We start from the raw sequence: 115,343 nt of genomic DNA, 5'->3' as shown, positions 1-115,343 counted from the left end.
ATCTTTGACGGTGGCCACGAAGGCCTCCCCTCCCCCGCCCTCCACTGGCTGGCCGAGCAGAGGAAGAAATAACGTGAGACAGCCCTCCGCAATGTGCTGCTGGCATCCTGCCAGCAGTTCGAACGCACACGCACCCACCCGTGCTCTCAAAGAAAACCGGCGCTATCTTGCCGCCCTCCTTGTTCGCGTAGCGAACCAAATGAGGCCAACGAAAACAATTCCCCACCATCATCCATCCACTTCCCTATCTGCGCTTATCTGCGCCCATCTGCGGTTACCCCTCTCCCCATCTGTGTTAATCTGTGTCCATCTGTGGTTACGCTTTCTTGACGCCGCCCAATAAACCACAATCATCCCGGCCATGCAGAATAACGGTCTCCCGCTCATCGCTCCGGCCATCACACCGGTGCTCGACCCGCAATTTCGTCCCGCTGTATTGGCCAATCGCGCCTACCGCTCTGCCGTCACCGCCTCCGGCAACGCGCAAAAGATCGTCATCGCGCTCGAACAGACCGACGGCTCCATCTTCCATTTCAACACTGAGATTTTTCCCAAGAACCATCCGCAAGCTGTCGGTAATTTCGTTTACGTCGAACGCCTCGTGAAGTTCATGCTCTGGGCCTGGGGCGGCTGGCGCGTGCATCTCGCCGGACCGGCCAAGCTCGCGGAACAACTCCAAGCACACTTCACGAACACTGCGACGGGCCGCTTCGATTCCGATCTCATCGGGGAACGTGTTTACGATCACCCGCTCACCGTCGTCGCCACGACACTCGATAAAATCCCGCCGCAAAACGCCAAGACGCAACCGCTTGGTCGTCATCTCGATGGCTGCCGCATCGGCTTCGACCTCGGCGGCAGTGATCGCAAAGTCGCCGCCGTCATCGATGGCAAAGTCGTCTTCAGTGAAGAGATCGTCTGGGACCCGTATCACCAACCCGATCCGCAATATCACCTCGATGGCATCCAAGACACGCTCAAGAAAGCCGCCGCGCACCTGCCTCGCGTCGATGCCATCGGCGGCAGTTCCGCCGGTGTGTATGTGAACAATCGCGTGAAAGTCGCCTCCCTCTTCCGCGGTGTTTCGTCCGAGCAATTCAACACGCGCGTGAAAGACCTCTTCCTCGATCTGCAAAAGGAATGGAAGATCCCCTTCGATGTCGTGAACGACGGCGAAGTGACCGCGCTCGCTGGCTCCATGTCGTTGAACAAGAATGCCGTCCTCGGCATCGCGCTCGGCACCAGCCAAGCCGTCGGCTATGTGACGCCGGAGGGCAACATCACCACCTGGCTCAGCGAACTCGCTTTCGCCCCTGTGGATTACAATCCCGCCGCCGCCTGCGATGAATGGTCGGGCGATTACGGTGTGGGCGCGCAATACTTCTCCCAACAAGCCGTGGGTCGCCTCATCCCCGCTTCCGGCTTGGAAGTCGATGCCAAACTTGGCTTGCCTGAAAAACTGAAAGTCGTGCAGAAGTTCATGGAAGCCGGTGACGAACGCGCTGCGAAGATCTACCAGACCATCGGCACCTATCTCGGCTACGCGCTCGCACATTACACGGATTTCTACGTGTTCGAGAACGTCCTCATCCTCGGCCGTGTGACCAGCGGCAAAGGCGGCGACCTCATCTTGAATGGCGCGAAGGAAGTCTTGCAGAAGGAATTCCCAGAACTCGCCCCACGCATCGCCTTTCACATCCCGAACGAAAAAGACAAACGCCACGGACAAGCTGTTGCCGCCGCCAGCCTACCTCGGCTAAAGTAAACCTATGCCCAAGCTACGTCACCTGCTCTGCCTCCTGTTGCTCGCTTTCGCTGGCAACGTCCACAGCGCCGACCCGCTCCTACGCGAAGAACTCGATGTGAAATACGGTGAGAACGGTGGCAAGCCACTGCTCATTGACGTCTTCCGTCCGGCAGATCAGAAAGGTAAGCTGCCCGTGGTCGTCTATGTCCACGGCGGTGGCTGGACTGGTGGTAACAAAAAAGATTTCCATAGCGGTGCACGTGGCTTGGCGAAGGCCGGCTATGTGACCTTTAGCGTCGGTTACACTCTCGTGCGCACGAACGACGTGAACAACAGCACACGCTGGCCCGCCCAGATCGATGACGTGCAACGCGCCATCCGCTGGATCCGCTCCAAGGCCGACGAGTATCAGCTCGATACGAACAAGATCGGTGCCGTCGGCGGCTCAGCAGGCGGTCACCTGGTGAACCTGCTCGGCACCATCGAGACTCGCGATAATTCCGACAAAGCCCTCGCCAAACATTCCAGCAAGGTCCAGTGCGTCATCAACATCTTCGGCCCAACTGATCTAACACTCGATTTCACCAAGCTCGTTCCCGCTGGCCCCATGGTGCAAGGCCTCGTGGATAATCTCATCGCCAAGCCCAAGAGCACGCATATGGCTACCTACAAGGAAGCCTCCCCGCTATTTCAAGTGACGTCCAACGCCGCACCGTTCCTGCACTTCCATGGCACCGTCGATCCGCTCGTGCCGCTGGATCAATCGCAACGCTTCCATGATGCGCTGAAGAAAGCGGGTGTGGAATCCACCCTCGTCATCTTTGAAGGCGAAGGCCACGGCTTTCAGAAACCCGAAAACGTACAGAAGTTCATCACCGATTCTGTGAACTTCCTGAACAAACACCTGAAGGGCACGAAGTAACTTGTGGAGCGCAACTCTCTGAGTCGCAGCAACGCTCAAACTTTCCGTCAGCTACCGAACATTTCACGCCACCTTTAAATCGAACATTGCTGCGGGTCGGAGACCCGCGCTCCATTGACGCATGAATCCTTATCACCAGTTCGTTGAGACGTATGCGCGGTTCGCGCGTGAAGGCAAATCCTGGCCGCTCGGTGGCTTTCCCGATTGCCCCAAGCCGGAGATCGCGAAGGATGCCCCCGTCGCCCTGATCTTCGCCCCGCATCCGGATGATGAAGTCATCATCGGCGGGCTGGCCCTGCGCCTGATGCGGCAGGCCGGCTGGCGGATCGTCAACATAGCGGTGACACAAGGGAGCAACAAGCAACGGCAGGCCGAGCGCTGGCGCGAGCTGAAGGCGTGCTGCGATTGTATCGGCTTTGAACTCGAAGCCACCGGGCCTTGCGGCCTTGAACGCGTGACGCTCAAGAGCCGCCAGACGGACCAGCCCTACTGGACCAGCATGGTGCATGTGATCGTGGGTCTCTTGAAGAAACACCAGCCCAAGGCCATCTTCTTCCCGCATGAACTGGACTGGAACAGCGCGCACATCGGCACGCATTTTCTGGTACTCGACGCGTTGAAGCACATGCCCGCCGACTTCACCTGTCATTCGGTAGAAACCGAGTTCTGGGGGCAGATGCCCACGCCAAATCTGACGGTGGAACTAGGACCCGTGGAATTGGGTGATCTCATCACCGCCCTCACCTTCCACGTCGGCGAAGTAAAACGGAATCCGTATCACCTCAGCCTGCCTGCGTGGATGATGGATAACGTGCGTCGCGGCGGCGAAGTAGTCGGCGGCCAAGGCGGTGCCGCTCCAGACTTCGTCTTCGCCACACTCTATCGCCTGCGCAAATGGAAAGATGGCGCGCTGCATCACGTCTACGAAGGCGGTCGCAGCTTGGGGATGACGGAAGATCCGACGAAGTTGTTTGTGTGAGTTGGCAATTCAGAAACCCAACTTCTGAACTGATTCCCATCACGCACGGCTTTGCCTCAAGCTGGTCATCATGCTTTTCAGACTTACTTTCGGACATCCTTCAGTAGAAGCAGCGAGCTTTGCAAAGAAAGACGTCAATCTATTCTGAGAATACTCTTTAGGACATCTCTTGGCATGTTTCCTTGTACTTCTCGGCATAACCAATCGATACGGTTACTCTTTATTTTTCGCAAGACACAAACACGAACGGCGCATCCGTTAAAGATGCGCCGTTCCTTTAATATTTTGTTACGCTCTAGCTCGTCCGACCACCCTTGAAATCAAACAAGGTCGTCACGGAAGAGTTGGTATTGATGCGCTTGATGGCTTCACCCAAGAGGCTCGCCACAGAAAGCGTAGTCACCTTCACACCTTCAATCGGTCCGCGCAGAACGGTATCCGTGGTGATGAGTTCATCGATCACCGAGGCGCGCAGACGTTGGATGCCCAGATCGTTCAGCAACGCGTGTGAGACGCAGGCGTAGATACGCTTGGCACCTTTCTTCTTCAGCAGCTTCGCCGCCGTGGTGAGCGTGCCCGCCGTTTCCGTCAGGTCGTCCACCATGAGAACCGTCTTGCCACGGATGTCACCGATGACCGTCATGGACTCGATCTCCGTCGCGCTCTTGCGGCGCTTGGCCACGATGGCCAGACCGGCGTTGAGCACTTGGGAGTAGGCATGGGCCATCTTGATACCGCCCACGTCCGGACTCACCACGACGAGGTCAGGCAGGTCCATCTGCCGCAGGTAGTCATACATGACCGGAGCCGCATACAGATGGTCCACCGGGATGTCGAAGAAGCCTTGGATCTGCTGCGCATGGAGGTCCATGGTCAGCACGCGGTTCGCACCGGCAGCCACGATGAGGTTCGCCACGAGCTTAGCTGTGATGGGCACGCGCGGCTGGTCTTTGCGATCTTGCCGGGCATAACCGTAAAACGGCATCACCGCCGTGATGCGCTGGGCGCTGGAGCGGCGGAGGGCGTCCATCATGATGAACATCTCCATCAGATGGTGGTTCGTGGGCGGGCTGGTGGATTGCACCACGTAGATATCCTCGCCACGCACGTTCTCTTCGATTTTCACGAAGGTCTCGCCGTCGGGGAAGGCATCGACCGTGCATTTGCCGAGCTCAATGCCCATATACTCGCAAATCGAGAGGGCGAGTGGCCGGTTGGATGTGCCGCAGAAAACTTTCACAAGGCGCGTTAGCTGTCCGTTGCTTCAAAAATGAAAACCCACCGACATGGTGGATTTTCAGACCGATTCAAATTGTGGCAAAACTGTAACAATGAGCCAAAGGCAGGCAAGCCCTTATTCCGGCGTCCAAAAGAATGTAGAAAACCAACCATGCTTCTGAACGGCCCTGCCCTTCGGCATTACAAAACTGGTCCGGCGTTGCAATCGAAACCGCTTCACGCGAATCCGAAAAACGTGATATACGTTGAATCCATGGAAACTGAGATCTCCGCCCTGCCCAGTGCAGCTGAAAAGGAACAACGTCAGTGGGGGATGTTCTGCCATCTGGCGGCGCTGGCGGTATTCATACCGATCGCCCCATTGGGCAACATCGTGGGTCCGCTGGTGATCTGGCTGTGGAAACGACACGACATCGCCGGCGTGAACGAGCACGGCAAAGCCGCGCTGAATTTCCACATCTCCATGGCCCTCTACATACTCATCTTGGGACTGGTCATCGCCTTGCCGATGCTACTGCTCTCGTTTCTGTTTCCACCACTTTTCCTGGGCCTGATTCCCGTAGGAGGAATAGCTGCCATCCTGGCGCTAGTAGAAGTCGTGCTAACGATCGTCGCCGCTCTGCAAGCGAATGACGGGAAGCATTACCGCTATCCGTTCACTATCAATTTTCTCAAGTAAGCCCTGCTCGCGCCTTGGCCTTGGCCAAGTCTTCATCGGATAACTCGCCGATGAGCGAGTTCAGATTCTTGCCCGCCTTCCGGTCACCTTGCTGGTAAGCGGCATAGAACCAGTGGAATGCCTCGATGAAATTCTTCTCCACACCATCCCCTGCATAATAGCGCGCGCCAAGATTGTTCTGCGCCAGCGCATGACCATTCTCCGCTGCGCGCACCAACCAACCCACCGCCTGCTCGTCATTGAGTGGCAACACGCTGCCCAATGCCTGACGCCACGCCAGTTCATACTGCGCATCAGCATCGCCCTCTTCCGCTTTCGGCAAAAGCTTGGCAAACAACTCGTCGGCTTCCGGGTCACTCATATCGTTCGCATCCAGCACTAACGCAAATCCGCTCACGACAAAAGCAAAAGCTCCGAGACTCTTTATGAGCTCGGAGCTTTGAAACTAGTTCTTCGCTTTTACGAGAAGATTTCCCGCACCGGCTCACCCATGTCCGTGATCGGCACCGGGCGATCGCCATCATGCAAATTCCGCGCTGGATTGATGCCGAGCGCGCAATGCACCGTCGCATGCAGGTCCGGCACTGAGATGGGCCGTGATACGATCTGCTTGGCCAACTCATCCGTTTCACCGATCGCACAACCGGTCTTCAATCCACCACCTGCGAGTGCTACGCTGAACGCCTTGGACCAATGCCCGCGTCCGCCGCCGCCATCGAACTCCGCTGGACGCCCGAACTCACCCGCCACCACGATAAGCGTCTTGTCCAGCAGCTTGTTCTTCTCCAGATCCAACACCATCGTCGCCAGCGCCTGATCGAGTTGCTGGATGAGAATGTGCTGATTCTTCTGGCCGTCGTTGTGCGTATCCCAGCCCGTACCGTTGATGAAGTTCAGGTTGAACGACACCTCGATAAATCGCACGCCGCGCTGGATCAATCGCCGTGAAAGCAAGCAGCGTTGGCCGAACTCCTCACCATACGTCTGCCGCAAGGTGGACGGCTCGGAGGACAGCTTGAACGCGTCCATGAAATCACCATTCGCCAGACCGAAGCTCGTGCCCTGCGCTTCATCGTAGTTCACCACCGCCTTGTCGCCCGCATTCTTCGCCACGTAACCTTTGCGCAACTTCGCCAGCAATTCCTCACGCTCCGCCTGTCGCGAAGTCGAGACATAGCTCGGCCGCGTCAGACCATTCGGACCCGCTTCCGTGTCCGTGAGATACACGTAACCATGCTTCGCCCCGAGGAAGCCCGGTCCGCGCATGATGCTCGGATAGCCGATCACCACATACGGCGGGATGTTCTCAGAGACAGCGCCACGTTGATGCGCCACCAGTGAACCGATGGACGGATACGTGATCGTGCCCGTGGGCTTGCGCCCTGTGTGCATGAAATTCGTCGCCGCCGCGTGCTCATCGATAATGCCGTGATTCACCGTGCGCAAGAGGCAGAAGCGGTCGAGGATATTGGCCGTCTGCTTGAAGTGCTCGCAGATCTGCACATCCTTCACTGCGGTGTTAATGCCCGCGTAAGCCGAGCCCGCGATCTTTTTTTCCGGATCACCGAGGCGCTTCGGATCCCACGTATCCATTTGCGCCGGACCACCGCCCAGCCAGATCATGATGCAATGCTCCGCTTTGCCCTTGGGATACGTCTTCTTCGCGGTCTCCGCCGCAAAAAGATTGGAACCAAAAGCACTCGCACCCGCCACAGCCAGACCGGCCGTGCCTGCGCGTTGAATAAACTGACGACGATTCATAGCTTGCATGTCTTTCGATTCAAAAATATTTAAACCAAGCAACCACTTATCCATTCATCTCCGGTGTGCCTCTGGCTCCATGCCAGAAACGCGCCACTTCAATCTGCTGTCGCTCATTATTTACCCGGTAAACTATCCGATACGGACTTCTTATCAATTCACGCAGATTAAGGTCATCAAACTCTGGCACCACTCGCCCCATCTCCGGAAACTGTGCCAACTGCTTTGTCTTAGCTATCAACTCTCGCCCGAATGTCCTTGCCCGCTCAGGATTATCGCAGGCGATATATCGGATGATTTGCTGCAAATCACGCACAGCCCGTGGAGCGAGAATTACTTTGTAATCCATGTGTCCAACTGCTTCTCGACTTCTTCAATCGGCACACCCTCGCCTCGATCCAATTCTGCCAATCCTTCACGGACCCCAGCGATGAACTCTATCTCACGGGCTATCTCATGCAGGCTGATGTCATCCGGCAACCGGTTGACCAGATCCATGACTATCGCTTTGGCCTTTGTTTCCATATGCTCAATCTAGCCTGCCATCAGCGTTTCCAACAATGATTTCTTACGGCACAAACACAAACTCCGGCGTGTTCACCAGCGCCCACACCATGTCCTCGGCGCGTTCGCGCCAAGCCGCTTGCAGACGCGGCGTCGGCTCATCACCGCGACGCGCTTTCTCCTCCAGCGCCAGCTTGATCTCCGTCGCCTTGGCGTTGAGATGGTTCGACCAGCTCAGCAACAGACTCGGGTCATACTCCTTCTTCAAGCTCTTCGCCGGAGCCGCCAGCACGCGTTGCTCGTAACCTGCCTTCAAATATTCCGTGAACGTCGCCAGTTCTTCGCTCGATGGTTCGCGCGTCAGCAAGCGCTGGAACAATTGCTTCACCAACGTATCCAATGGCTGTTGGGTCACGCACAATTCCGTCAGATCGCATCCATCGCACAACCGCGCGATACGGCCATTGCCCATCTCCCCATTCGCGAGCGCTGCCGGTTGCAGCACGTTCGGTGAATCATCCCGCGCACTCAACGCACTCTGCCGCGACTCCCGCCAGCCGAACATCGCCAGCGTGTTGATGATCTCCTGCGTCTTCGGCATCGCCAGCGCGGGCCGGTCGCGATCATTCGAGAGCGAGGTGAATTCCCACGCACGGCGCGGCACACCCAAGTTCAAGAAATCCTTGGCCGCCTGCCGCGAATCATTATCCAGCGTCAGCAACTCGGAATCGAAATGCTTGCCGGTCGCGGAATACATCGAATCCACGATCTGTTCTGCCGACATGCGACGCCGATATTGTCCGGCGAAATCGCGCACCTTCGGATCCGTCAGATCCCCGTCCTGATGCACGATGGCGCGTTGGTAAGCGTGCGAATTGAAGATCACCCGCGCGAGATGTTTCAGATCGTAATTGTTCACCGTCAATTCACGTCCCAACCAGCTCAGCATTTCCGGATGCGACGCCTTCGCCGTTTCCCAATCATCCACCGGCTCCACGATGGCGTAGCCGAAATACCGCTTCCACACGCGGTTCGCGATCACCTTGGCGAAACGCTCATTGCGCGGGTCCGTGATGTAAGCGGCCAGTTGCTCACGCGTGGTCGGATTCTCGCGCAAGGTTTCGACGGCCAGTTCATCATGCATGGCCTTCTTCGCGAAGGGCCACGCAGGATTCACCTTCTCGCCGGGATGCAATGTCACGTTCACCAACCGGCCCACCTTGATATTCGCATTCGGCGGGATCGAACTGCTCTTCGGCACCTCTTGCGGCCCTTGCTTAAGCATCGCCGCCAGGCTGAACAACTCCGCCTGCTTAAAGTCATGATACGGCGCATCATGGCAACGCGCACACGCGAGGTTCATGCCGAGGAACGCTTGCGAAACGATCTGGGCGCGATCCGCCATCGGCACATCATTCTCCGTCGCCAGGCTGAAACCGCCCGGCCCGCCACGATAAACACTGCCCTCCATGGAGATCAGTTCCGTGGCGAAGCGGTCGATCGGCTTGTTATCCGCAAAGGACTCATGGATCCAGAAGCGGAACGGCCCCGAGTTGTTCAAGGTCGGCTTCAGGATCGCCGGATTCTCCGCCAGCACATCCTGCCAGTACGGCACCCAATTATCCGCCCAGCTCGGGTGGTTGATAAAACGCTCGATCGCCTTTGCCCGACGATCCTTCGACTTGTCGTTGAAAAACTCTTTGATCTGCTCGGGCGATGGCACCACGCCCGTCGTATCGATCGAGAGACGGCGCAGGAACGTCCAGTCATCCACCAACGCCGCGGGCTTCACATTCTTGGCTTCCAACCGCGCATTGATGAACCGATCCACGTCATTTTGGACCGCCGCACCCGATGTCTTCGGCACCTCTGGCGCAGGCAAATTCGCCATCACCTTGCGGGCGAAGTCATGGCGCTTGGCCCAATACTTGTTCTCCTCCACCAAACTCTCCGTGCGCCGCTGACGCTCCAGCTTGTCGAACTGCGCCCGTTGCTCTGCGGCATACACCAAAAACCCTTCATCCGTATGCGGCACGTTCACCTTCGGCGCCAGCAGGCGATACAAACTCCCCTTCGTGGAAACACTCAACGTGAACTCGCCGATATCCGGCTTCAGCCCTTTGCCGCCCACATAAGCTTCTGCCACGATCACGTGCGGCTTGCCATCACTCTTCACTGTGAACTCCATCTCCGTATGACCATTCCGCAGGAAGCGCAGGCCCACCGGCAGATTCTCCGGAAACGGCGCTACCTCGCCATGGCCGCCCGAATTGCCCGCCACGGCTTTGGCGATGCCGAGCAATTCGCCATCCCAGAACAGGCGCGACGTGCGTAGCGAGCGCATCAAGATCTTATGCTCACCCGCAGGCAAGGTGACGTAGGAAGCCGCGCGCACCATGAACGCCGGTGAACGATCCAGCACCACTCCGCGCTCCGAATATTTCTTCGGCACCTCGGTCAAACCAAACGCCGGGATCGTGAAGCTCTCCACCGGCTTACCCGGCGTGAAATTCCAATTCGCCGCCGTCGGAATGTCTTCCACGATCTCCACGCGCACCGCGTCTTTCGACAATGTCGCCACATCGATCTTCGGGCTGGGCGGGATAAAGCGATAACGGTTCTTCAGATCGCTGGCGGACAGAGCGCGCCGATGCAACGCCACCTCATTGATCAAGCCATTGAAAGAATTTCCTGCGCTACCGCCCATCGAGGAACCGATCCACACTTCGTCATCATCCACCACCGGGCCGAGATCCGTCTTGCCGCCCATATCCCACTTGCCTTTCACCTCCACGCCGTTCAGATAACCTTTGATGCTGTCCCCTTTGCCAAACGTGTACGTGATGGCCACATGCTGCCAACCCGCGCCCGGAATGAAACCCTTCGTCGCCGACCAGCGATGCCAGAACTCATCGGACGTCGCCGGCTTCTGCTTGCCACTGCGTTCATCACGGAAAAGAAAACTCACGCAAGCTTCACCATCCTCGCCCCGCAGACGCAATGCCCAGTTCTGATTATCCGCCGCCATCCCTTTCGCCCCCGTGCGGCCTTTTCCGACTACATAAACCTGTTGCCCGTCACCGATCTTGTTCAGGAACACCCACGCCTCGATCGTGATGGACTCGCCCAGCTTGAAATCCAATGGACTATTCGCCCCAGGATCTTTGATCCGCACATAATCACCCTTGCCCGTGAACGCCGCAGACGCGCTATCCGGTTCGAACTCCGGAAAGTTCTCCGTCGCCGGACCGCTTTGCTTCAGCGCCACCTTGCCCGTGGTGGAACCATCTAGCAGCGCCGCATTCTCACCCGGCGCATGATTCTTGATGCTGTCCGCCTTCGTATCATTCAGCCGCCAATACGCCACCGGCTTATCCTTGATGACGATCTCGTGATACGCCGCCTGCGTAGTAGAGATGGCCAGACCGGCCAGACCTACGCCTAATATCCGGGTAAAAGCGTTTCGCTTCATGGTATTCTGGGTATTCGCAAAAATCTTAAACTCTCTATCACACCCCGCAAGACCGAACCTCACCATTTTGGCAAGACACGACCCTGCCAAAACCCAAACTGCGGTGCTGATACGATTGAGCATAAGCCCAATCCTACTCCGGTCACGAACGCAGTGGTGGGAATCTCCACTACCACTTTCGGGTGATGCATCAAAAGTAGTCCCCGATTCCGTCTTCACCGGACTTGCAAGAAGTGTTGCCAGCCAGCGCGAGCAGTTTCGATGTTTTCTCATGTCTCCCCTCCTATTTTCATGCCTCTATTCTAATACACCCACTAGGACAACCGCTGTCCCACTCCTTCATAATTTTAAAAACATTTCAAAAACGCAACCTGCTCAACCAGAGATGTTTAAACCAGAACCCATCTCCGCCCCCTGTTTTTTATACCCATGGTTCCCTCAAAAATCTTTTTTCTACCGGGACGGTGAATGTCTGGACCTCCGAGCAATACGTCTCCGCGTTGCGCCACGACCAGAAGAACCCGGGCTACAATGTGCATCTGCGCCAGTTGCTGCACGTGGGCTTCAAGGTCGCCGCGAAGATGGGTGACCGGTATCTGAACGCCTTGGTGAAGTTCGAGGAATCCGTGTCACGCAATGTGACGACGAATCTGTATGAGCGGCATTTGAAGCCGTTGTTTGTGGGGTAAGGGATTTTTCCTAACAGGAGAAAACAGAGGGAACAGAGCGGAGATGCTTTGTTCCCTTTTTAGCGAGCAGCAAGAAGAGTGAGAGTCAAACAAGCATGTCGGCTCCAAAGCTCGATGCATGAGAGACACCGCTACTCGCTTTTGGCCAGTTTCTTTGGAGGAGTATAAATAGCTAAGCTGCGACTTGCGAGAGGCTCTGAATTGCGTAGTATTCGGCTTCAGCCAGCATGAGTGAGGGCGCATTTACCTGTGAAGTTTTTGAATCAGGCAGCAAAACACTTAATTATAATTTTATATGGCGCAAGATGAAGCTTATCGTAGAGCGGAACGGTTGATAGAAAAAGCGCGTCGGACGAAAGCGGAAAAACTTAGTTTTGGCATAGGGAGATGGAGTGTGAAAACGCCGAAACTCACCGAACTGCCGGAAGCGCTTGGCCAGCTTACACATCTGAGTTCACTGGACCTCTCTAACAACCAGTTGGCCGCGTTGCCAGAGTGGCTTGGCCATCTTACGCAGTTACGGTCACTGGACCTTTCTGGCAATCAACTATCTGGACTGCCTGAGTCGCTGGGCCATCTTACGCAGTTGCAGTCATTGAACCTAAGCGACAATGGGCTAAGGATGCTGCCGCCATACCTAGGCCAATTTGATCAACTAAAGTCGCTCGAACTTCGCAACAACGAGCTGATAACTCTGCCTGAGACGCTAGGGCAGCTCACGCAGTTGCAATCGTTAAATGTTTCCGACAACAAACTTAAGTCGATACCAGAATGGATAAGTCAGCTTGCACAGTTGCAGTCGCTGGACGTCGCTGGCAACCAACTGACCGTAGTGCCGGAGTGTCTGAGTCAGCTCAAACAGCTGCAGGCTCTGGACCTTTCCCGTAATGGACTGATAGTGGTGCCGGAGTGTTTGGGCGAGCTTACCCAACTGCAGGACCTCGGCCTTTCCAGCAATGAATTGGCGGCTCTGCCGGAATCGCTAAGCCATCTTCTGAAGCTGAACATTCTATCTTTGTCTTATCTCCGGCTTTCTGAGATTCCAGATTGGGTTTGGAAATTGACGGAGCTTAGTGATCTGAGTCTCCAAGGAAATAGACTGACTTCTCTTTCGAAAGACATTGGCCTACTCGTAAACTTAAAGACGCTCCGTCTTTTTAAGAATAGGCTATCAAATTTGCCTGATGAGATTGGAAAACTGAGCAAGCTCGAAAGACTTTACCTAGATGGAAACGAACTCACACAGCTTCCCGACAGCATCGGCGAGTTAACATGTCTTAACCACTTAGAGCTTGGTTCTGAAGATGAAGGCGGAAATAAGTTAACTGACTTGCCAGCCACATTACTGAAGCTAGAAGAATTAGAAAATCTCTGGCTCGTTAAAAACCCGCTCAATCCAGAGCTCGCCGCGGCCCATAAGGAGGGTTTAAACGCTGTCAGACGTTACCTGAGTGCTAAGGCTCAGTCACAGGTATTTCTCAACGAAGCCAAGCTGATTCTCGTTGGTGAAGGTGAAGTGGGAAAGAGCTGTTTGCTATGCGCATTGCGTGACGATCCTTGGGAAGAAGATCGCCCTACCACGCATGGTATTGAGATCAAGCCAGTGATGGTGATTAATCCAGCCACCGGCATTCAAATTACGCTCAACGGGTGGGATTTTGGTGGGCAGCGGGTCTATCGCCCCACGCACCAACTCTTCTTCAGCGCCCCGGCAGTCTATTTGGTGGCATGGAAACCGCGTGAAGGATCATCACAGGGATTCGTAAGAGATTGGATCAAACTTGTGAAGCATCGTGAACCGGATGCCAAAATCCTCGTTGTCGCCACTCATGGCGGCCCTAAGAAACGTCAGCCAGATATCAATCGACAAGAACTCTGGGATATCTTTGGCAAAGATACGATAGTTAATTTCTTTCATGTAGACAGCAAGAGTGGTGATGGCATTTCAGACTTGAAGAAAGCCATTGCAAGCGTAGCGACCTCGCTGCCTGAAGTTGGACGCCCTTACCCTAAACACTGGCAGGAAGTTCGTGAGAAGTTACGAAGCAGCGATGATGCTTACCTCGCGCTGGAAAAGGTCTTTGCCATTTGCAAAGAGCACAAAATAGAAGAGGAAGACGCACGGTTACTCCTTCGCATTTGCCATCGCGTAGGTGACCTCATTTACTACGAGCATGACCCATTATTGAAAGATATTGTGGTATTGAAACCAGACTGGCTGGCAACGGCTATCAGCTTGGTGCTTGACGACAAGCATACTAGGGAAGAGGGCCACGGGCTAGTGAAGTTCGAACGGCTAGGAATGCTCTGGCATGATCCCGACAGGTCTGAGGAAAATCGTTATCCAGCATCGTTGCATCCAGTCTTCCTGAGATTGATGGAGCGTTTCGATCTTTCCTACAGGATTGCGGAATGGGGGAGGACGGAGGCCGATAGCACAAGCCTAATTGCGCAACTTGTGCCTGATATGCGTCCTGAGAATGATTTGGCGGAGGTTTGGCCGGAGAGTCTTACCTCCGGCGATGAACAGCAAGTTCAAATCTGTCGCATAGTAGATACGTCGAATAATCAATCAGCGACCGCAGAAGGGCTTTTCTACCAGCTTATCGTACGCCTGCATAAATACTCGCTGGGCAGGGTGAACTTCCGCGATAGCGTGCACTGGCAGCGTGGCTTGGTACTGCAGGATGACACAGGAGGACGTGCTTTTCTTGAGCACATCGGGACGGATGTGAAGATCAGTGTGCGTTCACCATATCCACCTAGTTTTCTTGGTGCGCTTACTTATGAGACGAAATGGTTGGTCGAAGATTTTTGGAAAGGTATGCGCTGTGAAATTACAGTGCCTTGTCTTGCCCCAAAGACGAAAGGTGAACCATGCATGGGGCTATTTGAAGTAGGGAAGCTGCTTGAGAATAAAAAACGCGGACGTCCCGAGGTGCCGTGCCCGATCTGCAACGAATGGCAGAGCGTTGAACAATTGCTGGGCAATGCCCCTGCAGCTCGCCCAAATCCGTTGGATGAATTGGTGGCGAACCTCGCAACCATTTTACAGACGTTGGGTAGCATCCGTATGCAGTTGTCAGCACAGCAGGTGCGAGTGCTTGGACGTTTTGATCATCTTGATGCTGCTAACAAGGAGCTCATCGGCAAGGTTGAGGCGGCTTACTCAGGTTTGATGCAGACGTTGTTGGATGAGGCTAAGGAAGGGCCGCGATTATTTAGTCTTCAACCGGTGGATGCGGGATTCTTAGATCGTCCGAACTGGCTGGCACAAAAGTTCCAACTGACACTCTGGTGCGAGCATAGCCGCCAGCCATTGCCGTTTCTTAATGCGGCTACTAAAGGTGATACGACATTGGGCGTTTATGAGTTTGAGATTCCGCGCGATTGGTTTGTTAAGGCGGCGCCGGTGTTGAAGACTATTGCTACGGTTACAAGCTTGGTACTACCAGTGGCGTCTGCGCAGTTGAAGCTGGGGATGGATGAGACGGCGTATAAGGCGATGGAGAATCAATTGGATTTCGGCCAGAAGTGCGTGGAATCCGTGCTGGAAGGTGGCGAGAAAACGTTGGAAGATGCAGATGGATTGGAGGATCCGGGGTTGCCTGCGGTCAAGGGCATGACGGCACGTGGTGCAGTCCTACGACAGCTTCACACAATGCTGAAGGAAAAGGATCCGAGCTATGCGAAGCTGGGTCTGGTGCGGGTTCAGAATAAACGACAAGAGTTTCTATGGGTGCATCCGCAGTTTGAGAAGGAGTATTGAGGAGTTTGCTCAAATGTTTTTAAAAATTCTTTGAGTGCAATTTCCTGAGCGACAGCAGATTAGGAGATTTGAAAGGGATTTTCAGAAAAAGCGATTGATGTTGAATGGTTTCATAGTAAAATTTTCTTGCTGACAACTCGTTGTCGGTAAAGGAGAGGAGCGGTGGTTGGGCTCTTTCAGAGCGACAGGCAGCCCCGAAAAATCCTCAAGGTCATCAAGCATGATGGTGCATTGTGCTGTTTTTAGGCACGCATAGGTGCAGTTGTGTCCTGCGTTGGCGGGGAGATGACGATCCTTATGGAACCATTATGGGAAGGACGAGGTGAGAAGTTCGAGGTGCGAAAGGTTAAGTGCCTCCTCTCCCCGGCCCTCTCCTCCAACTATCGTTGGAAGAGAGGGAGGAGAAAAGCGTCAGTCTCAGTTAGGATATGTGGGTGTAGCGGGCGGGTGGATTGGGGCTCGTAAGCTGGAGGGTGAATGGGACGTCGGTCAGTCCAGGTGTGATGTGACCGGGGAATCTCTAGTAGCCACTGCGGAACCAGCCGGGTTTTGGACATCTGCTGAATTTGAACTCTCAATCGTAGGGAGGGAGAACACGATACGGCACAAGGGTCGGGTGGTTTCATTGCTCTTTGACATAGGTTCTCTGTTTAACCACAGATGGACACAGATAAACACAGATGGGGAAAAGTGGTGTTAAATGCCTCCTCTCCCTAGCCCTCTCCTCCATGCCGAAGTTCGGCTTCCATATTGGAAGAGAGGGAAATGTAAGTCTGAGTCCATATACTGGTTAACTGAAGTGGCTGGCGAGGGTCGGATTCGGGAGGTGTGGACTGGTGGCTAGAGTGCCGCAGGACAGGATGCTATCGCGGAGTGTCACATTGACCGGACGAGATGGGAAGGCGACTCAAAGGGAATGATGAATTATGAATTGAGAATGAAGAAAGCCGGTTGCACCGGCGGGCATTCATTAGGGAAAACGTCCAACGTTCAACTTTGAACTTCCAACGTTCAGAGATGGGGGAGAAGTGAGGCGTAAAATATTTAGAACCTCACTATCGAGATGCTCCCGCTGCGGCTGGTCCTCGGCGGACACAGCCGCGGTCCAAGGAATTATGCCGCTGCTGGGACGGTTACGGTCTTATCTTGGCTGCCGGTCCAGGAGATCATCTCCACCGTTGTGATGCCGCTCTTGGATGGGGAGGGCAGCACGCTGGGGGTATCGAGGCTGGAGCCGCAGAGGATGCCGTGGCGGTACCATTTCTTGATGACGATGCGGTCTTCCATGACATCGCGGGTGTAGGCGATGGCGCGGTCGATGTGTTCATCGGAGCCGGTGTGTTCGTAATCCATGAAGTGCACGTAGCAGGCGCGGAAGCCGACGGTGATCTCCTGCACGTCGGTGGAGATGTAGAGACCGGGTTCCTGCGGCTTCATGCTCTGGGGCACGCGGATGATGAGGGAACCTTCGGGTGCGCCGGGGCTGTTATCCATGTGCGCGAAGTCGCCCAGCAAGGGCAGCGCGGCCATGAAGGCCTCGTGCACGCGGCGCGAGTACGGATTGAGCGTCTCCGATAGGGTGGCTTCTTGCAGGGTCACCTCGGAAGGTAAACCCGGTTTGCGGTTGGTGTCCAATCGGTCGGCCAAAGTTTGCCATGGGTTGACGGAAAAACCGGCGGCCATGGTCGTTGTCATTCGCTGCATTGCTTCGCTCTCATTCTGCAGCTACCCTCCTCGCACGACACAAAATGACTGTTACCCGGGTCGCTGCTTTAACAGGCTTCTGCTTCATAGCCGGAACCATGCCAATGCTGCTGGGGGGCTGCTCGACAGCCTCGAAATCGCCCATTCCCCCGTTGAAACAGGTCGAAACCGCGCGAACGGGTGGCGAGATTTATGCATCTTGCCTCCTGTGCCACAGCACGAAGGAGATGCAACGGGGGCCGATCATCGATGGTTTACCGGCTTGGGCGGTGGAGCTGCAGTTGAAGAAATTCCGGGATAAAGTCCGCGGGAGCAACCCCACGAACAAGTCCGAGGTGCTCATGGCGGCGGGGGAAAGCATCGTGCAGGTGGATGCGGAGATCCAGCGCGTGGCGGAACACATCGCCAGCCTGCCGCCGCAATCGCACTTACTAATCGTGAAGGGGGACAAGCAGCGGGGTAAACTGATTTACCTCCAGTGCATCAATTGTCATGGGCCGAAAGCCGAGGGCAAGGCGGAGGCTAAATCCCCGCCCTTGAACACGTTGGAGGATTGGTTTCAACTGGACCAGCTCCGCAAGTTCAAGTCCGGCCTCCGGGGGAAGCACCCGCAGGATGCCGAGGGCAATGTCATGCGGCTGGCCGTGATGGGATTGAGCGATGAGGACCTGAAGAATGTCACACGCTACATCGCGGAAGACCTGGCCGCCGCGAAGCCGTTGCCGAAGAAAGAGCCGGGAGCACCGAAATAAACGATGTCTGCCGTCAGCCTCCATAACGTGAGCAAGAAGTTCCGCGACCCACGCGGACGCGAGGTGCGTGCGGCGGATAACGTATCGCTGGAGGTCGCCGAGGGAGAATTCCTCGTGCTTGTGGGGCCATCGGGTTGTGGGAAATCCACCTTGCTGCGGCTCATTGCGGGATTGGAGACGCTAGATAACGGCTCCATCAGCATCAGTGACCGCGTGGTGAATGACTTCCCTCCTGCCGATCGCGAGGTGGCGATGGTGTTCCAGAATTACGCGCTGTTCCCGCATCTCACGGTGTATGAGAACATGGCGTTCGGCCTGCAATTCCGGAAGATCACGAATCGCGAGACAAAGCAGCGTGTGCAAGCCGCGGCGCAACTGCTGAAGCTGGAAGACTTGTTGGAGCGCAAACCGATCGCGCTCTCCGGTGGTCAGCGTCAACGCGTGGCGCTGGGCCGGGCGATTGTGCGCGAGCCGAAGGTCTTCCTGCTGGATGAACCACTCTCGAATCTGGATGCGCAACTGCGCGCCGAGACGCGTGCGGAACTGGCGCGATTGCATCGGCGGCTCGGGGCCACGATGATCTTGGTGACGCATGATCAGACGGAGGCGATGACGCTGGGCCAACGCCTGTGCATCATGAATGGTGGCAAGGTGGTGCAGACGGGCACGCCACTGGAGATATATCAGCAGCCGAAGAGCGCGTTCGTGGCGGGGTTCCTCGGCAGTCCGGGTATGAATCTCATCCGGGGCATTGTACATGCGGGTGGGCGGGAACTGTTGGTCGCCGTGAAAGGTAGCGAGGAACGGTTGCGGGTGGATATCGGCTGGGAATTGGCCATCAAGGTGATGCCGTATGTGGGGAAGGACATGGTCATCGGCTTCCGCCCGGAGCATGTTCTCCTTGGTGCGAATATCGGCACGGGTGGGCGCAGTTGGGAAGCCACGATGGATCTTTGCGAGCCTTTGGGGCATGAAAATCTCTTACACTTCACCTATCAGGGCGTTCCTTTCACGGCGCGTGCTCCGGTGGAGAGCATGTTTGCCCCCGGTCAGGTGATGCCGGTACGGATTCCGGCGGATCGGGCCATGGTCTTTGACGGGGTATCGGGCGAAGTTATGGTTGAACGAATGGCGGGCCCGGGCGTCTGATTCAATAGAAACATGCGACAGGCGGCGGCGCCTGTCCGACTATTGGCAGGCGAAGGCGCCTGCCCCACTACGGATTAAATCGCCAATTGCCTGCGGGGCAGTCTTGGCGCAAAATTAGCACGATTTCATGAAAGCATTTGGATTGGCACGAGTCGTATTGTTGGCGGTCGCAGGTCTGGCATTGCTGCCGGTGCGCGGTATCACCGCCCCCTTGGAGATCTGGATCAGCTCCTTCCAGGACAAGGTCTATTACGAGGACATGGTCCGCCTCTACAAGGAGAAGGGCCACAAGGATTTCGAGGCGAACATCCGCGCCTACGGTTTCCGCGAGATGCCGGACAAGCTGGCCGTGGCGATCAAGACGGGAGTGAACCCGCCGGACATCGTGCAGCTCGATGAAGTGCTCTTCGGCATGTATCTGAATGGCGAGGTGCCGTTCGTGGAATTGAGCGATCGCATCAAGAAAGCCGGGCTGGATAAGGACATCGTGCCGAATCGCCTCTCGCTCTTCGCCTATCAGGGCAAGACGTATGGCGTGCCGCAATCGCTCAGCGCCATGGTGATGTATTACCGCACGGACATCATGCAGAAGCATTACGTGGCGCCGGAAGACATCGCCACGTGGGATGACTTCCTGCGCGTGGGCGAAGAACTTGGCAAGAAGGGCCAGGCCATGCTCGCGCTGGATCCATCTTACTTCGAAATCCTCCTGCGTCAGCGCGGCAGCGATTGGTTCGATAAAGATGGCAAGGTGTTGCCCGATGAAGAACTGGCCACGGATACGTTGCGTTTCCTGAAAGATTTGCAGGAAAAACATATCGCCATCACGCCGGATCGCGCGTCGATCTTTGATCCCGTGTTCTTCAGCGGAGATGTGGCGAATGGTGAAGTATTCTGCGTGATCGGTGCGGATTGGTACGGTCTCGATATGATCCAGCAGTTCAGCTCCGACCTCTCTGGTAAATGGGGCGTGATGCCGCTGCCCGCGTGGAAGGGCAAGGACGGCAAACTGGGCCGCCGCACCTCGACCTTCGCCGGTCAGGGCCTGATGATCTACAAGAACAGCAAGAAGGTGGACGAGTCCTGGGGCTTCATGGAATTCGTGATGAAGGACAAGGAAGCGAATGCGTTGCGCTTCACGAAGGGCAACAGCTTCACCGCCTACAAACCGGCATGGAAAGACGAGCGCTTGCTGGAACCGGTGGCGTTTTTCAACAACGAGCCGTTCGGTCAATTGCTCGTGGACCTCGCGCCTTCCGTGCCGCCGGTGGCGATGAATCCGAAACGGCCGATGGCGGTGTTCATGTTCCAGGAAGGCATCTTCTCGTCCTTCATGTATGGCCAGATCGACGCGAAGGAAGCGGTGAAGCAGATGCGTGAAGGCTTGAGCAAAGCAGGCGGACCTCCGGGCGGCGGGAAAGATGGTCCACCACCAGCGGAGAAGGACAAGAAGAAGTAGGCGTATCTTGGAGCGCGGCTGTGTCGCTAGACCAGCCGCAGCACGGGAAACAGGCACAGCCGCCTAAAACATTTCGGAACGCTCCTATACTGTCGTGCCCGCTGCGACTGGTGCTCCAAGCACACAGTCGCGGTCCAAAGAATGGGTGATTGGAAAACATATTGGCTGCGGGGGAAAGGAGCGCCGTATCTGCTCTTGCTGCCGTTCTTTGCCTTTTTCGTTTTCTTCTGGGTGATGCCACTCGTCGGCGGATTGCGCCTCAGTCTGCATAGCAATACGCTGATGGAAGAGGCGGAGTATGTGGGCGCGCAGCATTATCAGGAGCTGCGGCACGATCCGAAATTTGAGAAGGCCATACGCAATAATATCAAATACACAGCAGCGTGCATCCTGATCATCCTGCCGCTCTCTGCGTTGCTGGCGTATTGGTTGCAATCCTCGTGGAAGAAGGTTCGCCCCGCGCTCACATTCATGTTGTTGCTGCCGGGACTAACTCCGCCTGCGGTGTTAGCACTCCTCTTCTTGTTGGTGTTCCACGGCAAGGAAGGTTTGCTGAATAATCTCTTCATCATGCCTTTCAGCCGCGAGGGCTTTATCAATGATCTGTTTCATCTGCATCTCAATGCCAAACCGATCAACTGGCTGAAAGATCCGAACTTCATCATGCCCGCGCTGGTATTGCAGACGGTGTGGCGCTGGACGGGCTTCGTGACGTTCTTTTTCCTCGCGGGCATGGAGGCGATTCCCAAGTCGCTCTATGAGGCGGCGTATCTGGAAACGAACAATCGTCGGAAGGTATTCAAGCAAGTGACGCTGCCGCTCTTGCAGCCGGTCGTGCTCTTCTGCGCGGTCTATCTGGTGGTGGACGCGTTCGCGATGTTCTCCGGAGCTTACATGCTCCTAGGCGGCAGTGGGGGGACGGCAGATGCCGGATTGCTGCTCGTGTCTTACAGCTATCAACAGGCGTTCACGTTCGGTAATTTCGGCACCGCTGCCGCGATGTGCTTGATGGTCGCACCAGTGTTATTGGCCTTGCTGTGGCTGGCGATGATGGGACCGCGATGGTTCCGAGGGAGGGCGGCATGAAAAAAACTCTGCTGCCTTCTGAGAAAACTTCCTGGGTCGCCACGATACTTCTGCTCGTCGCGGGCATCCTCTTCATCTACCCGTTCGTGTGGATGTTCTGCTCGGCGTTCAAGGATAACAAAGAGATATTCAAGCCGTTGCAATTGCTGCCGGGCGCCTGGAACTTCGCCTACTACAAGCAACTGTTCCAAGGCGACCTCATCCCCTTCTGGCGCGTGTTCGCGAATTCCGTGCTGGTGGCGTTTGCGCAGGCGATCGGCACGGTATTCCTCACCTCGCTCGCGGGCTATGTGTTCGCGCAACATCGCTTCCGTTTTCAAGGGTTGCTCTTCGTCGTATCGCTCATGGTCATCGTGCTGCCGCAACAGGCGCTGGCGATCCCGCTGTTTAGCTGGCTGAACCAGTTGAAGATGATCGATTCGACGTGGGGCGTGATCCTGCCGGGTGTGGTGAGTGGTTTGGGCATCCTCTATTTCACGCAAGTGTTCCGCCAGATGCCGCGTGAATTGGTGGAAGCCTCACGACTCGCAGGCCTCTCCGAGTTCCGCGTGTATTGGACGCTACTGCCGCTGTGCTGGTCCGCCCTGCTGAGCTTCGGCCTCATCCAGTTCATCCTCTCATGGCACGAGCACCTCATCCCGATGCTCGTCCTCAGCACACAGGAGAAGCAGACTTTGCCACTCGCCCTCGCAGGATTGTTTGGCAGCAGCTTGCGCTTCCCCTTCGCCGTGCTGATGGCGGCCTCAACAATCACCATCTTACCGACGGCAATCCTGTTCGCGGTGATGCATCGACGGTTTAAGAGCTCGTTGAGTGAAGTGTTCCCCCATTGAGCAGGGGCGAGGTGCAAAGTGCGAAGAGCGAGGCGATAGTAGATCATGAACACAGAAGCTGTGACTTTATCGACGAGCATCCATTGTGCAGCGGATAAGGTTTATGAGTTTATCCTGAACGCCGAGAATATGCCGCGCTGGGCTTTCTGCAAATCCATGCGCAAAGTCGGCAAGAACGAGTGGATGATGGGGACGGCCGATGGCGAATTTCCTGTGCGATTCGTGACACGAAATGAATTCCGTGTAGCCGATCATTACGTGACCATCGCACCGGGCAACATCGTCTATTCCCCCATGCGCGTGTTGGATAATGGACAGGGCGGTTGCGTAGTAACTTTCACACTGTTCCGACTGCCAACGATGTCAGATGCGGATTTTGCGCGTGATCGCGGAATGGTGGAGAAGGATTTAGCGAAGTTGAAGGAGTTGATGGAGACATAAAGATTATCTATTATGTCGGGACAATTCGATGAAGGAGACCGAAGAAATTGATTCCAATGAGCGCAAGCCCGCGACGCTCTCGGACATTCTTTATCTCGCAGCCGCGATTCTCGCCTTCTTCATCAGCATGATCATGGCATCCGTCTTGGTGCGTATCCACCCTTGGTTCGCAGCTTTCGAGTTCGTCGCCATCGTCCTGCTATATGTCACCGCCCAAAAGCTAGGTCGCGCAGGAAACCGGCTGGCGATGGTTTTATCAGCAGCAGCAACTGGAATCGTGATGTTCTGGCTGTTTGCCGCTGTGCAGTATTTTTATATCCGCGGTTAGTTTGCGCGTGGTATAATGGAATTAAGCCCATGAAAACTATTCTTCCGCTAATCCTGCTTGTGATTCTCGTGACCGGATGTTCCACCACTTCCGAACCCTTGGTCATAGACACACCGATGCGCGTGGGCATGACCCGTGAGGAATTGCGCGCGAAGTTCGGTCCACCTCTGCGCATCGAGCGCAGCAACGATGGCGCTGAGAACTGGTATTACAATTTCGGCACGCAAAGCACTTCACCCACTACCTTCACCGAAACAACCCAAACACCCCACGAAAAAACCGTGACGTATGGTGTGAGCTATGGGAAATCGCTGAGCTATTCCGAAGCAGCGGTGAAACTTTCGCCCTTGGGCAAAATCGAGACGGTGCCACCCGGAAAAGTGGTTTTACCGTGACCTAAGACTGCAAAGTATTCTTGTTCAGCTTTCGTCACCGAAGCGATCAATCCTTCTGTCTTTCATGCTGTTCACGCAAATCCGACAGGAACCTCAATATCTCCTTCAGTTCATCATCTGACAGAGTCGCCAACTCCGCTTTTATCCTCTCCATGGTCATACACAATTTTCTCTTACCAACGTAACTGACAGACATCACTTCTTCTCCGCCGCCTTCTTCGCCGCCGGTGCAGGCGCATCCTTCTTATCCAGATTCCGCTGTAGATTCGCCGAATCAAAAGCCACCGGCGCACCCTCCTGCGGAATCTTCAATCCTGCCGACCACAAGATCCCGTTCACCACCAGCTTGCGCTGGCTCTCTTCCGCCCAGTTCTTGTGCAAATCCGCACCCGTGAAGGCAAACCCGCGACCGCCCTCAGGTCGTTCATACGCCCAAGCCATCACCTCCGCGCGACCGTTATACTTCTTCGCATCCGCCGAAGAACGAGACTTGTCCGGCACCGCCCCGCTCAAGAGAGGTGTCACTCCTTTGTCAGCGAAGTGCATATTGTAGAGCCAGCCATCGCCCGCCAGTTTGAACGGCTTCACGCCGCCCAGCACCGCATGCTTGCCGATCTCCGGAAAATCCATGTCCCAATGCCCGCGGCATCCGATGTCTTTCAGGAATATTCCGCCCAGCCAGCCCATGATGTTTTTCTCCGGTCCCATCGGGAAATCTACACCCTGATGCATCAGCACCAAGCCCGCCTTCTCCTTCATGAGGTCCTCAATGATCTTCCACTTCGCCGGTTCCAGAAACGGTTGCTTGCCACCGCCGTCGCCGAAGTAAACCACCGCCTTCGCATTCTTGAAGATCGCCTCATTCTTCGGCCAGCCATCCCGCGCCATCACCACGTGCACACCCTTCGTCTGCTTCAGCAGATCCATCATCAGCGCGCAGCCTGCAAAGTATTCATGCTGGCCCGATTTATTGCTCGGCGTGCCCGCCAGCAACACGATCTTCGTCAGCTTCGTATCGGTCGTATCAACTTCCAATGGCACCTTAGATTGATCAAATGGATCGACGTCCGCAGCCAAAGCCAGAGAGGAAAACGAAACACAAGCCAACGCAACCAGAGCGCCCAAGGCACGGAGGAGGGATTTCATGGCGCAAACTGAAGCACCTTCCTGCCGGCTACGCCAGAAATAAGTTTAAGGGCCGCAGGCGGACCATCTCACATGCCCAGCCGCTTCAGTTCAGGCTCAACATGCTTGTCCATGCAAACCGGGCATATGCTGTGGCTGAAGCGCAGATTGAATCCGCAGGAAAGATAATGCTCCATCTGATGCCAGCGGTCTTTCCCATCCCGGATCTTTTTACAATAGCTGCAGATGGGCAGCAGACCCGACGATGATTTGTTCTCCGAAGTAAAATCAACCACGCGGGCGGCGGTATTCAAGCACAGCTCCAACTGGCAAGCATCCACCGGTTTGCTCAAGAAATTATCCACTCCGGCAGCGCTGGCATCTTGAAGATTCTCCCGCAATGCATGTTCCTGCGTGAGCAGAATGAAACTGATGTAATCGTTCCTTTCCTTGCGCACACGGCGGCAAAGATCCAGGCCATCCAGCCTGGGCAGGCGCCAGTCGCAAACTACGGCACGGATGCCATGGTCTGCCCCGAGGATGTTCCAGGCTTCCTCGCCATCATCCGTTTGCACCACCTCATGGCCCAGTGATTTCAAGGTGGTGGCGACGACCAGTTGCGCCAGCGGATTATCTTCTACGCTCAGTATTTTCATTTGAGGGAGTCATTTCGGCCAGGATGCGTTTATAGGTCAGCGACCATGTGCTTTTGAGATCGCCGAGGCATCTTTCCGCCAGGGACCAATGGTTGTTTTTGACCGCGACTTCTATCTCTTTGAGCAGTCTGGCCATCGGTCTCGCTCCCACGGTGACGCTGCTCCCGGCCACCAAGTGGGCGATCTTGTGAACATTGTCGGCATCTCGTGAAGACATCGCACAACCGAGTTGTTCGAGCTTTTCAGGTACCGTCTGGATAAATAATTTAAGGAGATGATGAACCAATGAAGGCTCGTCCTCACGTGATAACTTGTACAGCTCGTTGATCACTTTGCCATCCAGTAATTCCAGCGCAGGTTCCACAGCTGGAGACGACGCCGGATCTGCTGCCGTTACACCAAATCCCACCCGTTCCAGCGCCGCTTGAATTTCCTGAAACCCGATAGGCTTGCTGACGAAGTCATCCATCCCGGCCTGATAGCACCGCTCCCGGTCATCCGCCATGGCGGAGGCGGTCAGGGCGATGACACGGATCTTGGGATTCAAAACTGGCAGATGTCCAGAGCGGATTCGGCGCGTGGTTTCATAGCCATCCATCCCTGGCATCAGGCAATCCATCAGCACGGCATCATAGGCCCGCTGGGTGAGATGCGTGAGTGCGATCTCGCCATCCCCCACGATGTCCGCCTCATGCCCCATGGTGGCCAGCAGCCGTTTGGCCACTGCTTGATTGATCTCGTTGTCATCCACTACCAGCAAGCGAAGGGCACACGTGGGCTTGGCAAACAAAGGCGCGGTTTGCGGTGCGCTGACAGCCGCGCGATTCTCCAACTCCAACGTGAACCAAAATTCAGAACCCTTGCCCGGAGTGCTGTTGAAGCCGATCTGGCCACCCATCAATTCAACGAGCCGTCGCGAGATGGAAAGCCCCAGACCCGTGCCGCCAAACTTGCGGGTGACACTGCCATCTGCCTGCTCAAAGGGCTGAAATAATTTTGCCTGCACCGCGTCAGGGATACCGATGCCGGTATCCTTCACCGTGATGCGAAGCGCAGTGTGCGTTGCCGTTCCACCAGTTCTTTGCGCCGTCACTGCCACAACACCTTGAGCGGTGAATTTTATGGCGTTCCCCGTGAGATTCAGCAGCACCTGGCGGATGCGGCTGTCATCTCCCCATAAGGTCGTGTTCAGCGCGGGATCAATCGAGATGGAGAGACGCAATTTCTTGGCGTCGGCGACCGGTGCCAGCACGGCGAGGCTTTCTGTGACCAATTGACCGGCACGAAAAGCGATCGGCGTGATAGCCAGTTTGCCCGCCTCCATGCGCGAGACATCGAGGATGTCATTGATGATGGTGAGCAGGCTGGTGGCGCTCTGCTTCACCACGCGCGCCATCTCCTGCTGATCGGCATTGAGCAGCGTTTCCACGAGCATGTTCGACATGCCCACTATGCCATTCATGGGAGTGCGGATCTCATGGCTCATCGTGGCGAGAAACTCACTCTTCGCATGTTTGGCGGCTTCTGCTGCGGCCAGTGCTTGCGCCAGATCCTTTGCGGTCTGGCGTTCCCGTTCCAGCAAGCGATTACGCGCGGCATTGATACTGGCCACGGTCAACGGTCCCAAGGCGAGGAACATGATGCCCAAACGGGCAGAGTTGATGGAATCCAAGTAATCAGTGGACAAGGGAACATGCAATGCCCCGGAAGAAACGGCCATCATGGCCCACACGGAAACCAGCAGCAGAAGCACGGCATTGGCGAAAACTCCGTAGCTGACCGCACACCACAGCAACGCCGGTTCCGGAAAAGCAACCGCTCCCGGTCCACCTACTACATGAGCCGCCGTGATTGATATCAGCAAAACTAAAATCGGAGCTACATCCTTTAACCGGTAGTGGGAAAAGCGACGAAGGTGGTCGATGATCCAACTGCGCTTGGCCGTCAACATCACGGGCAAGATCACCACCGTATTGGCCAACTCCGTGGAAAACCAATGATCCAGCCCATCCAACCACGAATTACCAAACAATATCGGTGACACACTACAGCCCACCAAGGCCGAAGCGAGCGAGGCTACAGCAGAGATAAGCAGCAGATATAGAACTGAAACAGGCCGCTCCAAGCGCCGGTCTTCCTCACTTAACCGGTGATAGAGCAAGCAACCAACCAGCACCGTAGCCAAATTGGCCGAAGAGAGCAGCACGGTGACGAGCAACTGGCTGCCCGTAAGCAGGTCGGCCAGCAGAAATCCGGTGATGGCCCCCACCCAGCCAGGGACAGCCGCAAGGTGCGGCTTACGGATGAAGAGTCCGAGCAGGACTGCATTCGCAGGCCAAAAAGCCGCAAGGAAACCAATGGGGCGTGTCAATATCCCAAACAACGCTGCCCCCAAAACAACGCCCATCACGACTAAAAAAAAGCGGATTGACCTGTTCATTATCGGTTGACCAGACAGTGCCAACTTTTCGGACAGGTGAAAACCTAAATGTTCATTCTCGACCTGTTTTCACTTGGCCTAAACCAACCGGACAAACCTCATTACTTACAAGAATAAGCGCATCATACTAGGTTATGACAGTGGATACCGATGACGGGGAACTTGGCGAGCTTAACAGGATGTTCGATTTTTGAAGCCGAACTTTTCGTAAACGGCACGCAGCTTGGGGCGGGAGGCTTCGCAATCGAGGCGGAGGTAGCGGAGGTTTAGGTCAGCGGTTTTCCAAAGTGCCCAATGAAACAAATCCAGTGACACTTCTCCACCGGCGAACTGGCGTCGCACTGCCACTCGATGCATGTAACCGGCTTCACCCGTGGGAACATCCGGCCAGAAGAGCGGATCTTCCAATTGATACTTCATGGTGCCTGCGGCAATACCGTCCCGTTCAGCGATCACGAACAAGCCATCCGCTACATCTGCCGCGATGCGTTCGGGTGCCAGTTCGTTATCACGCCACATCAAGCGGCCCGTATGCGCCAACCATTGCGCCGCCTCGGTGAGGATGGCGCTGATCTCGTCGGTGTCTGAAGGAGTGGCGGGGCGGATGGTGGTGGGCATGAAATAGATTTACGTAATCCGACTGATCGTAGTCCATGCGACTTCAAGTTTGAGAAAACATCCCTCAGGCCGACTATTGGGAATCGCCCTAAACTCTGCTTTGGCGACAATAGCGTCGTCTTTTTTTGTCAGTAGGGCACTAGACAGGAGCGGCTTTAGGATTTCATGCCGAGACCTATCAGGAGGAAGAGCCGGATGTGTGCTGGTATCTGTCAACCCGGCGTGAAATGCTGCTTCCCAACGCAGCCAAATCTCCCAATCCTCCAAAGCCAGTTGCAAAACCGTATCATCAATCAGAGTCAGGTAATAGTGGTCTTCCTCTAAGTATTCTCCCTCAGCATTCCGTTCGAAATCTAAGAATTTAGACTCATATAAATGCGGCTTTCCATGAAACAGTGCTATGCCACCTCGTGGACCGTCGTAATAATCTGTCATGGTGAGGACAGGCTCAAACTCAGATATGGAGATTTGTTGCTTCACTTCAATTCAAACGTCACGGGACGACCGTGGCAGACCTCGCTTAACGACCGCTCTTGGGGATATGATTGTCTGAAAAAGACCGGGTATCAAGACCGCACGGAAGCATGCATTCCAAAATTGTGCTGTGCTGGCGAGTCTACCAAATTTCCTCATTATCTTCAGATAATCAAAACCCCGTTATCTCCCGCCAATAGATCCAGCGTTCGATCCAAGGTGGCTGGGTGAACATGGGTTCATGACCGGTCCACATCACATCCGTGATGACTTTGAGCAGCAGGAAGGTGGTGGTGATCGCCACAAAACCAAGGCCACAACGGGTGATGAGGTGGGGAGATTGATTTTTCACCAGGCCGGTCCAGGCCAAGATCGCACCGGGGACTGTACCAAGTAAACCGTAAGCGTCGAAATGGCCGCAGAGGCAGGAACCAAACATCCAAACTAGTATCACCACGCCTAAGGCACCAGCGGACAATTGCTCTGGTAGTGATGCTGGCGTGCCCTTGGGCATGAGGAAAATTTAGCATACCGCGCTGACGCAGGCAACTTTCACAGTTCAGCGCGTCACTACGTGACGGAGTTTTTTGTGGGGCTTAGTCCGTGGGTTGCGCCCGCTTTGGGCGGGCTTACGCCACGGCTACCATCGAGTCGTCCCGCTGGGACTGGGGAGGTTTGTAATGGTGCGTTCTGTCGTCCCTGACGGGACTGGTTTCTCTTACTCCGCGCTACCCCACGATGAATCGCGGGGCTATTTTCTTTCGCCCGCTGGGCCGGGGGGCTTCGGAGCGAAACTGGACTGCCTTTGCTTATGAATGTGGCTGTGCCCGAGGACGGGCACGCTCCACCCTAAGTGGGACACTGAGGCAAGGTGTCTCAGAGGGGTGGATTTGGGTCAAAATGGCGCAGCAAGGTGGGTCAGTTTTGCGCACAAAATTACGACAGCGATGGCGCAGTTTTTGTTCAAGAATTTAGGGGCGGTTTGACAGATAAATCTTTTGAAAAAGGGTGGACGAAATGGGAGGATATTCGTGCGGATGAAACCAATGGGCGTCCGTAATCACAAAGGAGAGGCAATGCGAAATTCGTTACAATGGTTGAAAGGCGTGAATCGTGGGAACGATTCAACGATGGAACGTCTTAACGATTTAACGTAAACAACCGAGTTCGCCCCGACCTAGCGGCACGGGGTTCAGGACGATTACGACATTTTCCTTTGAGGTACTTTTTGCATACTGAACAACCCATGATAATACTCTAGCTGTGTTGAACGAGACGGACATAACGGTGGCGGGACAGGACGGCATCCTCATCCAGGGGGCGCGCGAGCATAACCTGAAGAATCTGACGGTGACGATCCCGCGCGGGAAGTTCGTGGTGCTGACGGGCGTAAGCGGATCGGGCAAGAGCACGCTGGCGTTTGACATCCTCTTTGCCGAAGGGCAACGGCGTTTCCTCGATTCCATGAACGCGTATGCGCGGCAATTCGTGGAGCAGCTTTCGCGGCCGGATGTGGATCTCATCGCGGGCATTCCGCCGACGGTGAGCATTGAGCAACGGAATTCGAGCGGCGGCGGCAAGAGCACAGTGGCGACGGTGACGGAGATCTATCATTTCATCCGATTGCTCTTCGCCCGGCTGGGCACGCAGTATTGCCCGGACTGCCAGATACCGGTGGAATCGCAAACACGCGATGAACTGGGTGCACGGCTCCAGGAACAGATGAAGGAGCGCGGCGATCTGCTGCTGCTCGCGCCGGTGGTGCGGAATCGTAAAGGTTTTCATACGGAAGTGGCGGAGTGGGCGGCGAAGCATGGTTACGCGGAGATCCGGGCGGACGGGAAGATCTACTCCACAAGCGAACGGCTACGGTTGGATCGCTTCAAGGAGCATGACGTGGAAATCGTCATCGGCGTGATGGAGAAGAAACCGCGTGCGAAGCAGACGGGCAAGACGGCGCAGCAAGTGGTGGATGAGGCGTTGAACATCGGTAAGGGTGTGCTGCTCGCGCTGGATAATCATGGGGTGACGACGGTGCATTCCACTTCGCGGTCGTGCAGCGGATGCGGCAAGTCCTTCGAGATACTTGATCCGAAATTTTTCAGCTACAACTCTTCTCGCGGTTGGTGCCCGACGTGTCGCGGGTTCGGGGAAACATTTTATCTACCAGATGCAGAACGCGGTGCGAGGGCGGATGCGATTGAGGAATCGTGGTTCGGCTGGCAGGAAGGCAAGCGCGAGATTTGCCCGGAGTGCAAAGGGGCGAGATTGAATCCCTTGGCACGCGCGGTGCGGTTGATCTTGGGCGGATTGCCAGCAGCGACGAAAGGTAAGAAGAAGCTCGCAGGGCAGACGATTGATGACATCGGTGCAATGTCCGTGGCCCAAGCCTCAGAGTATTTCAATGGGTTGCAGGTGAGCGGGCGCGAGGCGGAGGTGGCGCGGGATATTCTCCCAGAGATCCGCGAACGCATGCGTTTCCTCAATGAAGTGGGGCTCGGCTATCTGCAACTGAGCCGCAGTGTGACGACGCTTTCGGGCGGTGAATCGCAACGTATTCGTCTCGCAGCGCAACTCGGGTCAAATCTCAGTGGCGTGCTTTATATCCTTGATGAGCCGACGATCGGCTTGCATGCGCGGGATAATGAGCAGTTGCTGGATGCATTGCAGAAGTTGCGTTCGCGCGGGAACTCGCTCGTCGTCGTGGAGCATGACGAGGACACGATGCGGCGCGCGGATTACATCATCGATCTCGGCCCCGGTGCAGGCGTGAAGGGTGGCCAGGTGATGGCGCACGGGACGTTGCCGGAATTGCTGAAGCATAAAGATTCGCTGACGGGCAAATCGCTGGCGCATCTGGAGACGAAGAAGTATCCGACGCGCGGTGAGCGACGAGTGGTGACGGCTCCGAAGAAAGTTTCAGCGAAGAAAACGAAGAAAACCGAAGCGAGTGAAGAGGTGGGAACGCAATGGCTGACGTTGCGTGGGGCGACGACGAATAATCTGAAGGACGTGACGCTGGAGATTCCGCTGGGGCGTTTTGTGGTGGTGACGGGCGTGAGCGGGTCGGGCAAGAGCACGCTGGTGCGTGAGTGTTTGTTACCTGCGCTGGAAGGGGCAGTTGGTCGCAAGGGGAAGAAGAATGAGAATCTGACGGGCACAGATTTATTGAGTGCGGTGCATGAGGTGAATCAATCGCCGATCGGGCGCACGCCGCGCTCCACACCGGCAACGTATGCGGGCTTCTTCGATGATATCCGCACGCTGTTCTCGAATCTGCCGGAGTCGAAGTTGCGCGGTTACAGCAGCAGCCGGTTTTCGTTCAACAGCAATCAAGGGCGTTGCCCGGTGTGCGAAGGCGCGGGCACGATCAAGCTGGAGATGAATTTTCTGCCGCCTGCGTATGTGAAGTGTGAGTCGTGCAATGGCACGCGGTTCAATCGCGAGACGTTGGACATCGAATACGCAGGCAAGAACATCGCGCAGGTGCTGGACCTGAGCGTGGCGGAGGGGATCGAGTTTTTCGCGGCGTTGCCGAAGATACGGCGTCCGCTGGAGGCCTTGCGCGATACGGGACTGGACTACTTACGCTTAGGACAGACGAGTCCGACGCTCAGCGGCGGCGAGGCGCAACGCGTGAAACTGGTGACACATCTGCTCACGGGTTTGAAGGGCGAGCAGATCGAGCTGAAGACGATCCGGCAGATGAATATCAAACCGGCGATCTTCATTCTCGAAGAACCGACGATCGGGCTGCACATGGCGGATGTGCAGAAGCTCGTCGAAGTCATTCAACGGCTTGTGGAAGCGGGTAATACGGTGGTGGTGATCGAGCATAACTTGGATCTCATCGCAGAGGCGGATTGGGTGATCGATATGGGACCGGAGGGCGGTGCGGGTGGTGGCACGATCATCGCGGCGGGGACACCAGAGGCCGTGGCGAAGGTGAAGGGATCGCATACGGGGAGGTTTATGAAGGCGTTGGTGGAGAAGCCGTTTGCACCGGCGGGCCAGAAGAGGTAGGAAGATTTTATATTTGTGAGCCGGACTTACGAAGAAATCATTGAGGGGAACAGCGTTCATCGGACGGTGCTGGGCGGGCGGCATCGGCTGGTGCTGGAGCGTTTGCATGCGCTCGTGCGCGCGGCGCTACCGGTGAACGGCCCGGCGCTTTTGCAGGAACCGCGCTCGACGGTTCAATTGCGCAGCGATGCGATTTTGCGGCCGGACTTGTCACTGGTGACGGCAGCCACAGGGAAGGTTTTCATCGCTGCGGAGATCATCAGCTCGGAGGATCATCGCTGGGACACCGTGACGAAGAAGGAGATTTACGAGGATTGCAAAATCCCGCGCCTGTGGATGATCGATCTGCGTTACGACAATGTGGAGGTCTATCACGGCAGTCAGTATGGGCTTGGGTTGAAAGGCATTCTCGCAAGCAAGGAAGTGCTCACGGAGAAGCTGCTGCCAAATCTCTCCGTGTCGATGAATGAACTTTTCTCGGATTAAAGGAGTGATGTGATACGCTTGGTTTTGTTTGATATCGATGGCACGTTGATCCGCACCCGCGGCATCGGCGGACGTTCGTTCGGGGCGACATTCCGCTCCGTCTTTGCGCAGGAACACAAGCCGGAGGATGTGAACTTCGCCGGGCGCACGGATCTGTCGCTACTGCGTGAATTTTTCAAGCATTACAACATCACCTACTCGCAAGAGAACTTGGATTTGTTCACGGACACTTATGTGTTCTGGCTGGAACATCTGATGCATGAGTTCGGCGGGCACGTTTGCACAGGCGTGAAGGAACTGATCGCCGATCTGAAGGCGCTGCCGCAGGAGCCAATCATGGGTTTGCTGACGGGGAATCTGCGTATCGGGGCGGAGATCAAGCTACGCCATCACGGACTATGGGATCACTTCGAGTTCGGCGTGTTCTCGGATGATCACGAGGATCGCAACCAGCTCGCGGCCATCGCGCAACAACGCGCGGGGCAGATGATCGGCAGGCCGTTGAAGGGTGAGGAGGTTTTAGTGATCGGTGATACGCCGAAGGATATCGACTGCGCTCGGCACATCGGCGCGAAGATCCTCGCGGTGGCAACCGGTGGGCACACGATGGAGGATTTGCGTCCGCACAAGCCGACGTGGCTGGTAGAGAATCTGCGAGGGGTGCGGGCGAGAGATTTGAACGCTTGAGGAGCGCGGCTTAGCGCTTCTTCGTGTTCATGGAGAGGATACCCGCTCCGTGCGTCACCCAACCGCTGCCGCCGATGATAACGCGGCGAATTGGTTCGCCCGTTTCCGGATGCTTCGTCAGTGGCGCGTCCGACATCTTCTGCTGCAGCTCGAACTGTTTTGGCTTCTGCTTCGCGCTCTTCGGAATCGTTTCGTAAACGTAAGTGGCCATAGTCGTGAAATCTTTAAGAAAAGCTAACCACAGATGGGCGCAGATACACGCAGATTTTTCGATAAATGCCCAATGACTAAATCCGAATGACCAAGGAATGAGCAATGTCCAATGATGGGACTGGTCATTGATTCATTTGGCCTTCCTTGGTCATTCGAGCTTGGGCATTTGTCATTCCGTCTAGCGGCAAAATCCGTCCGCTTGCGTTTGGCGTTCCCCTGCGGAATACTTCGCCCGTGAAGGTAACGGTCACAGAGTTGACGGATAAACTGGTCGCGTCTTACGCGAAGCTGGGCGGCATCAATCATCTGGATGGCAAGAACATGCCGTCCAAGACCGCCATTGCGGGCATCACCGTGGACCTGCTGCGCCTGCTCTTCCCCGGTTTCTTCGATGAAAAACCGCTGCACTCCTCCGAACTGAAAGTGGAGACGGCACTGCTCATGGACTGCGTGCTGGGCCGCCTGGAAGATGAGATCTACAAGAGCCTGCTCTACCATAATCCCGAGAAACTCTCCGCCCGTGAACTGCGTCCGCTCGCGCATGATCTGACTCTGAATTTCCTTGGTTGCCTCCCGTGCATACGCGAACTGCTGCAGACGGATGTGGAAGCCGCTTACAATGGTGACCCTGCCGCCTTAAGCCGTGAAGAAGTCATCGTCGCGTATCCCTTCGTGGAAACCATCGCGGTGCAGCGCATGGCGAATAAACTTTACGAGAAGAACGTGGCGCTCATCCCACGCATCATGTCCGAATGGGCGCACAGCCGCACGGGCATGGACTTGCATCCGGGTGCGAAGATCGGCTCCCACTTCTTCATCGATCACGGCACGGGTTGCGTGCTTGGCGAGACTTCGACCATCGGCAATCATGTGAAGCTCTATCAAGGCGTGGGCCTCGTGGCGCGCTCGCTCTCCGGCGGCCAGGCGTTGAAGGGGCAGAAGCGTCATCCGACCTTGGAAGACCGCGTGACCATTTACGCAGGCACCACGATTGTGGGCGGTGAAACGGTCATCGGTGCTGGCAGCACGATCGGCGCGAATGTGTTCCTCTTGGAAAGCGTGCCACCGAATTCACTCGTCCTCAGTGAAGATGTGAAAGTGAAAGTCATCGCCAAGAAGGACAAGGACCGTTCTTTGGATTCGATGGATTTTCAGATCTGACCAGCCATGCGGCGCGAGCTTCCATTCCAGTTCTTCACCCTGCTCGCAACGGTATTTATCCTGTGTTCCAATAGCGGCTGCAAACAAAGGACCGAAAGTCCCGAAGCTGCTGAATCCGCCGCGACGAACGAAACACCTGCTCCATCCGCCGCCAGCAGTAAACCCAAGCCCGGTCAGCCTTACGAAAATTCGCTCGGGCAAAAATTCATTCCTGTTCCCGGCACAAAAGTATTGATGAGCGTGTGGGAAACGCGGCGCAGTGATTTCGCGGCGTATCTGCAATCCGTTGGCTCCCCTCCTCCATCGCTAGCGCAGAAGCCGTCGCATCCGGTCAACAATGTGAGTTGGAACGATGCTACGGATTTTTGCCGCTGGCTCACGGAACAGGAGCGCAAGGCAGGCCGCATCGGTGCCAAGGATCGTTATCGCTTACCGACGAGTGCAGAATGGACCGCAGCAGCCGGACCTGAAAAATATCCTTGGGGCAAGAAATGGCCCACCATCGATCAACGCCCGACGCTTGGTGGTTATCTGCCGGATGCGGAGAATAATTTCGGCCCCGTGGGCAGCAAAGCTGCGAATACAAATGGCTTTCACGATCTCGGCGGGAATCTCTTCGAGTGGGGTGAGGATTGGTATAACTCCAAACTCAACAGCAGCGAACTGCGTCTGGAGTTCAAGCGTCTCGACACCGACATGGGCGGCAAGAAACTGAAGTTCCTGCGTGGCGCGGCATGGGTGACGTTTGATCCGTTGAATCTTCAATCTGGCTATCATTACCCGAATCTGCCCGATGTGCGCGGCGGGCTTTATGGATTCCGTTGTGTGCTGGAGTTCGATAGCGCCGAGCCTTTGCCATCGCCCCGCCCCGTCATGGGCTGGAAGGAATCCCCCGCCCTCACGAAACTCGGCAAGGAAGGTCGCGAGGTCTTCTCCGGTCGTTGTTCGGAATGCCACCAACTCTTTGACCCGTCTGGCTATCCCGATGACGAGTGGGATACTTGGATTAACAAGATGGTCCCGAAGGCAAAGCTACGCGGGAATGAAGCGGCGGCGTTGCAGGAATTCTTGAAGACGGTGCGGACGCAGAACTAAACGGAACGTGGCATATTCCTTGGACCGCGACTGTGTTTCCCCAAGAAACCAGTCGCAGCAGGGTCAAATGGTTAAGATAGCTTTGAAATATTTTGCTGCTCTTATTGTTCATTTCACGCGCTGCGGCTGATTCCGCAAGCGGAACACAGCCGCGCCCCACTCGCACTTGAGTTACCCTCCTCTTTGATTCATCCTCTCATCATGCAACGTGTCGTTTTGTTGATCGCCCTCTGGTGTTCATCTCTGGTCGTCCACGCCCATGTCGTCGTGCATCCGCGCGAGGCGAAGGCGGGGAGTTATGAAACCTTCAGTGTGCGTTGCCCGAATGAGAAGGATAAGGCCACGCTGAAAGTAGAACTGGAAATCCCTGCGAAAGACGTGGCCATCCATCATTACGAGACGAAGCCCGGCTGGAAGATCGCGATGGAGAAGAACACATCCGGCGATGCCACCAAACTCACCTGGACCGCTGAAGGCGAAGGATTGCTACCTGATCAATTCGTCGAATTCCGCATCATGGGCAAGATCAACGCAGACGCGCAGTCCATTGTGTGGAAAGCGCATCAAACTTATGCGGGCGATGAAGTCGTGGCGTGGACGGGTGAACCGGGCACCAAGACGCCAGCATCAGTCACCAAATTGAATGCAGTGGCCAAGAATACAGAAACAGCCGTAACAACTACTGCGAGTGATGATGGAAAGGCCAAGCTGGCGTTTAATGTAGCCTTGGGTGCGCTGGTGTTAAGTGTGGTCGCTTTGTTGATGGGGTTCATGAAAAAGTAATCGTGTAATCAATTTTAGCCACTGAGGTTTGGACATTGCTGCGGCTCGGAGAGCCGCGCTCCTATAAAGCAAAACCCGCCTGCGATTGCTCGCAGGCGGGTTTTCTTGAAATCACCAAAGTTTACTTCAGCTCCTGCACCGTCAGATTCCGATACCACACCGGATCATTATGATCCTGCAATTGGATTCGCCCGCTCGTATTCTGGTTGAAGGTCGGCGTCTTAGAGAACTTGCTGCCCGCCACCTGTTTCTTGAAATCTTCTGAGGCGGTATCGTAGCTCAGCACTTTCGCGCCGTTCAACCAATGCTCAATCTTCGTGCCTTTGGCCACGATGCGGGAGTTGTTCCACCCACCCACGGGCTTGAGGATCTTGTTCGCGTTTGGCACATAGAGATCGTAGAGGCCACCGGATTTGCGACGGCCATCACGGAGCTTCGCATCGGGATGCTTGTCGTCATCCAGCACCTGGTATTCTGGTCCGAGCCATGCTTTGCCGATCTGCGCCATGCGATACTTCACACCACTATTGCTACCGGGAGCAACTTTCCATTCGAAACGGAAATCGAAATCACCGTATTCCTTGGCCGTATAGATATCGCCGCCCTTGTCCGCACGGGTCAGCACGCCATCTTCCGCTTTCCAACCAGCGGTGACCGGCTTTCCGTCTGCCAACGTCCAACCAGTGAGATCCTTGCCATTGAAGATCGCCGTGCGCTTGGCTGCATCGAGGTCTTGGATGCGGATATTGCGCCAGGCCACTTCCATCATGTTCGTCACATTGTTGCCGATGCTATGCACCTGCAAGGAGATGAAGCCCTCACGAGTCATACCGTCTTTCAAGTCGGCAGCAGGCACACCGTTCAAAAACGTCTTCAGCGAATCACCGATCGCCTCAATGCGGACCTTGTTCCAATCATTCTGCTTGAACGCCTTTTGCGCAGCCGGTTTGTCCTTCAAGTCCACGAGCCAGCCGCGACGGCCCTCATCATAGATACCGGCACTCCAGGCACGGTCAGAAGGATCGATCTCGCACTGGTAACCATGCACGCGACCGGCGGCGATTTTGAGGGGATTGCCCTTGGCATCCTTCACGTTTTCGAGCGTAGTCGCCTCGGCAAAGACTTCGCTGCGGAACTGGATGCCGGAATTCATCTTAGGGTCCACCTTGAATTCGAGTTCCAAAATGAAATCGCCGTAGGTCTTGTCCGTGCAAAGGAAGGTGTTCGGCGTCTTGGGCACGGTGGTGCCGATGATCTGGCCGTTCTCCACACGGTACTTGGCGGCACCGCCCCGCTGCACCCAACCATTGAGGGTCTTGCCATCGAAGAGATCGGTCCACTTCTCTTGTTTGGTCGCGGACTTATTTTCCGTGGTGGAGGTTTTGTTATCCGTCGTGGCGCAACCGGCCAGCAAGCCGACCACCGCCATCAAAGCAGCAAGTTGTTTGGTCATTTTCATGTACAAAAATTTACGGACTATCGGTGAACATATGCCAGACGTCTGGTCGTGCAGTTATGTTACAGCCAGCTCAACAAATGACGGCCTGCAACGACCGCTTATTCGTGGAACAGGGAGTTACTTTGGCTCCTCAAAGGGGATTGTCCAAACTTTTCTGGCCAGATCATTCAACGTCGGCTAAAGCGAGAACGGCTGACCTCCACCAGATCCTCGCCCACTTCCCCCACCGCCTTGACCTGCCGTCGTAAAGAGCGCCAGCTTTGCCGTGCCAATCCAGTCAATCCTCGTGGTGTGAATATGAACTCCACCGCCGTCGCCATACCTACGAGCGGGTTGAAGGTGCGCATGGCGCGCATCGCCCGCCAGACTTGTAAGGCAGGCATCTCAGCATCCTCCCGAATGGTTTGTAACAGCATCGGCAGCATGAGGCAGCCGAGCATGGAGAGGGAGAATATCAGGTGATAATTCAGGATCGGCTGACCGAACAATTCACCAGCTTGCCGGGGAAGAGCTGCGAGCAAGGCGCCTCCCACCAGCGGCCCCAATGCCGTGACCAGACTCGTCACGGCCAGAAACACCGCGATGTGCGCTGCACGGCGTTGGGCCATGATGAGTTTCAGCATGAGGTTGAACTGGCAGAGCTGAAACCCGGCGGTGAGCCCACCGATCAGGATGAACGCCACGGTCAGGTGCGCTTGAAAATGCGGCCCGGCGAACAGCCAGGTGAACAAGCCCACCAAACCCCACAAAATGGCACAGACGGACAAGACCGGCTTGTTACCGAAGCGATCACATAACGTTCCCCAGCCTTTCAAGGTGAGCAGACCGCCGATGCCCGCAAGTGTGGTCAGCACCACCACGTCACGCATCGGAAAATCCAGCACATCGATCATGAACACCGTTTGAAACGGCAAACCCAATCCCAAGAAAAATCCCCATAGCCCGACGAAGAGGGTGAAGCGCAGATAGTTCGCATCTCGTAAGACACCGCGCGCTTCCTCCCAGCTCGTGCCACCCGCATCCACTTCATGTATCTGGTGAGGGAATGTCATACGGTTTAAATAAAACAATCCCGCCAACCTCCCCAGCCCTGCCATGAAAAAGATAGCTGCAAAGATATCAAACTTATGCTCGCCCGTGGAGACGAGAAAACCAGCCACCAGCACAGCAAGCATTGTCCAGAAACCGAAGATGAGATTGCGGCGGGCAAAAAACTTTCCGCTGATACGCGGTGGCACCACTTCCGCGATGGAAGCAGACCAGGCTACGCTCGCCACACTGTTCGCCAACGTCGCGATCGTGATCATCACGAGCACGAAGGCGTCGCGCACTTCCGGCATCCAACGCAACAGCGGCATCGCCAGCCAAGGCACAGCGCTCAGGATGAATGAGCCCCGGATGATCGTGATCTGGGAATAGCGCCGTCGCAGCCAGCCGCTCACCCATGGCTGTATCGCGTTACCGATCTGTGGCAACGCGGCGAGCAACCCCACCCACGCAGGCGACCACTTCAACGCCACCAATACGAATGCGATGACGAAGGGCAGATTGGGCATCGTCAGATTCAGCATGGGCACGCTGAAGCACGCCTCGATGGTGGAATATTTCATCGAGCGGAGGCGGTCCCGATGCCGCAGGACCGAGGGACTGGGCGTTTGCGCCATGAGAGACTCTCTCACCCGGTGGTGGTGGATTCCACTGGGTAAATCCCCCCTGTCACGGATGCATCAGGAGGCGTGGCACCACTGTGCTCCTCTACGGACAGGGCCAAGGTCCGGCGCATCTGGCTTTCCACCCAATGGATGGCGAAGCGCGTGAGCCCAATCAGCAAAGCCGCAATGGGAGCGATCAAGAATCCTTCCAAGGCGAATTCCACGAACGCCACAAACAACCCAATCCCAAGAGCCGTCTCTGTAAACGTCGTGCGGATCGCATCCGGCACTTTCTGTGTCAGGAACTTGTTGGTCCGCACAAAGGCGGCGCGATGATCCCAGAGGCACTTGATCCAGCTGGAGCTGTAAACCCAGCCCAACCCCGTATGCGTGGCGAACCCTTGCACGATTTCCTTCAAGGAATGCCCGTCCCGGCGCAGACCGTGATAGAAGACGGAGAACCGCAAGAGCAGCCACACCACCAGTGTCAACCCTGACATGGTGACGATGTACGGATGATATTCGGAGAGATTGCCCGTGAACAAAAGAGGCAGCATCAGCATGAAAGAGAGCGTGGGCACCAGGTTGAAATTGAACCATGCCGTCAGGTGCGTAAGGAAACCAAGCTTCTGTTTCCATTTCAGATGAGGCGTGCCCAGCAACGTACGGCCCGTCAGCTTCAATATCTGGGCATTGCCAAATGCCCAACGCCAGCGCTGTTTCTTCAAGCTGCTCAGATCATGCGGCATCACACCGCTCCCGATCGTCTCGTGTGCATACACGGCGCGAAATCCTTTCAAGGCCAGACGCAATCCCAGATCCGCATCTTCCGTGATGACGTCGGTGCCGAAGCCTTTCACTTCGTTCAACGCGGCCAGCCGCAGAAAACTCAGCGTGCCAGTGGAAGGCACGCATTCCAGCCGGTTCGCCATGTTCATGTAGGCGGAGAAAAAGTGTTTGAAATCAAGCGTGATGCCGCGATTGCCCGCACAGATGTTCCGATAGTCTTGCGGGAACTGCACCATGCCCACTTTTTCCTCGGTGAAATAGCTCAAGCCTTTTTTGATCGCATCGGGGTGAACCACGTAATCTGCATCCACCACGAACACGAATTCTGTCCGCGCGTCCATGAACTGCCGCAAATAATTCATCGCGCCAGCCTTGAAGCCTTTCATGTTCTCGACATGGAAGAAGCGGAACTTGGGTCCCAGTTCCTGGCAATACTCGGCCACCGGTTCCCAAAGGGAACGGTCAGTCGTATTGTTATCTATCACCAGCACTTCGTAATTATCCCATTCCAATTCACTCAAACTGCGCAACGTCTCTTTCAACAATTCAGGCGGTTCATTGTGAGCCGGCACATGGATGGAAATGAACGGCCGTTGCCCGCCCAAAGAACGACGCTCCGGGGTGATTCTCGGAAGCCGAACCGAAATTGCCTGCATTCCAAGAACAAAAAGACTTACCAGCAGATTCACTGCCACTACAACCAGATGAACCAGCGGCAACCATACCAACGCCACTAATGCCGCCAGAACGGCTCCTCCCTTGAAAACCGGTTTGAACCATTTGCTCAACATCATCACTTTCCTTTCTGTTTGATTGTTTGTGACTGCTCCCCGGCAGCCATACTCCTCCAGCGTCCCGCTGAAGGACTTATTAGAATAGCGGATGTTTTGAAAATTACTAACAGATATTTTCAGTATTACTTAATTTTTAAATCATTATCAGAAAAAGATAGAAAAACTAATAAATAGCTGTCCTGACATGCTTAGTATACACGCATTTCCGATGCTGACAGGTGCTTGTGGCCCGTGCTTCTATGGGGCGGGTTCTAACATGGAATATCGGTCTGATGAATTATTGACCCGCTTGTTGCGGGATGTTTCACGCTCGTTTTACCTCACGTTGCGCGTGCTCCCCCCGCCTGTACGTCCGCAGATCGGCTTGGCTTACCTCTTGGCCCGTACCACGGATACCATTGCGGACACTGAGATAATACCCCTAGAGCAACGACTGGCGGCTCTTTCCGCACTCCGCGCTCGAATCTTGGGCGAGACAAACGAGCTTCCCGCCTTGGGCGAACTGTCAAGCAAGCAAGGAAACCCGGCAGAACAGATTCTCCTGCAACGAATTCCAGAAGCAGTCCACCTGTTGGATCAGACCCCGGGAGAGGACAAAAAATTGATCCGTGAAGTGCTGGATACCATCACCAGCGGGCAGGTCCTGGATCTCAACCGGTTCGCGGGTGCTGGTAAAAATAAGCTCGTAGCCCTGCAAACGGATGCCACGCTGGACGACTACACATACCGGGTGGCAGGTTGTGTAGGTGAGTTTTGGACCAAGATATGCCGTCGTCACTTGTTCCCCCAAGCGAAGATAGACGATGCCTGGTTACTGGCGGAAGGCATCCGCTATGGTAAAGGTCTGCAATTGATCAATATCCTGCGCGACCTACCCCGGGATCTGCGCCAAGGGAGGTGCTATATGCCAGCAGAAACCTTGGCCAAGCATGGGTTGACCAAGGAAGATTTGCTCAAGCCAGAAACAGAAGCGAAGTTCCGCCCCCTGTACAACAGTTACTTGAGTTTGGCCACAGAACATCTGGCAGCTGGGTGGAACTACACCTTGGCGCTCCCAAAAGGATGTGTTCGGGTGCGCTTGGCCTGCGCGTGGCCAATATTGATTGGAGCGCGCACCTTGCGGAAATTGGAGAGTGAGACCATCTTGAACCCACAACATCGGGTAAAGGTGAGCCGGACGGAAGTTTGGACGGATGTTTTAGGCTCGATAGCTCTTTATCCCACTCCGTGGTGGTCGCGGCTGGTTCGGCTCAAACTTTTGAATGAGCCGAAATAGCATTGATTTGCGAACTTTTCCCCGTTAAAACGCGGGGATGCGACTTTCCAAGCTATTTCTTTTGGCCTTTCTGATCACGTGGGGAGTTATTCCCATCACGCCTGATACTGCCGTTTACGCCGAGACCGTTCTCTACGCCCAAGCCGACGCAGCGAAGTCTGATGCTGCCAAGCTGAAGGAAGAAGCGGAAGCCAAGCGCAAGGCCGAACGCGCCGCCCGCGAAGCCGAAAAAGCCAAGGCCAAAGCCGCCGAAGAGGCCGCTGAAAAGGCCAAGGAAGAAGCCGAAGCGAAAGCCAAAGCCGCTGCCAAGGCTCAAGAGGAAGCCCGTAAGGCAGAAGCCGCGAAATTGAAAGCCGACGCGGAAGCCAAGAAGAAGGCCGAAGCTGAAGCGAAGAAAGCCGCTGAGGCCAAGCGTTTGCAGGAAGAAGCCGCCCGTCGCAAGGCGCTCGCCGAAGCCAAGAAGAAGGCCGCTGCTGAAGAGAAGGCCATGGCCGCTTCCAAGGACGCCGCAGACGAAGCGAAGAAGAAAGCTGCGGCGGATGCCAAGGCTCTCGCTGCCGCTCAAAAGAAAGAAGCCGCAGCCAAGGAAGAGGCTGCTGCTGAAGCCGCCAAACTGAAGAAGGCCCAAGAGAAGGCCATGGCTGAAGCGAAGAAGAAGGAAGCTGACGCCGCCAAACCTTCCGCCCTCGAAGCGAAGGCCAAAGAAGACGCTGAGGCCAAGAAGAAGGCTGATGAAAAGGCCGCTGTTGAAGCCAAGAAGCTCGCTGACGCAAAAGCCAAGGCGGATGCGAAGGCCAAGGCTGATGCAGACAAGAAGGCTGCTGCTGAAGCGAAGAAGAAGGCTGACGCCGAGAAGCTCGCTGCCAAGAAGAGCGCGACCAAGACCTCTGCCAGCACCAAATCCACTGCTCCTGCTTCCACCAGCAAGACGACGGCCGCCGCTCCGGCTCCAAGCACATCTGCTTCCAAGTCCAAGGCTGCTGCCGCCAACCGCGGTGTGACACTCCAACAATTTGAGGCCGAAGCGAAAGCTTCCGTGCTGACGATGTCCCGCAACCAGGACTTGCTGAAGTCCGAGGCGGATGCGAAAGCAGCTGTACTGGCGAAGATCCGCGAAGCTGAATTGCAAAAGGCGGAAGCCGATGCCAAAGCCTCTGCTCTGGCCCTGATGCGCGAACAATCTCTGCGCCAGGCCGAAGCCGATGCCCGCGCGGCCATCAATCAAGGCGTGCCTTCCTCTCCGCGTATCTCCACGCCGAAGACCCAACCGGTTTACACGTCGCGCTCGACGACGCCGCAAACACGTGCCACGCCTCCTGCCGCACCAGCCGGTCCGACCCGTTCCACTGCGGTAGCCTCCACCACCAAGCCCGTTGCAGTGCCGCCGCAGAACAGCAAAGCTGCGGCTGCTGAGGCCAAGAAGGCCGCTGAAGCTCAGAAGAAGGCGGAACTCGCCGCGAAGAAAGAAGCCGAAGCCCGCGCGAAGGCCGAAGCCAAGGCCAAGTCTGACGCGGACAAAAAAGCCAAAGCCGATGCCGAAAAGGCCGCGAAGATGGCCAAGGCCGATATGGAAAAGACCGAGAAACTTGGCACCACGGCACCCAAGCCGGCTGAAACAGTCGCCAAAGACCCGGCAACAATGACTCCGTCCGAGCAGGTCAACGCAGCCCGCCTTGAAGCTAAGAAGAAAGCGGATGCTGAAGGTGCCGCCCGTGCCTTGGAACGCGAAGCGGCCCGTGCAAAAGCTGACGAGGAAAACAAGGCCCGCCAGGCGCAAATCGAGAAAGAACGCGCCGCTGCCCGCGCCAAGATGTCCGGTTCGCCTACGATCGATCCTAAATCCACCACTCCAGAAGCCCGAATGAAGGCGGAAGCCGAAGCCGCCAAGCTGGTTGAGGAGAAGCGCATCGCCGAGGAAAAAGCGAAGGCCGAGGCAGCCAAGAAGAAGGAAATGGCGGCGGTGGATACCAAGAAAATTGAAGCCGAACAGGCCAAAACTGCCGCTGCAGCAAAGAAAGCAGCCGAGGCCAAGGCCAAAAAGGATGCCGAAGAAGCTGCGAAGGCTGCCGCTGCCAAAGCCAAGGCGGACGCCCAAGCAATGAAGGAAAGCGAAGCTGCCGCCAAGAAGGCCGCCGAAGCCAAAGCGAAAGCAGAGGCCCAAGCCAAAAAAGATGCGGAAGCCAGCATGAAGAAAACGGAAAAGCCCGCTGAACCGGCCAAGGTTGCCAAGGCCGATATGGATAGCAAGAAGGCTGAAGAAGCGCGCATCAAGGCCGAGGCAGAAGCCAAAGCGAAAGCCGAAGCACAACGCCTCAAAGAAGAAAAGGCCCGCATGAAAGCGCAGGAGGAAGCGGCAGAAAAAGCCGTCGAGGCCGCCGAAAAGAAGAAGGCTGAGGAAGCCAAGATCGCCAAGATCGCTGCCAAACGTGAAGCGGAAGCCAAACGCGATGCCGAAGCGGCCGCCAAGAAGGCTGCGGAAGCCAAGGCCAAGGAAGAAGCCAAGGCGATGAAAATCGCCAAGGCCCAGGCCGAAGAACAGGCCCGCATCAAAGCGGCTCAAGAGGCCATCGCCATGAAAGCTGCCGAGGACAAAGCCAAAGCGGAGGCCAAGGCCAAGAAGGAAGCGGACAAGAAAGCCGCCAAAGCGATGGAATCCGCTCCTGCTGCCTCCGTGAAGAACACGGACAACGACGCCAAGAAGGCTGCGGAAGCTAAAGCCAAGGAAGAGGCCAAGGCTAAGAAGGCCGCTGACGAAGCTGCCAAGGATGCCGCTGAAGCCAAGGCCAAGGCTGATGCCAAAGCCAAGAAGGAAGCGGAAGCCGCTGCCAAGAAGCAGGCCGAGGAAGCCAAGAAGACGGCCATGAAGAAGGACGCAGCTCCAGCGAAGACAGAACCGGCCAAGCCTGAGAAGAAGGCAGACAAGAAGGTCACCGCTGAGAAGCCGACTGCCGCCACCGGCAAGGAAGCCAAGCTCAAGGAATTGCTCGACCTCTATAAGGCGGACAAGATCACGCCCAAGGAATACCACGAGCGCCGCGCCAAGATCATCGCGGAATAATTTCCGTAAAATTCAGGGACCCGCCGGATACCCTCCGGCGGGTTTTTTATTTTCAAGCGCCCAGCCTATGGCATAACTACCGCCCATGCATGACTTTCGTTACGTCGGTAAGAAGCTGTATTGCGAAGGTGTTCCGGTCGACAAGCTCGCCCAGGAACACGGTACGCCGCTTTACGTCTATTCCCAAAACACCATCACAGACCATTTCAACAAGCTCGATGCCGCGCTCGATCCGCTCGATCACCTGATCTGTTTCGCGGTCAAATCGAACTCCAATATCGCCGTCATCCGCGCGCTCGCCAATGAAGGCAGCGGTTTCGATATCGTCAGTGCCGGTGAGTTGCAACGCGTCATCGCCGCCGGCGGCGAGCCGGGCAAATGCGTCTTCGCCGGTGTCGGCAAGACGGAAGCTGAAATTGAGTTCGCCCTGAAAAAAGGCATCTACTCCTTCAACGTCGAGAGCGAGGCGGAACTCATCCGCATCAACAAGGTGGCCGGTCGCGTGAAGAAGATCGCGCCCATCGCCGTGCGCGTGAATCCGAACGTGGATGCTGGCACGCATGCCAAGATCACCACGGGCACGTACGAAAACAAATTCGGCATCGCCATCGAAGAGATTGAAGGCGTTTATAAACGCGCCAGCAAATTGAAGAACCTCTGGCTGCGCGGCATCCAGATCCACATCGGCTCGCAGCTCACGGAAGTAAAGCCGTTCAAGCTCGCCGTCGAGAAGATGGTGCCGCTCGTCGCGAAGCTCGCGAAGAAACACAATTTCGAGTTCTTCAGCATCGGGGGCGGTCTGGGCATCATCTACAATCCTGCTCTCGCCAGTGCTTCGGAAGAATGGTGGCAGCAGCCCAAGGCGAAAAAGATTCTTACGCCCGCCAGTTACGCCGCCACGCTCAAGCCATTGCTCGAGCCGCTGGGCTTGCGCATCCTCATGGAACCGGGCCGCTTCCTCGTGGGCAACGCCGGCATCCTCGTGACGCAGGTGGAATATGTGAAGCGCACGGGCAAAAAGAACTTCGTCATCGTGGACGCCGCGATGAACGATCTCATCCGCCCTGCTTTCTATGACAGCTATCATGAGATCGTTCCACTGGAGCAAAAAGGCGGTGCGCTCATCTCCTCTGACATCGTGGGACCGATCTGCGAGTCCGGCGATTACTTCGCCAAGGATCGCCCGCTGCCAAAGGTCGGTGAAGGCGACAAGCTCGCCCTGCTCTCGGCCGGTGCGTATGGCTTCGTGATGGCCTCGAACTACAACACGCGACCGATGACTGCGGAAATACTCGTGAATGGCAAGGAAAGCGCCGTCGTGCGCAAACGCCAGGAAGTGAAAGACATTCTGGCGGATGAATCCGTGCCGAAGTGGTTGAAGTAATTTCTACAAGTCCAACCAACCAAAAGCCCGTTGAAGAAAAAATCTTCAGCGGGCTTTTTCTTTCTCGTGACGGCGACAGCAATTTTTGCTAACAACCATGTCAGCCAAAGCACACACATCACACACAGTCATATCGCCTATGAAGAGAACACTGTTAACCACAGTGCTGGGCCTGTTCATGGTCCATGCCGTTCAGGGTGCAGAAAATGCACCTTTTGAGTTCCAGATCATCAATCAAGTCGCGTTCACCAAAGCGGTGAATACCAACTCCGTCCTCAAGCGTTTGGGCACGGGTATGAATTTCACCGAAGGTCCGCAATGGTTCAGTGGATTGGGCGGTGGTTATCTTATTTTCAGCGACATCCCGGCCAACCATTTGAAGAAATGGACGGAGAAGGAAGGTGTCACCATCTATCGCGATAACAGCCAGAATGCGAATGGTAACACCATCGATCGCCAAGGCCGCCTCATCAGCGCTGAACACGCCGGACGCCGCGTATCAGTGACGGAAAAGAACGGCACGGTCAAAACGATCGTAGATTCTTATAACGGCAAGAAACTGAACTCGCCGAACGATCCGGTAGTGAAATCGGATGGCTCCATCTGGTTCACTGATCCGGATTATGGTCTGACAAACAAGGGCGACAAACAGCAACCGGGCAATTACGTCTATCGCTACGACCCGAAGAAGAAAACGCTCACAGCGGTCATCACGGACTTCGATAAGCCCAACGGCATCTGCTTCTCACCGAATGAAAAGAAGCTCTACGTGGCAGATTCCGGCGCACCAAAACACATCCGTGTGTTCGATGTGAACAAGGACGGCACGGTCTCCAATGGCAAAGTCTTCTGCAAGATCGACAAGGGCGTGCCCGATGGCATCCGCTGTGACAGCAAAGGTCGCATCTGGTCCAGCGCTGGCGATGGCGTGCATATCTTCGAGCCGGATGGCACACTCATTGGCAAGATTCTGACACCGGAAGGCCCGGCAAATGTCGGCTTCGGCGGTTCCGGAATGAAGACGCTTTTCATCACGGCTAAGAAATCGCTCTATGCGATCGATGTGAAAGCGCGCGGGCTGAGGTAATTCTTAATTAAAACAAAAAGGCCGAAGGAAAATTCCTTCGGCCTTTTGTTTTAAAGAATTGTCGGATTACTTCTTCGCAAAAATCCGGTTCGCTTCTTCCAGCGTTTCCTTGGAACCGATGTCGTACCAGATGCCCGGCACCGTCCATGTGTAGACTGGTTGCTGCGGGTAGAGCCATTGCACGAGGCGGCCCGGCTGGTCGGGGTTGTTACCGTCTTTGATGTATTTATCCACCAGCGGCAACGTAGCTTTCGGATAGTAGTAGAGCGCGATGCCGATGAGCGTGCTCTCCGGCTGCGCGGGCTTCTCGACGAACTTGGCGAGCTTGCCGTCATTGTCCACGCTCACGACACCATACTTCTTCGCCTGATCCAAGCTGCCGACGTCGTAGAGGCCAAGCACCGGAGCTTTCTTCTCCACGCAATACTTGCCGAACTCGCCGAGCTTCTCGCTGAAAAGATTATCGCCGGCCACGACGATCAGATCGTCATTGATCTTCTCCTTCGTCAGCACGAGGTGCAGGTCACCGATGGCGCCGAGCTTGTTGGAGTCATCCGTGGAGCCATCGTTCACGATGGTGAACTTGAACTTGGAGTTGGACACATAGCTGTCCGCCCATTTCTGGAAATGCCCGGCGAACTTGGCGTTCGTTACGACATACACGTGATCGACCTCGGGGATGGCCGCGAGGTTATCCATCACGTAATCGATCATGGGCTTGCCAGCCACTGGCAGCAGCGGTTTCGGTTGAGTCAGAGTCAACGGGTAAAGGCGGGTGGCATAACCAGCCGCAAGGATCAGCACTTTCATCTGGGGTTACTTTGTAGCACTAAAAAGCGTTGGTGCAACTTTTCGTGCAAGTTGCAGAGAGAGAGCGTGGATTTCCGCACCGGAATCACACTCGAAAGCTTTCCTCACCAATTCTTCGGCTTCGCTCTGTTTGATCTGGCGGATGAGCTTCTTGATCTGCGGCACCAAGGGCGCAGCCGCACTCAATTCATCGACACCCAAGCCCAGCAGCAGCGGCACGAGCGCGGGATCACCGGCCATCTCTCCGCAGACGCCCACCCACAGCCCTTTGCGATGCGCCGCTTCCACAGTCATCTGGATAAGGCGCAGGATGGCGGGATGCGAGGGCTCGTAGAGATGCGCGATCTTCTCGTTCATCCGGTCCACCGCGAGGGAATACTGGATGAGATCGTTCGTGCCCAAGCTGAAGAACTGGACGCGCTTCGCCAATGAATCCGCTGCGAGTGCTGCTGACGGAATCTCGATCATCGCACCGATCTCGAGCTTGTCATCGAATGCCTTGCCTTCAGCGCGCAACTGATCCTTGCATTCTTCCAGCAGCGCATTCGCCTGTCTGAGCTCTTCCACACCCGAGATCATGGGGTACATGATCTTCACATTGCCCACAGCACTGGCGCGCAAGATGGCGCGGAGCTGCACACGGAACACATCAAGCTCTTGCAGGCAGAAACGGATGGCACGCCATCCGAGGAAAGGATTCATCTCCGTGGGGATTTGCAGGCTTGAGAGGAACTTATCTCCGCCCAAATCCAAGGTACGGATGACCACTGGCTGGCCCTTCAAAGCCGTCGCCACTTTATGATAAGCAGCATACTGGTCCTCTTCCGAAGGCAGCGCATCGCGATTGATGAAAAGGTATTCCGTGCGGTAAAGCCCCACGCCTTCGGCACCGCTGAGCTTCACATTATCCACGTCCTCGGGTGTTTCCAAGTTCGCGGAAAGGATGACCTTGCGACCATCCAGGGTGATGGCCGGTTTATCACGCAGCTCGATGAGTTCGTCCTGCAGGGACAACTGCTTGCGGACGAGCTGGCCGTATTCGAACAGCGTCTGCTCCGTGGGATTCAGGACAACGACGCCGTTGTAGCCATCTAGCAAAACGTATTCACCGTTGATGAGATCGTTCGTGATCTCAGGCAGACCGACGATGGCGGGTATCTGGAGTGACCGCGCCATGATGGCCGTGTGCGAGGTCTTGCTGCCGATCTCCGTGGCGAAACCGATGACAAATTTCTTATTAAGCTGCGCCGTAGTCGAGGGCGTCAGGTCATGCGCGATGATGATGCACGGCTCGTTCAGATGACCGAGCAGGTCTTCCGGTGCGCGACCGATGAGATTGTTCAGCACGCGCGTTTTGACATCGCGCAGGTCGGCAGCCCGCTCACGGAGATAATCATCCTCAATGCTCTCCAAGGATGCGGCGTATTTTTCGGCGACTTGCTGGTAGGCGAAGTCCACACTCACGAGCTGTTCACGCATCATGCGCGTGGTCTCATCCAGCAAGGTAGGGTCCTCGAGGACAAGCAGATGTGCATCGAAGATATTGGCATCCGTGGCCCCGAGATTATCCGCCACCTTCTGCTGCACACCCATGATTTCCTGACGGGTCAGGATGAGCGCCTGTTCCAGACGCTGCAATTCATCCGGGATATTGGCCTCAGAAATGGAGCGACGCGGGACCGTGTCACGACTGGTCGTGATGACGAGAACTTTTCCGCGGACGACTCCGGCAGAAACCGGAATCCCCCGGAACGTACGTTCTCCCTTGATGGCACGATCAGGCACACGTCAGGATTAACTGGAAAAGGGCGATTTGAAAATAAATTTTCACCAAATGACTACCTATTGATTTCCAGAGAATCGGCGTGCCTCTGTCCCTAGGATAGGGTATTCACCCAGTAATGAGTCTCGGACGGGAATTGCGGAACATAACCTTGGTAGGCTTTATGGGCACCGGCAAATCGACGGTGGGCCAGCAAGTCGCCGCTATCCTGCGTTTCCATTTCTTGGATACGGACGCCATGATCGAGCATCAGGTGAACAAACCCATCCCCCGGATCTTCGCCGAGGAAGGCGAACCGGCCTTCCGCCAATATGAGCGGGAAACGGTCGCCAAGCTGGGGGAGATGTCATCCGTGGTCATCGCCACAGGTGGCGGATTGGTGTGCAATCACGCCAATATGGAGGCTCTTAAGGCCCATTCCCTCGTCGTTTGCCTCTGGGCAGCCCCGGAGACCATCTGGAGGCGGGTAAAGAACCAGGCGCACCGCCCCCTGCTCCACGATCCCGATCCGCAGGCCAAGATCGAACGCCTGCTCGGTGAACGGGAGCCGCACTATCGCAAAGCGGATGTCTTGGTGAGCACGGAATTCCGCTCGGTCCGGGAAGTAGCCCAACAGATTTGCCATCAGTTCCACCTCGCTCAGCGTGATTTTGGCAAAAGCCAGTGAAGGAAGCCATCCGCCAACGCGCCCTAGAACTGGGCTTTGACCTCTGCCGCTTCACCAGCGCCAACCCACCGGCCAGCGGTCCACATCTGAACGAATGGCTGGCGGAAGGAAAACATGGCGAAATGGGCTGGCTCCAGCGCAATGCCTACAAGCGCACTGATCCTCAACAAGTCCTGCCCGGAGCACGTTCGATGATTTGCCTGGCGATCAGCTATCATGCCGAGGCATGGAAAGGTGAAGCATATGAAGGCAAAGGGGTGATGGCGCGCTATGCCCGGCACACGGATTATCACGATGTGCTGGCTGGGCCGCTCAAACAGCTATCGGATTTCATCGACGCGCAAGGCGGTGAAGGCACACACTCGCTTTGGTATGTGGATACGGGGCCCTTGCTGGAGCGTGATCTGGCGCAACGGGCTGGCATCGGCTTCGCTGGCAAGCATACGAATCTTATCAGCCGTCATTTAGGCAACTGGTTCTTCCTCTCGGAGATCATCACCACCTTGGAATTGGAGCCAGATACAGGTGAATTGAACCGTTGCGGCACCTGTCATCGTTGCTTGGATGCCTGTCCGACCAACGCCCTGCCCGCTCCTTTTCAATTGGATGCACGACGTTGCATTTCCTATCTCACCATCGAGTTAAAAGGTTCCATCCCGGTAGAGTTACGACCGCTGATCGGCAACCGCATCTACGGCTGCGATGAGTGTTTGGCGGTCTGCCCTTGGAACCGCTTTGCCAAAGAGGCCTCGCTGCTCCGCCCGCATCGGCGTGAGGATATGAGCGCCCCTGATCTGCTGGAGCTGTTACGATTGGATGCGGCTGGCTTCAAACAGCGCTTTGCCGGAACACCGGTATTGCGCACCAAACGCCGGGGTTTGCTCCGAAATGTTTGCGTGGCTTTGGGGAATACTGCGGGAGTGGAAGCATTGCCTGCTTTGAAACAAGCCCGTGGTGATGCCGAACCGTTGATCGCAGAACATGCAGAATGGGCGATCCGCCAAATCGAAGAACGCATCGCCAAAATGGCAGCGAAAAACGGGCAATAAAAAACCTGCCGGAGCAACGCGCCGCGGCAGGTTTTGAAAAGAAATGGTAACCGTTTATTTATCCGGCAGCGCCAGGAGATCAGCGGGCTTCCATTGCGGCTTGCCGCGGACTTCGGAGGCGACGGGCTTCACTTGGGCTTCGGTCACGACGGAGGCATTATTGCCCCATGACTTGCGGAGGAAGCTGAGCAGATCAGCAATCTCACGATCCGTCAGGCCATCACCCATCGCAGGCATCTGGCCGTTGTAGGCCTGGCCTTTGACCGTGATAGGCCCATTAAGACCGTTGAGAACGATGCGAACCAGTCGGTTCGGGCCTTCGGCCAACACCCATTCAGAACCAGCCAAGGGCGGGTTAACACCCGGTGTGCCACCACCTTCGGCGCCATGGCAACCACCGCAACCACGGGCTTCAAAGACTTTCTTACCACGGGCCACGGGGTCATCACCTTGCGGGGGATGAGCACGTTTCACATAAGCAAGCGAGGGATATGGCTCGTAAACTTGATTATTGAAACCACCGGCGCGGTCGGCCAGGAAACCCATACCTGAGTAGAGCAACAAACCAGCCGTCACAAACACCCACAGGGGAGAGTGTCCGTGTTTGACGGTTGGTTCCGGTCCCTCAACGGGAGCGCCACCATTCTTATTGTTCTTGGAATTACTCATGGCGCAGTTGCAGCTTTGGCCGTGTCATTCGTCGCGGGCTGCTCCTTCTTGATCACTGGCGGCATCGGAGTCTCAAAGATTGGCGTCGTGGTTTTCAGGCTCAGGAGATAGGCTACCAAAACTTTTGAGTCTTGGGTCGGCACCACTTCCATGTCAGGTTCTATGTCTGGCAATGTCAGCGCGTCCGGTGATGCGACATGACCTTTCTTTCGTTTCTCGAACAGGAACTTGTAAGGCGGCATCTTGGAACCTTCAGCAACCAGCTTGGGATTGTATAGATGGGTGAGATGCCAAACGGCGTTGGTCTGGCGCGAACCGATATTGGTCAGATCAGGGCCTACGCGCAGTTCGCCAAGCATCGGTGTGCGTTCGAAGAGATAGTCTGGAGCAACCGTGCGGCGGGCACCCCATTCGCGGTCGAAATCAGCACCCTGTGCCACGGCGCGGTAAGTGCTCTGCGGATTGCTGTCGTCTGTCACTTTGATGGCACCGATCTCGTTATTGAGCTTCTCAGCTTCTTCCAAGGTCACACCGGACAGGACTTCCACGGGTGTGCCCTGGATCAGTTTACGCAAGGCAGCCTCGCCGAACTGGCCGTTGTGCTTGGCAATGGCCTTGATGAGGTCATTGGTATTGCTACCCGCCTTAATGAGGATGACATCGAAATGAACACCGCTCTGGCGAATCTGCTGGCTATGGCAGTAGTAGCAACCTTGCTGGCGATAGACTTCCGCGCCTTGTTGTGCCATACCGGACTTCGCCGCCGGATAGAGGCCTCCGCTCACTTCGGCCTTCACCGGCTGGAGATTGCCGACCTGCGCTTGCGGCACAAAAATCATGCCGAACCAGGAAGTGACCAAGGTCACGAATATGCCCAGGAAAACTAGAGGACCTTGATTCATACTGTGGCCTCCCGGGTCTTGGCCGTCTTGGAGTCGCAGACACAGCAGACGACATTCGCCTTCACCATACGGAAGATGAGAAGTTTGATATTTGCCAACAGCGCCATGCTGCCGAAGAGCCAGAGCAAGTCTCCTAGTGTGCTGGGGCGGAAGGCCATCATGGCTGCCTTGGTCACGTCGCCAAAGTTGGCGGTCGAAGCCAGTTTCCCGCCTTGCATGACACCACCGATGGCCAGCGGCACCACGATGAAGAGGGTGCCTGCCACAGCAAGGTAGAAGTGAGCCTTGATCGCACCTTCGAAAGGCCATTCCATACCAGTCACTTGGGGGACGATGTGATAAACCGCACCGAGCAGGATCAACGAGGCAAAGCCCAACAAGAACAACTTGCTTTGTGCCGTAGTGAAGTAAGTGAAATAGGTGTAGTCGTTGATGTAAGGAATCGAGCCGACAGCCTTCATCAAAGAGCCTGCCAACAAAGCGACGGAACCGCCGATGATAAAATTAAGAACAATGCTCTTGGGTAACCCACCGTCTCCATCGAACAACGTCTTTTGCAAATTCAGAATGAACGCCAGCACCGGACCAATGAGCAAAAACGCCATCACCGTGCTGAGCGAAGGCAACCATGCCGGAACCGGCATGCCGTGGTGCATGCCGCCCATTCCGCCAAAGATCAGCAAGAACCAGAACGTGACCAGTGCATAGCTGTAGCTGGCCAGCGGCTTGCCGGAAATTTTGGGAACAAAATAGAACGCGGTGGCGATACCGATGCTGCCCAACCAGACCGTTACGAAGTTATGGGCAAACCATTGGTGCACGATGGACTGCATCACGCCCGCAACCGGGGACCAATGAATCAAGGCAACCGCTGTAGCATAGGTCCATGGGAACCAGAACAACGCGGCCAGCAAGAACCATTGGGAAGGATACATCTCCTCGTTCTTCCGGCTGGCGAAGGTGAAGCCACCGACCAACCCCATCAGGAAGTAAGCACCCAGCAAGACTCCCGCTGCATACTTCGGAAACTCAAACCATTCATAACCAGAACCGTCACCGATCATGATACCGATCAGACCGAGGGTGACCCCGAGGTTCCAGAAGATGGCACCGACAGCAGCGAATCCACCGCCAACGAGTGTAGTGCGCCCCAACCGGGCTATGAGCCAGAGCATGACACCAATCGCCGCTTGGGCGATGAAACCGTAGAGCAGCGTATTAAACGCTGCGGCTTGCACATGACCGAAAGTGAAGAAGCGGCAGTCCGCCAGCAACGTGGGGCTGTGCATCTTGACCGAGGCGATCAGGCCCAAGATTGAACTGATGACCAGCCACGCCGCCGAGCTGACGAAAATCAGCAACAGCGGGACACGGCATGAAGCATCAATCTGTGCCGGAGTCACCTCAGGCGTGCAGACCGCTTCAGTTGTATGGGGAGCCGAACTCATTTCGTCTGCTCAAAGAATTGTTACTCGAAAGCGCTCGGCTTTTCCGGCGCTTTGGGCGGCTCTTCGTTCAACTTGTGAACGCGCTTGATCATTTCAGCACGAAGAGCTTTCGGATCTTGATACTCGGCCAAGGTCAGTTCGATGGCACGGGTCACAGGGACGCGAACAAAACCTTTGTCTTTGTTCTGCCAGGCGTATTCGGTGAGAACCTTGTTTTCCTCGGCACGCAAGTCTTTCAGGTTCTTGGCGCGCTCGGTGGCACGGGCACCGGTAAGGTCAGGCGCCTTATGGTAGTTCTGCATCACCTTTACGAAACCGTAGGTGATGAGGAACGTGCCGGCGATGCCGACAAACCAGGCGATACATTTCGGACTGATGCAACCGCAGCAGCTGGATGATTTGCTCATAGGCTCTTCGGTTCTAAATTAGTGTTTCGCACCGGCCAGCTTGGATGAAGCAGGCGGCACATACATATCCAGCGCCTCGGCCATGCGCGGATCCTTCTGCGGGATCACCGGGTGCGCGTTCAGCGACTTGATGAAATAGTTGACCAAGACACCCACCATCAGCAGGAGCAGGCCCACATCCAGCAATTGCGGCATGAAGCCGAACGGACGGAGAACCGGCATGATGTGGAAGGTCACATCCAAGTAGTGCATCAACCAAGCCCAAGCGATGATTGGTGCCATCCACCAGACCTTCAACTTGAGGTCGATACGCAAGAGCGCGAGGAACGGGATGAAGAAGTGGCCGAAGATCAGCAACACACCCAGACCGAACCAGGAACCCTGCTCACGCCAGACGTAGAAGAACGTTTCTTCCGGCACGTTGGCGTTCCAGATGATGAAATATTGGGAGAACGTGACATATGCCCAGAACACCGTGAAGGCGAACAGCAGTGTGCCCAAGAAGTAGAACGTCTTGTCCTTGGCGAAACCTTGCAGCGGTCCTTGGCGCTTCAAGATCAGCGCAATCAGGTAGGTCGTGCCAATGGTCACCCAAGTCGTGCCCGCGAAGTATTGCACACCGAACATCGTGGAGAAGAACTCCACATGGAGCGCTTTCACCCACATGATGATGGCAAGCGTCACCGTGATGGCATACACCCACACACCGCCGCAGGCCCACTTGCGCATCCCCTTCGTGCATTCAAAGGAACCCGTCTCATCCTGTTTCAAGGACCAGTAACGGAGGCGATTGGAGAACAGCACCCAAGAACCCAACGCGACCAAGCTCACGATCACGAAACCGGCCTTGGTCATCAGCGGGCTCTTCGCATGGACAGCATGGCTGTGTTCACCAGCATGAGTCATCCATGAATACAACGTGGTGCTCTCCATCAACGAGAGAACCAAGATGGGCGCGAAGGCGATGGCCATCGGCACCGAGAGACTGGACAACGCTTCCGTGATACGGCGGGTCGGCACAGACCAGCTTGCATCAAACAGGTGATGCAGGATGGTCAGCAAGAGACCGCCGATCGCGAAGCTCAGGCAGAAGATATAAGCCGTGAGGTAGGAGAAGCCGAACTGCTTGACCAGAGAAACCTTCTCCTCGCCGGAGGGCGAGATGGCGACGAGGCCAACCAAGGACAGGATGGCACCGGCGATGATCAGCTTGCCCGGCACTTTGCGCCACTTGGACAGGTCCAGTGGGGCTTCGGTATGTGATGTCGTGTGCGAAGCCATAGATTTATTTGTTCAAGGATGAACGGGCCGCTGCCGGAACGTCATCAATGGTTGCGAGGCGACTGCGTTGCAAGGTGCGGAGATAGGCGATGATCGCCCAGCGATCTTCGATATCGATGTTCGCACCGTACGGTCCCATCAGGTTCTTGCCGTGAGTGATGGTGTTGAAGATCTCACCATCCGTCATCTCGATCAGGCGCTGGTCGTGGAAGTTCGCCACGGCCACCATCGCATACTTGGTCGTGATGCCTTTGCCATCGCCCACCTTGCCGTGACAAGGGGCGCAGTTGATGTCATAGCGTTCATGACCGCGGGCCATGAGTTGCGCCGTGACTTGCACCGGGATCAATTCCACCCAGTTCGTGGTGCCGGTGATCTTGCCCGTGTTCACCGCGTTGTCCTCATAATGAGAACCACGGGCGATCGTGCCTTCCACCTTCACCTGGGAACTCTTGCCGTCACCGAAGAAATTATTACCGGCCTGGGGACGCAGCTTGGGCTGGCGATCCATGTCCGGGATGACCTCAATCGGGGGCTTGGAGGAATGGTCGCCGCGCCGGCCTGCGATCAGCAGGACGGACACCACGGCCAAAACCAGAAAACCAAAAAAGTATTTCATTCCTTATTCCTCCACGAGTTCGATGCGTGTGCTGCCGGCCTTTTCCAGCAACTCGCGGGTTTCTTTCGGTGAATACTTCGGATCGGCAGTCTCGATCACGATGAAATATTTGTCATGAGTCGCCAGCTTGAAGCGGTCGTGCTTCAGGAGCGGGTGATGCAAACGCGGCAGGCGGTTCAGGAACAGCATGCCGAACAGCGCACCGAATGCGCCGAAGAGAATCGTCAACTCGTAGGACGGCGGGAATGCGCCGAACGGGCTGAACATCGGCTTGCCGCCGATCATGATCTTGTAGTCCACGGCGTTCGTCCACCAGATGAGCAGCATTCCGCTGGTGTAACCAGTGATACCGCCGATGAAGGAGAACCAGCCGACCTTGGAGTTCTTCAACCCCATGGCGTCATCCATGCCGTGGATGGGATACGGCGTGTGCACGTCCCAGACCTTGTAACCGGCATCGCGGACCAATTCGGCCGCGTGCATGACATCGGCGGGTTTGTCAAATTCGGCCAAGAGGCCGTATGGCTTGCTCGCTGACATTAGTGATGTCCTCCAACTTTGGCACCACCGAGCGGGTGATGCGGATCGGCCTGCGGCGTTATGGCTTTCACTTCACCAATGGCGATCATCGGGATGAAGCGCATGAACAGCAGGAACAGGGTAAAGAACTGACCGAATGTGCCGAGATACATCAGGATGTCCACCCACGTAGGTGAATACCAACCCCAGTTCGCCGGGAGGAAATCGCGGTGCAGAGAGGTCACGATGATGACGAAACGCTCGAACCACATGCCGATGTTCACGATGAGTGACAGGATGAAGATGACCATCAAGTTGCTCCGGAACCATTTGAACCAGAACAATTGCGGGATGATCACGTTCGGCAGGAACATCCAGAGGTAACCCCAGTAGTAAGGACCAGAGATACGGTTCAGGAACGCATAGCGTTCATATGGGCTGCCGCTATACCAGGCGATGAACAGCTCCATGATGTAGGCGTAACCCACGATGGAACCCGTCGCCAAGATGACTTTGCACATCAGATCGATGTGACGCATCGTGATGATGTCTTCCAGCTTGCACAATGTGCGGAGCGGGACGAGCAACGTCAGCACCATGCCGAAGCCGGAGAACACGGCACCAGCCACGAAGTATGGCGGGAAGATCGTCGTGTGCCAGCCCGGAAGCTGGGAGACGGCGAAGTCCAATGACACGATGGAGTGCACGGAAAGCACCAGCGGTGTCGAGAGACCGGCCAGCAACAGATACGCTTTTTCGTAGTTGCTCCAGTGACGGTTGGAACCCGTCCAACCGAAGGAGAACACGCCGTAAGCGAACTTGCGGAGCTTGGTCTTCGCACGATCACGCATGACCGCGAGGTCAGGAATCAAACCCATGAACCAGAACAACACGGAGACCGTGAAGTAGGTCGAGACGGCGAACACGTCCCACATCAGCGGCGAGCGGAACTGCGGCCAGATGTCATTCGAGTTCGGAATCGGGAACAGGAACCAGTCAAACCAGATACGACCAACGTGCAAGGCCGGATAAATACCGGCGCACATCACGGCAAAGATCGTCATCGCCTCGGACGCACGGTTGATGGAAGTACGCCACTTCTGCCGGAGCAGGAAGAGAATCGCGGAGATCAACGTACCGGCGTGACCGATACCGATCCACCACACGAAGTTGATGATGTCCCAGCCCCACATGACCGGGTGGCTGTTACCCCACACACCGACGCCGACGGAGATCTGGTAAAAGATCATCGCGCCCAAGCATCCGTAGAGGATGAGGCTCGGCACCATCATGGCCCACCACCAGAGGGGTGTTTTGCCTTCGATGACGGAGGCGACCCGGTCGGATATCCAACCGATGTCGCGCTGCCTTGTTACTAACTCTTCGCGCTCCAGCTCCACGGGGGGAGCTTGGACCTTGAAATTAGCTGGAATCGCGGCTGCTTCTGACATTAGTGCGTTCCTTTCTTGGACTCTTCGGCCTTGTGGCCGTGGTCATCGTGGCCATGCGCTCCATGAGCAGCCGGACCGTGATGTTCAAAACTGTTGTGTTTGTTGAGCCACTCTTGCGAGGTGCCCGGATATTGATCTTTCTCTTCCTTACCCAGCAAAGCCGGGTTCGGATTGCGCAAGCGCGCCAGATAAGTCGTGCGGGGCTTGGTGAGCAAGAAGTCCAGCACCGAGTAATCGCGGTCCAGAGCTTTCCACTTGGACACTTCGCTGTTCGGGTCTTTGATGTTACCGAACGCGATCGCATCCGCCGGGCAAGCCTGTTGGCAAGCGGTCTTGATGGTGCCATCGGGCACAGCCACGGCATCCGTGTCACGCGCCTTGACCTTCTGGGCGATCTTCGCGCCTTCGATGCGTTGCACGCAGAAGGAGCACTTCTCCATGACGCCGCGCATACGCACGCTGACATCCGGATTCTTCGCGAGCTTGAGCAGCTCCCACTCTTCGTCGGAACGCCAGCCTTTTTCTGGGCTCTTCCACCAGCGGGTCATCGCCCATTCGCCTTCGACTTCCGCCAGCATCGGCGTGCGGTAGTGCGGTCCGACGAGATCCATCAGACCACGCTTGTTGTAGTCGAGGTAGTTGAAGCGGCGGACCTTATATGGGCAGTTGTTCGAGCAGTAGCGCGTACCGACACAACGGTTGTAGGCCATGACGTTCAGGCCTTCTTCGTCGTGCGCGGTCGCATTCACCGGGCAAACGTTTTCGCACGGTGCAGCCTCGCAGTGCTGGCACAGCATCGGCTGGAAGGCGATCTGCGGATTCAGCACATCGCCGGCAAAATAACGGTCCAAACGGAGCCAGCTCATCTCGCGACCGCGGCGGACTTGGTCCTTGCCGACGATCGGGACGTTGTTCTCGCTCTGGCACGCGACCAAGCACGCTGTGCAACCCACGCACGCGCTGAGGTCGATGGCCATGCCCCACTGATGGACCGCCTTGTCCTTCCACTGATCCAGCGGATTCGGATACATCGAAGGCGCCTCTTTCACGCCCTTGGCCTGCAACGCCGGAGTGACCGGAGCTGGATGCAGGTTCATCAACTTCGCGAAATCGGGCTGCTTCTTGTATTGCTCCAAGTTCGCCTCGCGGATGATCGAGCGGCCTTCCATCACGCCATGTTCCTGTGTGCAGGCCACTTCGTATGGTTCAGCCGTGGTATTCGCCGTCAGTTTCGCACCCGAAGCGATGTGCAACGCATTCGTCGTACGAATCGGATAGACATTGAAACCGGCCGGAGCCTTCTGGGACTTGGCGATACGACCCGCGTCCGGACGGCCATAGCCGAGTTCCAGAGCGATGACGTTGTCCGCCATGCCCGGCACGATCCAGATCGGACCGCTAACTGTCTTACCACCAACCGTCACATCGACGACTTGATTGTAGAACTTGCCGCGCTCTGCTGTCGGAGTCTGGGAAATTTCCTTCTCGCCGCTGACCCAGCCGCCGAGACCCAACGCATTCTTGTCGTTGAAGCGACCGACACCCAAGGCCTTGGCCGTATCCGGGCTGACGATCACGACGTTGTCCCAAGTCACTTTCGTGATCGGGTTCGGCGTCTCTTGCATCCAGCCGTTATTCGCGAAGCGACCATCATCCACGCTGTAGCTGCGGTGGAACACCACTTCGAGCGCGTTCTGGCTAGGAGCCGGAAGCACCTTCGCGTTCTTCAACGCATCACCGGTATTGCCGAGGCTCACGCTTACCGAAACTGCCTTCGCTGCGCTGTCCGCCAGGAAACCGTCATGCAGGAACTTGCGCCAGGCATTCTCGCCACCGTTGCTGAGGCCATTGAAGGTCTCACGAACGATTTCGTAGGCGCTCGTCTTGGCCAAACCACCGAGGCGGGCGAGCACTTCGAGTTCCGTGATACCGTTGAACAACGGTTGGATGAGCGGCTGCACGGGCACCAACGTGCCATCGGACGTGCGGGCATCACCCCAAGATTCCAAGTAATGAGCGAGCGGCAAGTGCCAGCCCTTCTTCACGAAAGATTCGTCTTCCGTGTAGCCCAAGCGGATGACCGTCGTGGCCTTGGCTTGCGCAGCCGACCAGTTCAGATCTGCGGGAGCATTGTAAACCGGATTGCCACCGAGGATGGCGAGGGTAGTGACTTCGCCCGCGTTCAACGCGGCAGCGAGTTCTTGGATCGTGCCCCGCACCGGCTCATCCGCCGGGAGGTAGCTGACCACCGTGCCCGCCGAACCGAGCGCGGCATTGAGCACATGCGCGATAAGGTGAACTTCCAGCGGCTGCTGATAACCCGCGAGCACCACGCTGTTCTTGCCGCTGGACACGAGATCCTTCGCGCATTCCGTGATCCACTTCTCGTCCACCTTCGCCTGCGCCGCGATCGGCTCCAAGGCTTGGGTGACTGTATTGAAACCACTCTTGCCGCCGAGAATCGCCAACGCGACCTTCGCCGCGATCGGCAGAACGGCGCTCGAAGCAACGCGCAAGCGGTGATCCGCATTCGCACCCGTCAACGTGAACAACGCTTCAACCGCATAGAGGCGGTTCATGTCGTCCTTGTTCGTGCGCGTCTTGCGGCCCTTCGCAAAGCCGTGAATCTGCGAATAACCACCCTCTTCGTTGCCGATGAAATCAGCGTCGAGGGAGAGGATGCGCTTGGCTTCGCCGAGGTTGTAATTCGGCTTCACTTCCTTGCCGAACACTGCCGAGGCCGCCTGACGATGGATGTCGAAATCAACGGGTTCGTAAATGAACCACTTCGCCGCCGTCAACTTGGCCGCGATCGCCTTCTGCACGCGATTGCGGGAAGGTGAGCTGCTACGCTGCAACAGGAACGCCAGACCGGCACCCTTGTTCGCCACGGCATCCGCACCGAGCTTGCTTAAAGCATCCAGAGCTGCATTGCGATCAATGCCAGCGCCGTCTTTCGTGAAACGCTTCGCGCGGTCCACATCATACAGATCCAGCAAGGAAGCCTGCGCGAATTGATCCGTACCACCCTTACTGCCAGGCAACTGGCTGTTGCCTTCCACCTTCACCGGGCGGCCTTCATGCGCCTTCACCACCAGCGGGATGGCCGTGCCACGAGTCGGGAACGCCGAAGCGTAATACTGCGCCACACCGTGCACGTAATCCTCCGGCATCTTCGAGAACGGCAGGATGTGCTCTTCCGGACGACGGCAACCCGTCAACCCCACGCCTGCGAGCAGGAACGAGGCGGACATGATCTTGACGAAATTACGGCGGGAAACTGGGTCCGTGAACTCGCTCGCGCCTTCAGGGAACTCGCGCTCGAGCCACTGACGGAACTCCGCAGTATCCTGCAACTGGTCCAAACTGCGCCAGTATTGCTGGCCAGACTTCGGTTCCGTTTGGGAAGGGGGAATTGTTTTCATCGATGGCAGGTCGAGCAGCTTTGAGACGACTGCACGTTCATCTTGTGGACCATTTCGAGACCGAACGCCTTCTGCTTCTCAGCATTCACCTTCGGGTCTTCGCTCCACTTGAAGTTCAAATCAGTGATCTTATCCAACGGACGGATCGCCTTTTCCGGATTGCGATGGCAGTCCAAGCAGAAGGACATGCTCAACGACTTGGAGTGATAAACCTCCTCCATCTGGTTCACTTGACCATGGCACTCTACGCAACTCACACCACGATTTACGTGCACCGAGTGGTTGAAATAAACGTAATCCGGCACCTTATGGATCTGCACCCACGGGATAGGCTTGTTCTCGTTATAGCTGTCACGCACCACTTGCAGCTTCGGATCATCCTTCAGCACTTGGTTGTGGCAGTTCATGCACGTGCTTGCGGCAGGCACATTGGAATACCAGGACTTCTCCACGCCATTATGGCAGTAGCGGCAGTCCAGACCCAACTGGTCGGCGTGAATCTTATGTGAAAAGGCCACCGGCTGCTTCGGCTGATAACCGACGCGCGTGTATTTCGGTGTGAAGTAATACCACACACCGGCGGTGACCGCCGTGCCGACCAAGGAAGCACCCACTACGATGAGTAGCGGCAACTTATTGGTCCATTTAGGAAAAATGTCTGACATTTGGGCTTAACTTTTCTGAGCTTTCAGCAGCTTTCCTCGCCACATCAGCATCATTTTCGTTAATCTCAACCGCAAACCAGCTTAACAACAACCAAACTACTTATGCTTTTTACCCAGCAAAATAAGACGCACTGTTCGTGCGTCGCGTTTTTTATTAGGCTTTCCCTAAACTTCCGCAAGCAAACTCCGCTTACGGCGCATGATTTAGGTTTCCTTAATAAGCGTCATTAGACCTTATCAAGGCCCGCAGCCCAGTTTTCCAATCTTTCGCCGCCAAATTAAAAATCCACGATCGCGAACCCGGGTAAAACGTCCTGGTAGAAACCAAGATCACCGGAAAAGCCAGCGTGGTGGCGGCGCGGACTGGATTCCCGCGCAACGGGAGACGGATTCTGCGATAGTGCGCCAGATTGTCAAAACATATTCCCATGAGACTCGCTCTCATTACTCCCCTCATCGCTGCCGAAGCAAAGAAACGGACCTAAACCTCACCTTCCCATCCGTATTTCGTCTGTGCTGGATCCATGGCTAAAATTGCCCCACTTTCCCAGACTTGACCCGCCTCACTAACGGACGAGAATCCTCAGCCAAGGACACCAACTTTCCAAAGATAGGGTCACACAGCAAAACTATGAGCATCGCCATTCACTGCATTCTCGAGGTGGACATCGCCGTCAGCGCCCGCATGGAAGGCAAATCCCTAGCCATCGCTTACTGCAGCGATTCCATGGGCAATGATTCCCCGCCCTCAGGAGATTCCAAGATCATCGCCGTGGATTTTGGTGGAGCCAAGTCAACCCCTCCACCATCCGAATCACCCGACGCCAAAACCCTGCTCTCACCCCTGACTCCCTTTATTTCCGAACTCGGCAGCGAGCAGTGGCACGATGCCACCGTCGGACTCGCCGCCGTCCAAAGCATTCTGGCGAAAATCCGTAAGGGCGCAAAAGTCCCCCTCGAACCCGATCTCGGCTTCGGTCGCAAGGAAGAGACTGAAAATGACCTCACCGAAGGCATGCGATACGATCTCGAACAGTTGGAAAAAATCCTCCTCGCCGCGCAGGAAGCCAGCCTTGGATTTCATCTCGCATTCGGCGTCTAACATGAATTCTCCAGACGCACATTTCCGCCGTCTCGAAAAAGACGAAGCAGCACGCCTCTACCAACATCTCTGCTCCACTTGGAGTATCCGTGAACACTGCTGGTGGCCGCTCTCAGGCGATCGCCCCGCACACGCCGAATGTTTTCAAGACCATTACTTTGCCCACGAACTCGGTGAGGAATCATTGCGCCGCATCCTCACAGCTCACGGCGTGACTCACCTCTACGAACATCGCGAAGGCGGTGAAAGTTACGAACTCAGCGTTTCCTCCTTTGAACCTCACTACAATGGGCTGGAAGGTTTCTGGTCGGACAAAAATCTCGACTGGATCATCTACGCCTCCCACGAAAGCTCCATCACCGTCGGCGGCGAATGGTTGCTGAATGAAATAAAAACAGTCTGGCCCCAGTGGCAACAACGCATCTGGACCACACCATTTTTCGAACGCCCTCAATAGGCACCTTACTCATTCCTTGGTCATTCTAGCTTCATCATCCGTCATTTCTTTATCACTCAAAATACGGATCCATGATCCCCTTTGGCGTATGCCCCTGCTTCGTCGTGAACTGCTGCGGATCAATGCTCCCTTCGAACTCATTGGAATAGATCGTCGTCGTCTGATCTTGCTTCAACATGAAGCGCAGCTTCGTCTTCATCGGACCGGAATGGACTGGCGCAACGAACTCCCAATACTCGCCCTTCGGTAAAAACACCCGATGCCGGCTGTTCCCGCACCAACTCATCGGCAGATACTCGATCGGTTGCCACTTCCCTTGTGCATCCTGAGCCTCCTGGATGATCGATAGCCGCGAATCCGACGCATCAAACGTCATCTCCGCTTTCGTCCGATTCATCAGCACCAAACGAAACCCGCGATAATCTTTCACGAACGGAACCGTCTCCGCCGTCAACGCGATCAAACTCAACTTCCCCTCCTCTGCCTTGAACTTCGCCGTCTCCAATTTCTTCGGCATATTATCCGAAGGCCCGAATCCGCCCGGTGCTTTCGTGTCCATCTTGCTCCCCGCGTAACAGTAACCGCGCATGATGAACTTCGCCTCGATCAGCTTCAGCTCCTCCGCACCCCTCGCCGTTCCGGATAACAACGCCAACACAACCCCCAAACCCAACCATACAGTGAAAATCAAAACAGGTCTCTTCATGCAGCATTAGACGGAATTCCGACAGTCATGCTCCCATTCTACCAAAAATTCACCCGCCTGTTCCCGTGCCATCAGGCACGAAAGATTCTTAGCGGCGGCTTTCAAACCGCCGTAATGGCATAAACAGACAGCGTCGCGTCAGCGACGCAAGATTGCTGTCGCACGCAACTCCATCCACAACACATCCAAATGCAACCCGCTTGCAAACAAATGCTTTGGCCCTTAAATGAGCCCATGCAAGCCTGCAAACCGCCGCAATGAACGAATTCCTTCACTCCACCCACGCCATCGATTGGCAACACCCCGCCGTCCTCGCCCAAGCCCACGCACTCGCTCAAGACTGCCATGGCGATGACGAAGCCATCACGAGGAATTGCTTCCTCTGGGTCCGTGATGAAGTCCGTCACAGCCGTGACTTTCGCATCCCCGTCGTGACCTTCACCGCCTCCGAAGTCCTGCAACACCGTACCGGCTATTGCTACGCTAAATCACACTTGCTCGCCGCCTTGCTTCGCGCAAACGGCATTCCCGCCGCCCTGTGCTATCAGCGCCTACAAGTTTCCGACACCGATCTTCGCTTCACTCTCCACGGACTGAACGCCGTGCACCTGCGCCAGCACGGCTGGTATCGCCTCGACGCCCGCGGCAACAAACCCGGTGTGAACGCAGCATTTAATCCACCGGCAGAACAACTCGCCTTCCCTCCCACACTCTCCGGCGAACGCGATCTGCCGGGCCACTACGCCGATCCTCTTCCTGAAATCGTAGAATTGCTCACCCGCTGCCAGACGGCAGATGAAGTGTACGATTGCCTGCCGGATATTCAGAAATGATGAGCACAATCCATCTGGCATAAACTCGATGCATTTACATTTGTATCACCACCTGTTTAGCTCATCACCATGAGCGCCATTGATACAATTGAGCATCTCCGCATCGGCAGCTTCTTGGGATTACCGCTTTATCAACCACTCGGCATCAACCCCACTTCCTTGGTTCATCGCAATCCTCAAGATGGTCATCGCCTGCCTAAGCACCTTATCATGACCGATAATGTGTGTGCCGGCGTTCTAGTCTTGGGCGGTGGCTCAGGTGAACATCCTGCGATTGTTTTTCACGACCCAGATCATTGCGTAGCCAGATATCTGGAGTATTGCCTACACTTCGATCCGCCTGTGCCTGATCCCAATCTGACTGCGGCATGTGCCAATATGCAGGGTGATCTTCAGACTATCGAATATTGCGACTGGACCAGCGCTGATCATCTCGATTTCAGAGAGCGTTGCGCCTACCAATTCCGCCACTACAAGGATGAAATCAGCTTTGAAGCCTGGCTGCTCATGTCCGTAGGTGAATTTGTCTTTCACACAATCCCTTCCTATAGTGACCGCATTCAAGGGTGGCGTAATCAGTATGCCGAACAAGCTACCTGCTGGTTTAGAAACGTGCTTATTCCCTACGACTCGTATGATGGATATGGAAAAAACCGGTTTAAGATATTAGATACAACTTTATCCACCTCATCTGATGATAATAGAAACGGTTAATTCATCTCCCAGGGATTGAACACCACCAGCTTCGGCAACTCCATATCCGCCTCATTCCGCGTCACCATCGTCAGCCCATGATGCAGCGCCGTCGCGGCAATCAGCGAATCGATCGCTGGCAATGGCCGGTTTACCTGCGCCAATGCCTTGCCCCAAGTGATCGACACTGCCTCATCCACCGGCAATACCTGCCCCGCAAACGTGGCGCTGACATCCTCATCCAGCCACTTCCGCAACTTCGCCCGCCGCCGCGCATCCGTCACCCGCGCGATCCCCTTCTCAATCTCACCAATGCTGAAAACCGATAAAAACAGTCGGTCCGATTCCTGCGCCTCCAACCAGGCAACAACGGTTGCCTCTGGCTGCGGCCGGATCAATTCGCTGATCACCTGCGTATCCAGCAAGAACCCGTTCATAACTCGATCTCACGCGCCGCCTTTTTGGACCGCTTGATATCCAGCTCCACATTCAATCCCTTCGACCGCTTGATGAGCCCAGCCATCGTGCCCTTTTTCTTGCCTGCCAGATTCCGATAATCCTTCATCGAGATCACCACCGCCACCGCCTCCCCATGCCGCGTCAATTCCTGCGCATGCCCCTGTTGGGCTGCTTTCACGATGCGACACAGATTGTTCCTCGCATGCTGAATCTGCCACGTTTTCATCTCTCGCACTCTCGCATACAAATTCTAGCCAGTCTAGCCAGAATTAGCCACTCACTCAAGCCGCCGCTTTCTCGTTCTGATATTGTGTCACCACCCTTGCATGCACCTGAGCATCGATATTTCCCCCAGTCAGTGGCAACACCACCCGCTTCCCACTCAGTGACGGCACCTTACCACTGAGCAACGCCGCCAGTCCCGCCGCTCCTGCTCCTTCCACCACCGCGCCTTCTTCACGCGAGAGAACAGCTATCGCCTCGCCCAGCTCCGCTTCACTCACTGTCACCACATCATCCACCCACGGTGCCGCATTCGCATACGTCACCCGACCCGCCTCGGCCACTGCCAGCCCATCCGCCAGCGTCGGACTCGTCTTCACCTTCACTGGCCCGCCATGTTGCAATGCACTGGTGAAACACGCCGCGTTCTCCGGTTCCACACCGATCACTTGCACGCCGGGTCGCAAAGATCGCAACACCGTCACCACCCCCGCCAGCAATCCGCCACCACCTACTGGCACGAGCACCGCATCAAACTCCGGCACTTGCTCCAGCAACTCCAGCGCCAGCGTTCCCTGCCCGGCGATCACGTTCACATCATCGAACGGCGGCAGATATGCGAGTCCCCACTCCTCCGAAAGCTCCAGCGCATACGCCCGCGTCTCATCAAACGTCGCGCCATGCAGCACCACATGCGCGCCGAGCTGCCGACACTTCGCTACCTTCAATTGCGAGGCATTGCGCGGCACCACCACCGTCACGGGTATGCCGAGCTGCTTCCCATGCCATGCGAGACCAAGCGCATGATTCCCTGCAGACGCCGCGATCACTCCCCGCCTCGCCTTATGACGCGGCAACAGGCTTAGCGCACTCCGCGCCCCACGTTCCTTGAAGCTCCCCGTGCGTTGCCGGTATTCCCTTTTGCACCACACCTCGCTGCCCGTCAGCTCGCTCAAGCCCATGGACCGTTCGCACGGCGTCCGCACAATCGCCCCACCGATGCGAGCTTGGGCGGCTATGACATCAGAGAGCGATACGTTTTGGGCTATGGGAGTTTTCATGGGATTTTTTGGATTTCGGAAAACAAAAAAGCCCTGAGAGGATTCTCTCAGGGCTTAGGGTGAAATCTTATTTATGTATGCGCGTCTCTACCCTTGCCCCGAGGAGGAGGCAATAATCATGATCCCGGCGATCATAATAATATTGGCAGAGTTAGAACGCATTACTAACGGCGGAAAATTCGCAGAAAACGGTCTTTTGTCAAGGATGGGGAAATTTTGGTTTCTAGTTTCTGGTTTCTAGTTTCGAGTTATTTAGCGGCGTCCGCTCACTCCAACTCGAAACCAGAAACTCGAAACTTATAACCCCAGACTTCTCCGCACCTGTGCCAGGCAATCCGGGCAGTAACTGTGCGAGAACGTCGCGGGTGTGCGGGACATCAGGTAACGCTCGATCGTGCTCCAATCACCGCGGTCATCGCGGATCTTTTTGCACGTGGTGCAGATCGTGATCATGCCGCGCAAGGTCTTCATGTTCGCCAGCGAGCTTTGGAGGCTGCGGATGAGCTTGTCCACCTCCTGCTCGAAACGGCGTCGGCGAGAGATATCACGCATGAAGATCACCATCCACCTTTGCCCCTTGGCCTCCACGAGACTCATGGTGACTTCAGCGGGGAACGTCGTGGCATCATGCCGCAACGCATGGATCTCCATCCACGTATCGCCTTGCGATTTCCTGCCTGCGGCGAATTCTTCCATTTCATGACCAAACCAGGTATGCCATTCGAAGGATACGACCTTTTCCAAAAAAATCTTCCCTTTCAGATCTTTTGACGTTGCACCAAGGATATTTTCCGCTGCTGAGTTTGCCTCGGTGATCTTGCCTTCCATGTCGAGCAGGAGAACGCCATCCGGCGCAGCATCCATGGTCTTGTCGGCACGAGGCCCATTGGTTTCGCTCTGCAGTTCGCGCTGGTGTTTGAAGAGCGCCACCTCGATGGCCGCATGCAGCTCCGGTTCCACAAATGGTTTCAGCAGATAACCGTATGGCTCCGTCTGCTTCGCGCGATCCAGAGTCGATGAATCCGAATACGCCGTGAGATAGATCACCGGCACGTTGTGCTTCTGGCGCAAGCGGGTGGCGGTCTCAACGCCATCGATGCCACCGCGCAAATTGATATCCATGAGCACGAGGTCGGGATGGATGGCCTCGGCCTGCTTGAGCGCGTCTTCGCCCGTCATCGAGATGGCGGGGACGCGGTAACCCAGATGGGTCAGCCGCTGGCTGAGATCGCGCGCGACGATGCCTTCGTCTTCAACGACCATGATGGAAGGAGACTCTTTCATACGATACTGCTCCGGTTGTTTGCCGCCGGAGACGGGAAATTGATTCTAAAAGATGTGTTAGGCTGGCGCAGCACCTCGATCTGCCCGCCAAGTTGATCGGTCAAAGTCCGCACCAGTTGCAGCCCCAATGTATTGCCGCGCTTGGTGTCAAATTCCGAAGGCAGTCCCAGTCCGTCATCACTGATGCACATCTGGGCGACGCCATCGCCGTTCGTCCCGAGCTGCACCGTCACCGTGCCCTGCCGCCCTTGCGGAAACGCATGTTTCAACGCATTGCTCAAAAGCTCGTTTGCGATCAATCCGCAGGGGATCGCGCTGTCCACCGTGAGCTGCACCGGCTCCGTCTGCAAAACATAATGCACACGGCCCACCGCCCCAAATGACCGGAACAGATGCGTCACCAGATCGTGCAGATAATCTTGGAAATCCACCTTGGCCAGATCCGTCTTCCGATAGAACTTCTCATGCACCAGCGCCATCGATTGCACCCGGTTCTGATTCTCCCGCAACATCGCGCTCACCACCGGATTCGATTGCTGCGAGGCCGCCAGGCTGAAGAGGCTGCTGATCACCTGCATGTTGTTCTTCACGCGATGATGCACTTCCTGCAGCAACACTTCCTTCTCATGCAATGAATCGCTCAGGCGCTGCTCCGCTTCCTTGCGCTCTGTGATATCGATGCACGAACCGATGTACCCCACGAGCTTGTTATCACCGACGAGACGTGGCTGTCCGCGATTCAAGAACCACCGATACACCCCGTCCTTGCGCTTCAGGCGATACTCCAAGTCGAACGGCTTCGCGTCATGGAAGGCATTCAGATACTGCATCATCGCCTTCTGCGCATCATCCGGATGAACGCAGGAAAGCCAGCCATCGCCCAACTGGCTCTCCAAAGTCTTGCCCGTGAAATCCAGCCACGGCTGATTGAAATAGATGAACTCGCCCACGCTGCCCGCCATCCAGATAAGCGTCGGCGCAGAATCAGCCAGCATCCGGAAACGCTTCTCGCTCTCCCGCACTGCTTCTACCGCTTTTTCGCGTTCCAATTCTGCCTTGTGCCGCTGCAACGTGGTCAGAATCGCTTGCGGCAGCCGCCCGATGTGATTCTTCAACACATAATCAGATGCCCCCGCCTTCATGCACTCCACAGCCGTCTCTTCATTGATGGAACCGGTGACGATCAAGCAGGGCGTGCCTTGCGCGAGTTGCTGCGCTGTTTCGAGAGCATCCAGCCCCGTCAATCCCGGCAAAGTAAAGTCACAAAGGATGACGTCATAACGCAGAGTTTGCAGGGCACGGATAAAATCCTCCCGCCGACGCACATGATGCAGCAGGAAATTCATTCCGCTGCGACGCAAATGCATATCGATAAGCATTACGTCGTTCTGGTCATCCTCTACTAACAGAATATGTAGCTGGCTATCCAATCGTATTATCCTTCAAAAACAGCTTTTCAGCACTGATTTTAGGCTTCAGAGCAGCGTGTCCCTTGCCAAGTGTGATTCTTGGACACAATTTCCTGTAACCGGCTCTTTACAAAGCTCTTACAAACCTGCAATTCGTAGACATTTTTTGTCATTCTTGAGAGCGATTCTTGTAATATGCACATACGTCTAATAGTGAGACAAATTGAGACATCTGTGGCCAAACGATTCACCGTTGACCACTCCTCCCTACGCCCGCAATATCACCCGCGCCTGTCGGCCCGTCAATGGCCTGATATGCTTTTTGAAACAGTTGAAATTGAATTAGGACCATGAACCTCGACGCACTTTATTCGGAACTGACCATCAAAACAAAAACCAAGCTCGCCCTCATCGTGTTGGACGGCTTGGGTGACATCGCCACCATGCCCCAAGGGGAGCTCACCCCTCTCGAAGCCGCCAAAACGCCGAACCTCGACAAGCTCGTCGCGGCTGGCGTGGCTCAAGGCCGCATGACCCCCGTGGCTCCCGGCATCACGCCTGGCTCCGGCCCGGGTCACCTCGCGCTGTTCGGCTATGATCCGCTGGAATACCAAGTCGGTCGTGGCGTCATCGAAGCTCTCGGCCTCGGTGTGGAATTGAAGGCCGGTGATGTTTGCGCCCGCGCGAACTTCTGCACGCTGGATGCCAAGGGCATCGTGACGGATCGCCGCGCTGGTCGTATCCCGACTGAGACATGCGAAGAACTCTGCGCGCTCCTCGCCAAGAAGGTGAAAAAGATCGGTGACACGGAAGTCATCATCAAAGCGGGCAAGGAACATCGCTTCGTCGTCATCTTCCGCGGCAAAGGTCTCGAAGGACCGCTCACGGATGCCGATCCGAACCGCGAAGGTCTGCCCATCCCGACGGCCAAGCCGCGCGATGCCAAGTCTGCCAAGCAGAAGAAGGCCGCGAAGCTCATCGCTGAATTTTACAAGGCCGCGCTGCCCGTGCTCGCGAAGAAGAGCCCGGCCAACGGCTTCCTGATGCGCGGCATCGCCCATCAACCGGCCATCCCCCTCTTCGAAGAGCGTTACAAGCTCAAGCCCGTCTGCATCGCCGTGTATCCGATGTACAAGGGCCTCGCCCAGCTCGTCGGCATGACGAAGCTCGAAGGCGCCCAGACCATCACCGAGCAGTTCGAGACGTATAAGAAAGAATACGACAACTACGACTTCTTCTTCATCCACTACAAATACACGGACAAGGCCGGTGAAGACGGCAAGTTCGATGCGAAGAAGAAGGCCATCGAAGATTTCGATGCCGCGCTGCCGATCCTCATGGAGAAGAAGCCGGATGTCATCGTCATCACGGGCGATCACTCCACGCCGTGCTCCATGAAGTCCCACTCCTGGCATCCGCAGCCGGTGCTGCTCCACTCCGAGTGCAGCGGCTCCGACAAGCTGGAACGCTTCAGCGAGACGGGCGCGAACATGGGCTCCCTCGGCGTGTTCGAGGCGAAATACCTCATGCGCTACATGCAGGCGAACGCCAAGATGTTCGATAAGTTCGGCGCGTAATCGATCTTAGAAATTCATAAAAGAAGGCCGATTAAGATTTTCTTTTTCGGCCTTCTTCATTCTTAATTCTGCACTCACATGAAAGCCGTCATCCTCGCCGCCGGTAAAGGCACTCGCATGAAAGATCTCACCGCTGAGATCCCGAAGCCCATGCTCAAGGTCCAAGGCAAGCCCATCCTCGAACACATCGTGGAAGGCCTGCTCAGCGTGGGCGTGCGCGAGTTCTGCATCATCACCGGCTGGCACGCGGAAGTGGTGGAAGGCTATTTCGGCGACGGCTCAAAATGGAGTGCGAAGATTTCTTACGCGCGCCAAGTCGTGCAAGACGGCACCGGCAAGGCACCGGAACTCGCCAAGGAATTCGTAGGCAGCGAAACCTTCCTCCTCACCTATGGCGATATCCTTGTGAAACCGGAGACGTATGCGGACATGCTCAAGCGTTTCAACAGCGGCAAGTTCTCCGGCCTCGTCACCGTCACCGGCAGCGAAGATGTGACCAAGGGCGGCCTCTTCTTCTTCGATGAAGCCTTCTGCCTGAACCACCTCGTCGAAAAACCCTCGCAAGCGCAACTCACCGAACTGCGCCAGCAAGGTTATCTGAAAGCCGGTGATACTGCGTGGTATAACGCGGGCATTTATATCTTCGAACCGTCCGTCTTCGACTTCACCGCCAAGCTGGAGAAATCTCCGCGCGGCGAATACGAACTCACCGACGCTCTCACCGCCATGCTCACCGCGAAACAAAAGCTCGCCGGATTGCAGATCGCAGGCCGCTGGGTGGATGTGCGTGATCCAGAAGTGCTGGCGTCGTTGCAGGCGTGAGATAGGTAGGGCTGGCTGTCCTCAGCCGGCCGCCGCCGAAGCCAGCGAGATACTCAAACCGAAGGCGCAGTGACGACAAGGGCTTTAAAATGTTTCTTCCTTGGAACGGTTACATCTTTCTGAGACCACCTAGTCACAAGCCATCGAACGCCCTCGGCTCCGTCGCGGCCCGCTGAGGACAGCGGTGCCCTACCTACCTTGGGCTTTCCATGCTGCACAGTGAGTATTACCGTTTAGACATATGGATTTGCCGAAGCGCAAACGTCTTCCTCATGAGGTGCCTGCTTGGGTGGAGGGTGGCAGTTTCTTTTTCATCACCATAAATTGTGAAGTTCGATGGCGGAATCAACTTTGCCAGACTGGGATAGGAGATGCCATTTTGGCGGCAGCAGCTCACTATCATGAAAATCTGATGTGGCATTGTCGGATTATGTTACTGATGCCGGACCATCTGCATGCGGTGATCGCTTTCCCTGATAATTCAAATCTGGATCCGACCGTGAAGGAGTGGAAAAAGTATCTAGCGCGGACAGAAGGTGTCGAATGGCAACGAGACTATTTCGACCATCGATTGAGGAATCAAAAGGAGGAACTGGAGAAAATCAGTTACATCCTAATGAATCCAATCCGTCGGGAATTGTGTGAACGAGCGGAGGATTGGCCGTGGATATACCGTCCGAATGACCGTTTATCACCGAATCTGCAATAGATGGTAGGGCCGGCTGTCCTCAGCGGGCCGCTGACGGAGCCAGCGAGATTCTCGATCCAAGGGCGTAGTGACGACGAGAGCTTAAGAATGTTCTTTTTCTTGGAACGTTTACATCTTCTGACGTCATCTAGTCAGAAGCAGTTGAATGCCCTCGGCTTCGTCAGCGGCCGGCTGAGGACAGCCAGCCCTACCTTGTTTACGCCTTCAGCGCCTCGCGCACCACGGATAGAAACTCACCTTCCTGCAACGACACCTTACTGTCGCTGGAGGTGAGGTCATTCAGCAGTTCATGCACCTTCAACCGTTGTTGTGGTGTAGTGAAAGTTTGCGCAAGGGAGATGGCATGTTCTTTCGCTCCCACCGCTGTCAGCGCATGACGGCTTACGCGTGCGATCGAGGCGTCATATTGCGTGTTGCGATCATACTCACTCACGTAACCCAAGTTCTCCAGCAAACGATGCACGCGTGCGTCTTCTGCTGAGGCGAGATGACCGTCCGCATACATCGCCAGCATGGTGAGATCGAGCAGCGCGTGCTTCTGCGCTTCGGTGAAGTCTTTGATCGTCGTGTTCATGGTTCCTCTCTTTTTACTCTTCGAGAGACACCATTATTCAGGAAGGTGGTTTTGGGTATTACAAATGGAGGGGAGAAACGGAATGCGCACAAACCACACATTTGTTCTGGCCCATAGGGCCAAAAGATTCTTAGCAGCGGCTTTTCAAGCCGCTGTTTAACGTTTTTTAAAATACGGTCACGTAGTGACCGAAGAGGAGATGAATCTTGCGTCGCTAACGCGACGCTGTTTCCAGACGTCGCAACGGCGGCTTAAAAGCCGCCGCTAAGAATCTTTCGTGCCTGCCGGCACGGGGAGTTTGGGATGTTCGCCGCAAGCATTCTCACACTGCCTTTGCTTATGGACATTGCTGCGGGTCGGAGACCCGCGCTCCAAAAACAAAAAGCCCCGGACATTTCTGTCCGGGGCTTTCGGATATTCTATTTAAGACCGATTACGAAGCGGCGGCCACTTCTTCGATCTTCGCGTTGAGCTGGAGGTAGTCCAGCACCTTCGCGGCGAGGATGCGCTCGTGGATCTCCTGGAAGCCGTTGTTCTTCTCCAGTTCCTTCACGAGTTTCTCGGGCTTCATCTGGTATTGCTCAGCCATGGCCATGACCTGCTGCGCCACTTCCTGCTGCTCTACCTTGATGCCTTCCTTCTCCGCGATGCGGTGGAAGAGGAACATCGCCTTCACGCGTTCCTTGGCCGAGTTGTTCGCCGTGGCGAAGATCTGGTCCTTGCTGGATTCGATCGTCTCACGGTCCACACCACGACGCTGGTTCTCGTTCACCACGTTGTAGATGATGTTGCGCGTCTCGCTGTTCACGACCGTCTCCGGCAGTTCATAGCTGACCTTGCCGAGGAGGGCCTGCACGAGCTGGTCCTTCAAGGAGCGGTTCTGTTTCGCGTCCAGTTCGTTCTGGAGATCGCCCTTCACGCCTTCGTTGAGCTTGCTGAGATCTTCAGCACCCCAAGACTTCGCGAATTCGTCATCCAAGGCAGGCACCGTCTTGTCCTTCACCTGCACGATGGTGACTTCGTAATCACCCTTCTTGCCGGCGAGCGGCTGGGACACGAAGTCCGCCGGGAAATCGACGCTCACCTTGACCGTCTCACCCTTCTTGGCACCCACCAATTGCTCGGTGAAGCCCGGGATGAACTGGTCTTTGGCGATGTGCATCCAGAAATTTTCCTGCTTCGTCAGGCCGCGCGCCGTGGGAGCGATGTCCGTGAGCGGCTTGCCTTCGCTGGTGCCCGTGTAGTTCACGACGACGTAGTCGCCGGACTTCACTTCGCGCTCCACGTCATTATAGACGGCGCGTTGGTCACGGAGCGTGTTCAGGGCGCGTTCCACATCGGCTTCGGTCACCGTGGCCTTCTCGCGCTTGATCTCGAGGCCCTTGTATTCCGGGAGTTCGAATTCCGGCTCAGTCTCGATCGTGGCGGCGAACTGCAGGGACTGGCCCTTGCCGAACTGGATCTCCTCGATGTCGGGATAGACGACGGGCTTGATCTTTTCCTGCTCCAAAGCCTTGCGGTAGGAGTCAGGGATGAGCTTCTTCTTCACTTCTTCCTCGATACGGCCGGAGAAGCTCTTCACGATCATGTCGCGTGGAGCCTTGCCCGGGCGGAAGCCAGGGAGCTGCGCGAAGCGCTGAAATTCTTTTGTGACGCTGTCAAAAGCAGCATCCACCGTCTGCACGTCCACTTCCACGCGCAGCAACTTCTTGCACGGGGCCAAAGTCTCAACCGTTACATTCACAACAATGTCCTTTCCGTCGGTAAACAAGGCTAATCCATGCGCCCGGCCAACATGACCGGTCGCTCAAGCCATAAGGGCGAGCAAAATAGGTGCGTAAGCGGAATGCGTCAAGCCCGCTGGCGGGTTATTTGGGTGTCCCCAACTGGTGGCAGCATGAAATGCAGAAGAAAAATCACTCGTCAGATCAAGGCATGTCCACTTAGAACATCTTCATGGGATGCATCTTAGTAGCTCAGGGCGAAGAATTTGATGTGGATGCATTTCTCATCAGCAGTTCACTTCTGCCGGACCAAGTTTATCATCGCGGTGAGAGCCCGCTCACCAAACATCCTGAAAGAAAGTATCCTCGCAGCGGCTTCACCATGGAAGTCAGCGAGACGTGGGGCGTTCTCAAACCTCAAATCGCGGATGCCATCGAGTTCCTGAAAGAGAATGAATTGGAACTGGCACGGTTGTCCGCTTATCCCGGAGTCACCAAGCTGTGTTTGGATTTTCCATATGAGCGTCGTAAAGGCGCGGTGACGCAGACGGATTCTTTGCCAGCGGAGTTGCTGTTACTGGCAGGGCAATTAGGCATTGCGATCGATATGACGCTTTATCCGACGACGGGAGAAGAGACACTGTAGGAGCCTGTGCTGCCGGATTCCAGCCGGCGGGACAAGCGCGTCCGAATAAGCCCGTCTACTCTCGTTTTATCAAGCACTGCTGCCTGGCGGAATAAAGACAGCCAGTTTCCGATTCGACCAACCATCTGTCACTATTCCAGACCCCTTACTGCCGGCTGGAATCCGGCAGCACATTGCCGCGAGCTTGCAGTTCGCCTCATTCTATGGAAGATACTGCGCATGAAAACGTTCGCTCTCGCCCTGACGCTCATGCTCGGCCTCGTCCTGGCCACGCCTTCTTTTGCCGCGGATAAAGCCAAGGCCACCAAGAAGCTCCAGCACGTCGTCTGCTTCAAATTCAAGGAAGCCGCCACCAAGGCGCAGATCGAGAAGCTGAACAAGGAATTCGCCGCGCTGAAGGAAAAGATCCCAGGCATCGCGGGTTATGAAGCGGGCGTGAACAACAGCCCGGAAGGATTGAACAAAGGGTTCACACATTGCTACATCGTCACGTTCAAGACGGAGAAGGATCGCGAAGCCTATCTGCCGCATCCGGAACACCAGAAGTTTGTCACCATTGTGAAAGAAATCGTGGATGATGTGTTCGTGATCGATTTCTGGACTGAATAATTTTTGCCCCATGCACAACGCCCCTGCACCTGCTTTTCCGGCCTTGCGCCCGCGTCGTTTGCGTCAGTCTCCTGCCCTGCGCCGTCTCGTCCGGGAGACGTGGTTGAGTGCGGACCAGCTCATTCTCCCGCTCTTCGCGCGCAGCGGCAAAAAGGTGCGCCAGCCCATCGGCTCCATGCCCGGCGTGTTCCAGCTTTCCGTGGATGAACTGGTGAAGGAAGCCGCCGCCGCTTATGCAGATGGCGTGCCTGCGGTTCTGCTCTTCGGCATTCCCGATGCAAAGGATACGAAGGCCTCCGGTGCGTATGCGAAGAATGGCATCGTGCAACAGGCTGTTCGTGCGCTGAAGAAAGAGCTGCCGGATTTGCTCGTCGTGACGGATGTGTGCCTTTGCGAATACATGAGCCATGGGCACTGCGGCATCGTGCATCAGCATGAGAATGGCGCGTGCATCCTGAATGATCCTTCGCTGAAGCTCATCGCGCGCACAGCCGCGAGCCATGCTGAGGCGGGGGCGGACATCATCGCGCCGAGCGATATGATGGATGGTCGCGTGGCGGCCATTCGTGCAGCTCTCGACAAGGGCGGTTTCACGGACACGCCCATCATGTCTTACGCGGCGAAGTATTCTTCAGCTTACTACGGACCTTTCCGTGAAGCCGCAGAGTCGGCGCCGAAGTTCGGGGATCGCCGCAGTTATCAGATGGACGCGGGCAATAGTGATGAGGCGTTGCGCGAAGTGGCGCTGGATATCGCCGAAGGCGCGGACATCGTGATGGTGAAACCGGCGCTCGCGTATCTGGACATCATCCAGCGCGTGAAGACGACGTTCAACTATCCCACCGCCGCTTACAACGTGAGCGCGGAATACTCAATGATCAAAGCCGCCGCGGCGAATGGCTGGATCGATGAAAAAGCCGTGACGCTGGAAACGTTGCTGGGAATGAAGCGCGCGGGTGCGGATATCATCATCACGTATGCGGCGCGGGATGTGGCGCGGTGGTTGCGAGAGAAATAGAGTTTCGGGTTTCTTGTTTTGAGTTTCGAGTTGTTTGCGTTTGGATGCGATAGAGGGTTTCGCGCTGATGGTGATCCCGATCACTTCCTTATCGGAGGTGTCGGCATTCCATTCTATTCTCTGGATTGACGAAAAGCACTTGGAGATGCATGGGACGAGCGTGCGTGAAACACGACCCGAAACTAACAACAAGAAACTCGAAACCGTTTGACGGTTACTTGCCGCGGCCGCCCATGAATGCGGCGATGAGTGCGCCGACGATCACGAGGAACAGAATCACGCCGATGACGATGAAGACTTTGGCGACCTTGTTTGACTTGGGCTTGAAGTGAGATGTGTCTGCCTTGAACTCCGTGCTCTTCTTCTCCAGATCGCCAGCCTTGATGCCCTGCTTGATCACTTGAGTGCGATCAATGGCTTTCGGCGGTGGCTGTGTGGCGCCATCTTCCAAACGGATCTCGATGGAGCCGAGTCGCAAAATTTGTCCCGGTTTGAGCGGAGCCGTATCGGTGACTTGTTCTCCCGCCACAAACGTGCCGTTGGTGGAGTTCAGGTCTTTCACCACGACGTCGTTCCCTTTGAGATGAATCTCGCAGTGATGGCTGGACATGGAGCCATCAGGGATCGAGAAAGAATTATCGTCCACGCGACCGATCGTGGTTTTCTCCACGGTCAGCTCGTATGTCCGGCCTGTGTAACCTTCGCTTAGAACAACAAGTCTGGGCATAAGTGGAACGTTTGTGGCTGCATTATTGACATTGAGCGACTCAAGTCAAACCGTTTTACCACTTGTATGTCCATCCGGCACATAAAGTTGCGCCAAATTTCAGAAAATACGTACTCGCCCTGAGCACATGTTGCCTAACTGTGCTTGGACACAAGCTGGCGAAATTCGTTGAAAAGTGGCGAGGAATCGTGTGGTCCAGGCGATGCTTCCGGGTGATATTGCACGCAGAAAACGGGTTTCGTCTTGTGGCGCATACCTTCCACGGTCTGATCGTTCAAATTGATGCGGTTCACCGCCACATCGGATGGCAAAGACGCGGGATCCACAGCAAAACCGTGGTTCTGCGAGGTGATCTCCACTTTGCCCGTCTCGAGATCTTTCACCGGCTGATTGCCGCCGCGATGACCGAACTTGAGCTTGAAGGTCTTGCCACCCAAGGCTTGACCCAAGATCTGATGGCCGAGGCAAATGCCGAACACGGGCAGACCTGATTTCACGAGGTCCGAGGCAGCTTGCACGGCGTAACCAAGGGCTGCCGGATCGCCGGGGCCGTTGGAGAGGAAAATGCCGGCGGGCTTGTACTTCAGCGCTTCCGCGGCGGGTGTCGTGGCGGGAACGACCTGCACCTTGAACCCGCTCTGGCGGAGCTGGCGCAGGATGTTGTACTTCATGCCGAAATCGTAGGCGACGATGGGGATGTCCGCCGCAGGCAAGGGCTTGCGCAGGTTGCGCGGATCGCCCGTCTCAGTGCCACGGAGGATGCGGAATTCGGCGCTGTCCTTGTCGTCCTTATCCCACAGGAACGGTTCCTTGTGCGTGACTTCTTTCACGTAGTCCACACCTACGAGGCCCGGCCAGGTCTTCGCCTTGGCCACGGCTTCCGCCGGGGTCAAACCTTCAGTAGAGATCACGCCGTTCAAGGCACCGCGCACGCGGAGTTTCTTGGTCAAAGCGCGGGTATCGACACCTTGGATGCCCGGAATACCGTTCTTTTCGAGGTATTCGGCGAGGGAAAGGTCCGCGCGCCAGTTGCTGACGATGGGGGAAAGCTCGCGGATGACGAAACCGGCCACGTGCGGCTGCCAAGATTCTACGTCCTGCGTGTTCACACCGTAGTTGCCGATGAGCGGATAGGTCATCGTGACGATCTGGCCCTTATAGGACGGGTCGGTCAGGATCTCCTGATAACCGGTCATGGAGGTGTTGAAACACACCTCACCACATGAGGTCGCGCGGGCACCAAAGCCCTGCCCCTCAAACACACTTCCATCTTCTAAGGCGAGAATCGCTTTCATACTGGGAACCTACAACGCAACCGCAAATGTTGCGAGATGCTAGGTCGCGAGGACGGGGGGTCAAGATTTTACCCAAGAAATTTGGTGAAGGCGTGCTGGCCGGACAAAAAAGGGGCCGACCCCTAAGATCGGCCCCCGACAGGATTTCTCCTTCAGATGAGTTGGAGCTGAAAGCAGCTTACGCGCGGATCAACTGCACGTCGCTGCCGCGATGCGCTCCGTTCCACGTATGAGCTGCCGGCCTTGAAGACTTGACGGTCGGCACAGCCATATCCCGGGGCACTTTGCTTTGAACACCGTTGACCAAAGCTTCCAATTGTTGGACGGAAGTCTTGAGCGTATCTGCCTGGGCATGGAGTTCTTCGGCGGCACTGGCGCCTTCTTCTGCACTGGCGGCGTTATTTTGCGTGACCTTGTCCATCAGCATGACCGCCTCGTTTACCTGGCTGATTCCCGTGCTTTGCTCATGGGAGGCGGTGGCGATCTCCGCCACTAGCTGGTCCACCTCGCGGACCTTGCTTTGGATCTCCTGAAGGCTGCCCGTCACCTTCGCGCTGATCTCGACCCCGGTACGGCTCTTCCGGATGGCGTTCTCAATCTTACTCCCCGTTTCCTTGGCGGCGAGGGCGCTGCGTTGGGCGAGGTTACGGACTTCTTCAGCCACCACGGAGAATCCCATCCCCGCCTCACCCGCCCGGGCGGCTTCCACCGCAGCATTCAAGGCCAGGATGTTCGTCTGGAAGGCGATCTCATCGATGGTCTTGATGATGGCGGCGATGCTGTCGCTGGCCTGCTGGATCTCAGCCATGGCGGAATTGAGTTCTATCATGCTGTGGGAACCGGCATCAGCCGCCTCGCGGGTTTTGCCGGCGAGTTCCTTGGCCGAGCGGGCGTGATCGGCGTTTTTGCGGGTGATGGACGACATCTCCTCAAGGCTGGCACTGGTCTCTTCCAAGCTGGCGGCCTGTTCGCTGGCGCCCTCAGCGACGGACTGGCTGGAGCTGGAGAGGTGGTCGGCGGTCTGGGCCACCTGCGCGGCACCGGCGGTGAGGGATTCCATGATCTGGCTGAGGAGTTTGGAGAGAGAACGCACGATCAGCACAGCACACAAGACACCCAGCGTAAGAACCAGGAAGGAGCCGATTATCACAAGCTTCAGGCTGAAGGCAGCATGGGTGATGCTCTCCTTGCTTCCTCTGTGCCCATTTTCTGCGTTCCAGTCCATTAACCAATCAACGTGGGTGGAATAGTTTTCAAAAGCCTTGCTCATGTCTCCATTGGATAACTCGCGGGCCTCCTGTGTTTTGCCAGCTTTCTGAAGCGCCAACACTTTATCCACCTGTGCGAAATAGTTCTGGGCGTCCTTCTTAAGCTCGTCAAATTTTTGATGATCGATGGCCATGGTGATGGTGATGTCATAGGCGTGCTCAAGCTCGGCATATTTCTTTCGGAGCCGGGCAATCTCTGCCTCGAGCTGCCGGGTGTCTTCCGAACTGGTGGAGAGAAACCCCCAACCCAACTTGGAGTGTATCTGCTCAGCGCACACCTTGATTTTATCGATGGCCTCCATGCCAGGCACGGCGTCACCAGCCAAAAAGTCAGCCGAACGTTTGGCGCTCAGAATCGAATAAAGATTACCCGCAGTTTGCAGCAGCATCAGGAGGAGAACCACCCCGAAGCCGAACATGACCCGTTTTTTCAATGTCCAATGACTATTCATAAATTTGATTTTTGTTATTTACTGAGAACCATATCGGCCGGAAAAAGACGTCTGTATAGACAAAACACCTTTCAACACCTTCTTATGACGCAACCATGACACTTGAGCAAAATCTGGCCATTCCCAGCCCTTAAATGATCGCAAATCTGGCCCTTCATTTCCCCAAATAGGTCTATAGAACCGCCTCCACCGCCCGACACCGCGAGGATGTGACCATTCTACGCACGCTTGCGATGGTGACCGGCTTGGAGTAACTCAGGTGTGTGAAATCCCTCGCCCCACTTTTAGCACTGATGCTGATGCTGTCATCGATGGACGCAGCGGAAAGGAAGCCGAATATCATCGTGTTGCTGGCGGATGATCTGGGGTATGGAGAATTGGGGTGTCAGGGGATGGCGAAGGATATTCCCACGCCACACATCGATTCACTGGCGCGGAATGGGGTGCGGTTCACGCAGGGGTATGTGAGTTCACCGTTTTGTTGTCCTTCACGGGCGGGGTTGATGACGGGGCGGTATCAGACACGGTTCGGGCATGAGCTGAATGTGGTGGGGAAGAGCAATCTGGATGAAAGCATCGGGTTGCCGCTGACGGAGGGGACCATGACGGAGCATCTGAAGGCAGCGGGGTATCGTACGGGTTTGGTGGGCAAGTGGCATCTGGGTACGGCTGGAAAATTTCATCCGCAGAAACGAGGATTTGATGAATTCTACGGCTTCTTGCATGAGGGGCATTTCTTTGTGCCGCCGCCGTTCAATGGCGTGATGTCGTTCTTGAGGACAAATTCGGTGGCGGGTGGGACGAGGTTCACGAATGGACCGGTGATCTGGTCCAATCACACGGGCGGGAATGAACCGCCGTATGATGAGAACAATCCGTTGCTGCGCGGCACGGTGGAAGTTACGGAGACGGAGTATCTGACAGATGCATTCACGCGGGAGGCGGTGGGTTTCATCACGCGGAATGAGAAGCAGCCGTTTTTTCTCTATGTGTCGTATAACGCGGTGCATAGCCCGATGCAGGCGATGCCGAAGTACCCGGACCGCTTCACGCACATCGCCGATCCGCAACGGCGCATCTTCGCGGCGATGCTGTCGTCGCTGGACGACAGTGTGGGGGCGGTGCTGGCGAAGGTGCGCGAGTTGAAGCTGGAGGAGGACACGCTGATCTTTTTCTTGAGCGATAACGGCGGACCGACGCAGGAACTGACCTCAAGCAATGCACCGTTGCGCGGGGGCAAGGGGCAGCTTTTCGAGGGCGGCATCCGCGTGCCGTTTCTGGCTCAGTGGAAAGGGAAGATTCCGGCGGGCAAGTTGTATGAGCAGCCGGTGATCGCGTTGGATATTTTGCCGACCTCGCTCGCGGCTGCACAGGTTGCGCCTTCGGGGGGAAATAAATTGGATGGGGTGAATTTGTTGCCGTTCTTGCGCGGGGAGAAGCAAGGTGCACCGCATGAAGTGTTGTTCTGGCGGTATGGGGCAAACATCGCGGTGCGTTCAGGGGATTGGAAGCTGGTCAAGCAGCTTGAAGGCGGAAAACTGGTGCCGGAGTTTCAGTTGTTCAACTTGCGGGAAGATCCGGCGGAAACGAAACCGGTAAAGGATGAGGCGGTTTCAAAACGGTTGCAGCGGGAATTGGACGGGCTGAATCATCAGATGGTGGAGGCGTTGTGGGCACCGGGTAGGAAGTGATGAGCAAACATCAGGACACACCCTTGCCGGTTTTGTCCGCGATAATGCCGATGATGCCCGCGATCTTGTGGCTCTCCACGTAGGGTTTCATCGCGGCGGAGGTGAAATGAGGTGAAAGGGTCAGCAGCAGCATGTTGATTGAGGAGAGTGTGTGGGAGGGATGGAGAGGCTCAAGGGGGATTGGGTAGAGCTAACAACCACAAGATAGCTGAATTTTTCCATGCGGAAAAGTTGGATGCTTTAAAATTGTGGCACACCAAGAGCCGAGTTTGCGCTTTCATTCGTCATGCTGCGTGCGATTATTTGATTGCCATGAGTGACCAAGTGTCAACGATTCCCAATGAGAGTAAGAAGCAAGCAGTTGCCAGCACTTCAAAAAAGATAAGAAAGTCGAGGTATTCCTTCAGGGCAAGATTGTTCACTTTAGGAAAGGACTTGGCATTGGAGGACATGTCTTGGACAAAAGCTTTTTTGAAATTCTTCAAACCTGATTTGCTATTACTAAAAAGAGGGTGGCTTTCCGTGTGTGTGATTTCATTGTTGCTGACCTATGGCGGCATACTTGTAGCTGGAAAATACTATGGGGGAAAAATTGAGACAGAATCTTCCACCTCATCTGAGCTGAGGGGAAAGCTGGACGAGAGTATCAAAAATCAGATTATTTTGAGACAAGAGAGAGATACCTATTTAATTCAGCTCAAGAATACAGAAAACTCATTGGCCCCTTGGGTGAACCTAGCTCAAAGCCATGTAACAAACACTCCTCTAACTCAACGCATGGACGTGTTTCTGGATATGGTGAAAGAGCAGTTGAAGGCGCCAGCATTCAGCCTCTACATCAATGGAGCACTGGCAACAAACGGAATGCTTTGTAAGATTGATACCAACAGAATAATACAGCTCTCGATTAGGAATGTTGGTTTTAAAGCGGCAGAGCGTTTAGGAGTTAACATTAAGGTCAAATCTTCAGATTTGTTGACAAACTTAATTGCTAACCATTGGGGCATCCAACCTGGAGGATTTCTTCTTGATGGTGATAAGATAAAAAATGATGACAATACTGTATCTTGGAGCTTAACTGCGGACAGCATCATACATCAAGGCGACAGCTTTCTTGCTCATCCTCTAATTGTATCCACCAATTTTTCTCGCCGTGAATTTCCCAGCTTAATCTCTATTTCCTCGGATCGTCTGAATCAACGCACCAATTTTTATATCCAGTTCGAATTGCCTCAGTGAGTTTTTCGGGCCGATTGTACCGATTGTTTAAAAATGTTAATCCCCACAAGAATATGCGCTGGCACCCGCTGCCGGGGTGCTGGTCTTTTTGGGAATTCGTAACCGGTGGTGTCGCTCGTGCCTCGCTTACCTACCGGCTACAGGCTGGTATCCCTCCGGGATAGGGGGAGGCAGGTGAAATGGTTGCGGCTGTAAGGTCGTCAGAGGTCTGGTGCCCTGTCAGGGCACGGTTATTTCACGCATTGACCCCAAGGCAACGGCCGCATCAGCGCGACCGTTGCCTTGGGCTGGAATCTTTTGGCCCTTTGGGCCAATTACGTAAGGGACTCGCCGGGCCGGAGCTCAGCGCTCCTCTGCTTTTGGGTGATCTGCCGACTAACCAGTCGGAGACATCCCGCAGTCGCGGGACAGGCAGCAGACTGTGAGTCTGTGCTACAAGGGAAACTATCGCAGCAAGATGCTGCGATAACCCGCACGCAGGATGCGTGCGCTACGGGGGATGCCGATTCGGAGATCGGCGCTCCAGTTTATCGCTGGGATTATGAGTTAGACGGCGAAAAATCTTCTTTCAGAAGTTGTTGATTGTGAATTTATTGCGTTAATTATGATTTTTGTTTGAAAAATACTATTGCAGATTGCGGTGAGAATGGTATTTCTATCAATGGCTGATTCTGCGGGTGCGGAATACCAGTTAAAAAAGGAGTGGTGACGCGGTGGTTTCTTATTACCGGCGATATCCCTCGGAAATGAATGAAGAAGCGGGTTGCACCTGCGGGCATTTAAGGAAGGAGAATAGGGCTTATGGGACGGATAGGACACAGGAAGGGAGAAAGTTTGGGCTCGAGAGGACTCTCGCCCTACCGGGATGGGGATTCGAGGCGTCAAGCCGCCTCGGGCGGAAAGCTGAGTCGAGCCTTTGCACTCCAAAATGGGGGCTGGTTAGGCTTCGCTAGGAAGGACGGCGCGCTGAGGACAGCGTCGCCCTACCATTACTGGCGGCTACGAAAGGTTGCATCCACGGCCCCAATATCTTAGAAAGTCCGTTCCGTTTGGCGGGGTAGTTCTGTTCCGCCAAACTATTTGCAGCAATGAAAAGTAACGTCGAAATCTACGATACGACTCTGCGGGATGGTTCGCAGGGCGAAGGAATCAATTTCTCGCTGGCGGACAAGCTCCGCATCGCGGAGAGGCTCGATGCTTTCGGCGTGCATTATATTGAGGGCGGCTGGCCGGGGTCGAATCCCAAGGACATGGAGTTCTTCCAACAAGCCAAAAAGCGCAAGTGGAAGAATGCGAAGATCGCGTCGTTTGGGTTCACGCGTAAAAAGGGTGTGGCGGTGGAGGACGATGACCAGATCCGCATGCTGCTGGATTCCGGTTCGCCGGTGATCACAATCGTGGGGAAGACCTCGCTCTTTCATGTGAATGAGGTGTTGCGCGTGAAGCCGGAGGAGAATCTGGCGATGATCGGCGACACGATCCGTTTCTTGAAGGATCATGGGAAGATCGTGGTGTATGATGCCGAGCACAGTTTCGACGGGTATAAGTTTAACGCGGAGTATGCGCTGGCGACGTGGCAAGCAGCGGAGAAGGCAGGCGCGGATGTGATCTGTCTGTGCGAGACGAATGGTGGTTGTCTGCCGAGTGAGATCACGGCGATCACTTCTTTCGCACGCGGGAAGTTGAATGCGCGTATCGGTATCCACACGCACAATGATTGCGGGCTGGGCGTGGCGAATGGCATTGCGGCTCTCGAGGCAGGTGCGAGCCACATCCAAGGGACGATCAATGGTTACGGTGAGCGCACGGGGAATTGTGATTTGATCAGTGTGATTCCGCTGGTGGAGTTCAAGATGAAGCGCACGGGTGTGCCGGCGAAGTCATTGCCGAAATTGAAGGAGCTTTCGGAGTTCGTGAATGAGATCGCGAATATGCGGCATGATCCGCGGCAGCCGTGGGTGGGCCAGACGGCGTTCGCGCATAAGGGCGGCATCCATGTACACGCGATCGAGCGCGTGGCGCGGAGCTACGAGCATATCAATCCGGAGGCGGTGGGGAATCATCGGCGCGTGCTGGTGAGCGATATGTCGGGCCGCACGAACATCCTCGTGAAGGCGCAGGAGCTGGGCTTCAAGATCACGGCGGAGACGCCGGAGCTGAAGACGATCACGGCGAAGATCAAGGAGCTGGAGAACATCGGCTACGAGTACGAGGCGGCGGAGGGTTCGCTGGCGTTGCTGATCCGGCGTTTGCTGAGTCACCAGGAGCTGCCGTTCAAGGTGGATGGGTATCACGTCTCGATGCGTCGTGACGGGGAGAATTCGGTCTGTCAGGCGACGGTGAAGGTGAAGGTGGGCGAGAAGTTCGCGCATACCGTTGCTGAGGGTGATGGTCCGGTGAATGCGCTGGACAGCGCCTTGCGCGCGGCGTTGACGAGTTTCTTCCCGAAATTGAAGAAGGTGGCGCTGACGGATTACAAGGTGCGCATCATCGATAGTGCGACGGGCACGGCCGCGAAGACGCGCGTGCTGATCATCAGCACGGACAGCAAGAATGAATGGGGCACGGTAGGCGTGCACGATAACATCATCGAGGCGTCCGTGCAGGCGCTGGTGGATAGCATGGAGTATGCGCTGATGAAGAAGTAACTGGGATTTGCGAAGAGGACAGAAAACTGGCATCGTTGAGATATGACAGCGACCTTGAAGAAGACGCGGGATGAACTGGTGAAAAAGCTGACGCCGAAGCAGCGGATCGAGTTAGCGGAGGAGCTGATCATTAGTGCCGGCGGTTACGCGACCAAGGAGATTGAAGAGGCTTGGGAAAAAGAAATCGACCGTCGCTTGGATGCTTATGAAGCAGGCAAGGCCAAGACTATCCCGTCAGAAGAAGTTTATGCCGAAGCACGGCGCAAATTGAATGAAAGCAAAGTCCGTCGAGTTTCTCAGCGTCGCGCGGCTTGAGGTAGTGGAGGCTTATCTCTGGTATGCAGAGCGGGAACTGGATGTCGGAGAAAGGTTCTTGGTGGCGGTGGCGCTAAGTGAAAGCCGTATCCGGCAGAATCCTGAATGGGGCACGCCGCATCGCAGGAAAACGCGCAAGATGAGAGTTGAGGGGTTTCCCTATCACATCGTCTATCGCGAGGAAGCTGATAAAATAGTTATTTATACAGTGGCACATGGAAAACGAAAACCGGATTACTGGATCGACCGGTTATAGATTTTAAAAAGTTGATATGTCCGAGATTTCAAAAGCTTACGAGCCACAGGCAGTGGAAGAGAAGTGGTATGAGTTCTGGCTGAAGCATGGTTGCTTCACGGCGGATCCGGCGCGCGTTTCGGAAAAGCGCCCGGCCTACTCCATCGTCATCCCGCCGCCGAATGTGACGGGTGTACTCACGATGGGCCACGTGCTGAACAACACGATCCAGGACATCCTCGCCCGCAAGGCGCGCATGGATGGCAAGGAAGTGCTGTGGCTGCCGGGCACGGATCACGCGGGCATCGCCACGCAGAATGTGGTGGAGAAAACGCTGCGCAAGGAAGGCGTGATTAAGCATCGCGATGATCTCGGCCGCGAAGCGCTAGTGGCGAAGATCTGGGAGTGGAAGCACAAGTATGGCGGCATCATCATCCAGCAATTGAAGAAGCTCGGCGCTTCGTGCGATTGGTCGCGCGAACGTTTCACGATGGACCCGGAGTATTCCAAGTGCGTGCAGAGCGTGTTCGTGGACCTTTACAAGAAGGGCCACATCTATCGCGGCAAACGCATGGTGAACTGGTGCCCCGTCTCGCAGACCGCGCTCTCCGATGAGGAAGTGGTGATGAAGGAGCAGAAGGGTTTCCTCTATTATTTCCGCGTGCAAGTGGTGGAACTGGACGGCTCGCCGGTGAAGGCGGATTCGTTCAAGGAATCCTCGCATCCGCTGGCGCGCTCACATGCGCCCGCTGCGCCAAAGGAAGGTGAAGAGGAAGCTGCACCGAAATTTCAACCGATGGTGGATGCCGATGGAAACATCTGGCTCACGATTGCCACGACGCGTCCGGAAACGATTCCGGGTGACACGGCAGTGGCGGTGAATCCGAAAGATCCGCGTTACGGCAAGTTCATCGGCAAGTACATCAAGCGTCCGTTGCCGGTGGAGAATCAGGCGCCGTTGCCGATCATCGGTGATGAGCACATCGACATCGCGTTCGGCACGGGCGTGCTGAAGGTGACGCCCGCGCATGACAAGGCGGATTACGAAATCTTTCAGCGCATCGTGCAATGGTCGCAGACGGCTTCGTCCACGTCGCAGTTCATGTGGAAGCTTGCGACGATGGAGCCGATCGAGGTCATCGATGCGAAGGGTTTCATGACGGAAGATGCGGGTGCGCATCTGAATGGGCTGGAGCGTTTCAAGGCACGCAAGGTTTCCGTGGAGAAGCTCACAGAGCTGGGCTTCATGGAGAAAGAGGAGCCTTACACGAACAACGTGGGCTTCAGCGAACGCGCCGATGTGCCGATCGAGCCGCGCTTGAGCGAGCAGTGGTTCCTGAAATATCCGAGCGTGGAGAAATCTCGCGCGTGCGTAGCGGATGGCGCGATGCGTTTTTATCCGGATCGCTGGGCGAAGGTGTATGATCACTGGCTCGGTGGCATTCAGGATTGGTGCATCAGCCGCCAGCTCTGGTGGGGACATCGCGTGCCGGTGTGGTATCGCGGCGAGGATGAAGTTTACTGCGGTCTCGAAGCGCCGGAGGGCGAAGGCTGGACGCAAGACCCTGACGTGCTCGATACCTGGTTCAGCTCCTGGCTGTGGCCTTTCGCCACGATGGGCTGGCCGGAAGAAACCGAGACTCTCAAGAAATTCTATCCGACCACGGACCTCGTGACCGGGCCGGACATCATCTTCTTCTGGGTGGCGCGCATGATCATGGCGGGCTACGAATACAAAGGTGATCTGCCGTTCAAGAACGTGTATTTCACTGGCATCATCCGCGACAAACAAGGTCGCAAGATGTCGAAGTCGCTCGGCAACTCCCCAGACCCTCTGGACCTCATCGCGAAGTATGGCGCGGATGCGTTGCGCTTCGGCGTGATGCGCGCAGCCCCACTCGGACAGGATATTTTGTTCGATGAACAGAACGTCGAATTGGGCCGTAACTTCTGCAATAAGCTTTGGAACGCGTGCCGCTTTAGGCAAATGCAAGGCGGCGCGATAGAGACGGAAATCAATCCGCAACTGCTCACTTCAGACGATCGTTGGATCTTGATCCGTCTTGATCAAGCCATTCGCGAAGTCACACAGGCGTTCACGGATTATCGTTTCAGCGATGCCACCAGCGCGCTCTACCGCTTCTTCTGGAGCGAGTATTGCGACTGGTATGTGGAGGCATCGAAAGCTGCGTTCTTTGGCGAAGACGCGAAGCTTAAGGCGAACAAGCTCGCGGTCATCGATTTCGTTCTGGCGAATACGATCCGCCTGTTCCATCCGTTCCTGCCATTCATCACGGAAGAGCTGTGGCACGGCATGGGTTACTCGAAGGACATGCCGGAAAATCAAGGCGGCACGACGTTGATGTTCACCACTTGGCCCAAGCCCTTGAGCGACGAGGAAAAGACTTATTTCGGCCTCGACGAGACGGCGGACAAAGCCGCTGCGGCGAAATACGAACTCGTCTCGATGGGGCGCAACTTGCGTCGCGAGTTGAAGCTCGATCCAGCGAAGAAGCTGAAGTTCGTGTTCAAGCCTTCGGGCGAGATGCCGACTGCTGAAGTTGAAGTGTTGAAGCTGTTGCTCAATGCCGAGGCGATCAAGGTGAACCCCAGTTACTTGCCGCCGAAAGGCACGCCGTCCTCAGGCAATGCACTCGGCGAACTGTTCCTGCCGACTGCCGGTCTGGTGGATTACGGTGCTGAGCGTGAGCGCTTGGGCAAAGAACTCGAGAAAACCCGCACTGAGATCACGAAAGTGCAGGATAAACTGGGTAATCCGAATTTCACAGAAAAGGTTCCTGCGAAGGTTCTCGAAGAGCACAAGCAACGCCTCGTGGACTGGCAGGCGAAGGAGAAGCAGATCCTTTCGTCACTCGAAAACCTGCCGGAATAAAGCACGAACTACATCATTTCGCACGGGCCGGAACGCAAGTTCCGGCCTGTTTTGTTTCCGAAAGCACCCCTTCTCAGGACAACTTCACCGCATCCCCTGTCCCATTCCATGCCTCCCGTGTCAAACATCTCCGTTTTTTCACGCAGATTTATTTTGCTCTGACCCCGCAGGTCCATAAACTCATCGCGCGTGGAACACCACAGTGTCCTAAACGACATGGCGATATGCATCGTGGCCGCATGGCTGTTCGGCATCGTCGGCCAGTTGCTGCGGCAGCCGCTGATACTCATGTATCTGCTGGCGGGCGTCGTCATTGGTAAATTGGGTTTGGGCATGGTCAGCTCGGCGGAGTCCATCAAGACCATCTCCGATCTTGGACTTATTCTGCTGCTCTTCATGATCGGTCTGGAGATCGATCTGAAGAAGATCTTGGGCGCAGGTAAACTCATCACCTTCACGGCTATTTCACAGATATTCGGTGGCTTTGCGTTTTCAGCCATCTTCTTCTGGCTCCTGCGCACCTCGATGGATAACTCTCTGAGCATCGCCTACCTAATCGTGGCGAGCGTCCTCAGCAGCACCGTTATCATCGTCAAGATCCTCTACGATAAGCGCGAGCTCGATACCTTCGCCGGTCGCCTCACCCTAGGCATACTCGTCTTGCAAGACTTGGTCGCCATCGTCCTGCTCTCCATCCAGCCGAACTTGGACGACCCGCAACTCAGCGTTTTCGCCCTCTCCTTGGGTAAGGCCGCGTTCCTGATCGGTGCCGCATTCCTCATCAGCCGCTTCTTCCTGCCGCCGCTTTTCCGCAGCATCGCACGTTTGCCGGAATTGGTGCTGGTTGGTGCCATTGGCTGGTGCTTCTGGGTTTCGTGGATGGCCAGCAACCTCGGCCTGTCTGCTGAAATGGGTGCCTTGGTCGCCGGTGTCGCGCTCTCGACGTTCCCCTACACTTTGGATGTCTCCGCCAAGGTCACCAGCCTGCGCGATTTCTTCGTCACCCTCTTTTTCGTGGCGCTGGGCATGGCGATCCCGATGCCCACCTTCGAGATCCTGCGCGGCGCCCTCATCTTCTGCTCGATCCTGTTTGTGGGCCGTTTTATCACCGTCTTCATCCCCATGTTGAAGATGCATTGCGGCCATCGCGCGAGTTTGCTGACCTCCATCAACCTCGCTCAAGTCAGCGAATTCTCCCTCGTCATCGTCGCCTTGGGCCTGCAATACAAGCATATCACTGAAGTCACCGCGGGCATCGTCAGCTACGCCTTCGTGATCATGGCCATCTTCTCCACCTACCTCATCTCAAACGCTGAAGTCGTCATCCGCCGCCTAAGCACCTTGCTCAGTGATGTGAATATTGATGACCTGAACGAAGAAGGCTCCACGCTGAACCTGCACGGCGGCCATCCCAAGGTCTTCCTGCTCGGCTTCTCCTGGTCTGCCAGCTCGCTCTTGGATGACATTCGCCGTAAGCAACCTGACCTGGTTCGCGATCTCGCCGTCATCGACTTCAATCCGCAAGTGACCGAAGGCTTGAAGAAGCGCAATGTCCGCGTCATCTATGGTGACATCAGCCAGCGCGATACCTTGCTGCACTCCGGTGTGGACACCGCCGAGATCATCGTCTGCACCCTGCCGAACAGCATCCTGAAAGGCACCACGAACCAGAAGCTCGTGCGCATGCTCCGCGAGATCAATCCGAACGCGAAGATCATCATGCACGCCGAGTACTTCGCCGATCTCCCGGCGCTCTACTCCTCAGGCGCGAGCTATGTCAGCGTGCCCCGCCTAACCGAAGCCGCCGAATTGCTCGAAATCATCGATGCCGCTGGCAAAGACCTGCTGGATGAAAAACGTGCCGACCAGGAAGCCTTCGTCAAGAAACGCGACGAAGTCATCCCTTGATTTGATCCCCTGCCCCCTTTTCCCATGAAGCCGTCTGAACTGAAACGTGCCCTGAAAACCGCCGTCATCGCCTCCCACGCCGCCGGAGCTTTGATGCGCAAAAACCTTGGCTCCAAGAAAGTCATCAACGAAGCCACCCAGCACGATATCAAGCTGGAGTTGGACGTGCGCTGCCAGAAGCTCATCGAGAAGACACTGCAGCAAGCTTTCCCCTCTATCGCCATCTTGGGTGAGGAAGGCACCTTGGGCGACATCAATGCCGAATATCGCTGGGTCGTGGACCCGATCGATGGCACCGTGAATTTCACCTACGGCCTGCCACACGCCTGCGTTTCCATCGCTTTGCAAAAACGCGGTGAGACAGCCAAGGAACGCAAACAAAGTGGTTACCCCGATGGCTACACCACGATTGTGGGCGTGGTATTCGATCCCTTCACCAACGATCTCTGGACCGCCATCAAAGGCCAGCAAACGCAGCTTAACGGCAAAAAAGTTTCCGTCAGTGAACGCACCAAGCTCAAAGAAAGCATCGTCGCCATGGGCTTTGCGAAATACGAGAGCACGCTCGCGAAGATGCTCCCCGTTTTTAATAAGCTCGTTTCTCGCGTCCGTAAGATCCGCATCATGGGCGCTGCCGCGCTTTCCATGACCTACGTTTCCAACGGCCGCATGGATGCTTATAAGGAATACGGCGTGCGCCTCTGGGACATTGCTGCGGGCGGACTCATCGTGGAATGCGCCGGTGGTGAATTCTGGCGTCAACCAGTTGATGACCAGCACGGCTACGAAATCGTCGTCAGCAACGGCAAGCTGAGGAAGCAAATCGAGGCGGATTAAATCCCGGTTGAAATTTTAAAAAAGTTAAACCGTTGAATCGTGAGTCGATTCAACGGTTTTAACATTTTAACGAGCCGATGTTACCTGATCTTCTGATCCGGCAACTCGCCCTTGATGCCTTCATCCATCGGCATCCGATCCGGATTCGCGCCCGCTGATTGGATCAGCTTGTCCAGTTCCGCACGCAGTTCCAGCACCTTGCGTCTGAACAACCCTTCGTGAATGAGATTCACCGCTTCATCGGGATCTGATTTCAAGTCGTAGAGTTCTTCCTTGTGCTTGTCCGGGCTGCCATCGCCATGCGGATACCGGATGTACTTCCAGTTATCCGTGCGGATGGCACGCACGTTCGGCGTATATGGAAACTGCTTCTCGTAGTTGTATTCGTAATACCACGCCGTGCGCCAATCTTTCGCATTACCTTTCACCAATGGTTTCCAAGATTTGCCATGGATGCCATTGATCCCTTCCACCCCGCAGATATCCAAAATGGACGGCGCGAAATCCAACGTGAGCACCTGCTGCTCGATCACCTTCGGCGTCTTCGTCAAACCGGGATAGCGCACCACCAACGGCACACGGATGCTTGGCTCATGCGCTGTACGCTTGTCCACCATGCCATGCTCGCCGTTGAGCAGTCCATTATCGCCTGTGAAGATGAAGAGAGTGTTATCCAACTCACCCATCTCTTTGAGCTGTTGATAAAGCTGGCCCACGCTGTCATCCACAGAAAGGATCGTGCCCCAATACGCACGCGTCATGTTCTCAAACGCCGCCACACCTTCCGGCGAACTGTCTGGGAAATTCTTCCGCCATTCAAAGAGCGGCCCGTAGATGCCGTGCCAAGTGCTGATGCGCTGCTTCACCCACGTCGGCTTGTTCTCCAAATGAAATGCCGTATCCGGGTAAGGGATGCGCACATGGTTGAAACTGTTGCTGTATTTCGCTTCGGGAAAATAAAAACTGTGCGGTGCTTTGTGACCGAGCATCAGCAGAAACGGTTTATCTTTCCGATCCTTCAACCAGTTGAGCGCCAAGTCCGTCACTACATGCGTGTAATAGCCCGGCAGCACCTTGCGTGTGCCATCCACATTGAATTCCGTATCGAAATACTTCCCCTGTCCTTTATGAGTGGCAAAGTAATCAAAGCCCGGCCGCTTCTCATCATTGTCCTCACCCATGTGCCACTTGCCGATGTAGGCCGTCTCATACCCCGCATCATGCAGGCGACGCGGAAAACTCACCATATCCGCCGGATACTCCGTGAAATTATTCACCACCCCATGTGCGTGCGCATACACACCGCTCAAGATGGATGCACGGCTCGGTGAGCAAAGCGAGGTGGTGCAGAACGCATTCTTAAAATACACGCCTTCCTGCCCCAGCCGATCTATATTCGGCGTCTTCAGGTGTGTACTCTTGCCCGAGATGCTGATGGTATCCCACCGCTGATCATCCGTAAGCACGAAAACGACATTCGGATGTTTCTTGGTGGCGGCGTAACTTTGATTCTTCAAACCAAAAACGAAAGCTGAGGCGATCAACGCGACCAAAGCTGTCCGGCGAGATAATGTGCTCAAGAGATTCATAAGAGGAATAGCCTAGTAATAGCCGGAAAAGCCACATGGCGCAAATGGGAAGTAAGGTTACGAGCGCGACTCTCCGAGTCGCAGCAACGTGAAATGCTGCAAGCGGTTTCCGAAATTGAACGCGAGCGATAATGGAAATCATTTCGCGTGCCTGATTTCTTGCGAAACCGGACTATCTTTGCTTATGGCTGTCGCTGCGACACGGAGAGTCGCACCCCACCAAAAAGTTTGCCCTCGCCTCCATGCCATGAAACAACTCCCGCGTGCTGACTCGTTTCTTCGCCTTCCTGCTGAGTTTCGCCACGGTCAAAAAAGGCCTGTGGCGGAAATGGTATGATTACCTGGCGGGCTACCAGCAGGTCACGGAATGGACCTGTATGAATTATGGCTACGCTGGATTGCCCAAAGCAGAAACAACCGAAATACCAAGCGGACTCGAATCCGAACGCTGGTGCTTGCAACTTTATTACCACGTAGCCAGCGGAGCAGAACTCGCAGGCAAACAGGCTCTCGAAGTCGGCAGTGGACGAGGTGGCGGCGCAGCGTTCCTAAAGCAATCCCTCGGAATCGCGAATTACACCGGCGTGGATTATTCAGATAAAGCCGTCGCACTCTGCCGTGACCGTTATGCATCCATCCATGGCCTGACCTTTCAGCAAGGAGACGCTGAGAAGCTACCGTGCGCAGATACGACCTTCGACGCCGTCATCAACGTCGAATCCTCCCATTGTTATCCTGATTTTCCTAAATTCGTGAGTGAAGTCCATCGCGTCCTTAAACCTGGCGGCCATTTCCTTTACGCCGATTTTCGCGATGCCGTAGAACTCGGCAACTGGCGCACGCAGTTACGGAACTCGGGTTTGGAGATCGTGCGAGAAACAAACATCACGCCCAATGTGCTCGCCGCCTTGGATCGTGATGACACTCGCAAACAAACGCTCATCCAAAAACTGATCCCGAAGTGGCTGTTAAAACCATTCCAAGATTTTGCGGGAACCAAGGGCTCTTTGGTTTATCGCAATTTCGCGACCGGAAAGATGCAGTATTACAGCTTTGTGCTACGGAAAAAGTAGCCGCCGAGGTCAGGAGGCGGAACTAACTTTTCAGATCGGCAAGTTCCGCAGATCAAAACACCGCCGGATATCCCTCTTCCAAAAATCTGAGGTGATCATTCAAGCCCCTCTGATTGCAGAGCTCTTTCATCCAGCGCGGCGGCTCGTTCATATCCTCAAAGGAAAGTTTGAACGTGCCATAGTGCATCGGCACCAGCCATTTCGCTTTCAGATCCAGGAAGACTTGCACCGCATCATCCGGTCCCATGTGCGTTTTCCGGAATGAATCCGGGTAGTACGCACCGATGGGCAGCAACGCGATCTCCGGCGTGCATCGCTCACCGATCTCACGGAAGCCCTCGAAGTAGGCGCTGTCTCCTGCGTGATACACTTTGCGCCCCTGATGTTCCAAAATAAATCCACCGTAGCCGCGATGATGATCGTGAAGTGTGCGCGCGCCCCAATGCTTGCTCGGCACCAGCGTCACTTTCCAGTCACCTTTCTGATAACTCTCCCACCATTTCAATTCCACCACACTCCCGAAACCCAATCCCTTCGCCAGCGGTGCCATGCCCCACGGCATCACCGCCATTTTCGGATGCGGCAACTTCTTGAGTGACGGACGATGGAAGTGATCGAAGTGTGCGTGCGTCAGCAATACGAGATCGATCGGCGGCAAGTCCTCGATCTTCACACCCGCATGCTTCAGTCGTTTGAGGAGAAAAATCCAGTTCGCGAAATTCGGATCAACAAGCGCATTGAGATCGTTGAATTGCACGAGGAACGATGCGTGGCCGATCCAAGTGAGCGCGACCTCTCCATTCTTCAATGTAGGGAACTCGGGCTTTCGGTGCCCACCTGAGCGTGGCGTGAGCAGAGCCTTCCACACCATCTCATGAAAAAATGTGCGGGGATTGAAATGATTGCCCGGAGTCAGGTCCTTCAACGAACGCGGAATGCGTCGCGTAGGACGATATGGCTCGTGCACCTTATTATGCTGGCCGTTTCCGTCACTCATATCTCTCGTGATCAAGGTAATCCATAGCCGCTCGAATAAAAAGAAATCTTCGACGTCTGTATTAATGTTGGCACAAAAAGCCGACAGAAGCAAAAAGGCAATCGTATGAAAAAAATCGTAACCGCCCTTGCAATTTGCGGCCTGATGGTCGCAGGCGCACAGCAATCTCACGCCGGTGACCGCGAATGGGCGGTCGCAGGCAAGGTGCTGACGGGTGTCATCGCGGGCGCCGTGATCGCAAAATCTTTTGAGCCCGCTCCTGTAGTGTATCAACCGGCTCCGGTCGTCTATCAACCCGCACCGGTAGTAGTGCAGCAACCCACGGTGGTCTATGCACAGCCCATCGTGCAACCTGCACCCGTTGTTTACGCTCCGGCTCCGGTGGTGTACGCACCCGCTCCGGTGATCGTGCGTCCCGCACATGTTTACCACGCGCCGCCTCCGGTGGTGAGCTACCACTACAGCTTCGGCCATCGCCCGCGTCATCGCGTTTGCTGGTAACCTTTCAGTTCCCGGGAGGAACCGAAAATAAATATCAGCCACCTGCCCGGCTACCACCGGACAGGTTTTTTATTTTGTTGGCGTGAAAAATGCACGGCCCATACTTGCACGAATACATGGAAAAACTGAACGGACAGCTCGATACTTTTTTGCGCAAGCAGCCGCGCTTGGGAAAAGATGTGTATATTGCGAAGAGCGCGGTGGTGCTCGGCGATGTCACGCTCGGTGATAATTCCAGTGTGTGGTATAACGCCACCGTTCGGGGCGATATCAACCGCATTGAAATCGGCCATCACTCGAATATCCAAGATAACGCCGTCCTCCACCTCGCGGATGATTTCCCGTGCATCATCGGTAACTATGTCACCGTGGGCCATTCCGCCATCGTACACGCCTGCACCGTCGGTGATGAATGCCTTATCGGCATGGGCACAACAATCCTCGATGGCGCAGTGATCGGCGAACAATCCATTATCGGCGCGAATGCCCTTATCACCCAAGGCACCGTGATCCCGCCTGGATCCATGGTCGTCGGCTCACCAGGAAAAGTGAAACGCCCTCTGACCAACGAAGAACGCGCCGGTCTGAAATATTGGGCTGAGAAATACGTATGGAACTCCGCTTACTGCCTGAAGAATGGAATTAACGTCGGCGAACCTTTATCAACGTGATTTTCTTTCGAATCATAGAAAGCAAAAGACCGGCCTAAGCCGGTCTTTCTGTTTTAAACATTACGACAACTTCAGTTCACAAACGTCGCCTCATTCGTCTGCAACAGCGCGTGTGCATACTTGTCCCATGCACCCAAAGTCTTCGGCGCTGCTTTCGCTGCCGGTGCCTGACGATCCCCGCCCTTCGCCTTGCCTTTACCTTTGCCCTTGGGATTCGCCTGCGCCACTTCCTGCACCTTTGCCACCACCGGCACCACATCCGTCGCCGGCGTGCTGTTCAGAAACGCCATCCCCAGCTTGATCTCCGTCTCTGACGGCAAGCGCTGGAAGATCAATTCATACAACAGTTTGATGCGATCATCATCTTCATCCAACGCCTTGAAGTCTTTCCGCTCCGTCAGATTACGCGCCTGCTCGACTACCAGCGGGCTGTTCATCATGAAGAGCGATTGCTGCGGCACGATCGTCTCATAACGCTTGCCCGTGGTGATGTCCGGGTTCGCGAAATCAAAATTGTTCATCACTTCCGGCAACCGCGCGCGATCAATATATCCATACACCGTGCGGCGCGTGGAGTAAGGCTCGCTCATCAAGTTCACCGGCTTGCCGCCCATCGACTTGTCCAGCTTGTCACCCATCGCCAGCAACGAATCACGCAACGCCTCGAACTCCAACCGCCGGATGTTCGCGCGCCAGAGCAACCGGTTATACGGATCGGTCTGCGCGAACTGCGCATTGTTCTCGCTGCTCTGCTGATACGTGTAGGACATCATTATCTTCTTATGCATCGCCTTCACGGACCACCCGTTCGCCATGAAGTCATTTGCCAGGTAATCCAGTAATTCCGGATGGCTCGGTGGCGTGCTTTGCGTGCCGAAATCATCCGGCGTCAGCACAAACCCATCGCCGAAGTGATGCATCCAGATGCGATTCACCATCACTCGCGCCGTCAAAGGATTGTCCTTCGACGCGATTGCCTTCGCTAATTCCAACCTCCCGCTGCCATCGCGGAACGGTTGTTTGCCCTCACTGAAAATCTCCAGGAAACGTCGGGGCACCACTGGCCCGCGACTCCCCGCCTCACCACGGATGAATACATACGAATCCTTCGGACTCTCGCTGTCATTGATCGCCATCGCGCGCGCCGGAGCGCCCGGATGCGTGCCTTCCAATTGCGAGATCGCCGAACGTAACCGCGTTTCGCGGCCTTGCAAATTTCTCGGCAACGCACGCCGCAGCGCATCGATCGGGTCTTCGTTATTTCGCCCTCCCGGGATCACCGCCATACGCACTGCTTCCTGATTCACATCCGGCAACGCCTTCGCCTTTGGATTACGTGCCGTCACTTCCTGCCAGCGCGCTTCCACCGTCGTGAATGCACGACCATAAATCCCCGCCACCTGCGCCATCGAGGTTGGATACACCCCACGAAATTGATTCGCAATGAATGGATTGACCGGTTTGCGCTTGTCCGCATTCGCCGCGATGCGCGTGGAAATCTCTTTTGCCTTCACCGCAAAATCTTTTTCCGCAAGCCGTGCGAATTCATGATACGGCCCCATCACCGGATCATTGCCACGCCGCGAACGGTTCACGATTCCCTGCCACAACCGCGCTGCCTCCTGGTTCAGCTTATACTTGCGGACGAGCTGGCCCAGTTCACTTTGCGGTTTGCCTTTCACCTCTTCGATGATCGCCAGATACATGCCCGCGTTCTTGCGCAGACCGCCGACGAACTCCTCCACATCTGTCCGGTAAAACTCCAGCAGATCATTCTCCAGCTTCGCGCGTTGCAACGTATACGCCTGATACTCCGGCGTCTTCTCATTCACATCTGCCAGCAGAGGTTTCTCTCTCGGCTCCGTGGAACTCTGGAAGATGCCGTGCAACGCGTAGTAATCCTCCGTCGGCAACGGATCAAACATATGATCATGACAGCGCGAGCATGCCACCGTCAGCGCTTGAAATCCTTTCGTCACCGTATCGATGCGGTCATTGATGATCTCGTTCTGTTGATTGTCGAAGCGATTGCCCAACGTGATGAAACCCAGCGCTGCCAGCGATGACTTGTCTTTCAAGTTCATCCGGTCCGCCGCGAGCTGCTCCATGATGAACTGGTCATACGGCTTGTCGTCATTGAACGCTTTGATCACGTAATCCCGATACGTGTATGCATATGGATAATGAAAATCCTCCCGTTGCCCGTTCACTTCGCCTTTCGTATCCGCATAACGCGCCACGTCGAGCCAATAGCGTCCCCAACGCTCACCGTATTGCGGAGACGCCAGCAAACGGTCGATGAGTTTCTCATATGCATTGGAAGAATTATCTTCAAGGAACATCTTCACTTCCTCTGGCGTCGGCGGCAAACCTGTTAGGTCAAACGTCGCACGGCGAATGAGCGTCCGCTTATCCGCGAGCTTGTTCGGATACATGTTCTTCGCCTCCAGCTTGGCGAGGATGAAATTATCTATATCATTCTTCACCCACTGCTGTGCATTCACCGTCGGCACGCTCGGCTTGACCACCGGCTTGAATGCCCAATGATTCGCCGCCGCTGCATTCTTGTAGCCCTTCGCCGTTTTGGCCCCGTCACTTTGCGGCACCGGCGCACCCATTTTGATCCACACCACAAAATCCGTGATCACACTGCTCGGCAGCTTTTCCTTCGGTGGCATCTGCAGATCATCATCCGCATAGGCGATCGCCCGGATGAGCAAACTCTTCTCCACATTGTTCGGCACTACGGCCGGCCCCGTATCACCACCGCGCAACATCCCCTCCTTCGTATCCAGAGTGAGACCGCCCTTCACCTTGTCCTCAGAGCCGCTGTGACACTTGTAACATTTGTCCGCCAATACCGGCGCGATCTTCGTGTTGTAAAACTCAAGCTGCTGCTTGATCACGTCATTCGCGGGCAACGACGGCACCAGCATCAAGGCACCGAGTGCCATGACTGCCCACCGCGCTCTCTTGGAAAAATGTTTCATACGCGCCTTTGGTTCACTCACGCCATGATCCCCTTCACCGGCACGCCGAAGTTGTCCGTCAGGCGGAAATCGCGGCCATTGTAGCGATACGTCAGCTTCTCGTGATCGAAGCCCAAGAGACCGAGGATCGTCGCGTGCAGATCATGGATATGCACCTTGTTCTCCACCGCGCGCGCACCGAATTCATCCGTCGCACCATAGATCGTGCCGCCCTTCACACCACCACCTGCGAGCCAAGTGCTGAAAGCACGACTGTTATGATCGCGCCCCGGATCCGCATTGCCATTACGATCCCGCGTCACCGTGCGACCAAACTCACCGCCCCACACCACCAACGTGCTGTCCAGCAATCCGCGCTGCTTCATATCCTTTAAGAAAGCGCCCACCGGCTGATCCACCTCACGCGCCTTCGCTGCCAGGCGATCCGCCAAATCCTGATGATGATCCCAGCCGCCCTGCCATGCCTGCACGAAACGCACACCGCGTTCGATCAACCGGCGCGCGATGAGCATCTGCCGCCCCTGCGCCGTGTTGCCATACATGTCGCGGATGTTCTGCGGCTCCTTCGAGATGTCGAAAGCATCCGTCGCCTCCGTCTGCATCTTGAACGCCATCTCATACGCCTCCAGCCGCGCCTCCAGTTGGATGTCCTTCTGGAGATTCTGGCTGTGCATGTAATTCAGCTTATGGATGAGATCGAGTTGCCGCCGCTGTTCGGTCTGAGAAGCATACTGGTTCTTGATGTTCTCGATGAGATCTTCCACGCGTTGCGAAGAAGTATTGATGCTCGTCCCTTGGAACACGCCCGGCAGGAAGGAAGACTGCCAATTCTGCGTGCCACCCGGCGGCACACCACCCGGACGCAACGAGATGTAGCCCGGCATGTTCTGGTTCACACTGCCCAACCCATAGAGCACCCACGAACCCATGCTCGGTTTCGGGAGACGCAGCGACCCCGTATTCATCATCACCGTTGCCACCTCGTGTGAAGGAATATTCGTCCACATCGAGCGGATCACCGCCATGCTGTCCACATGCTCGCCGATGTTCGGAAACACCTCGCTCACCTCGATGCCCGATTTGCCCTTCTTCTCGAACTTGAACGGCGACGCCAGACCCACGCCATTGAGCCCTGGCAGATCCTTGCCGTCATTCGCCGTGAGCGCCGGTTTCGGATCCCACGTATCCACGTGCGACGGCGCACCTTGCGCGAAGATATGCACCACCGCCTTCGCCTTCGCCGGCAACGGCGGAGCCTTCGGCGCGAGCGGCGATATGTTGGCCGCCTGCATGGATCTCCCCAGAAGAAGATCATCCGCCATCAACCCCGCGAGCCCTAAGACACCCATGCCCATGCCGAACCGGTTCAGGAACTGGCGCCGGTTCACGATGAAATCCTCAGGACGGGCGGTGTGCTCCGCGAGATACTTGGCAGTTGGCTTCATATGCATCCTTAAAAATTGTTCTTCCTATGTCAGACGTTGTTCAGGCCAGACAGGTTTCGCGCTAAATAGCTTGGGTATGTGTAACTAAAACTATCCCCATCCACAGCCCCTGTAAACCATCTGTTTTCGTCTCCGGCCACTTCATAATTCATCCTTCATAATTCATAATTTACCCAAGGGGGTAGGACATTGGCTGTCCATGTGAATAGTGTGAACAACTTTTCATTCAACCCCGGAACCCTCTTATCGTCAGCCACTTAAGAAGCGCCACCCAACTTAAACTTCATTTTTTCCTTCACCTAAAAACCCTAAAATGTCTTCACCCGCTTCAAATACGCCCCATAAGTCCCATAGGACCTATAAGACCCATTTCCTTGTCCTCCATATCCCGCTTACTATTCTTTTCCTCAAGAGACAACCCCATCACCCATGACCGCCACTCCTGAAGACCACACCTTCATCCCTGCGCATGGCCATTACCGCACTTTACTTTCCTACCAAAAAGCTGAGATCGCCTATGACATCACTTTTCGCTTTTGCCAACGCTTTCTGAGCAAAGGTGACCGAACCATAGACCAGAGTATCCAAGCCGCTCGTTCTGGAAAACAGAACATTGCCGAAGGCACCCACGCCTCCGGCACCTCCAAAGAAACGGAACTCAAGCTCATCAATGTCGCCCGTTCCAGCCTCGAAGAACTCTTGCTGGACTATGAAGACTATCTCCGGGTCCGCGACCTCAGGCACTGGGAGAAGAACTCCAAGGAATCCCTTTACGTTCGTAAACTTGGAAATAAACCCAATACCACCTATACAGCCTATCGCGAATTCTGCGAAACCCGCCCTCTTGAGGTTATCGCTAATATCGCCCTCTGTATCATCCACCAGACCAATTACCTCCTCGACCAGCAAATCCGCCGTCTGGAAAAAGATTTCGTGAAGCAAGGCGGTCTCCGGGAACGCATGACCAAAGTCCGGCTCAACTATCGGAATAAACCGGCATGAGCCCCTCCTTCAAAGATTTCCTGAAAAACCTGGCCCTGCTTGCTTTATTCGCCTTCTTCCTATTGCCCGGCATCGTGATGATCATCGACTCTAGATTATACATCACCGAGATACGAAGCTCCAAAGGTGCCAAAGGAATGGAGAACCCGTTCCTTTTCATTCCAGTGATTGGACTTCTCGGGATTGTTCTTATCCGGAAAGATTTGCTCCGCAGTTTCCGCGAATGGAAACGCCTTGGGTATCCCACCCGAAAGCACCGGTCTACAAACAAGGAAACGTAAACCATGCGCCAGACCTTCTCCAAACTCCCCTACCGCTGCTCTATCGTGCTGCTCGCGCTGGGCATTCTCCTCACCTGTCTCTGGCTGCGACGCTTATTCTCCGGCGGAGATCAGGGCTGGGCCAATCTCGGTTCCCTGATCCTCATTGCACCCGTGGCAGCAGCGGCGCTTCTGAATGCAATCCTCGGCTTGATTCTTCACACGATAGATCAAAATCAACGACACTTTAAAACCCTTCTGTTCAGCGGCATCACGTTGGTCTTGCTCGCCATCCAGATTCTCCTGATCACTCAGATACCATCCGTACAAATCATGGCTGCTGGGGCTAACGGAGAAGCGGGCACATGGGAGAACGATCCCAAGAATTGGGAGCGCGCCTTCCGCACCAACGCCTCACCCGCTGTCACCGTGGTGAACTCCAAATATTGGCGCTCCAACCACTTCACCTATGAATACATGTGGTTCTTCGAGATCCGCGCCACGGCGGCTTGGCGTGATGAATTCCTGCAGAGTCGTGGCCTGAAACTGGAACCACCGGCAAAATCCCGTAGCTTCAGGGACAAGCATACGAGTAAAATGACTCCCGACTGGTTTGCCCCCGATCCGGTCGAACTTTATGATGTCTGGAACGGCACTCATGGCACCCTTTGGATCAACAAAACCAACGGTCACATCCACTTTTACGGCGTGCTGCTTTAGCTAAATTGCCCATGAATAACCAAAAGAGAAAAAAGTTCGGAGGAGGCAGAAAATATAACATGCCAGTCGGGCTCTTCTATACAGGATCGTATTCCTATCTCAGAAAAGAAATTCTGATTGGTGGTCTTTTTCTGACCGGCTTCAGCATCTTTTTGACATACCTTATCTACCAGATAGTGACCGAACGGACTTGGTCTTCCAACCTGGCCTTGAGCATCGCTTTCTTGGGGGTCCTCGCCACAGTTCTCTTTTGTAATGGAACGTTTTTTCTGAGTCGTTGGATCATCCAAAAACGCCTGCTCTTGGAGATCACGGACACTGGCATCACCTATGGTAAAAAATTTCGTCCATGGACGGAAATTTCATGGATCGGCAGGATCAATCTGGATGGTTACCCCATGCTGGCCTACAGACTCAAAGGCGGGGGCTTCTTCTCCTATTGCCGCAAATTGGCGGAAGACCGCCCTTTATCATCCACCGATTGTGAGGCCTTGATGGAAAAACTGCGGAATGCACTTCAGAAAAAACACCCGCATATCACCTTCGGCGGCACAGATCCGTTCACCCTCAATTTAGAGCGGTTTACGAAAATTTGAAATTCTCCCCCACTTCCCCTAATCTCCCTCCCGTCGGCAAACCTAACGAGACACCATGCCTTGGCCACCCTCACCACTCATCGGCTCCCTCGTGGTGATCGCTGCCTACATGCTCGTCCGCTCCGCCATCTACGAACTTTTTCCCGTCACCACCCAGGAAAGCTGGTTCTTGCGTGATGCCATCGTATGCATCCCTCGCCTGCTCGCTCTGGTCGCACTCCTCTACCTGAACCGCACTTGGCGCGTCGCCCGCATGGATTTCCCATTGAAAGGCTTGGGCCGTACCATCCTCTGGAGCATCGCTCCCCTCGCCCTCTGGACTTTCTATTTCAGCGGCAGCAAAGGCGACTCCTTTGTCCCTTGGATGATCGCCGTCGGCTTCATCACCAGCATGATTGTTGGACTCTTTGAGGAATACGCCTTTCGCGGCCCCTTGCTCACCACCCTGCACCAGCAATTGGGTTATGTGGGTAGCATTCTGATAAGCAGTTTCCTGTTCGCGCTTTTCCACCTGCAAGCCCAGCCCTTCTCCCACTGCCTGATGATCCTCCTCACCGGCATCATCCTAGCCAATCTACGTCTGCGCGGCATCGGCCTCGGCTGGCTCGCCCTGTTGCACGGCTTAATCGACGCCTCCGCGTTTCTCTTCCACACTCAAAGCGCCGATGCCTTGGGCCTGCACGGCCTGGCTGTTCATGCTGGTCTGCTCGTCCTCGCCCTCATCAGCTACCCCCGCGCCATCTTCACCCAACCCGCCTTCCATCCCTGATAGCAGCTTCCCCTTCATCCTTCCCTATCCGTGTGATCTGTGTTTCATCTGTGGCTAACAAATGCCCCACATCGTCGAAATCCTCATCGCCTCCGCACCTGACGCTCCCATGACGCCGAGCGACTCAGTGCGAGTCATCCCCGGTCGCGGCTTGGTTGGCGATCGCTATTACGTCGGCAACGGCACCTTCTCCCCACATCCACAAAAGCCTGATTTCGAGATCACCCTCATCCAGCAGGAACACATCGAAGCCTTCGCCTCCACTACCGGCATCCCCTTCACCTCCCGCGATGCCCGCCGCAATCTCGTCACTACTGGCATGGATTTAAACACCCTCGTTGGCCAAGAGTTCATGGTCGGCTCCGTGAAACTGCGCGGCCTCCGCCTCTGCGAACCCTGCAACTACCTCGCCAAACAAACGCATCCCGAAGTCCTCCGCGGCCTCGTCCACAAAGGCGGCTTACGCGCCCAGATCCTCACGGAAGGTGAAATACACGTTGGGAATATCCTAAAATTTCCTCTTCATACTTCATAATTCATACTTCATCCTTTGCGGCAGCAATCTATGTCGCTCTCCGCTGAACATCTGCACGCCTTGCAGGCCATCGTCGGTCCGCAGAACGTCCTGACCAAGAAGGAAGACCTCATCCCTTACGCCTTCGATGGCACCGCCGCCATGCTTCAGATGCCCGGCTGCGTCGCCTTCGTGGAGAGCACCGACCACATCGTCGCCCTGCTGAAATACGCGAACACCAAACGTCTCCCCGTCGTCACCCGCGGTTCCGGCACCGGCCTCAGCGGCGGCAGCCTCCCTTCGCCCGAGTGCATCGTCATGTGTACCGTGCGCATGGATAAGATTCTCGAAGTGGACGAAGCCAATCTCACCATCCTCGTCGAGCCCGGCATCACCACCGTGAAGGTTGCTGAAGCCGCCGAGAAGGTCGGCCTCTTTTACCCGCCCGATCCCGGCTCCATGCGCATCTCCACCATCGGCGGCAATGTTGCTGAAAACTCCGGCGGGTTGCGCGGTTTGAAATACGGCGTCACGCGCAACTACGTCATGGGTCTCGAAGTCGTTTTACCCGATGGCGAAATCCTCTGGACCGGCAACAAGTGTGTGAAAGACGTCGCCGGTTATTCGTTGCGCGATCTCTTCATCGGCTCGGAAGGCACGCTCGGCGTCATCACGAAAGTCCTGCTGCGCCTCATCCCGAAACCGCAGACGAAGAAAACGATGGTCGCCACCTTCGCGCGCATGGACCAGGCCGCCGAAGCCGTCTCCGCCATCATCGCCGCGAAGATCATTCCCTGCACCCTCGAATTCCTTGATCGCATGACCATCCATTGCGTGGAAGATTACGCGAAGATCGGCCTGCCGCTGAACTGCGAAGCGCTTTTGCTCATCGAGACGGATGGTCACCCCGCCGTCGTCGCCGAAGAAGCCGAGAAGATGGAAGCCAAGTGCCGCGAATGCGGTTGCCTGGAAGTCATCGTGGCGAAGGACGATGCCGAAGCCACCCGCCTCGCCAGTGCGCGTCGCTCCGCCTTCTCCGCGCTCGCCCGCGTCTCGCCTACTACCATCCTCGAAGACGCCACCGTCCCGCGCAGCGAACTCGGCCGCATGATCCGTTTCGTCGAAGCCATCGCCAAAAAATACAACCTGCGCGTCGGCACCTTCGGCCACATGGGCGATGGCAACCTGCACCCCACCTTCCTCACGGACGAGCGGAACAAAGACGAGATGCACCGCGTGGAAGAAGCCTTCAAAGAGATCTTCGAAGAAGCCATCCGCCTCGGCGGCACCATCACCGGCGAGCACGGCATCGGCATGGCCAAGAAATCCTTTCTGCCCAAATTCGCCGGCGACGCCCAGATGCGCGTCATGCGCGAACTCCGCAAAGCCCTCGACCCCCACGGCACCCTGAATCCCGGCAAAATGTTCGATTAGAGCGGTTTTAAGCCGCTCTAAAGCGGCAGGCATGCGCACTGGCACCATATGCAGATGGACTCATGGGTAGTTTTCTCTCCAGATCACTCTCAACTCCTCCGTTGCTATCGCTTCCTCCAGCGCTTTTAGCCCGATTTCGGCACCATCACGAACCATCTGATCCTTGTCCTGCTCTGCTGCCTTAAGAGCTGTTCTAGCTTTCTCCGGCTCCCGATAGAAGCTCCCCACAACTCTCGTTGCATACAAGCGGACTGTGCCGTTTGTATCCGTCTTCGTTATTTGCGTCAGCAATGGTATGACCTGCTCAGCCGGACCGATTTCGCTCAGCGCCTCGATGGCGACGATGCGGGTGATATAGTTCGTTTCATTCTGCGCCATGGCAATGATCTGTGGAGATACCGGCCTCGCAGCCTCTCCCAAGGCACCCAAACCATAAAGACCCGTCTTGCGTTTCTCCACATCAGCCTCATTCAAAAGATTGGTAAATATCATCAATGCTCCCGGAGCGCGCACCCACCCCAGACACATCGCCGCATACTCCATCCGGTTTGTATCCTCCAGCATCAGTATTAACTGCGGCACTGCAGCCTGACCGTTTGTGCCCAATATCTTAAAAGCCGTGACCGCATCCCATCGCTGGTAGATTGGATGCATGATGTCGATGCGCATGACCTTGGCGATCTTCTCCTTGATCTTATAACTGCGGGAATTTTCATCCATCGCCAGATATTCCAGCAGCAGCGGGACCGCCTCGGAACCTGCCTTCCTCACCGACTCAGCAGCCCACACACGGTTCGTCCGCGTATCAGGCGAGAGCACCTCATAGTTCAGATGCCGCAACCAGTCGCTCAACGCTAAACCATCCACCCTTGGGTCATGTCGTTCGGCGATTGCCCCTATCAGCCAGAAAACAAACACGGATAACGCCAGGCTATACCCGATTATTTTCTCATTCCTTTTCATGTGGTCTGGCGAGTCACACCACCGCTCCGACCATGCTCAACCTGGCCATTCGGGCACAGAACCAAGTGGAGCCCTTATCCTCTCGGCTTCTCATTCAACAGCAACCAATACAACCCCAACTGCCCCACTGCCTCGATGAACTTCTCGAACTCCACCGGCTTGCGGATATAACTGTTCGCCCCGTTCGAGTAACCGTTCACGATGTCCACCTCCTCCTTGGATGACGTCAGGATGACCACCGGTATCAGCTTGGTACGCGCATCTCCCCGGATGGCCTTCAACACTTCCATGCCATCCACTTTCGGCAGCTTCAGATCCAACAAAATGACTGTGGGTTGATAGCTCGTATCCCGCCCGGCGAACTTCCCCATGCCGAAAAGATAGTCCAGCGCCTCCGCGCCATCCGTCACCACCTGCAGGCAGTTCAGGATGTGGTTCTTCTTGAACGCTCTGAGCGTGAGCTCCACGTCATCCGGATTGTCCTCCACCAGCAATATCTGTTTTTCGTTCATGCCCTTTTCTCCGGTTCTGATAGTGTGAAATAAAATGAGGCCCCTTCGTTGACCCTTGCCTCCGCCCTGATGTTTCCCCCATGACGATGGATCACTCGCTGCACATTCGCAAGCCCAACTCCCGTGCCCTCATACTCCTCCGCGCTATGCAGCCGCTGGAAAGCCCCGAACAGCTTGCCCGCATAATTCATGTCAAAACCCGCCCCGTTATCCTGCACAAAGTAGACTGTGCTCCCCTTCTGCTGCATGAGGCCGAACTCGATACGCGGCTTCTCTTTTTTACGCGTGAACTTCCACGCGTTGCCCAGCAGATTATCCAGCGCCACGCGCAACAGCCTCGGATCACCCCACACCCTCATCTCCGGGGCGATCACCCACTCCACCGTGCGATCTGGCTGGCCGTTCTCCAGCTCTTCTTTCACCTGGCGCGCCATCTGTGTCAGGTCCACATCCATCATCTTCAATTCCGCCCGCGTGATGCGGGACAATTCCAGCAGGTCATCGATCAGCACCGCCATGCGCTTCGTCGCCTTGCGCACACGGTCCAGATAATTCTTCCCCGACGCATCGAGCATCGCTGCGTAATCCTCCTCCAAAGCCTGGCTGAACCCGTCGATCGCCCGCAAAGGAGCTCTCAAGTCATGCGAGACCGAATAGCAGAAAGACTCCAGTTCCTTGTTCGTGACCTCCAATTCCTTTGTCCGCTCCTCCACCCGCCGCTCCAGTGTGGCATTCAACTGCCTGATCTCCTGCTCGGCCTCCTTGCGCGCCGAGATGTCACGGATGAACCCGGTGAACATCAGTTTTGGCCCATGCTCCACCTTGTTGATCGTCAGCTCCGCCGGGAATCGCGTCCCGTCCGCCCGCACTGCTGGCAACTCAATCAATCGCCCTAAAATTTTCGCCTCGCCCGTACGCGCACACTGTTCCAGCGCCTGCTGATGTCGTTCACGCAACTCCTCCGGCACGATCAGATCACCCATGCGCTGTCCGATCACATCTGCACTCTTATAACCGAACATCCTTTCCGCCGCCGGATTGAACTCGATGACACAGCCCTGCTCATCGATCGTAACCACCGCATCCAGGGCCGAATTCAAGATGGCTGTCGATCTCGCTTCCGCAGCCCTGAGCTGCTGCTGCATCCGTATTCGCTCCGTCACATCCACCGCGATGCCGCCGATAAATTCCTCGCCCTCCCGATCGCCCGGCACCAGAAACTTGTTCACCAGATATTCTCGTGGCTCCGCCCCATGATAGATGGTCTCCAGCATCTGGATCGGCTGCTTTTTTGCCCGCAACTGGACATCGCTGCCTTGATACACAGCGGCCGGTGCCTGTGGAAACAGGTCCGTATCGGACAGCCCTTTGATCTCCGCCAGACGTCTTCCGAAAGTGCGCTCCCACTCGCTGTTCACAAACAAATAGCGCCCCTCATGATCCTTGATAAAGGCGAACCCCGTCAGATTGTCCATGAATGAGTGGAATCGCGCATCTGATTCCTTCAACTCCTCCTCCACCCGCTTGCGCTCCGTGATGTCCGTCAGCAACCCCACCGTACCGGAGAACTTGCCTCCCGGATCAAGCATAGGATTCGCCGTCACCAGCACCCACAGCTCTGCACCGTCCTTGCGGCGCAAACGCAGATCCAGTTGCCGGTGCGGTTTGCGCCTCTCTTCCTCCAAATTCGACGGCCTCTGCTGGTTCTCCGGAAACATGAAATCGAAAGACGTCCTGCCCAGCATGTCCTCCACCTCATACCCCATCATCTCCGCCATCCGGCGGTTGACGAACGTGGTGACTCCGGAGGCATCCGTCACCCACACACCTTCCTGTGTGGATTCCACGATCTCGTGATACTGCTGCTCGCGCGCATGCAGCTCCATCTCCGTGCGGATGCGGTCGAATGCCCCTCCGCAAAGATCCGCCGTCACCTGCAACAGATCCAGGTCCGACTGCATATAGGCGTTCAACCGGTAGCTCTGCACCGTAAGCGTCCCCAACACTTTTCCGCCATTGCGCACCGGCGCGAACATGAGCGACATGGACCGGCGCGCCTTGTCACCAAAAGGTTGCAAACCCTCATCCATCAGCGATTCCGGCTTGCGAAGGATCAACTGCGGCCCCTCCTTGATCACTTTCAGCGCCAAGGCCCCCGGCTCCCTGTTTGTGAACGCGGGAGCAACCTCCTGACGGACGCCATCGACAGTGTCCAGGCAGAGCGTGTTCTTCACCACGTTCCAATCCTCGTCGTAGGCATCCAGGAGAAAGGCATCGTAATGAAACAGGTCGCGGCAGGCGCATTCCAGCAGCCGCGCTGCCTCCGTCTCATCCCGCGTTCCCGAAAGCTGATGCGTCAACCGCGCCAGCGTGCGCTGCCGGGCTTCATTCGTTGAATACTCTGCCGCCAGCCTTTGCCAGCGCAGGTTCGCCTCCGCCAATTCCGCCTGCAAACGTTTGACCTCGGTTGCGGCATCCGCCTGTGGAATGTTGTGCGCCTGGACACTCATACAATCTCGAGCTCTCTGCGAAAACCTTGCGACCATAACCAAAAACCCCGGAGAAACACAAACTTCAAATACCCCCTCCAATCCTCCCCGGTCAGCCCTGAAGCGGCCTGCAAAAAAACATACCTATATTCTCTTTACAGAATATTCTTTTTAGAGCATATAGCTTTCGCATGAAGCTTGCGAAGCTCCACGGCCTGCTGGCCGATGAAACCCGCCTGCGCATCCTGAATCTTTTGATCCAGGGTCCACTCTGCGTCTGCCATTTCCAAGATGTGCTCGGCGAACCGCAGGTGAAGATCTCCAAGCACCTCTCCGCCCTGCGCACCAACGGCCTCGTCACCAACCGCCGACACAAAAACTGGGTCATCTACGAACTGGTTGAAAAACCCGGTAAAACCATCCGCTCCCAGCTAGACGCCCTCGCCGAGAACGCGAAATCCGAACCCGTTTTCCAACGCGACCTGAAGCGCCTTAACAAAGTCAGCAACAAAGCCGACGAGATCGTCTCCGCCTGCTGCTCC

At 55.7% G+C, this 115,343-nt stretch carries 103 protein-coding genes and 1 pseudogene (2 of these 104 running past the window's edge); 56 read left to right on the top strand and 48 right to left on the bottom strand.

What is annotated here, in order from left to right:
• The 4 genes from VGH19_04800 to VGH19_04785 all read left to right on the top strand — a co-directional run.
• Positions 1-72, top strand: the 3' end of a protein-coding gene (locus VGH19_04800) for a prolyl oligopeptidase family serine peptidase (GenBank protein ID HEY1170669.1). The gene continues 993 nt to the left of window position 1, outside the view; 72 of the gene's 1,065 nt are visible here — the last part of the coding sequence; its start codon lies beyond the left edge, outside the window; it ends in the stop codon at positions 70-72.
• Positions 73-361: 289 nt separating this feature from the next.
• The gene (locus tag VGH19_04795) at positions 362-1,765 is read left to right on the top strand and encodes an ROK family protein (GenBank protein HEY1170668.1); all 1,404 of its coding nucleotides are present in this window, start codon (positions 362-364) and stop codon (positions 1,763-1,765) included.
• A 4-nt stretch (positions 1,766-1,769) separates the two neighbouring features.
• Positions 1,770-2,669, top strand: coding sequence for an alpha/beta hydrolase (locus VGH19_04790; protein HEY1170667.1), 900 nt, complete (start codon positions 1,770-1,772; stop codon positions 2,667-2,669).
• 121 nt (positions 2,670-2,790) lie between these two features.
• Entirely contained in the window at positions 2,791-3,648 is an 858-nt protein-coding gene (locus VGH19_04785) for a PIG-L family deacetylase (GenBank protein ID HEY1170666.1), read from the top strand.
• 295 nt (positions 3,649-3,943) lie between these two features.
• Here the strand turns inward: VGH19_04785 and VGH19_04780 are convergent, their stop codons facing one another.
• Positions 3,944-4,888 (bottom strand): ribose-phosphate pyrophosphokinase, encoded by a 945-nt coding sequence (locus tag VGH19_04780; protein ID HEY1170665.1) that lies wholly within the window; start codon positions 4,886-4,888, stop codon positions 3,944-3,946.
• Between the two features lie 252 nt (positions 4,889-5,140).
• On the opposite strand from VGH19_04780, the gene VGH19_04775 reads away from it, so the two are divergent.
• Positions 5,141-5,566 carry a DUF4870 domain-containing protein gene (locus VGH19_04775; GenBank protein HEY1170664.1) on the top strand — a complete coding sequence of 142 codons (426 nt, stop codon included), beginning with the start codon at positions 5,141-5,143 and terminating at the stop codon, positions 5,564-5,566.
• Here the strand turns inward: VGH19_04775 and VGH19_04770 are convergent.
• The 5 genes from VGH19_04770 to VGH19_04750 all read right to left on the bottom strand — a co-directional run bounded on the left by VGH19_04770 (position 5,559) and on the right by VGH19_04750 (position 11,303).
• Positions 5,559-5,963: a hypothetical protein gene (locus VGH19_04770; protein HEY1170663.1), complete on the bottom strand. Its 405-nt coding sequence runs from the start codon at positions 5,961-5,963 to the stop codon at positions 5,559-5,561. The genes VGH19_04775 and VGH19_04770 overlap by 8 nt on opposite strands.
• A gap of 62 nt (positions 5,964-6,025) precedes the next feature.
• On the bottom strand, positions 6,026-7,327 hold the full coding sequence (locus VGH19_04765) for a DUF1501 domain-containing protein (protein HEY1170662.1): 1,302 nt from the start codon (positions 7,325-7,327) through the stop codon (positions 6,026-6,028).
• 46 nt (positions 7,328-7,373) lie between these two features.
• Complete coding sequence (locus VGH19_04760) at positions 7,374-7,676, bottom strand: type II toxin-antitoxin system RelE/ParE family toxin (GenBank protein HEY1170661.1); 303 nt, start codon at positions 7,674-7,676, stop codon at positions 7,374-7,376.
• Positions 7,661-7,852 (bottom strand): hypothetical protein, encoded by a 192-nt coding sequence (locus VGH19_04755; GenBank protein HEY1170660.1) that lies wholly within the window; start codon positions 7,850-7,852, stop codon positions 7,661-7,663. Before VGH19_04755 ends, VGH19_04760 begins: the two co-directional genes overlap by 16 nt.
• A gap of 43 nt (positions 7,853-7,895) precedes the next feature.
• Positions 7,896-11,303 (bottom strand): DUF1553 domain-containing protein, encoded by a 3,408-nt coding sequence (locus VGH19_04750; protein ID HEY1170659.1) that lies wholly within the window; start codon positions 11,301-11,303, stop codon positions 7,896-7,898.
• Positions 11,304-11,767: 464 nt separating this feature from the next.
• Here VGH19_04750 and VGH19_04745 point away from each other — a divergent pair.
• Both VGH19_04745 and VGH19_04740 read left to right on the top strand, forming a co-directional pair.
• Positions 11,768-11,992, top strand: a pseudogene (locus VGH19_04745) (hypothetical protein).
• A gap of 295 nt (positions 11,993-12,287) precedes the next feature.
• Positions 12,288-15,761 (top strand): COR domain-containing protein, encoded by a 3,474-nt coding sequence (locus tag VGH19_04740; protein HEY1170658.1) that lies wholly within the window; start codon positions 12,288-12,290, stop codon positions 15,759-15,761.
• A 1,113-nt stretch (positions 15,762-16,874) separates the two neighbouring features.
• Here VGH19_04740 and VGH19_04735 read toward each other — a convergent pair.
• Positions 16,875-17,306: a hypothetical protein gene (locus VGH19_04735; protein HEY1170657.1), complete on the bottom strand. Its 432-nt coding sequence runs from the start codon at positions 17,304-17,306 to the stop codon at positions 16,875-16,877.
• A gap of 257 nt (positions 17,307-17,563) precedes the next feature.
• Between VGH19_04735 and VGH19_04730 the strand changes: the two genes are divergently transcribed.
• From VGH19_04730 to VGH19_04695, 8 genes are all read left to right on the top strand, one after another.
• Positions 17,564-18,217: a c-type cytochrome gene (locus VGH19_04730; protein ID HEY1170656.1), complete on the top strand. Its 654-nt coding sequence runs from the start codon at positions 17,564-17,566 to the stop codon at positions 18,215-18,217.
• Positions 18,218-18,220: 3 nt separating this feature from the next.
• The gene (gene ugpC / locus VGH19_04725) at positions 18,221-19,366 is read left to right on the top strand and encodes a sn-glycerol-3-phosphate ABC transporter ATP-binding protein UgpC (protein ID HEY1170655.1); all 1,146 of its coding nucleotides are present in this window, start codon (positions 18,221-18,223) and stop codon (positions 19,364-19,366) included.
• A gap of 127 nt (positions 19,367-19,493) precedes the next feature.
• On the top strand, positions 19,494-20,825 hold the full coding sequence (locus VGH19_04720) for an extracellular solute-binding protein (protein ID HEY1170654.1): 1,332 nt from the start codon (positions 19,494-19,496) through the stop codon (positions 20,823-20,825).
• Between the two features lie 141 nt (positions 20,826-20,966).
• Positions 20,967-21,911 (top strand): sugar ABC transporter permease, encoded by a 945-nt coding sequence (locus VGH19_04715; protein ID HEY1170653.1) that lies wholly within the window; start codon positions 20,967-20,969, stop codon positions 21,909-21,911.
• Positions 21,908-22,744: a carbohydrate ABC transporter permease gene (locus VGH19_04710; protein HEY1170652.1), complete on the top strand. Its 837-nt coding sequence runs from the start codon at positions 21,908-21,910 to the stop codon at positions 22,742-22,744. The genes VGH19_04715 and VGH19_04710 overlap by 4 nt, the downstream gene beginning before the upstream one ends.
• A 45-nt stretch (positions 22,745-22,789) precedes the next feature.
• Positions 22,790-23,185: an SRPBCC family protein gene (locus VGH19_04705; protein HEY1170651.1), complete on the top strand. Its 396-nt coding sequence runs from the start codon at positions 22,790-22,792 to the stop codon at positions 23,183-23,185.
• Between the two features lie 28 nt (positions 23,186-23,213).
• The gene (locus tag VGH19_04700) at positions 23,214-23,513 is read left to right on the top strand and encodes a hypothetical protein (protein HEY1170650.1); all 300 of its coding nucleotides are present in this window, start codon (positions 23,214-23,216) and stop codon (positions 23,511-23,513) included.
• Between the two features lie 29 nt (positions 23,514-23,542).
• On the top strand, positions 23,543-23,908 hold the full coding sequence (locus VGH19_04695) for a hypothetical protein (protein ID HEY1170649.1): 366 nt from the start codon (positions 23,543-23,545) through the stop codon (positions 23,906-23,908).
• 195 nt (positions 23,909-24,103) lie between these two features.
• Here the strand turns inward: VGH19_04695 and VGH19_04690 are convergent, their stop codons facing one another.
• The 6 genes from VGH19_04690 to VGH19_04665 form a co-directional block, all read right to left on the bottom strand.
• A complete protein-coding gene (locus tag VGH19_04690; GenBank protein ID HEY1170648.1) occupies positions 24,104-25,054 on the bottom strand; it encodes a ThuA domain-containing protein in 951 nt (316 codons plus the stop codon).
• A 68-nt stretch (positions 25,055-25,122) separates the two neighbouring features.
• Entirely contained in the window at positions 25,123-25,689 is a 567-nt protein-coding gene (locus VGH19_04685) for a response regulator (protein HEY1170647.1), read from the bottom strand.
• The gene (locus VGH19_04680; GenBank protein ID HEY1170646.1) at positions 25,664-28,096 is read right to left on the bottom strand and encodes an ATP-binding protein; all 2,433 of its coding nucleotides are present in this window, start codon (positions 28,094-28,096) and stop codon (positions 25,664-25,666) included. Before VGH19_04680 ends, VGH19_04685 begins: the two co-directional genes overlap by 26 nt.
• 204 nt (positions 28,097-28,300) lie before the next feature.
• Entirely contained in the window at positions 28,301-28,747 is a 447-nt protein-coding gene (locus VGH19_04675) for a GNAT family N-acetyltransferase (protein ID HEY1170645.1), read from the bottom strand.
• Between the two features lie 9 nt (positions 28,748-28,756).
• On the bottom strand, positions 28,757-29,227 hold the full coding sequence (locus VGH19_04670) for a hypothetical protein (protein HEY1170644.1): 471 nt from the start codon (positions 29,225-29,227) through the stop codon (positions 28,757-28,759).
• A 166-nt stretch (positions 29,228-29,393) separates the two neighbouring features.
• On the bottom strand, positions 29,394-29,735 hold the full coding sequence (locus VGH19_04665) for a hypothetical protein (protein ID HEY1170643.1): 342 nt from the start codon (positions 29,733-29,735) through the stop codon (positions 29,394-29,396).
• A gap of 749 nt (positions 29,736-30,484) precedes the next feature.
• Here VGH19_04665 and VGH19_04660 point away from each other — a divergent pair.
• Genes VGH19_04660 through VGH19_04650 form a run of 3 tightly spaced genes read left to right on the top strand, consistent with a single transcriptional unit; the run spans position 30,485 to position 34,417 of the window.
• A complete protein-coding gene (locus tag VGH19_04660) occupies positions 30,485-33,244 on the top strand; it encodes an excinuclease ABC subunit A (GenBank protein ID HEY1170642.1) in 2,760 nt (919 codons plus the stop codon).
• 15 nt (positions 33,245-33,259) lie between these two features.
• Positions 33,260-33,730: a Uma2 family endonuclease gene (locus VGH19_04655; GenBank protein HEY1170641.1), complete on the top strand. Its 471-nt coding sequence runs from the start codon at positions 33,260-33,262 to the stop codon at positions 33,728-33,730.
• 9 nt (positions 33,731-33,739) lie between these two features.
• Positions 33,740-34,417: an HAD family hydrolase gene (locus VGH19_04650; GenBank protein HEY1170640.1), complete on the top strand. Its 678-nt coding sequence runs from the start codon at positions 33,740-33,742 to the stop codon at positions 34,415-34,417.
• 10 nt (positions 34,418-34,427) lie between these two features.
• Here the strand turns inward: VGH19_04650 and VGH19_04645 are convergent, their stop codons facing one another.
• The gene (locus VGH19_04645; GenBank protein ID HEY1170639.1) at positions 34,428-34,628 is read right to left on the bottom strand and encodes a zinc ribbon domain-containing protein; all 201 of its coding nucleotides are present in this window, start codon (positions 34,626-34,628) and stop codon (positions 34,428-34,430) included.
• Positions 34,629-34,864: 236 nt separating this feature from the next.
• Between VGH19_04645 and VGH19_04640 the strand changes: the two genes are divergently transcribed.
• From VGH19_04640 to VGH19_04630, 3 genes are all read left to right on the top strand, one after another.
• Positions 34,865-35,791, top strand: coding sequence for a serine O-acetyltransferase (locus VGH19_04640; protein ID HEY1170638.1), 927 nt, complete (start codon positions 34,865-34,867; stop codon positions 35,789-35,791).
• Positions 35,792-35,797: 6 nt separating this feature from the next.
• A complete protein-coding gene (locus tag VGH19_04635; protein ID HEY1170637.1) occupies positions 35,798-36,886 on the top strand; it encodes an SUMF1/EgtB/PvdO family nonheme iron enzyme in 1,089 nt (362 codons plus the stop codon).
• A 201-nt stretch (positions 36,887-37,087) separates the two neighbouring features.
• Positions 37,088-37,669, top strand: coding sequence for a DUF1775 domain-containing protein (locus tag VGH19_04630; GenBank protein HEY1170636.1), 582 nt, complete (start codon positions 37,088-37,090; stop codon positions 37,667-37,669).
• Positions 37,670-37,790: 121 nt separating this feature from the next.
• Here the strand turns inward: VGH19_04630 and VGH19_04625 are convergent, their stop codons facing one another.
• The 3 genes from VGH19_04625 to VGH19_04615 form a co-directional block, all read right to left on the bottom strand.
• Positions 37,791-39,128, bottom strand: coding sequence for a DUF1080 domain-containing protein (locus tag VGH19_04625; GenBank protein ID HEY1170635.1), 1,338 nt, complete (start codon positions 39,126-39,128; stop codon positions 37,791-37,793).
• Positions 39,129-39,295: 167 nt separating this feature from the next.
• Positions 39,296-40,792: an MFS transporter gene (locus VGH19_04620; protein HEY1170634.1), complete on the bottom strand. Its 1,497-nt coding sequence runs from the start codon at positions 40,790-40,792 to the stop codon at positions 39,296-39,298.
• 11 nt (positions 40,793-40,803) lie between these two features.
• Positions 40,804-42,363: a glycosyltransferase family 2 protein gene (locus VGH19_04615; protein ID HEY1170633.1), complete on the bottom strand. Its 1,560-nt coding sequence runs from the start codon at positions 42,361-42,363 to the stop codon at positions 40,804-40,806.
• A gap of 256 nt (positions 42,364-42,619) precedes the next feature.
• Here VGH19_04615 and VGH19_04610 point away from each other — a divergent pair, with 256 nt between their 5' ends.
• From VGH19_04610 to VGH19_04595, 4 genes are all read left to right on the top strand, one after another.
• Complete coding sequence (locus VGH19_04610) at positions 42,620-43,639, top strand: phytoene/squalene synthase family protein (protein HEY1170632.1); 1,020 nt, start codon at positions 42,620-42,622, stop codon at positions 43,637-43,639.
• Between the two features lie 61 nt (positions 43,640-43,700).
• Positions 43,701-46,697 carry a hypothetical protein gene (locus tag VGH19_04605; protein HEY1170631.1) on the top strand — a complete coding sequence of 999 codons (2,997 nt, stop codon included), beginning with the start codon at positions 43,701-43,703 and terminating at the stop codon, positions 46,695-46,697.
• An 85-nt stretch (positions 46,698-46,782) separates the two neighbouring features.
• Positions 46,783-48,081 (top strand): diaminopimelate decarboxylase, encoded by a 1,299-nt coding sequence (lysA, locus tag VGH19_04600; GenBank protein ID HEY1170630.1) that lies wholly within the window; start codon positions 46,783-46,785, stop codon positions 48,079-48,081.
• A gap of 295 nt (positions 48,082-48,376) precedes the next feature.
• On the top strand, positions 48,377-49,168 hold the full coding sequence (locus VGH19_04595) for an SMP-30/gluconolactonase/LRE family protein (GenBank protein ID HEY1170629.1): 792 nt from the start codon (positions 48,377-48,379) through the stop codon (positions 49,166-49,168).
• 66 nt (positions 49,169-49,234) lie between these two features.
• On the opposite strand, the gene VGH19_04590 is transcribed toward VGH19_04595, so the two are convergent.
• Together VGH19_04590 and ptsP are read right to left on the bottom strand one after the other, a co-directional pair.
• On the bottom strand, positions 49,235-49,978 hold the full coding sequence (locus VGH19_04590) for a nucleotidyltransferase family protein (protein HEY1170628.1): 744 nt from the start codon (positions 49,976-49,978) through the stop codon (positions 49,235-49,237).
• Positions 49,979-49,984: 6 nt separating this feature from the next.
• Positions 49,985-51,763, bottom strand: a complete 1,779-nt coding sequence (gene ptsP, locus VGH19_04585; protein ID HEY1170627.1) for a phosphoenolpyruvate--protein phosphotransferase — start codon at positions 51,761-51,763, stop codon at positions 49,985-49,987.
• Positions 51,764-51,879: 116 nt separating this feature from the next.
• Between ptsP and VGH19_04580 the strand changes: the two genes are divergently transcribed.
• Both VGH19_04580 and queG read left to right on the top strand, forming a co-directional pair.
• Positions 51,880-52,428, top strand: a complete 549-nt coding sequence (locus VGH19_04580; GenBank protein ID HEY1170626.1) for a shikimate kinase — start codon at positions 51,880-51,882, stop codon at positions 52,426-52,428.
• Positions 52,425-53,477: a tRNA epoxyqueuosine(34) reductase QueG gene (gene queG, locus VGH19_04575; protein ID HEY1170625.1), complete on the top strand. Its 1,053-nt coding sequence runs from the start codon at positions 52,425-52,427 to the stop codon at positions 53,475-53,477. Before VGH19_04580 ends, queG begins: the two co-directional genes overlap by 4 nt.
• A gap of 54 nt (positions 53,478-53,531) precedes the next feature.
• Here the strand turns inward: queG and VGH19_04570 are convergent, their stop codons facing one another.
• The 10 genes from VGH19_04570 to VGH19_04525 are packed head-to-tail and all read right to left on the bottom strand — an operon-like array spanning position 53,532 to position 64,863.
• Positions 53,532-54,146, bottom strand: a complete 615-nt coding sequence (locus VGH19_04570; GenBank protein ID HEY1170624.1) for a cytochrome c — start codon at positions 54,144-54,146, stop codon at positions 53,532-53,534.
• Positions 54,143-55,048: a cbb3-type cytochrome c oxidase subunit II gene (locus tag VGH19_04565; GenBank protein ID HEY1170623.1), complete on the bottom strand. Its 906-nt coding sequence runs from the start codon at positions 55,046-55,048 to the stop codon at positions 54,143-54,145. The genes VGH19_04570 and VGH19_04565 overlap by 4 nt, the downstream gene beginning before the upstream one ends.
• Entirely contained in the window at positions 55,045-56,496 is a 1,452-nt protein-coding gene (locus VGH19_04560) for a cbb3-type cytochrome c oxidase subunit I (protein ID HEY1170622.1), read from the bottom strand. The genes VGH19_04565 and VGH19_04560 overlap by 4 nt, the downstream gene beginning before the upstream one ends.
• 20 nt (positions 56,497-56,516) lie before the next feature.
• A complete protein-coding gene (locus VGH19_04555) occupies positions 56,517-56,903 on the bottom strand; it encodes a hypothetical protein (GenBank protein ID HEY1170621.1) in 387 nt (128 codons plus the stop codon).
• A gap of 18 nt (positions 56,904-56,921) precedes the next feature.
• The gene (locus VGH19_04550; GenBank protein HEY1170620.1) at positions 56,922-58,184 is read right to left on the bottom strand and encodes a hypothetical protein; all 1,263 of its coding nucleotides are present in this window, start codon (positions 58,182-58,184) and stop codon (positions 56,922-56,924) included.
• 4 nt (positions 58,185-58,188) lie between these two features.
• Entirely contained in the window at positions 58,189-58,803 is a 615-nt protein-coding gene (locus VGH19_04545; protein ID HEY1170619.1) for a cytochrome c, read from the bottom strand.
• Positions 58,804-58,806: 3 nt separating this feature from the next.
• Entirely contained in the window at positions 58,807-59,343 is a 537-nt protein-coding gene (locus tag VGH19_04540) for a DUF3341 domain-containing protein (GenBank protein ID HEY1170618.1), read from the bottom strand.
• Positions 59,343-60,773 carry an NrfD/PsrC family molybdoenzyme membrane anchor subunit gene (nrfD, locus tag VGH19_04535; protein HEY1170617.1) on the bottom strand — a complete coding sequence of 477 codons (1,431 nt, stop codon included), beginning with the start codon at positions 60,771-60,773 and terminating at the stop codon, positions 59,343-59,345. The genes VGH19_04540 and nrfD overlap by 1 nt, the downstream gene beginning before the upstream one ends.
• Positions 60,773-64,198, bottom strand: coding sequence for a TAT-variant-translocated molybdopterin oxidoreductase (locus tag VGH19_04530; GenBank protein ID HEY1170616.1), 3,426 nt, complete (start codon positions 64,196-64,198; stop codon positions 60,773-60,775). The genes nrfD and VGH19_04530 overlap by 1 nt, the downstream gene beginning before the upstream one ends.
• Entirely contained in the window at positions 64,195-64,863 is a 669-nt protein-coding gene (locus VGH19_04525) for a cytochrome c3 family protein (protein HEY1170615.1), read from the bottom strand. Before VGH19_04525 ends, VGH19_04530 begins: the two co-directional genes overlap by 4 nt.
• Before the next feature lie 631 nt (positions 64,864-65,494).
• On the opposite strand from VGH19_04525, the gene VGH19_04520 reads away from it, so the two are divergent.
• Both VGH19_04520 and VGH19_04515 read left to right on the top strand, forming a co-directional pair.
• The gene (locus VGH19_04520; GenBank protein HEY1170614.1) at positions 65,495-65,965 is read left to right on the top strand and encodes a hypothetical protein; all 471 of its coding nucleotides are present in this window, start codon (positions 65,495-65,497) and stop codon (positions 65,963-65,965) included.
• 1 nt (position 65,966) lies between these two features.
• The gene (locus VGH19_04515; GenBank protein HEY1170613.1) at positions 65,967-66,422 is read left to right on the top strand and encodes a hypothetical protein; all 456 of its coding nucleotides are present in this window, start codon (positions 65,967-65,969) and stop codon (positions 66,420-66,422) included.
• A gap of 52 nt (positions 66,423-66,474) precedes the next feature.
• On the opposite strand, the gene VGH19_04510 is transcribed toward VGH19_04515, so the two are convergent.
• Entirely contained in the window at positions 66,475-67,128 is a 654-nt protein-coding gene (locus VGH19_04510) for a hypothetical protein (protein HEY1170612.1), read from the bottom strand.
• 257 nt (positions 67,129-67,385) lie between these two features.
• Here VGH19_04510 and VGH19_04505 point away from each other — a divergent pair, with 257 nt between their 5' ends.
• Complete coding sequence (locus VGH19_04505) at positions 67,386-67,961, top strand: transglutaminase family protein (GenBank protein HEY1170611.1); 576 nt, start codon at positions 67,386-67,388, stop codon at positions 67,959-67,961.
• Positions 67,962-68,030: 69 nt separating this feature from the next.
• On the top strand, positions 68,031-68,675 hold the full coding sequence (locus tag VGH19_04500) for a hypothetical protein (protein HEY1170610.1): 645 nt from the start codon (positions 68,031-68,033) through the stop codon (positions 68,673-68,675).
• On the opposite strand, the gene VGH19_04495 is transcribed toward VGH19_04500, so the two are convergent.
• The 5 genes from VGH19_04495 to VGH19_04475 all read right to left on the bottom strand — a co-directional run bounded on the left by VGH19_04495 (position 68,672) and on the right by VGH19_04475 (position 73,110).
• Positions 68,672-69,091 (bottom strand): type II toxin-antitoxin system VapC family toxin, encoded by a 420-nt coding sequence (locus tag VGH19_04495; protein HEY1170609.1) that lies wholly within the window; start codon positions 69,089-69,091, stop codon positions 68,672-68,674. The two genes, VGH19_04500 and VGH19_04495, sit on opposite strands and share 4 nt — an antisense overlap.
• The gene (locus tag VGH19_04490) at positions 69,088-69,339 is read right to left on the bottom strand and encodes a type II toxin-antitoxin system Phd/YefM family antitoxin (protein ID HEY1170608.1); all 252 of its coding nucleotides are present in this window, start codon (positions 69,337-69,339) and stop codon (positions 69,088-69,090) included. The genes VGH19_04495 and VGH19_04490 overlap by 4 nt, the downstream gene beginning before the upstream one ends.
• Before the next feature lie 55 nt (positions 69,340-69,394).
• Complete coding sequence (locus VGH19_04485) at positions 69,395-70,396, bottom strand: threonine/serine dehydratase (protein HEY1170607.1); 1,002 nt, start codon at positions 70,394-70,396, stop codon at positions 69,395-69,397.
• Between the two features lie 297 nt (positions 70,397-70,693).
• The gene (locus tag VGH19_04480; protein HEY1170606.1) at positions 70,694-71,680 is read right to left on the bottom strand and encodes a response regulator; all 987 of its coding nucleotides are present in this window, start codon (positions 71,678-71,680) and stop codon (positions 70,694-70,696) included.
• Positions 71,677-73,110 carry a histidine kinase dimerization/phosphoacceptor domain -containing protein gene (locus VGH19_04475; GenBank protein HEY1170605.1) on the bottom strand — a complete coding sequence of 478 codons (1,434 nt, stop codon included), beginning with the start codon at positions 73,108-73,110 and terminating at the stop codon, positions 71,677-71,679. The genes VGH19_04480 and VGH19_04475 overlap by 4 nt, the downstream gene beginning before the upstream one ends.
• Before the next feature lie 329 nt (positions 73,111-73,439).
• Between VGH19_04475 and VGH19_04470 the strand changes: the two genes are divergently transcribed.
• From VGH19_04470 to VGH19_04460, 3 genes are all read left to right on the top strand, one after another.
• Positions 73,440-74,666 (top strand): 2,3-bisphosphoglycerate-independent phosphoglycerate mutase, encoded by a 1,227-nt coding sequence (locus VGH19_04470; GenBank protein ID HEY1170604.1) that lies wholly within the window; start codon positions 73,440-73,442, stop codon positions 74,664-74,666.
• A gap of 78 nt (positions 74,667-74,744) precedes the next feature.
• Positions 74,745-75,488 carry a sugar phosphate nucleotidyltransferase gene (locus VGH19_04465; protein HEY1170603.1) on the top strand — a complete coding sequence of 248 codons (744 nt, stop codon included), beginning with the start codon at positions 74,745-74,747 and terminating at the stop codon, positions 75,486-75,488.
• A gap of 241 nt (positions 75,489-75,729) precedes the next feature.
• Complete coding sequence (locus VGH19_04460) at positions 75,730-76,197, top strand: hypothetical protein (protein ID HEY1170602.1); 468 nt, start codon at positions 75,730-75,732, stop codon at positions 76,195-76,197.
• 196 nt (positions 76,198-76,393) lie between these two features.
• Here VGH19_04460 and VGH19_04455 read toward each other — a convergent pair whose 3' ends face one another.
• Positions 76,394-76,771: a TerB family tellurite resistance protein gene (locus VGH19_04455; protein ID HEY1170601.1), complete on the bottom strand. Its 378-nt coding sequence runs from the start codon at positions 76,769-76,771 to the stop codon at positions 76,394-76,396.
• Positions 76,772-77,204: 433 nt separating this feature from the next.
• Positions 77,205-78,515: a trigger factor gene (gene tig, locus VGH19_04450; GenBank protein ID HEY1170600.1), complete on the bottom strand. Its 1,311-nt coding sequence runs from the start codon at positions 78,513-78,515 to the stop codon at positions 77,205-77,207.
• Positions 78,516-78,727: 212 nt separating this feature from the next.
• Here tig and VGH19_04445 point away from each other — a divergent pair, with 212 nt between their 5' ends.
• From VGH19_04445 to hemB, 3 genes are all read left to right on the top strand, one after another.
• Positions 78,728-79,141 carry a hypothetical protein gene (locus VGH19_04445; protein HEY1170599.1) on the top strand — a complete coding sequence of 138 codons (414 nt, stop codon included), beginning with the start codon at positions 78,728-78,730 and terminating at the stop codon, positions 79,139-79,141.
• 219 nt (positions 79,142-79,360) lie between these two features.
• Complete coding sequence (locus VGH19_04440; GenBank protein HEY1170598.1) at positions 79,361-79,750, top strand: Dabb family protein; 390 nt, start codon at positions 79,361-79,363, stop codon at positions 79,748-79,750.
• Between the two features lie 10 nt (positions 79,751-79,760).
• Positions 79,761-80,768: a porphobilinogen synthase gene (gene hemB / locus VGH19_04435; GenBank protein ID HEY1170597.1), complete on the top strand. Its 1,008-nt coding sequence runs from the start codon at positions 79,761-79,763 to the stop codon at positions 80,766-80,768.
• A gap of 214 nt (positions 80,769-80,982) precedes the next feature.
• On the opposite strand, the gene VGH19_04430 is transcribed toward hemB, so the two are convergent.
• The 3 genes from VGH19_04430 to VGH19_04420 form a co-directional block, all read right to left on the bottom strand.
• Complete coding sequence (locus tag VGH19_04430; GenBank protein HEY1170596.1) at positions 80,983-81,495, bottom strand: FHA domain-containing protein; 513 nt, start codon at positions 81,493-81,495, stop codon at positions 80,983-80,985.
• Between the two features lie 134 nt (positions 81,496-81,629).
• Positions 81,630-82,790, bottom strand: coding sequence for a glutamine-hydrolyzing carbamoyl-phosphate synthase small subunit (carA, locus tag VGH19_04425; protein ID HEY1170595.1), 1,161 nt, complete (start codon positions 82,788-82,790; stop codon positions 81,630-81,632).
• A 178-nt stretch (positions 82,791-82,968) separates the two neighbouring features.
• Entirely contained in the window at positions 82,969-84,510 is a 1,542-nt protein-coding gene (locus VGH19_04420; protein HEY1170594.1) for a methyl-accepting chemotaxis protein, read from the bottom strand.
• Positions 84,511-84,803: 293 nt separating this feature from the next.
• Here VGH19_04420 and VGH19_04415 point away from each other — a divergent pair, with 293 nt between their 5' ends.
• On the top strand, positions 84,804-86,201 hold the full coding sequence (locus VGH19_04415; GenBank protein ID HEY1170593.1) for a sulfatase: 1,398 nt from the start codon (positions 84,804-84,806) through the stop codon (positions 86,199-86,201).
• Between the two features lie 10 nt (positions 86,202-86,211).
• Here VGH19_04415 and VGH19_04410 read toward each other — a convergent pair whose 3' ends face one another.
• Entirely contained in the window at positions 86,212-86,334 is a 123-nt protein-coding gene (locus tag VGH19_04410) for a hypothetical protein (protein HEY1170592.1), read from the bottom strand.
• Between the two features lie 179 nt (positions 86,335-86,513).
• Between VGH19_04410 and VGH19_04405 the strand changes: the two genes are divergently transcribed.
• The 7 genes from VGH19_04405 to VGH19_04375 all read left to right on the top strand — a co-directional run bounded on the left by VGH19_04405 (position 86,514) and on the right by VGH19_04375 (position 96,276).
• Complete coding sequence (locus tag VGH19_04405; GenBank protein ID HEY1170591.1) at positions 86,514-87,440, top strand: hypothetical protein; 927 nt, start codon at positions 86,514-86,516, stop codon at positions 87,438-87,440.
• A 1,088-nt stretch (positions 87,441-88,528) separates the two neighbouring features.
• Positions 88,529-90,088: a citramalate synthase gene (gene cimA, locus VGH19_04400; protein HEY1170590.1), complete on the top strand. Its 1,560-nt coding sequence runs from the start codon at positions 88,529-88,531 to the stop codon at positions 90,086-90,088.
• A 42-nt stretch (positions 90,089-90,130) separates the two neighbouring features.
• Entirely contained in the window at positions 90,131-90,403 is a 273-nt protein-coding gene (locus tag VGH19_04395; protein ID HEY1170589.1) for an addiction module protein, read from the top strand.
• Positions 90,360-90,659, top strand: coding sequence for a type II toxin-antitoxin system RelE/ParE family toxin (locus VGH19_04390; GenBank protein HEY1170588.1), 300 nt, complete (start codon positions 90,360-90,362; stop codon positions 90,657-90,659). The genes VGH19_04395 and VGH19_04390 overlap by 44 nt, the downstream gene beginning before the upstream one ends.
• A 16-nt stretch (positions 90,660-90,675) precedes the next feature.
• Positions 90,676-93,531: a valine--tRNA ligase gene (locus VGH19_04385; GenBank protein HEY1170587.1), complete on the top strand. Its 2,856-nt coding sequence runs from the start codon at positions 90,676-90,678 to the stop codon at positions 93,529-93,531.
• 216 nt (positions 93,532-93,747) lie between these two features.
• Positions 93,748-95,439 (top strand): cation:proton antiporter, encoded by a 1,692-nt coding sequence (locus VGH19_04380; protein HEY1170586.1) that lies wholly within the window; start codon positions 93,748-93,750, stop codon positions 95,437-95,439.
• A gap of 24 nt (positions 95,440-95,463) precedes the next feature.
• The gene (locus VGH19_04375) at positions 95,464-96,276 is read left to right on the top strand and encodes an inositol monophosphatase family protein (protein HEY1170585.1); all 813 of its coding nucleotides are present in this window, start codon (positions 95,464-95,466) and stop codon (positions 96,274-96,276) included.
• A gap of 80 nt (positions 96,277-96,356) precedes the next feature.
• Here the strand turns inward: VGH19_04375 and VGH19_04370 are convergent, their stop codons facing one another.
• A complete protein-coding gene (locus VGH19_04370; protein HEY1170584.1) occupies positions 96,357-97,856 on the bottom strand; it encodes a sulfatase in 1,500 nt (499 codons plus the stop codon).
• Between the two features lie 272 nt (positions 97,857-98,128).
• On the opposite strand from VGH19_04370, the gene VGH19_04365 reads away from it, so the two are divergent.
• Positions 98,129-98,938 (top strand): class I SAM-dependent methyltransferase, encoded by an 810-nt coding sequence (locus VGH19_04365; protein ID HEY1170583.1) that lies wholly within the window; start codon positions 98,129-98,131, stop codon positions 98,936-98,938.
• Between the two features lie 52 nt (positions 98,939-98,990).
• Here VGH19_04365 and VGH19_04360 read toward each other — a convergent pair whose 3' ends face one another.
• Complete coding sequence (locus VGH19_04360; protein ID HEY1170582.1) at positions 98,991-99,935, bottom strand: MBL fold metallo-hydrolase; 945 nt, start codon at positions 99,933-99,935, stop codon at positions 98,991-98,993.
• Positions 99,936-100,040: 105 nt separating this feature from the next.
• Between VGH19_04360 and VGH19_04355 the strand changes: the two genes are divergently transcribed.
• Both VGH19_04355 and VGH19_04350 read left to right on the top strand, forming a co-directional pair.
• The gene (locus VGH19_04355) at positions 100,041-100,436 is read left to right on the top strand and encodes a hypothetical protein (GenBank protein ID HEY1170581.1); all 396 of its coding nucleotides are present in this window, start codon (positions 100,041-100,043) and stop codon (positions 100,434-100,436) included.
• Positions 100,437-100,552: 116 nt separating this feature from the next.
• Positions 100,553-101,107 (top strand): gamma carbonic anhydrase family protein, encoded by a 555-nt coding sequence (locus VGH19_04350; GenBank protein HEY1170580.1) that lies wholly within the window; start codon positions 100,553-100,555, stop codon positions 101,105-101,107.
• 71 nt (positions 101,108-101,178) lie between these two features.
• On the opposite strand, the gene VGH19_04345 is transcribed toward VGH19_04350, so the two are convergent.
• A complete protein-coding gene (locus VGH19_04345) occupies positions 101,179-104,097 on the bottom strand; it encodes a PSD1 and planctomycete cytochrome C domain-containing protein (protein HEY1170579.1) in 2,919 nt (972 codons plus the stop codon).
• Positions 104,098-104,114: 17 nt separating this feature from the next.
• On the bottom strand, positions 104,115-105,542 hold the full coding sequence (locus VGH19_04340; GenBank protein ID HEY1170578.1) for a DUF1501 domain-containing protein: 1,428 nt from the start codon (positions 105,540-105,542) through the stop codon (positions 104,115-104,117).
• A gap of 429 nt (positions 105,543-105,971) precedes the next feature.
• Between VGH19_04340 and VGH19_04335 the strand changes: the two genes are divergently transcribed.
• From VGH19_04335 to VGH19_04305, 7 genes are all read left to right on the top strand, one after another.
• Complete coding sequence (locus tag VGH19_04335) at positions 105,972-106,544, top strand: four helix bundle suffix domain-containing protein (protein HEY1170577.1); 573 nt, start codon at positions 105,972-105,974, stop codon at positions 106,542-106,544.
• Positions 106,541-106,825, top strand: coding sequence for a hypothetical protein (locus VGH19_04330; protein HEY1170576.1), 285 nt, complete (start codon positions 106,541-106,543; stop codon positions 106,823-106,825). The genes VGH19_04335 and VGH19_04330 overlap by 4 nt, the downstream gene beginning before the upstream one ends.
• A gap of 3 nt (positions 106,826-106,828) precedes the next feature.
• Complete coding sequence (locus VGH19_04325) at positions 106,829-107,524, top strand: hypothetical protein (protein HEY1170575.1); 696 nt, start codon at positions 106,829-106,831, stop codon at positions 107,522-107,524.
• 11 nt (positions 107,525-107,535) lie between these two features.
• Positions 107,536-108,120 (top strand): hypothetical protein, encoded by a 585-nt coding sequence (locus VGH19_04320; protein HEY1170574.1) that lies wholly within the window; start codon positions 107,536-107,538, stop codon positions 108,118-108,120.
• A gap of 55 nt (positions 108,121-108,175) precedes the next feature.
• Positions 108,176-108,889: a CPBP family intramembrane glutamic endopeptidase gene (locus VGH19_04315; GenBank protein ID HEY1170573.1), complete on the top strand. Its 714-nt coding sequence runs from the start codon at positions 108,176-108,178 to the stop codon at positions 108,887-108,889.
• 61 nt (positions 108,890-108,950) lie between these two features.
• Entirely contained in the window at positions 108,951-109,424 is a 474-nt protein-coding gene (locus VGH19_04310; GenBank protein HEY1170572.1) for an MOSC domain-containing protein, read from the top strand.
• Positions 109,425-109,454: 30 nt separating this feature from the next.
• Positions 109,455-110,837, top strand: coding sequence for an FAD-linked oxidase C-terminal domain-containing protein (locus VGH19_04305; GenBank protein HEY1170571.1), 1,383 nt, complete (start codon positions 109,455-109,457; stop codon positions 110,835-110,837).
• A gap of 60 nt (positions 110,838-110,897) precedes the next feature.
• On the opposite strand, the gene VGH19_04300 is transcribed toward VGH19_04305, so the two are convergent.
• The 3 genes from VGH19_04300 to VGH19_04290 form a co-directional block, all read right to left on the bottom strand.
• Complete coding sequence (locus VGH19_04300) at positions 110,898-111,755, bottom strand: HEAT repeat domain-containing protein (protein ID HEY1170570.1); 858 nt, start codon at positions 111,753-111,755, stop codon at positions 110,898-110,900.
• Between the two features lie 119 nt (positions 111,756-111,874).
• On the bottom strand, positions 111,875-112,312 hold the full coding sequence (locus VGH19_04295) for a response regulator (GenBank protein ID HEY1170569.1): 438 nt from the start codon (positions 112,310-112,312) through the stop codon (positions 111,875-111,877).
• A complete protein-coding gene (locus VGH19_04290) occupies positions 112,309-114,822 on the bottom strand; it encodes a PAS domain S-box protein (GenBank protein ID HEY1170568.1) in 2,514 nt (837 codons plus the stop codon). The genes VGH19_04295 and VGH19_04290 overlap by 4 nt, the downstream gene beginning before the upstream one ends.
• Before the next feature lie 170 nt (positions 114,823-114,992).
• Here VGH19_04290 and VGH19_04285 point away from each other — a divergent pair, with 170 nt between their 5' ends.
• Positions 114,993-115,343, top strand: the 5' portion of a protein-coding gene (locus VGH19_04285; GenBank protein HEY1170567.1) for a metalloregulator ArsR/SmtB family transcription factor. Its footprint extends 3 nt past the window's final position; only the first 351 of its 354 coding nucleotides appear in the window; the start codon lies at positions 114,993-114,995; the stop codon falls past the right edge of the window.

This window comes from Verrucomicrobiia bacterium (genome assembly GCA_036405135.1).
Lineage (GTDB): Bacteria > Verrucomicrobiota > Verrucomicrobiia > Limisphaerales > JAEYXS01 > JAEYXS01.
The sequence above is the reverse complement of the archived record's forward strand: the minus strand, read 5'-3'. Positions and strand labels throughout refer to the sequence as shown.

Coding starts and splice junctions, on each gene's coding strand:
- VGH19_04795 (HEY1170668.1), top strand. CDS start 362: ATGCAGAATAACGGTCTCCCGCTCATCGCTCCGGCCATCACACCGGTG.
- VGH19_04790 (HEY1170667.1), top strand. CDS start 1,770: ATGCCCAAGCTACGTCACCTGCTCTGCCTCCTGTTGCTCGCTTTCGCT.
- VGH19_04785 (HEY1170666.1), top strand. CDS start 2,791: ATGAATCCTTATCACCAGTTCGTTGAGACGTATGCGCGGTTCGCGCGT.
- VGH19_04775 (HEY1170664.1), top strand. CDS start 5,141: ATGGAAACTGAGATCTCCGCCCTGCCCAGTGCAGCTGAAAAGGAACAA.
- VGH19_04765 (HEY1170662.1), bottom strand. CDS start 7,327: ATGAATCGTCGTCAGTTTATTCAACGCGCAGGCACGGCCGGTCTGGCT.
- VGH19_04760 (HEY1170661.1), bottom strand. CDS start 7,676: ATGGATTACAAAGTAATTCTCGCTCCACGGGCTGTGCGTGATTTGCAG.
- VGH19_04755 (HEY1170660.1), bottom strand. CDS start 7,852: ATGGAAACAAAGGCCAAAGCGATAGTCATGGATCTGGTCAACCGGTTG.
- VGH19_04750 (HEY1170659.1), bottom strand. CDS start 11,303: ATGAAGCGAAACGCTTTTACCCGGATATTAGGCGTAGGTCTGGCCGGT.
- VGH19_04740 (HEY1170658.1), top strand. CDS start 12,288: ATGGCGCAAGATGAAGCTTATCGTAGAGCGGAACGGTTGATAGAAAAA.
- VGH19_04730 (HEY1170656.1), top strand. CDS start 17,564: ATGCCAATGCTGCTGGGGGGCTGCTCGACAGCCTCGAAATCGCCCATT.
- ugpC (HEY1170655.1), top strand. CDS start 18,221: ATGTCTGCCGTCAGCCTCCATAACGTGAGCAAGAAGTTCCGCGACCCA.
- VGH19_04720 (HEY1170654.1), top strand. CDS start 19,494: ATGAAAGCATTTGGATTGGCACGAGTCGTATTGTTGGCGGTCGCAGGT.
- VGH19_04715 (HEY1170653.1), top strand. CDS start 20,967: ATGGGTGATTGGAAAACATATTGGCTGCGGGGGAAAGGAGCGCCGTAT.
- VGH19_04710 (HEY1170652.1), top strand. CDS start 21,908: ATGAAAAAAACTCTGCTGCCTTCTGAGAAAACTTCCTGGGTCGCCACG.
- VGH19_04705 (HEY1170651.1), top strand. CDS start 22,790: ATGAACACAGAAGCTGTGACTTTATCGACGAGCATCCATTGTGCAGCG.
- VGH19_04700 (HEY1170650.1), top strand. CDS start 23,214: ATGAAGGAGACCGAAGAAATTGATTCCAATGAGCGCAAGCCCGCGACG.
- VGH19_04695 (HEY1170649.1), top strand. CDS start 23,543: ATGAAAACTATTCTTCCGCTAATCCTGCTTGTGATTCTCGTGACCGGA.
- VGH19_04690 (HEY1170648.1), bottom strand. CDS start 25,054: ATGAAATCCCTCCTCCGTGCCTTGGGCGCTCTGGTTGCGTTGGCTTGT.
- VGH19_04685 (HEY1170647.1), bottom strand. CDS start 25,689: ATGAAAATACTGAGCGTAGAAGATAATCCGCTGGCGCAACTGGTCGTC.
- VGH19_04680 (HEY1170646.1), bottom strand. CDS start 28,096: ATGGGCGTTGTTTTGGGGGCAGCGTTGTTTGGGATATTGACACGCCCC.
- VGH19_04675 (HEY1170645.1), bottom strand. CDS start 28,747: ATGCCCACCACCATCCGCCCCGCCACTCCTTCAGACACCGACGAGATC.
- VGH19_04665 (HEY1170643.1), bottom strand. CDS start 29,735: ATGCCCAAGGGCACGCCAGCATCACTACCAGAGCAATTGTCCGCTGGT.
- VGH19_04645 (HEY1170639.1), bottom strand. CDS start 34,628: ATGGCCACTTACGTTTACGAAACGATTCCGAAGAGCGCGAAGCAGAAG.
- VGH19_04635 (HEY1170637.1), top strand. CDS start 35,798: ATGCGGCGCGAGCTTCCATTCCAGTTCTTCACCCTGCTCGCAACGGTA.
- VGH19_04630 (HEY1170636.1), top strand. CDS start 37,088: ATGCAACGTGTCGTTTTGTTGATCGCCCTCTGGTGTTCATCTCTGGTC.
- VGH19_04625 (HEY1170635.1), bottom strand. CDS start 39,128: ATGAAAATGACCAAACAACTTGCTGCTTTGATGGCGGTGGTCGGCTTG.
- VGH19_04620 (HEY1170634.1), bottom strand. CDS start 40,792: ATGGCGCAAACGCCCAGTCCCTCGGTCCTGCGGCATCGGGACCGCCTC.
- VGH19_04615 (HEY1170633.1), bottom strand. CDS start 42,363: ATGATGTTGAGCAAATGGTTCAAACCGGTTTTCAAGGGAGGAGCCGTT.
- VGH19_04610 (HEY1170632.1), top strand. CDS start 42,620: ATGGAATATCGGTCTGATGAATTATTGACCCGCTTGTTGCGGGATGTT.
- lysA (HEY1170630.1), top strand. CDS start 46,783: ATGCATGACTTTCGTTACGTCGGTAAGAAGCTGTATTGCGAAGGTGTT.
- VGH19_04595 (HEY1170629.1), top strand. CDS start 48,377: ATGAATTTCACCGAAGGTCCGCAATGGTTCAGTGGATTGGGCGGTGGT.
- VGH19_04590 (HEY1170628.1), bottom strand. CDS start 49,978: ATGAAAGTGCTGATCCTTGCGGCTGGTTATGCCACCCGCCTTTACCCG.
- VGH19_04580 (HEY1170626.1), top strand. CDS start 51,880: ATGAGTCTCGGACGGGAATTGCGGAACATAACCTTGGTAGGCTTTATG.
- VGH19_04570 (HEY1170624.1), bottom strand. CDS start 54,146: ATGAGTAATTCCAAGAACAATAAGAATGGTGGCGCTCCCGTTGAGGGA.
- VGH19_04565 (HEY1170623.1), bottom strand. CDS start 55,048: ATGAATCAAGGTCCTCTAGTTTTCCTGGGCATATTCGTGACCTTGGTC.
- VGH19_04560 (HEY1170622.1), bottom strand. CDS start 56,496: ATGAGTTCGGCTCCCCATACAACTGAAGCGGTCTGCACGCCTGAGGTG.
- VGH19_04555 (HEY1170621.1), bottom strand. CDS start 56,903: ATGAGCAAATCATCCAGCTGCTGCGGTTGCATCAGTCCGAAATGTATC.
- VGH19_04550 (HEY1170620.1), bottom strand. CDS start 58,184: ATGGCTTCGCACACGACATCACATACCGAAGCCCCACTGGACCTGTCC.
- VGH19_04545 (HEY1170619.1), bottom strand. CDS start 58,803: ATGAAATACTTTTTTGGTTTTCTGGTTTTGGCCGTGGTGTCCGTCCTG.
- VGH19_04540 (HEY1170618.1), bottom strand. CDS start 59,343: ATGTCAGCGAGCAAGCCATACGGCCTCTTGGCCGAATTTGACAAACCC.
- nrfD (HEY1170617.1), bottom strand. CDS start 60,773: ATGTCAGAAGCAGCCGCGATTCCAGCTAATTTCAAGGTCCAAGCTCCC.
- VGH19_04530 (HEY1170616.1), bottom strand. CDS start 64,198: ATGAAAACAATTCCCCCTTCCCAAACGGAACCGAAGTCTGGCCAGCAA.
- VGH19_04525 (HEY1170615.1), bottom strand. CDS start 64,863: ATGTCAGACATTTTTCCTAAATGGACCAATAAGTTGCCGCTACTCATC.
- VGH19_04520 (HEY1170614.1), top strand. CDS start 65,495: ATGAGCATCGCCATTCACTGCATTCTCGAGGTGGACATCGCCGTCAGC.
- VGH19_04515 (HEY1170613.1), top strand. CDS start 65,967: ATGAATTCTCCAGACGCACATTTCCGCCGTCTCGAAAAAGACGAAGCA.
- VGH19_04510 (HEY1170612.1), bottom strand. CDS start 67,128: ATGAAGAGACCTGTTTTGATTTTCACTGTATGGTTGGGTTTGGGGGTT.
- VGH19_04505 (HEY1170611.1), top strand. CDS start 67,386: ATGAACGAATTCCTTCACTCCACCCACGCCATCGATTGGCAACACCCC.
- VGH19_04500 (HEY1170610.1), top strand. CDS start 68,031: ATGAGCGCCATTGATACAATTGAGCATCTCCGCATCGGCAGCTTCTTG.
- VGH19_04495 (HEY1170609.1), bottom strand. CDS start 69,091: ATGAACGGGTTCTTGCTGGATACGCAGGTGATCAGCGAATTGATCCGG.
- VGH19_04490 (HEY1170608.1), bottom strand. CDS start 69,339: ATGAAAACGTGGCAGATTCAGCATGCGAGGAACAATCTGTGTCGCATC.
- VGH19_04485 (HEY1170607.1), bottom strand. CDS start 70,396: ATGAAAACTCCCATAGCCCAAAACGTATCGCTCTCTGATGTCATAGCC.
- VGH19_04480 (HEY1170606.1), bottom strand. CDS start 71,680: ATGAAAGAGTCTCCTTCCATCATGGTCGTTGAAGACGAAGGCATCGTC.
- VGH19_04470 (HEY1170604.1), top strand. CDS start 73,440: ATGAACCTCGACGCACTTTATTCGGAACTGACCATCAAAACAAAAACC.
- VGH19_04465 (HEY1170603.1), top strand. CDS start 74,745: ATGAAAGCCGTCATCCTCGCCGCCGGTAAAGGCACTCGCATGAAAGAT.
- VGH19_04460 (HEY1170602.1), top strand. CDS start 75,730: ATGGATTTGCCGAAGCGCAAACGTCTTCCTCATGAGGTGCCTGCTTGG.
- VGH19_04455 (HEY1170601.1), bottom strand. CDS start 76,771: ATGAACACGACGATCAAAGACTTCACCGAAGCGCAGAAGCACGCGCTG.
- VGH19_04445 (HEY1170599.1), top strand. CDS start 78,728: ATGGGATGCATCTTAGTAGCTCAGGGCGAAGAATTTGATGTGGATGCA.
- VGH19_04440 (HEY1170598.1), top strand. CDS start 79,361: ATGAAAACGTTCGCTCTCGCCCTGACGCTCATGCTCGGCCTCGTCCTG.
- hemB (HEY1170597.1), top strand. CDS start 79,761: ATGCACAACGCCCCTGCACCTGCTTTTCCGGCCTTGCGCCCGCGTCGT.
- VGH19_04430 (HEY1170596.1), bottom strand. CDS start 81,495: ATGCCCAGACTTGTTGTTCTAAGCGAAGGTTACACAGGCCGGACATAC.
- carA (HEY1170595.1), bottom strand. CDS start 82,790: ATGAAAGCGATTCTCGCCTTAGAAGATGGAAGTGTGTTTGAGGGGCAG.
- VGH19_04420 (HEY1170594.1), bottom strand. CDS start 84,510: ATGAATAGTCATTGGACATTGAAAAAACGGGTCATGTTCGGCTTCGGG.
- VGH19_04415 (HEY1170593.1), top strand. CDS start 84,804: ATGCTGATGCTGTCATCGATGGACGCAGCGGAAAGGAAGCCGAATATC.
- VGH19_04410 (HEY1170592.1), bottom strand. CDS start 86,334: ATGCTGCTGCTGACCCTTTCACCTCATTTCACCTCCGCCGCGATGAAA.
- VGH19_04405 (HEY1170591.1), top strand. CDS start 86,514: ATGAGTGACCAAGTGTCAACGATTCCCAATGAGAGTAAGAAGCAAGCA.
- cimA (HEY1170590.1), top strand. CDS start 88,529: ATGAAAAGTAACGTCGAAATCTACGATACGACTCTGCGGGATGGTTCG.
- VGH19_04395 (HEY1170589.1), top strand. CDS start 90,131: ATGACAGCGACCTTGAAGAAGACGCGGGATGAACTGGTGAAAAAGCTG.
- VGH19_04390 (HEY1170588.1), top strand. CDS start 90,360: ATGAAAGCAAAGTCCGTCGAGTTTCTCAGCGTCGCGCGGCTTGAGGTA.
- VGH19_04385 (HEY1170587.1), top strand. CDS start 90,676: ATGTCCGAGATTTCAAAAGCTTACGAGCCACAGGCAGTGGAAGAGAAG.
- VGH19_04380 (HEY1170586.1), top strand. CDS start 93,748: ATGGCGATATGCATCGTGGCCGCATGGCTGTTCGGCATCGTCGGCCAG.
- VGH19_04375 (HEY1170585.1), top strand. CDS start 95,464: ATGAAGCCGTCTGAACTGAAACGTGCCCTGAAAACCGCCGTCATCGCC.
- VGH19_04360 (HEY1170582.1), bottom strand. CDS start 99,935: ATGAGTGACGGAAACGGCCAGCATAATAAGGTGCACGAGCCATATCGT.
- VGH19_04355 (HEY1170581.1), top strand. CDS start 100,041: ATGAAAAAAATCGTAACCGCCCTTGCAATTTGCGGCCTGATGGTCGCA.
- VGH19_04350 (HEY1170580.1), top strand. CDS start 100,553: ATGGAAAAACTGAACGGACAGCTCGATACTTTTTTGCGCAAGCAGCCG.
- VGH19_04345 (HEY1170579.1), bottom strand. CDS start 104,097: ATGAAACATTTTTCCAAGAGAGCGCGGTGGGCAGTCATGGCACTCGGT.
- VGH19_04340 (HEY1170578.1), bottom strand. CDS start 105,542: ATGAAGCCAACTGCCAAGTATCTCGCGGAGCACACCGCCCGTCCTGAG.
- VGH19_04335 (HEY1170577.1), top strand. CDS start 105,972: ATGACCGCCACTCCTGAAGACCACACCTTCATCCCTGCGCATGGCCAT.
- VGH19_04330 (HEY1170576.1), top strand. CDS start 106,541: ATGAGCCCCTCCTTCAAAGATTTCCTGAAAAACCTGGCCCTGCTTGCT.
- VGH19_04325 (HEY1170575.1), top strand. CDS start 106,829: ATGCGCCAGACCTTCTCCAAACTCCCCTACCGCTGCTCTATCGTGCTG.
- VGH19_04320 (HEY1170574.1), top strand. CDS start 107,536: ATGAATAACCAAAAGAGAAAAAAGTTCGGAGGAGGCAGAAAATATAAC.
- VGH19_04315 (HEY1170573.1), top strand. CDS start 108,176: ATGCCTTGGCCACCCTCACCACTCATCGGCTCCCTCGTGGTGATCGCT.
- VGH19_04310 (HEY1170572.1), top strand. CDS start 108,951: ATGCCCCACATCGTCGAAATCCTCATCGCCTCCGCACCTGACGCTCCC.
- VGH19_04305 (HEY1170571.1), top strand. CDS start 109,455: ATGTCGCTCTCCGCTGAACATCTGCACGCCTTGCAGGCCATCGTCGGT.
- VGH19_04295 (HEY1170569.1), bottom strand. CDS start 112,312: ATGAACGAAAAACAGATATTGCTGGTGGAGGACAATCCGGATGACGTG.
- VGH19_04290 (HEY1170568.1), bottom strand. CDS start 114,822: ATGAGTGTCCAGGCGCACAACATTCCACAGGCGGATGCCGCAACCGAG.